Annotated in this window: 97 protein-coding genes, 1 tRNA gene, 2 pseudogenes and 1 riboswitch (1 of these 101 running past the window's edge); of the genes and pseudogenes, 39 read left to right on the top strand and 61 right to left on the bottom strand. The window is 57.7% G+C overall.

The window, feature by feature from the left end; genetic code table 11:
- The 3 genes from GS614_RS12275 to GS614_RS12265 form a co-directional block, all read right to left on the bottom strand.
- Positions 1–396, bottom strand: the 5' portion of a protein-coding gene (locus GS614_RS12275) for an NADP-dependent isocitrate dehydrogenase (protein WP_171726430.1). Its footprint begins 1,818 nt before the window's first position; 396 of the gene's 2,214 nt are visible here — the first part of the coding sequence; the start codon lies at positions 394–396; the stop codon falls past the left edge of the window.
- A 317-nt stretch (positions 397–713) separates the two neighbouring features.
- Positions 714–1,772 carry an ABC transporter ATP-binding protein gene (locus tag GS614_RS12270; protein WP_171119271.1) on the bottom strand — a complete coding sequence of 353 codons (1,059 nt, stop codon included), beginning with the start codon at positions 1,770–1,772 and terminating at the stop codon, positions 714–716.
- Positions 1,769–2,575 carry an IclR family transcriptional regulator C-terminal domain-containing protein gene (locus GS614_RS12265; RefSeq protein WP_171726429.1) on the bottom strand — a complete coding sequence of 269 codons (807 nt, stop codon included), beginning with the start codon at positions 2,573–2,575 and terminating at the stop codon, positions 1,769–1,771. The genes GS614_RS12270 and GS614_RS12265 overlap by 4 nt, the downstream gene beginning before the upstream one ends.
- 141 nt (positions 2,576–2,716) lie before the next feature.
- Here GS614_RS12265 and GS614_RS12260 point away from each other — a divergent pair, with 141 nt between their 5' ends.
- From GS614_RS12260 to GS614_RS12215, 10 genes are all read left to right on the top strand, one after another.
- Positions 2,717–3,976 (top strand): ABC transporter substrate-binding protein, encoded by a 1,260-nt coding sequence (locus GS614_RS12260; RefSeq protein WP_171726428.1) that lies wholly within the window; start codon positions 2,717–2,719, stop codon positions 3,974–3,976.
- Positions 3,977–4,068: 92 nt separating this feature from the next.
- Positions 4,069–4,995, top strand: a complete 927-nt coding sequence (locus GS614_RS12255; protein WP_171726427.1) for a carbohydrate ABC transporter permease — start codon at positions 4,069–4,071, stop codon at positions 4,993–4,995.
- 1 nt (position 4,996) lies between these two features.
- On the top strand, positions 4,997–5,845 hold the full coding sequence (locus GS614_RS12250) for a carbohydrate ABC transporter permease (RefSeq protein WP_170345350.1): 849 nt from the start codon (positions 4,997–4,999) through the stop codon (positions 5,843–5,845).
- A complete protein-coding gene (locus tag GS614_RS12245; protein WP_171726426.1) occupies positions 5,842–7,182 on the top strand; it encodes an alpha-glucosidase/alpha-galactosidase in 1,341 nt (446 codons plus the stop codon). The genes GS614_RS12250 and GS614_RS12245 overlap by 4 nt, the downstream gene beginning before the upstream one ends.
- A 58-nt stretch (positions 7,183–7,240) precedes the next feature.
- A complete protein-coding gene (locus tag GS614_RS12240; RefSeq protein ID WP_171726425.1) occupies positions 7,241–8,947 on the top strand; it encodes an IlvD/Edd family dehydratase in 1,707 nt (568 codons plus the stop codon).
- Positions 8,947–9,711 (top strand): SDR family NAD(P)-dependent oxidoreductase, encoded by a 765-nt coding sequence (locus GS614_RS12235; protein WP_171726424.1) that lies wholly within the window; start codon positions 8,947–8,949, stop codon positions 9,709–9,711. Before GS614_RS12240 ends, GS614_RS12235 begins: the two co-directional genes overlap by 1 nt.
- Positions 9,712–9,715: 4 nt before the next feature.
- The gene (locus tag GS614_RS12230; RefSeq protein ID WP_171726423.1) at positions 9,716–10,609 is read left to right on the top strand and encodes a 2-dehydro-3-deoxygalactonokinase; all 894 of its coding nucleotides are present in this window, start codon (positions 9,716–9,718) and stop codon (positions 10,607–10,609) included.
- Positions 10,606–11,211: a 2-dehydro-3-deoxy-6-phosphogalactonate aldolase gene (locus GS614_RS12225; RefSeq protein WP_171726422.1), complete on the top strand. Its 606-nt coding sequence runs from the start codon at positions 10,606–10,608 to the stop codon at positions 11,209–11,211. The genes GS614_RS12230 and GS614_RS12225 overlap by 4 nt, the downstream gene beginning before the upstream one ends.
- Complete coding sequence (locus GS614_RS12220) at positions 11,208–12,068, top strand: SMP-30/gluconolactonase/LRE family protein (protein ID WP_171726421.1); 861 nt, start codon at positions 11,208–11,210, stop codon at positions 12,066–12,068. The genes GS614_RS12225 and GS614_RS12220 overlap by 4 nt, the downstream gene beginning before the upstream one ends.
- Positions 12,065–13,981: a beta-galactosidase gene (locus tag GS614_RS12215; protein WP_171726420.1), complete on the top strand. Its 1,917-nt coding sequence runs from the start codon at positions 12,065–12,067 to the stop codon at positions 13,979–13,981. Before GS614_RS12220 ends, GS614_RS12215 begins: the two co-directional genes overlap by 4 nt.
- Positions 13,982–14,021: 40 nt before the next feature.
- Here GS614_RS12215 and GS614_RS12210 read toward each other — a convergent pair whose 3' ends face one another.
- From GS614_RS12210 to GS614_RS12145, 14 genes are all read right to left on the bottom strand, one after another.
- Complete coding sequence (locus tag GS614_RS12210) at positions 14,022–15,293, bottom strand: ABC transporter permease (protein ID WP_171205113.1); 1,272 nt, start codon at positions 15,291–15,293, stop codon at positions 14,022–14,024.
- Positions 15,290–16,210, bottom strand: coding sequence for an ABC transporter permease (locus GS614_RS12205; protein WP_171119259.1), 921 nt, complete (start codon positions 16,208–16,210; stop codon positions 15,290–15,292). Before GS614_RS12205 ends, GS614_RS12210 begins: the two co-directional genes overlap by 4 nt.
- Positions 16,211–16,222: 12 nt before the next feature.
- A complete protein-coding gene (locus GS614_RS12200) occupies positions 16,223–17,335 on the bottom strand; it encodes an ABC transporter ATP-binding protein (protein WP_152460254.1) in 1,113 nt (370 codons plus the stop codon).
- 116 nt (positions 17,336–17,451) lie between these two features.
- Positions 17,452–18,576, bottom strand: coding sequence for an extracellular solute-binding protein (locus GS614_RS12195; RefSeq protein WP_152460253.1), 1,125 nt, complete (start codon positions 18,574–18,576; stop codon positions 17,452–17,454).
- Positions 18,577–18,723: 147 nt separating this feature from the next.
- Positions 18,724–20,688 (bottom strand): beta-galactosidase, encoded by a 1,965-nt coding sequence (locus tag GS614_RS12190; protein ID WP_171726419.1) that lies wholly within the window; start codon positions 20,686–20,688, stop codon positions 18,724–18,726.
- On the bottom strand, positions 20,685–22,331 hold the full coding sequence (locus tag GS614_RS12185) for an amino acid ABC transporter permease (RefSeq protein WP_171726418.1): 1,647 nt from the start codon (positions 22,329–22,331) through the stop codon (positions 20,685–20,687). The genes GS614_RS12190 and GS614_RS12185 overlap by 4 nt, the downstream gene beginning before the upstream one ends.
- Positions 22,332–22,395: 64 nt before the next feature.
- Positions 22,396–23,145, bottom strand: coding sequence for a basic amino acid ABC transporter substrate-binding protein (locus GS614_RS12180; protein ID WP_171726417.1), 750 nt, complete (start codon positions 23,143–23,145; stop codon positions 22,396–22,398).
- Between the two features lie 22 nt (positions 23,146–23,167).
- A complete protein-coding gene (locus GS614_RS12175) occupies positions 23,168–24,214 on the bottom strand; it encodes a LacI family DNA-binding transcriptional regulator (protein WP_171726416.1) in 1,047 nt (348 codons plus the stop codon).
- Positions 24,214–24,963: a sugar phosphate isomerase/epimerase gene (locus GS614_RS12170; protein ID WP_171364321.1), complete on the bottom strand. Its 750-nt coding sequence runs from the start codon at positions 24,961–24,963 to the stop codon at positions 24,214–24,216. The genes GS614_RS12175 and GS614_RS12170 overlap by 1 nt, the downstream gene beginning before the upstream one ends.
- 71 nt (positions 24,964–25,034) lie before the next feature.
- Positions 25,035–26,117 carry an ABC transporter ATP-binding protein gene (locus tag GS614_RS12165; RefSeq protein WP_171169562.1) on the bottom strand — a complete coding sequence of 361 codons (1,083 nt, stop codon included), beginning with the start codon at positions 26,115–26,117 and terminating at the stop codon, positions 25,035–25,037.
- 3 nt (positions 26,118–26,120) lie between these two features.
- Positions 26,121–27,776 (bottom strand): alpha-amylase family glycosyl hydrolase, encoded by a 1,656-nt coding sequence (locus GS614_RS12160; protein ID WP_171330986.1) that lies wholly within the window; start codon positions 27,774–27,776, stop codon positions 26,121–26,123.
- Positions 27,777–27,785: 9 nt separating this feature from the next.
- Entirely contained in the window at positions 27,786–28,934 is a 1,149-nt protein-coding gene (locus GS614_RS12155) for a carbohydrate ABC transporter permease (protein WP_171726415.1), read from the bottom strand.
- A 3-nt stretch (positions 28,935–28,937) separates the two neighbouring features.
- Positions 28,938–29,945, bottom strand: coding sequence for a carbohydrate ABC transporter permease (locus tag GS614_RS12150; protein ID WP_171726414.1), 1,008 nt, complete (start codon positions 29,943–29,945; stop codon positions 28,938–28,940).
- Positions 29,946–30,000: 55 nt separating this feature from the next.
- On the bottom strand, positions 30,001–31,359 hold the full coding sequence (locus tag GS614_RS12145) for an ABC transporter substrate-binding protein (RefSeq protein WP_171119237.1): 1,359 nt from the start codon (positions 31,357–31,359) through the stop codon (positions 30,001–30,003).
- A gap of 219 nt (positions 31,360–31,578) precedes the next feature.
- Between GS614_RS12145 and GS614_RS12140 the strand changes: the two genes are divergently transcribed.
- From GS614_RS12140 to GS614_RS12105, 9 genes and pseudogenes are all read left to right on the top strand, one after another.
- A complete protein-coding gene (locus GS614_RS12140; RefSeq protein WP_171169552.1) occupies positions 31,579–32,616 on the top strand; it encodes a LacI family DNA-binding transcriptional regulator in 1,038 nt (345 codons plus the stop codon).
- A pseudogene (locus GS614_RS22170) lies at positions 32,613–33,914 on the top strand (GH1 family beta-glucosidase); the annotation flags it as partial. The gene GS614_RS12140 and the pseudogene GS614_RS22170, both read left to right, overlap by 4 nt.
- On the top strand, positions 33,891–34,949 hold the full coding sequence (locus GS614_RS22165; RefSeq protein ID WP_253282611.1) for an ROK family protein: 1,059 nt from the start codon (positions 33,891–33,893) through the stop codon (positions 34,947–34,949). The pseudogene GS614_RS22170 and the gene GS614_RS22165, both read left to right, overlap by 24 nt.
- A gap of 30 nt (positions 34,950–34,979) precedes the next feature.
- The gene (locus tag GS614_RS12130) at positions 34,980–35,906 is read left to right on the top strand and encodes a carbohydrate kinase (protein WP_171205101.1); all 927 of its coding nucleotides are present in this window, start codon (positions 34,980–34,982) and stop codon (positions 35,904–35,906) included.
- 64 nt (positions 35,907–35,970) lie between these two features.
- Positions 35,971–36,587 (top strand): annotated as a pseudogene (locus GS614_RS12125) (D-lyxose/D-mannose family sugar isomerase).
- A 100-nt stretch (positions 36,588–36,687) separates the two neighbouring features.
- Positions 36,688–36,885, top strand: a riboswitch (cobalamin riboswitch).
- A gap of 97 nt (positions 36,886–36,982) precedes the next feature.
- Positions 36,983–37,339: a DUF1636 domain-containing protein gene (locus GS614_RS12120; RefSeq protein WP_171119229.1), complete on the top strand. Its 357-nt coding sequence runs from the start codon at positions 36,983–36,985 to the stop codon at positions 37,337–37,339.
- On the top strand, positions 37,336–38,109 hold the full coding sequence (locus GS614_RS12115; RefSeq protein ID WP_171726412.1) for an ABC transporter ATP-binding protein: 774 nt from the start codon (positions 37,336–37,338) through the stop codon (positions 38,107–38,109). Before GS614_RS12120 ends, GS614_RS12115 begins: the two co-directional genes overlap by 4 nt.
- A gap of 16 nt (positions 38,110–38,125) precedes the next feature.
- On the top strand, positions 38,126–39,076 hold the full coding sequence (locus GS614_RS12110) for an ABC transporter substrate-binding protein (RefSeq protein ID WP_253285357.1): 951 nt from the start codon (positions 38,126–38,128) through the stop codon (positions 39,074–39,076).
- Between the two features lies 1 nt (position 39,077).
- Positions 39,078–40,088 carry an iron ABC transporter permease gene (locus GS614_RS12105; protein ID WP_171726411.1) on the top strand — a complete coding sequence of 337 codons (1,011 nt, stop codon included), beginning with the start codon at positions 39,078–39,080 and terminating at the stop codon, positions 40,086–40,088.
- A gap of 23 nt (positions 40,089–40,111) precedes the next feature.
- Here the strand turns inward: GS614_RS12105 and GS614_RS12100 are convergent, their stop codons facing one another.
- From GS614_RS12100 to GS614_RS12075, 6 genes are all read right to left on the bottom strand, one after another.
- Positions 40,112–40,891 (bottom strand): inositol monophosphatase family protein, encoded by a 780-nt coding sequence (locus GS614_RS12100; protein ID WP_171726410.1) that lies wholly within the window; start codon positions 40,889–40,891, stop codon positions 40,112–40,114.
- Between the two features lie 266 nt (positions 40,892–41,157).
- A complete protein-coding gene (locus GS614_RS12095; protein ID WP_171726409.1) occupies positions 41,158–43,602 on the bottom strand; it encodes an FAD-dependent oxidoreductase in 2,445 nt (814 codons plus the stop codon).
- An 8-nt stretch (positions 43,603–43,610) separates the two neighbouring features.
- Positions 43,611–44,492, bottom strand: a complete 882-nt coding sequence (locus GS614_RS12090; RefSeq protein WP_216601169.1) for a phosphotransferase — start codon at positions 44,490–44,492, stop codon at positions 43,611–43,613.
- A 1-nt stretch (position 44,493) separates the two neighbouring features.
- Complete coding sequence (locus tag GS614_RS12085; protein ID WP_171726408.1) at positions 44,494–46,485, bottom strand: proline/glycine betaine ABC transporter permease; 1,992 nt, start codon at positions 46,483–46,485, stop codon at positions 44,494–44,496.
- Positions 46,482–47,504, bottom strand: coding sequence for a glycine betaine/L-proline ABC transporter ATP-binding protein (locus GS614_RS12080; RefSeq protein ID WP_171726407.1), 1,023 nt, complete (start codon positions 47,502–47,504; stop codon positions 46,482–46,484). The genes GS614_RS12085 and GS614_RS12080 overlap by 4 nt, the downstream gene beginning before the upstream one ends.
- Before the next feature lie 74 nt (positions 47,505–47,578).
- A complete protein-coding gene (locus tag GS614_RS12075; protein WP_171364311.1) occupies positions 47,579–48,523 on the bottom strand; it encodes an ABC transporter substrate-binding protein in 945 nt (314 codons plus the stop codon).
- Positions 48,524–48,739: 216 nt separating this feature from the next.
- Between GS614_RS12075 and GS614_RS12070 the strand changes: the two genes are divergently transcribed.
- The gene (locus GS614_RS12070) at positions 48,740–49,513 is read left to right on the top strand and encodes a DeoR/GlpR family DNA-binding transcription regulator (RefSeq protein ID WP_171726519.1); all 774 of its coding nucleotides are present in this window, start codon (positions 48,740–48,742) and stop codon (positions 49,511–49,513) included.
- A gap of 4 nt (positions 49,514–49,517) precedes the next feature.
- On the opposite strand, the gene GS614_RS12065 is transcribed toward GS614_RS12070, so the two are convergent.
- The 13 genes from GS614_RS12065 to hutI form a co-directional block, all read right to left on the bottom strand.
- Positions 49,518–50,273 (bottom strand): methyltransferase, encoded by a 756-nt coding sequence (locus GS614_RS12065; RefSeq protein ID WP_171726406.1) that lies wholly within the window; start codon positions 50,271–50,273, stop codon positions 49,518–49,520.
- Complete coding sequence (locus tag GS614_RS12060) at positions 50,270–50,890, bottom strand: DUF452 family protein (protein WP_171726405.1); 621 nt, start codon at positions 50,888–50,890, stop codon at positions 50,270–50,272. The genes GS614_RS12065 and GS614_RS12060 overlap by 4 nt, the downstream gene beginning before the upstream one ends.
- Positions 50,887–52,173 carry an adenosylmethionine--8-amino-7-oxononanoate transaminase gene (bioA, locus tag GS614_RS12055; protein ID WP_171205093.1) on the bottom strand — a complete coding sequence of 429 codons (1,287 nt, stop codon included), beginning with the start codon at positions 52,171–52,173 and terminating at the stop codon, positions 50,887–50,889. Before bioA ends, GS614_RS12060 begins: the two co-directional genes overlap by 4 nt.
- Positions 52,170–52,790, bottom strand: a complete 621-nt coding sequence (gene bioD, locus GS614_RS12050; protein WP_171726404.1) for a dethiobiotin synthase — start codon at positions 52,788–52,790, stop codon at positions 52,170–52,172. The genes bioA and bioD overlap by 4 nt, the downstream gene beginning before the upstream one ends.
- On the bottom strand, positions 52,787–53,920 hold the full coding sequence (locus GS614_RS12045) for an 8-amino-7-oxononanoate synthase (RefSeq protein ID WP_171726403.1): 1,134 nt from the start codon (positions 53,918–53,920) through the stop codon (positions 52,787–52,789). Before GS614_RS12045 ends, bioD begins: the two co-directional genes overlap by 4 nt.
- Positions 53,917–54,897 (bottom strand): biotin synthase BioB, encoded by a 981-nt coding sequence (gene bioB, locus GS614_RS12040; protein WP_152460224.1) that lies wholly within the window; start codon positions 54,895–54,897, stop codon positions 53,917–53,919. Before bioB ends, GS614_RS12045 begins: the two co-directional genes overlap by 4 nt.
- 126 nt (positions 54,898–55,023) lie before the next feature.
- Complete coding sequence (nadC, locus tag GS614_RS12035; protein ID WP_171726402.1) at positions 55,024–55,872, bottom strand: carboxylating nicotinate-nucleotide diphosphorylase; 849 nt, start codon at positions 55,870–55,872, stop codon at positions 55,024–55,026.
- Positions 55,869–57,437, bottom strand: coding sequence for an L-aspartate oxidase (locus GS614_RS12030; RefSeq protein WP_171726401.1), 1,569 nt, complete (start codon positions 57,435–57,437; stop codon positions 55,869–55,871). The genes nadC and GS614_RS12030 overlap by 4 nt, the downstream gene beginning before the upstream one ends.
- A 6-nt stretch (positions 57,438–57,443) precedes the next feature.
- On the bottom strand, positions 57,444–58,493 hold the full coding sequence (gene nadA / locus GS614_RS12025; RefSeq protein WP_171119198.1) for a quinolinate synthase NadA: 1,050 nt from the start codon (positions 58,491–58,493) through the stop codon (positions 57,444–57,446).
- Between the two features lie 142 nt (positions 58,494–58,635).
- Positions 58,636–60,318, bottom strand: coding sequence for a urocanate hydratase (gene hutU / locus GS614_RS12020; protein ID WP_171726400.1), 1,683 nt, complete (start codon positions 60,316–60,318; stop codon positions 58,636–58,638).
- Positions 60,315–61,109 (bottom strand): N-formylglutamate deformylase, encoded by a 795-nt coding sequence (gene hutG, locus GS614_RS12015; RefSeq protein ID WP_171726399.1) that lies wholly within the window; start codon positions 61,107–61,109, stop codon positions 60,315–60,317. The genes hutU and hutG overlap by 4 nt, the downstream gene beginning before the upstream one ends.
- Complete coding sequence (gene hutH, locus GS614_RS12010) at positions 61,106–62,644, bottom strand: histidine ammonia-lyase (RefSeq protein WP_171726398.1); 1,539 nt, start codon at positions 62,642–62,644, stop codon at positions 61,106–61,108. Before hutH ends, hutG begins: the two co-directional genes overlap by 4 nt.
- The gene (gene hutI / locus GS614_RS12005; protein WP_171726397.1) at positions 62,641–63,852 is read right to left on the bottom strand and encodes an imidazolonepropionase; all 1,212 of its coding nucleotides are present in this window, start codon (positions 63,850–63,852) and stop codon (positions 62,641–62,643) included. Before hutI ends, hutH begins: the two co-directional genes overlap by 4 nt.
- Before the next feature lie 82 nt (positions 63,853–63,934).
- On the opposite strand from hutI, the gene GS614_RS12000 reads away from it, so the two are divergent.
- Together GS614_RS12000 and GS614_RS11995 are read left to right on the top strand one after the other, a co-directional pair.
- On the top strand, positions 63,935–65,296 hold the full coding sequence (locus tag GS614_RS12000) for a formimidoylglutamate deiminase (RefSeq protein WP_171726396.1): 1,362 nt from the start codon (positions 63,935–63,937) through the stop codon (positions 65,294–65,296).
- Between the two features lie 78 nt (positions 65,297–65,374).
- Positions 65,375–66,076, top strand: coding sequence for a GntR family transcriptional regulator (locus tag GS614_RS11995; RefSeq protein WP_152460215.1), 702 nt, complete (start codon positions 65,375–65,377; stop codon positions 66,074–66,076).
- A gap of 92 nt (positions 66,077–66,168) precedes the next feature.
- Here the strand turns inward: GS614_RS11995 and GS614_RS11990 are convergent, their stop codons facing one another.
- Entirely contained in the window at positions 66,169–66,552 is a 384-nt protein-coding gene (locus tag GS614_RS11990) for a LysR substrate-binding domain-containing protein (RefSeq protein ID WP_171615126.1), read from the bottom strand.
- A gap of 294 nt (positions 66,553–66,846) precedes the next feature.
- Here GS614_RS11990 and GS614_RS11985 point away from each other — a divergent pair, with 294 nt between their 5' ends.
- Positions 66,847–67,692, top strand: coding sequence for a hypothetical protein (locus tag GS614_RS11985; protein WP_171726394.1), 846 nt, complete (start codon positions 66,847–66,849; stop codon positions 67,690–67,692).
- A gap of 106 nt (positions 67,693–67,798) precedes the next feature.
- Here GS614_RS11985 and GS614_RS11980 read toward each other — a convergent pair whose 3' ends face one another.
- Complete coding sequence (locus GS614_RS11980; protein WP_171119180.1) at positions 67,799–68,416, bottom strand: TetR/AcrR family transcriptional regulator; 618 nt, start codon at positions 68,414–68,416, stop codon at positions 67,799–67,801.
- Positions 68,417–68,562: 146 nt separating this feature from the next.
- Here GS614_RS11980 and GS614_RS11975 point away from each other — a divergent pair, with 146 nt between their 5' ends.
- The 6 genes from GS614_RS11975 (at position 68,563) to GS614_RS11950 (ending at position 75,674) form a co-directional block, all read left to right on the top strand.
- Positions 68,563–69,492: an AEC family transporter gene (locus GS614_RS11975; protein ID WP_171726393.1), complete on the top strand. Its 930-nt coding sequence runs from the start codon at positions 68,563–68,565 to the stop codon at positions 69,490–69,492.
- A gap of 103 nt (positions 69,493–69,595) precedes the next feature.
- Positions 69,596–70,429: an S-formylglutathione hydrolase gene (fghA, locus tag GS614_RS11970; RefSeq protein WP_171726392.1), complete on the top strand. Its 834-nt coding sequence runs from the start codon at positions 69,596–69,598 to the stop codon at positions 70,427–70,429.
- A gap of 3 nt (positions 70,430–70,432) precedes the next feature.
- Positions 70,433–71,890, top strand: coding sequence for a Si-specific NAD(P)(+) transhydrogenase (gene sthA / locus GS614_RS11965; protein WP_171119174.1), 1,458 nt, complete (start codon positions 70,433–70,435; stop codon positions 71,888–71,890).
- Entirely contained in the window at positions 71,887–72,342 is a 456-nt protein-coding gene (locus tag GS614_RS11960) for a YaiI/YqxD family protein (RefSeq protein ID WP_171230388.1), read from the top strand. The genes sthA and GS614_RS11960 overlap by 4 nt, the downstream gene beginning before the upstream one ends.
- Before the next feature lie 122 nt (positions 72,343–72,464).
- Entirely contained in the window at positions 72,465–73,559 is a 1,095-nt protein-coding gene (gene mtnA / locus GS614_RS11955) for an S-methyl-5-thioribose-1-phosphate isomerase (protein WP_171726391.1), read from the top strand.
- Positions 73,560–73,634: 75 nt separating this feature from the next.
- Entirely contained in the window at positions 73,635–75,674 is a 2,040-nt protein-coding gene (locus tag GS614_RS11950; protein WP_216601168.1) for a bifunctional aldolase/short-chain dehydrogenase, read from the top strand.
- A gap of 45 nt (positions 75,675–75,719) precedes the next feature.
- On the opposite strand, the gene GS614_RS11945 is transcribed toward GS614_RS11950, so the two are convergent.
- Positions 75,720–76,955: an MFS transporter gene (locus tag GS614_RS11945; RefSeq protein WP_171726390.1), complete on the bottom strand. Its 1,236-nt coding sequence runs from the start codon at positions 76,953–76,955 to the stop codon at positions 75,720–75,722.
- Between the two features lie 148 nt (positions 76,956–77,103).
- Here GS614_RS11945 and zapE point away from each other — a divergent pair, with 148 nt between their 5' ends.
- Positions 77,104–78,171 carry a cell division protein ZapE gene (zapE, locus tag GS614_RS11940; RefSeq protein ID WP_171726389.1) on the top strand — a complete coding sequence of 356 codons (1,068 nt, stop codon included), beginning with the start codon at positions 77,104–77,106 and terminating at the stop codon, positions 78,169–78,171.
- Positions 78,172–78,231: 60 nt separating this feature from the next.
- Here zapE and GS614_RS11935 read toward each other — a convergent pair whose 3' ends face one another.
- From GS614_RS11935 to GS614_RS11920, 4 genes are read right to left on the bottom strand one after another with little or no spacing between them, the layout of a single operon-like run.
- On the bottom strand, positions 78,232–79,506 hold the full coding sequence (locus tag GS614_RS11935) for a folylpolyglutamate synthase/dihydrofolate synthase family protein (RefSeq protein ID WP_171726388.1): 1,275 nt from the start codon (positions 79,504–79,506) through the stop codon (positions 78,232–78,234).
- The gene (gene accD, locus GS614_RS11930; protein WP_171205075.1) at positions 79,503–80,432 is read right to left on the bottom strand and encodes an acetyl-CoA carboxylase, carboxyltransferase subunit beta; all 930 of its coding nucleotides are present in this window, start codon (positions 80,430–80,432) and stop codon (positions 79,503–79,505) included. The genes GS614_RS11935 and accD overlap by 4 nt, the downstream gene beginning before the upstream one ends.
- Before the next feature lie 60 nt (positions 80,433–80,492).
- Positions 80,493–81,377 carry a CPBP family intramembrane glutamic endopeptidase gene (locus GS614_RS11925; RefSeq protein WP_171726387.1) on the bottom strand — a complete coding sequence of 295 codons (885 nt, stop codon included), beginning with the start codon at positions 81,375–81,377 and terminating at the stop codon, positions 80,493–80,495.
- Positions 81,370–84,477 carry an ABC transporter transmembrane domain-containing protein gene (locus GS614_RS11920; RefSeq protein WP_171726386.1) on the bottom strand — a complete coding sequence of 1,036 codons (3,108 nt, stop codon included), beginning with the start codon at positions 84,475–84,477 and terminating at the stop codon, positions 81,370–81,372. The genes GS614_RS11925 and GS614_RS11920 overlap by 8 nt, the downstream gene beginning before the upstream one ends.
- Positions 84,478–84,729: 252 nt before the next feature.
- Between GS614_RS11920 and GS614_RS11915 the strand changes: the two genes are divergently transcribed.
- The 3 genes from GS614_RS11915 (at position 84,730) to GS614_RS11905 (ending at position 87,467) form a co-directional block, all read left to right on the top strand.
- Positions 84,730–85,491 carry a DUF6478 family protein gene (locus GS614_RS11915; protein ID WP_171726385.1) on the top strand — a complete coding sequence of 254 codons (762 nt, stop codon included), beginning with the start codon at positions 84,730–84,732 and terminating at the stop codon, positions 85,489–85,491.
- Between the two features lie 11 nt (positions 85,492–85,502).
- Positions 85,503–85,862, top strand: coding sequence for a hypothetical protein (locus GS614_RS11910; RefSeq protein ID WP_171726384.1), 360 nt, complete (start codon positions 85,503–85,505; stop codon positions 85,860–85,862).
- Positions 85,863–85,940: 78 nt separating this feature from the next.
- Positions 85,941–87,467 (top strand): MFS transporter, encoded by a 1,527-nt coding sequence (locus GS614_RS11905; RefSeq protein WP_171726383.1) that lies wholly within the window; start codon positions 85,941–85,943, stop codon positions 87,465–87,467.
- Between the two features lie 42 nt (positions 87,468–87,509).
- On the opposite strand, the gene GS614_RS11900 is transcribed toward GS614_RS11905, so the two are convergent.
- The 7 genes from GS614_RS11900 to GS614_RS11870 form a co-directional block, all read right to left on the bottom strand.
- The gene (locus GS614_RS11900) at positions 87,510–88,850 is read right to left on the bottom strand and encodes a S41 family peptidase (protein WP_171726382.1); all 1,341 of its coding nucleotides are present in this window, start codon (positions 88,848–88,850) and stop codon (positions 87,510–87,512) included.
- Positions 88,851–88,856: 6 nt separating this feature from the next.
- A complete protein-coding gene (locus tag GS614_RS11895) occupies positions 88,857–89,987 on the bottom strand; it encodes a murein hydrolase activator EnvC (RefSeq protein ID WP_171726381.1) in 1,131 nt (376 codons plus the stop codon).
- Positions 89,984–91,501 carry a 2,3-bisphosphoglycerate-independent phosphoglycerate mutase gene (gpmI, locus tag GS614_RS11890; RefSeq protein ID WP_171726380.1) on the bottom strand — a complete coding sequence of 506 codons (1,518 nt, stop codon included), beginning with the start codon at positions 91,499–91,501 and terminating at the stop codon, positions 89,984–89,986. The genes GS614_RS11895 and gpmI overlap by 4 nt, the downstream gene beginning before the upstream one ends.
- A 195-nt stretch (positions 91,502–91,696) precedes the next feature.
- Positions 91,697–93,367: a sulfatase-like hydrolase/transferase gene (locus GS614_RS11885; protein ID WP_171726379.1), complete on the bottom strand. Its 1,671-nt coding sequence runs from the start codon at positions 93,365–93,367 to the stop codon at positions 91,697–91,699.
- A gap of 71 nt (positions 93,368–93,438) precedes the next feature.
- A complete protein-coding gene (gene nqrM, locus GS614_RS11880) occupies positions 93,439–93,675 on the bottom strand; it encodes a (Na+)-NQR maturation NqrM (protein ID WP_152460192.1) in 237 nt (78 codons plus the stop codon).
- A gap of 15 nt (positions 93,676–93,690) precedes the next feature.
- A complete protein-coding gene (locus GS614_RS11875; RefSeq protein ID WP_253283539.1) occupies positions 93,691–94,716 on the bottom strand; it encodes an FAD:protein FMN transferase in 1,026 nt (341 codons plus the stop codon).
- A 66-nt stretch (positions 94,717–94,782) separates the two neighbouring features.
- Positions 94,783–94,968 (bottom strand): hypothetical protein, encoded by a 186-nt coding sequence (locus tag GS614_RS11870; protein ID WP_152460190.1) that lies wholly within the window; start codon positions 94,966–94,968, stop codon positions 94,783–94,785.
- Between the two features lie 123 nt (positions 94,969–95,091).
- On the opposite strand from GS614_RS11870, the gene GS614_RS11865 reads away from it, so the two are divergent.
- The gene (locus GS614_RS11865) at positions 95,092–95,616 is read left to right on the top strand and encodes a CBS domain-containing protein (RefSeq protein ID WP_171119143.1); all 525 of its coding nucleotides are present in this window, start codon (positions 95,092–95,094) and stop codon (positions 95,614–95,616) included.
- Positions 95,617–95,627: 11 nt separating this feature from the next.
- Here GS614_RS11865 and GS614_RS11860 read toward each other — a convergent pair whose 3' ends face one another.
- Positions 95,628–96,341 carry a metallophosphoesterase family protein gene (locus tag GS614_RS11860; RefSeq protein WP_253285355.1) on the bottom strand — a complete coding sequence of 238 codons (714 nt, stop codon included), beginning with the start codon at positions 96,339–96,341 and terminating at the stop codon, positions 95,628–95,630.
- Positions 96,342–96,576: 235 nt separating this feature from the next.
- Between GS614_RS11860 and GS614_RS11855 the strand changes: the two genes are divergently transcribed.
- Positions 96,577–97,590: an NAD-dependent epimerase/dehydratase family protein gene (locus GS614_RS11855; protein WP_171726377.1), complete on the top strand. Its 1,014-nt coding sequence runs from the start codon at positions 96,577–96,579 to the stop codon at positions 97,588–97,590.
- 59 nt (positions 97,591–97,649) lie between these two features.
- Here the strand turns inward: GS614_RS11855 and nqrF are convergent, their stop codons facing one another.
- From nqrF to GS614_RS11825, 6 genes are read right to left on the bottom strand one after another with little or no spacing between them, the layout of a single operon-like run.
- The gene (gene nqrF / locus GS614_RS11850; RefSeq protein ID WP_171169459.1) at positions 97,650–98,873 is read right to left on the bottom strand and encodes an NADH:ubiquinone reductase (Na(+)-transporting) subunit F; all 1,224 of its coding nucleotides are present in this window, start codon (positions 98,871–98,873) and stop codon (positions 97,650–97,652) included.
- Positions 98,874–98,883: 10 nt separating this feature from the next.
- Positions 98,884–99,492 carry an NADH:ubiquinone reductase (Na(+)-transporting) subunit E gene (gene nqrE / locus GS614_RS11845; protein WP_152460185.1) on the bottom strand — a complete coding sequence of 203 codons (609 nt, stop codon included), beginning with the start codon at positions 99,490–99,492 and terminating at the stop codon, positions 98,884–98,886.
- Positions 99,492–100,145, bottom strand: coding sequence for an NADH:ubiquinone reductase (Na(+)-transporting) subunit D (locus tag GS614_RS11840; RefSeq protein WP_152460184.1), 654 nt, complete (start codon positions 100,143–100,145; stop codon positions 99,492–99,494). The genes nqrE and GS614_RS11840 overlap by 1 nt, the downstream gene beginning before the upstream one ends.
- A complete protein-coding gene (locus tag GS614_RS11835) occupies positions 100,145–100,972 on the bottom strand; it encodes a Na(+)-translocating NADH-quinone reductase subunit C (RefSeq protein WP_171331060.1) in 828 nt (275 codons plus the stop codon). The genes GS614_RS11840 and GS614_RS11835 overlap by 1 nt, the downstream gene beginning before the upstream one ends.
- Positions 100,965–102,173 (bottom strand): NADH:ubiquinone reductase (Na(+)-transporting) subunit B, encoded by a 1,209-nt coding sequence (locus GS614_RS11830; RefSeq protein WP_171169456.1) that lies wholly within the window; start codon positions 102,171–102,173, stop codon positions 100,965–100,967. Before GS614_RS11830 ends, GS614_RS11835 begins: the two co-directional genes overlap by 8 nt.
- A 5-nt stretch (positions 102,174–102,178) precedes the next feature.
- The gene (locus tag GS614_RS11825; protein ID WP_171726376.1) at positions 102,179–103,522 is read right to left on the bottom strand and encodes a Na(+)-translocating NADH-quinone reductase subunit A; all 1,344 of its coding nucleotides are present in this window, start codon (positions 103,520–103,522) and stop codon (positions 102,179–102,181) included.
- A 297-nt stretch (positions 103,523–103,819) separates the two neighbouring features.
- On the opposite strand from GS614_RS11825, the gene GS614_RS11820 reads away from it, so the two are divergent.
- A complete protein-coding gene (locus GS614_RS11820) occupies positions 103,820–104,935 on the top strand; it encodes a class I SAM-dependent RNA methyltransferase (protein WP_171726375.1) in 1,116 nt (371 codons plus the stop codon).
- Between the two features lie 390 nt (positions 104,936–105,325).
- Positions 105,326–105,402, top strand: a tRNA-Pro gene (locus GS614_RS11815).
- Positions 105,403–105,471: 69 nt separating this feature from the next.
- Here GS614_RS11815 and GS614_RS11810 read toward each other — a convergent pair.
- A complete protein-coding gene (locus GS614_RS11810; protein WP_253284257.1) occupies positions 105,472–105,657 on the bottom strand; it encodes a tyrosine-type recombinase/integrase in 186 nt (61 codons plus the stop codon).
- 286 nt (positions 105,658–105,943) lie between these two features.
- Between GS614_RS11810 and GS614_RS11805 the strand changes: the two genes are divergently transcribed.
- Positions 105,944–111,046, top strand: coding sequence for a glycosyltransferase (locus GS614_RS11805; protein ID WP_171726374.1), 5,103 nt, complete (start codon positions 105,944–105,946; stop codon positions 111,044–111,046).
- A complete protein-coding gene (locus GS614_RS11800) occupies positions 111,043–111,621 on the top strand; it encodes an LOG family protein (protein WP_171119133.1) in 579 nt (192 codons plus the stop codon). Before GS614_RS11805 ends, GS614_RS11800 begins: the two co-directional genes overlap by 4 nt.
- A gap of 455 nt (positions 111,622–112,076) precedes the next feature.
- On the opposite strand, the gene GS614_RS11795 is transcribed toward GS614_RS11800, so the two are convergent.
- From GS614_RS11795 to GS614_RS11785, 3 genes are all read right to left on the bottom strand, one after another.
- A complete protein-coding gene (locus tag GS614_RS11795; RefSeq protein WP_171726373.1) occupies positions 112,077–112,973 on the bottom strand; it encodes an EamA family transporter in 897 nt (298 codons plus the stop codon).
- A gap of 58 nt (positions 112,974–113,031) precedes the next feature.
- A complete protein-coding gene (wrbA, locus tag GS614_RS11790) occupies positions 113,032–113,655 on the bottom strand; it encodes an NAD(P)H:quinone oxidoreductase (RefSeq protein WP_171726372.1) in 624 nt (207 codons plus the stop codon).
- A 106-nt stretch (positions 113,656–113,761) separates the two neighbouring features.
- Positions 113,762–114,649, bottom strand: coding sequence for a LysR family transcriptional regulator (locus GS614_RS11785; RefSeq protein WP_171726371.1), 888 nt, complete (start codon positions 114,647–114,649; stop codon positions 113,762–113,764).
- Positions 114,650–115,343 lie beyond the last annotated feature (694 nt).

Genomic DNA, 115,343 nt, shown 5'->3' with positions numbered 1-115,343 from the left:
GATGGCATCATAACGCGCACGGATCGCCTTTTCTTCGTCGGTCGAAGGTTCTTCGGGATAGGCCGGGATATCATAGCCTTGCGACTGCAACTCTTCGATGGCGGCAACCAGTTGCGGAACCGATGCCGAGATGTTCGGCAGCTTGATCACATTGGCGTCCGGGGTCTTTACCAGCTCACCCAATGCCGCCAGATCGTCCGAGACACGCTGCTCATCCGTCAGGTTCTCGGGGGAGGCTGCCAGAATGCGCCCGGCCAGTGAAATGTCCTTGGTGCCCACGCTGACGCCAGCAGCCGAAGCGAACTTGCGAATGATGGGCAGGAACGAGGCGCTGGCCAGTTCGGGCGCTTCGTCTACAATGGTATACAATATGTCGAAGTTCGATTTATCTGCCATATTTTTTTACCTTTTTAAGCCTTTCGGGGCGTGCGATCCAAGAGTTGAAGCCACTTCAGCGTGGCGCGGGAGGGGCGCGATCACGATACCGCCCCTGGGTGACTCTGTTTTGACAGGGCCTCCCTTAAATCACGTTGCGCTGGGAATCAATCATCTGTGCCCGCGCATTTTGCCACGGGCTGGGCGTGGATGGCCTTTGATGTCATCAGCTCAACGTTTCGCCCGCCTGTCTTTGGCGTTTCCCTTCTGGTCACGCCACATGTTTTCCATAAAGCTGCACGGCTGCTCCCACGAATTTTTCGGGTTGCGGCCAAGGATTACCGAAATCTCTGCCCTGTCTCGGGATCAAATACCATGGCACGGTCAGGTTGAATGGATATGCCAATCCGGTCGCCGGTTTTGCTGCGCTGGTCATCCCTCTCTTCGACAATCAGTTTGTCACGATTTGGCGTCAGCAAATATGAGTAGGATACACCCCCAAGCGCTTCGGTCAGATCCACGGTGCAGGTGTCCGCAGACCGGTCGATATGAATATGTTCAGGGCGCATCCCCAACGTCACCTTGTCCGTTCCGGCAGGAACGGTTGCCGAGACAGGCAATGGCTGGCCCAAAGCGGGATGAGTGACATGGCCGTCGGCATAATCGCAATCGAGAAAGTTCATCGCGGGCGAACCGATGAAACCTGCAACAAACCGGTTGTCAGGATCACGGTACAGATCCATCGGGGCGCCGACCTGTTCGATCCGGCCATCGCGCAGCACCACAATCTTGTCGGCCATCGTCATGGCTTCGACCTGATCATGGGTCACATAGATCATGGTTGCACCGATTTCCTGATGCAGACGCGCGATTTCGACGCGCATCTCGACACGCAATTCAGCGTCCAGGTTGGACAGGGGTTCGTCAAACAGAAAAACCTCGGGCCCGCGTACAATCGCCCGCCCGATCGCAACCCTTTGCCGTTGCCCCCCGGACAGGGCCTTGGGTTTGCGCTTGAGATAGGGATCAAGCTTCAGAATGCTCGAAGCCTCCTGCACCTTCTGGTCGATCTCGGCTTTTGGGACACCGTTCATGCGCAGGCCAAATCCCATGTTTTCCGCCACTGACATGTGCGGGTAGAGCGCATAAGTCTGAAACACCATCGCCACGCCGCGCTTGGCCGGGTCCATATGTGTCACCTCGCGCGATCCGATGTGAATCTCACCTTCCGAGGTTTCTTCCAGCCCTGCAATCATCCGCAACAACGTGGATTTTCCGCACCCTGAAGGCCCTACAAAAACGCAGAACTCTCCATCTTCGATTTGCAGATCGATCCCATGAATGACCTGTGTCTGACCATACCGTTTGATTGCCCGATTCAGAGTTACACCTGTCATGTCATCAGCATCCTGTCGTTTTTGGAACTTTGGCCTGTTTCGGGAAACCGCCAGGCTTGTGCCTCGGTTCCGATTTGTTCGGCCACACGCCGCAGGCGCGGCACCCAGGCTTCGAGTTGATCGAAATCCATACGTTCGGTGGACCCGGTTATCGAAATCGCGCCAAGCATCCGACCGTTTGACGTCAGAACTGGGCAGGCGATGCAAATGATGCCCGGCTCGTGCTCTTCATCATCGATGGCAAATCCCCGGCTGCGAATTCTGTCAAGATCAGTCCGCAACATCTTTTCGGATGTCAGCGTTTTGTCGGTAAATCGGTGATAGCTTTGCTGAGACACCGCCTTGTTCAACGCATCTTCGTCCAAGAATGCCAGCATCGCCTTGCCGACCCCCGTGCAGTAGGCCGGTCCAACTTTTCCAGCCTGAGAGTACATCTCAATTGGTTGTGCGGCGTTGCGTTTGTCGACGTAAAGAACCTGACTGGCATCAAGCTGCGCCAGATGCACCGTTTCACCGGTTTCTTGGCTGAGGGCATCCAGAAAAGGCCGCGCTATCGGAGCCAGTGAGCTTTGCGTCCATGCCGCATGGGCCAACCGAACCAACCGCATCCCGGGCGCATAGGTCTGCCTGTCGCGGTCATAAGACAGCATTCCCTGGTTGGTCAGGGATTGCAGAAATCGATACAGGGTAGCCTTTGGAAAATCGCTGTTTTCCAAAAGTTCAGCGAATCGAACGGGGCGCTCGAACGATGCCACGTGATCCAGCACATCACATGCTTTGCCTATAGTTCCGTCACCTGACACGGGCCATCATTCTCCTCCGATTATCCCTCCCCATCCTCACGAGGGTCTTGACAACAGTAACCGAGTCGATGTGTAGTTTTCAATATATAAAACAAGGTTTCATTATTTGGAACTTTGCAGGAGACCAACAGGGAGGAAACCATGTATTCAACTTTCAAGCGCACGACGGCTGCGCTGGCGCTTGGTGTCGCGATGGCGGCGCCAGCTGCTGCGGAACTCACCGGAGATCTGCGGATTTTTCTGGACACATCGAACCCGGCGCCACGCGCGACGATGGAGGCGATGATCGAGCGTTTTGGGGCACAGCATCCGGGGTTGGAAATCGAAACAACCGTTATCGACCGCGAGGCGTACAAGACGCAGATTCGAAATTTCCTGACAGCTGACACACCGGATGTGGCCACGTGGTACGCGGCCAACCGTATGAAACCATATGTCGAGGCGGGTCTGTTCGAGGATGTTTCAGATTTGTGGGCCGAGCCCGAAATCGCCGACAACCTCGCTTCGACCAAGGGCGCGTTGACAATCGACGGCAAGCAATGGGGCGTGCCCTATACCTACTATCAGTGGGGTGTCTACTATCGCAAAGACATCTTTGACGAGCTAGGCCTGAGCGAGCCGACCACTTGGGAAGAAGAACTGTCCAACTGCCAGAAAATCGTCGATTCCGGACGGGCCTGCTATACTATTGGCACCAAGTTCCTTTGGACCGCCGGTGGCTGGTTTGATTATCTGAACATGCGGACCAATGGTTTCGACTTCCACCAGCAACTCGCCAACGGCGAAGTCAGCTGGGAAGATGACCGGGTAAAACAGACTTTCGCCAACTGGAAACAGTTGATCGACATGGGCGCCTTCATCGACAATCACCAGACGTATAGCTGGCAAGAAGCCCTGCCCTTCATGGTCAATGGTGAGGCAGCAGCCTATCTGATGGGCAACTTCGCAGTGGCGCCGTTGCGCGACGCGGGCCTGACAGATGACCAGCTGGATTTCTACCAGTTCGTCGCGATCAATCCCGATGTTGAGCTGGCCGAAGACGCCCCGACCGACACGTTCCACATCCCGGCCAATGCTTCGAACAAGGAAGCTGCGCGCGAATTCCTGCGTTTCGTGGTCTCTGCTGATGAACAGACCGAAATCAACAACGGCGCGAATCTCGGCCAATTGCCGGTCAACGCGCAATCCACTGTGGATGACGACAAGTTCCTGCAACAGGGCTTTGAAATGCTTTCGTCCAACAGCCCCGGTGGGGTAGCCCAGTTCTGGGACCGTGACGCGCCTGCGGAAATGGCCAAAGTGTCCATGGAAGGTTTCCAGGAATTCATGGTCAAACCCGACAACTTGGACCGGATACTGGCCAAACTCGAACGCGCGCGCGAGCGTATTTACGATAACTGACCAGGCAAGGGTCGGGCCAAAGCCCGGCCCACGCTCCTTTGAATCGTAGGGCGGGTTCCGACCCGCCTTGCTCCAACAGACCCGAGTTTCCCATGACAGTTGCAGCCGACGCCTCAGAACAGGAAAGCTGGTTCCATCGCAACCAACAACGCATCGCACCCTGGCTGTTTCTGGCCCCCGGGATGCTGTTCTTTTTGGTCTATGTGATTATCCCGGTATTCCAGTCCTTCAACCTGTCACTTTACGAGTGGGACGGCCTGGGCGCTGCGGAATACGTCGGCTTTCGCAACTACGAAGACCTGTATTGGGAATGGCTAGACCGGGATGCCTTCTACATCTCGATGAAGAACAATCTGATCTGGCTGATCCTGTACTTGGCAGCGATTCCGGCAGGTTTGTTCATCGCCCTGTTCCTGAATCAGACCGTTTGGGGCATCCGCCTGTATAAGTCCCTGTTTTTCTTTCCTTTCGTGATTTCCCAAGTCGTGGTGGGGCTGGTGTTCACCTGGTTCTACGATCCGACCTTCGGGTTGCTGAACGAATTCCTCGGCTTCTTCGGCCTCGGCCCGGTAAACGTGTTGGGCGATGAGCGTTTCGTGACCTATGGCATCATCTTCGCCGGCCTCTGGCCACAAACCGCCTATTGCATGATCCTGTACCTTACCGGCCTGAACGCTGTAGACCCGGAACAGATCGAAGCAGGACGCCTGGACGGGGCCAAGGGTTGGAAGATGCTTTGGCACATCATCATTCCACAATTGCGGCCCGCAACCTTTATCGCGTTTGTCGTGACCATCATCGGCGCATTACGGTCTTTCGACCTGATCTCAATCATGACACAAGGCGGACCTTTCGGATCCTCCCGCGTGCTGGCCTATTACATGTTCGAGGTCGCGCTGTCCGAATATGGCTTCCGCATGGGTTATGGCGCGGCCATCGCCGTGATCCTATTCCTGATCATGTTGTGCTTCATCGCCTACTTCCTGTGGTCGATGTACCGTGAAGAGAAGGGGCGCTAAGATGTTTCCCAAACCCATCGAAAAACAACCCCGCGCGGCGCAGATCACGTATCAAGCCATGCTTCCATTGGCCCTTTTGTTGTGGCTGGGCCCCCTGCTGGCGGTTGCTCTTTTCTCGGTAAAACCCGCTGCTGACTTCACCAACGCGAATTACTGGGGAATGCCGTCCAGCTTTGAGGGCGCCTTCAACTATGGTCAGGTGTTCTTCAACTCGGACATGCCGCGATACCTGCTGAATTCATTTATGATCACCGTCCCTACCGTGATCGGAGCGGTGGCCCTCAGTTGCATGACCGGCTTCGCGCTTGGCATCTACAAGTTCAAGTCGAACCTCTGGATCTTTTTCATGTTCGTGGCCGGGAACTTCGTGCCCTTCCAGATCCTGATGGTACCGGTGCGCGACCTGACCCTGCAACTTGGGCTCTACAACACCAAGACCGGGCTGGTCCTGTTCCACATCGCCTTCCAGACCGGGTTCTGCACCCTATTCATGCGCAACTTCATCCGCGCCCTGCCCTTTGAACTGATCGAGGCCGCACGGGTCGAAGGCATCAGCGAATGGCGCATCTTCTGGTACGTGGTCCTGCCGCTGATGAAGCCCGCGATCGCCGCGCTCAGCGTGCTGATCTTCACCTTCATCTGGAACGACTATTTCTGGGCCGTCGTCCTGACGCAAGGCGCAGAAAGCCAGCCTGTAACTGCCGGAATCACCAGTTTCAACGCACAATTCCGCGCCGCTTATCAATTGATGAGCGCGGGCTCCATCGTGGCGGCTCTGCCACCGGTGGCCATGTTCTTCCTGATGCAGAAACACTTCATTGCGGGTTTGACCCTCGGAGCTGTGAAATGACCAAAATTACCTTTATCGGTGCCGGGTCCACAATTTTCATGCAGAACATCGTTGGGGATGCTCTGTTAACCCCTGCACTGGCCGACAGTCACTTTGCGCTTATGGATATCGACCCCCAGCGCCTTGCGGAAAGCGAAGCAGTTGCGCGCTCCATGATCCGCTCGGTCGGGGCCGGGGCGACAGTCTCGACCCATACCGACCGCCGCGCGGCGCTGGACGGGGCCGATTTCGTCATCACCGCGTTTCAGGTGGGGGGATACAAGCCCTGCACGATCACCGATTTCGAGATCCCCAAGCAGTATGGCTTGCGTCAAACCATCGCTGATACGCTGGGCGTCGGAGGGATCATGCGAGGCCTGCGCACGGTTCCGGTGCTTTGGGGTGTCGCAGGGGACATGATGCAACTCTGTCCGAACGCGACAATGCTACAATACGTAAATCCGATGGCCATCAACACCTGGGCACTGGCCGAACGCTTCCCGACCCTGAAAAATGTGGGTCTTTGTCACTCGGTTCAAAATACAGTAGAGGAACTGGCCCACGATCTGGATCTGCCAAAGGATGAGTTCCGCTACAAAGTCGCGGGCGTCAATCACGTCGCATTCTTTCTGAAACTGGAACATCAAGGTCGCGACCTGTATCCGGCACTGCGCCAGGGCTATCACACGGGGAAATTCCCGAAGGCACCGCTGCTGATGCCGCGCTGCCCCAACAAGGTGCGGTACGAGGTGATGGATCACCTGGGCTATTTCTGCACAGAAAGCTCGGAACACCTGGCCGAATACGTGCCGTGGTTCATCAAGGAAGGGCGACAGGACCTGATCGAGGAATTCTCCATCCCGCTGGACGAATACCCCACCCGCTGCGTCGAGCAGGTCGAGATGTGGAAGGAACAGGCCAAGACCCTGACCGACGGGCGCAATATCGATGTCACGCGCAGCCACGAATTCGCGGCCGACCTGATGAACGCGATCGTTACGAACACGCCCTACATGGCCTATGGCAACCTGCCCAACACCGGCCAGATCCCGCAACTGCCCATGGGCGCGGCGGTCGAAACCCCCTGCCTGGTGGACAGCAACGGCGTACAGCCTTCTGTCGTGACCGACATCCCGCCGCAGTTGATTGCCCTGATGCGCACCCAGATCAACGTACAGGAACTGACTGTTCGGGCCCTGACAGAACAGAACCCCGAATACATCTATCACGCCGCGATGATGGATCCGCACACCGCCGCCGAACTGGACCTGCGCCAGATCCGCAACCTTGTCACGGATCTGCTGACGGCCCACAACGATTGGCTGCCCGACTGGTGCCGCCCGGCCCGCGCCGCCTGATCTTCATCTTTTCACAAATACTCAGATCCAACTTCCGCCAAGAAAAACAAAGCCAGAAATGACAAAACGCCGCTCACAACATTGGTATGGAAAACTCGACAAGGATGGCTTCATCCACCGGTCGTGGATGAAAAACCAGGGCTTTCCCGACCACGCTTTTGATGGACGACCCATAATTGGCATCTGCAACACCTGGTCGGAACTGACCCCCTGCAACTCGGGCCTGCGCGATCTGGTCGAGGGCGTAAAACGCGGCGTGTGGGAGGCGGGCGGCGTTCCGGTAGAATTCCCCGTCATGTCGCTGGGCGAAACCCAGATGAAACCCACTGCGATGCTGTTCCGCAACCTGCTGGCCATGGATGTCGAGGAATCGATCCGCGCCTATGGTATTGACGGGGTCGTTCTGTTGGGCGGCTGCGACAAGACCACGCCGGGGCAGTTGATGGGGGCGGCGTCAGTCGATCTGCCTTCGATCGTCGTCAGTTCAGGCCCGATGCTGAACGGTAAATACCGCGGACAGGATATCGGGTCCGGCACCGATGTCTGGAAATTTTCCGAAGCGGTTCGGGCTGGCGAAATGACCTTGCAGGATTTCATGAACGCCGAATCCGGCATGTCGCGCAGCGCTGGCGTCTGCATGACCATGGGCACCGCGTCCACCATGGCGTCGCTGGTCGAGGCGATGGGCATGAGCCTGCCCACCAATGCCGCGCTTCCGGCGGTCGACGCCCGCCGCATGGCGCTGGCGCACATGACAGGCAGACGCATCGTCGAGATGGTGGAAGAAGACCTCAAGCCCTCGGACATCCTGACCAAAGAGGCGTTTGAGAACGCCATCCTCGCCAACGCGGCCGTGGGTGGGTCAACCAATGCGGTGGTTCACCTTCTGGCGCTGGCGGGACGTGTCGGGGTTGACCTGACCTTGAAGGACTTTGAAATCGGATCCGAAATCCCGCTGCTGGTCAACTGCATGCCGTCGGGCAAATACCTGATGGAAGACTTCTGCTACGCAGGCGGCATGCCGGTTGTGCTGAATGAACTCAAATCGTTCCTGCGCCCGGCAAAGACGGTTCTGAACAAGGATATCTCGGCTCACTTCGAAGGAGCCGAGTGTTTCGATACCGACGTCATCCGTCCCTTCGATGATCCTGTAAAGCCCGCTGCCGGCCTGCGTGTTCTGCGCGGCAACCTTGCGCCGAATGGGGCCATCGTCAAGCCTTCGGCGGCCACTGACGCGCTTCTTGAAACCGAGGGCGAGGCTTTCGTGTTCGACAACATCGAAGACCTAAAGGCCAATATCGACCGTGAAGACCTGCCGGTCACGACCAAGAGCATCCTAGTGCTCAAAGGGTGTGGCCCCAAAGGGTATCCGGGCATGCCCGAGGTCGGCAACATGCCAATTCCGGCGAAATTGGTGAAAGAGGGTGTACGAGACATGATCCGGATCTCGGATGCCCGCATGTCGGGAACAGCTTATGGCACCGTCATTTTGCATGTCAGCCCCGAAGCACAGGCGGGTGGCACGCTGGCGCTGGTCAAAACCGGAGACCGCATCCGTGTTTCAGCCAGCAGTGGCGAACTGGAACTGCTTGTGGACGAAAACGAACTGAACGCCCGCCGCGCCGCGTGGCAACCGGATGATCCGCACTACACTCGCGGTTACGCAAAACTTTACATCGACCATGTGCTGCAAGCGGATCAGGGGGCGGATCTGGATTTCCTTGTTGGCAAAGACACCCGCCTCGTGACCAGAGAGAGCCACTGATGACCCAGCCAGCTACATACCACGATCTCAACGGGACCTCCGTCTATATCACCGGCGGCGGCTCGGGCGTTGGTGCGGCGCTGACAGATGGGTTCATGGCACAGGGGGCCAATGTGGCCTTCATTGGCCGGTCGGATGCCAGCGGGTTTGTCGAAGAGATGCGCAACAAGCACGGCCGCGCGCCGCTGTTCCTGCAAGGCGACATGACGGATACCGAACTGCTGCACGCGACGATGGCCAAAGCTGCCGAGGCTCATGGCCCTTTGAATGTCTTGGTGAACAATGCAGCCAACGACCAACGTCATACGCTTGAGGAAACCACGACGGAATTCTGGGACTGGATGATCGAGGTGAACCTGAAAGCCTATTATTTCGCGTGTCAGGAAGCCGCCCGGCAAATGAAAGATGGCGGGTCGATCATCAATTTCAGCTCGATCAGTTACATGATGGGCAATGCTGGCTATCCGATCTATACGACCTCGAATGCCGGGATCACGGGGATGACACGGTCATTGGCACGAGAACTTGGGCCGAGGAAAATCCGCGTAAACGCTCTGGCCCCCGGCTGGGTTCTGACGCAAAAACAGTTGGATAAATGGGCCACGCCCGAGGATCTGGCGGCCCATTTGGACCGGCAATGTCTGAAAGAGCACCTGAAGCCCGAGGATATGATAGCACCAACACTTTTTCTGGCGTCCAGGGCCAGCCATGCGATGACCGGGCAATGTCTGGCTGTTGATGGCGGCGTTGTGGTTTCGGGGTGATGTTATGAATACTGAATGGATCGCCGTCGACTGGGGAACATCTCATTTACGGGCCTGGGCCATGCAGGGTTCGACTGCGCTGGACCATGCGCAATCCGGCAAGGGCATGGCGCATGTCGGGCCTGACGGGTTTCAAGCCGCACTGCTGGATTTGATCGAAAACTGGTTGCCCGGCGCGCCGGTGGATGTGGTCGCTTGCGGAATGGTCGGCGCACGCCAGGGCTGGGTGGAAGCCCCTTATTCGACCGTGCCCTCGGACCCCTTGCCGGATGTCCCTATCCGCGTACCCGGATCAGACCCGCGCATTCGGGCCTTTGTCATACCCGGTCTGAAACAGACAACTCCGCCGGATGTGATGCGGGGTGAGGAAACCCAGATTGCCGGATTTCTGGGCACGCGCCAGAATTGGGATGGCGTTATCTGCCTGCCCGGAACCCACACGAAATGGGTTCAGGTAAGCGCTGGCGAGGTTGTAAGCTTTCGTACCTTCATGACGGGTGAGTTGTTCGACCTGCTATGTGGTCAGTCCGTGCTGCGGCACTCTGTAGGCCTGGGCTGGGACGAAGACGCCTTCGCCGAGGCGGTTGCGGATACGTTGTCAAAGCCCGAACAATTGGCTGCGCGGCTTTTTAACTTGCGAGCGGCAGACTTGCTGCAAGGTCAGGCCAAAGGCACCGCGCGTGCGCGCCTTTCCGGAATGTTGATCGGGGCCGAACTGGCCGCGACACGGCCCTATTGGCTGGGGCAGCAACTGGCCATTATCGGGGCGGAAGGCGTGTCGCAGACATATGCAACAGCCCTGCAACGGCAAGGCGCGTTCGTGGAAACCGCAAACGCCACCGAGGCAACTCTGGCCGGGCTTGCGCTGGCCCGAAACATGACAAGGCAAACCGCATGAGCCGTCCCATCATCGCCATATTGCGTGGCTTGCGACCGCACGAAGCCAAAGCCGTTGGCCGCGCCATTATCGATGCCGGCATCGACCGGATCGAAGTGCCACTCAATTCTCCGGATCCGCTCGACAGCATCAGCACTTTGGTTGATGCGTTTGGAAATCAGGCCCTGATCGGCGCGGGCACTGTTTTGACAGTCGATCAGGTGGACGCTGTGTCGGTCGCCGGAGGCAAGTTGATCGTATCGCCCAACTATGACGCCGAGGTCATCAAGCGTTCCGTCGCGTTGGGCCTGCAAAGCTGGCCGGGGGTTTACACCCCAACCGAAGCTTTTGCAGCCCTCAAGGCCGGGGCCACCGGGTTGAAGCTGTTCCCTGGGGTGATGGCTGGTCCGGCGGGTTTGGCCGCCTTACGTCCGGTTTTGCCCATAGGCTCGCTTGTTTTTGCCGTTGGCGGTGCCGGACCCGACAATTTCGGGCAATGGATCAAAGCGGGCGCAGATGGCTTTGGGATAGGCTCTGCACTTTTCAAACCCGGAATGGATGTCGCCGAAATCGCCGAGCGCGCCCGGCATATCGTTACGGCCTATGACGAGGCCGCCGGATGAGCACCATCTTTGACGACCGCCCCTGCGAGTTGGGCGAAGGCCCGTTGTGGCATCCTGAAAGGCGTCAGCTTTTCTGGTTCGATATCATCGGCAAACGTCTGATGACCCGCGAGCGGGGCACGCCAAAAAGCTGGAGCTTCGATGAACATGTCTCGGTCGCGGGCTGGGTGGACCGCGATACGTTTCTAATGGCTTCTGAAACCGGTCTTTGGCGTTTTGATTTGCAATCCGGAAAGCGGAACTTGATCACGCCTCTGGAAGCCGACAACCCCATCACCCGTTCAAACGATGGCCGCGCTGATCCTTGGGGTGGGTTTTGGATCGGAACAATGGGCAAGCAAGCGGAACCCGGGGCCGGATCAATCTATCGCTTCTGGAAAGGTGAGTTGAGACGATTGGTTCCGAATGTAACAATCTCCAACGCGATCTGTTTTGCCCCCGATCGTTCGGTGGCCTATTTCTGCGACACCGCAACGAAACAGGTCAGACGCTGGCGTCTGAACCCCGAAACCGGTTGGCCGGAAGGCGACAGCGCAGTTTTTCTGGATTTGCGCAAAGAAGGTCTGAACCCGGATGGTGCGGTCATCGATGCCCAGGGGAATATCTGGATTGCACAATGGGGTGCCAGCCGGGTTGCGGCCTACACGCCCGACGGCATGTTTCTGAAGGCCGTTGCATTTGACGCATCCCATACGTCCTGCCCCGCTTTCGGGGGCGATGAACTGAATACGCTTTTCTGCACAACGGCCCGCCAGGGGTTGAGCGCAGAAGCAATAGACAGCCAACCGACCAACGGCATGACCTTTGCCGCACGAAACGCAGGTCAGGGCCAGGCAGAACACAAGGTCATCTTATGAAGCCGGAACTGGGCGTTTGTTATTATCCTGAACATTGGCCAGAGGCGATGTGGGCCGACGATGCCGCGCAAATGGTCGAAACAGGCCTGACATGGGTGCGCATTGGCGAGTTCGCGTGGAGCCGCATCGAGCCGCAATCCGGCGTTTTTAAATTCGAATGGCTGGATCGCGCGATTGAGACACTCGGTGGAGCCGGATTGAAGGTCGTGCTGGGCACGCCAACCGCAACGCCGCCGCGCTGGATGTTGGACAAACACCCGGACATGCTGGCTGCCGATGAAAACGGCAACCCGCGCAAGTTCGGATCCCGGCGGCATTACTGTTTTAGCCATCAAAGCTATGTCGACGAATCTACCCGCATCGCGCGGATATTGGGTGAACGGTACGGTAAGAACCCGCATGTGGTCGCGTGGCAGATTGACAATGAATATGGGTGTCACGACACCACTCTCAGCTACAGCGCTGCTGCCCAACAGGCGTTTCGCCATTGGCTGGCCGAACGGTACGGAACAATTGAAACGCTGAACCGGGCGTGGGGCAATGTGTTCTGGTCGATGGAATATCGCAACTTCAGCGAAATCGACCTGCCCAATCAAACCGTGACCGAGCCGAACCCGGCTCATGTACTGGCATTCCGGCGCTTCAGTTCGGATCAGGTCGCGGCTTTCAACAAAGCACAGGTGGATACGCTGCGGCCGTTGACTGATGCGCCGCTCTTGCACAATTACATGGGCCGTATTCTGGACTTCGACCATTTCAAAGTTGGCGCGGATCTGGATATCGCTACCTGGGACAGTTATCCGATCGGTTTTTTGTCGGACCGGCTGGAAGCCGACGACGCGCACAAGACCGCCTTTTTGCAACAGGGCGATCCGGACATGCAGGCGTTTCATCATGATCTCTACCGGGCGGTCGGGCGTGGCCGTTGGTGGGTGATGGAACAACAACCCGGCCCGGTGAATTGGGCACCGTATAATCCGGCGCCGCTGCCCGGAATGGTGCGGCTTTGGTCATTGGAGGCGGTTGCTCATGGCGCCGAGATGGTGAGTTATTTCCGATGGCGTCAAGCCCCGTTTGCGCAAGAGCAAATGCATGCCGGCTTGCTGACGTCGAACAATCACCCTGCTGCTGCACTGGCAGAAGCCCGTCAGACCGCAGATGACCTGAACTCGTTGGGTGCGGTGCAACAGATACAGGCCAAAGTGGCCATTCTGTTTGATTACGCCTCGGACTGGGCGTGGACCACACAACCACAAGGCGCGGGATTCGACTATTTCCGATTGGTTTTTTCGGCATATCGCGCGCTGCGACGGGCCGGTCTGTCGGTAGACTTTGTTTCGGCGAAGGACATGCCCGCCGATTACTCGGTGATCTTTGCACCCGGTTTGGCCACAATGGATCCCGATTTGGAACAACGCCTGGCAGAGAGATGCGATCTTGCTATTCTGGGACCGCGTAGCGGCGCGATCACCCGCGATTTTCAAATTCCTGAAAAGGGCAGACCCGGTCTGAGCAGGATCGATTGCGATGTTGATCTGGTCGAAACTCTGCCGCCCACGGTTGAACGCGCGGTCAAGGGTGGCGGAACGGCGCGGCATTGGATCGACCGATTGTCAGGAACGGCCCAAGACCTGCTGAGTTTCGAAGACGGAACACCTGCTCTCAAGGCAGGAGACGGAATCTGGTACTTGGCCGGCTTCCCCGATGCAGACCTTTGGGACCGCGTGATAGCCATGGCGGCGGAAGAAGCCGATTTGACATTGCGCAGGATGCCGCAAGGCCTGCGACTGCGCGAGACGGCCAATCATGACTTCCTGATCAACTACAACGCCGGGCCGGTGGATTGGAACGGGCTCACCGTCGAAGGTTGTGACGTCAAAATCCTGAAACGCAATCCGCCCGAACCGACCTGAGGTCAGTCCGGGCGGGTGCCGAGGTTACGAAGCTGCGCCGCTATTCGTCGCTTTGCAGGCTATTGGGGTCAAACACCCCGCCGAAACCACTGTTGTTGGACGGAGCGCTTTCGGAGTCAGACCCACCATCTGCGCCTTCGTTTTCGTCACCCCCTAAAGAGTTCGGTGCAAAAACATTGCCAAAGCCGCTGTTGTTCGACGGTTTCGGGGTGGATTGCGCACCGCCCTGTTCCGCTTCTTCAGCTTCGCGTTGCTTGAGGCGTTCTTCACGCTGTTTGCGCAACTCCTGAATACGCTGTTCCGCTTCCAGCTTCTTCTGCTCGCGGACATCGGCGATACACTGCGCCGGATTGTAGGTGGCCGCAGTGCCGACAACTGTGATCGTTGCGACGGCAAATACAACCAACAGAACCGCTGCCATGTTGCCGGAAAAGAAGCTGGGCAGTTTGATCTTGCCGGCCAGCTCTTCAACCGTCGCGTTCTTGCGCGCCGCTGCCACCAGTTCCTGACGTTTCAGCTTGGCTTCGTTCAGCAGAGCGAAGAACACTGTCAGCGCCACGATGATGAAGGCCAGCGCCGAGATCGCGGGTGTGATGCCATAACGGACCTTTTGGGCCAGTTCGATCGTCAACGTCGGGTATTCACCGAAGGTAAAGGTGGTGGTGTTGTAGTTTTCGAACGATGCGAGGAACGCCAACACCGCTGCCGATGCAATCGCCGGGCGCATGAACGGCAACAGGATCTTGCGGAAGGCCTGTGCGTGGCTGGCACCAAGGTCCAGCGCAGCCTCGGTCAAGGCCACGTCGTATCGCTGCAAGCGTGCCACCAACACCAGCATGCAGTAGCTGGCGATAAAGGTTGATTGGCCGATCACCGTCAGAAAAATGCCATTTGACAGGAAGCTGTCCGCCCCCAGTCCCAGCATCCGGTTGATACGATCCCAGAACACCAGCGTCGAGATACCCAGAACAACACCCGGGATCAGGATCGGAGCGATAATGATCGTATAGTAAGTCGCCCGAAGTTTTGGCCAGATCTGGGTCAGCATCAGTGCACCCGCCAGACCCATGGCCACTGACAGGATGACCGTGCCGATCCCGATGATCAGTGAGTTCTTGATACCGTTCAGGATGCGCTGATCCTGAAACAGCTCGCCAAACCACTGGAAGGTCAGACATTCCCACGGGCTCATCCGTGGGAAGCCGGACGAGTTGAACGCGGTGATCGACATGATCACAAGCGGTCCCAGCAGATACAGGAAGAAAATCGCCAGATAGACCCAGATGCTTATGCGGAGAAAGGAATTGTTCATTTCCCGATATCCCCCATGTTCACTTTGAACAGGCGCATCATGGCCAGCACGAACAGGATACAGGTCACCAGCAGGACGATCGCGTAAGCAGCCCCTTGCGGCCAGTCGTTGTTATCGTTGAACTGCTGATAGATCAGCTGTGTGAACCACAGCGACGAAGGCCCGCCCAGGATCTGCGGTGCCGCCAGCGCGCCCGCAGACAGCATGAACACCATCGTACAGCCCGAACTGATCCCTGGCTTGGCATAAGGAATGACCACACGCCAATGTATCCGCCACCACGGCGCACCAAGGTCGCGCGCGGCTTCGATCTGATTTTTATCCAAACTTTCTATGACGTTATACATTGGGAAGATCATCAGCAGAATATAGGCATAGCCCAAACCGGCATAGAGCGCGATATCGTTCCGAATGAAGTCGAACGGCGTATCCCAGACCCCCAGTCCCACGAACAACGTGTTCAGAACACCTGTTTCACCGAAGATAATCCGCAACGCAAAGGCGCGCAGGATTTCGTTGATCCAGTAAGGGATGATCAGCATGATCGCGAAGATGCGGATGTGGCTGCCTTCGGACTGCCCCAGATAGTAGGCGATCGGATAGCAGATGATCAGGTTGAAAATCGTGACGCAAACGGCCGCCACGAGGGTGCGGAAGAACACCCGCAGGTCAACCGTGTTGTAATCCTGACTGCCGCCTTCAGGGCCGTATATCAGGTACTTGTAGTTCTCCAGCGTATAGACGTCCTTCGGCCCGCCAATCTCTGGAGGCGGGAGGTTTGGACGGAACGAGAAATCCAGCATCGACAGCTGCGGCAGGATGATAAGGCCGATGGTCCAGAACAGAACCAGACCCAGGATCGCCAAGCCCATACCGGTGCCGTTGCGATTGAAGAATTCTTTCAGAAATCGGGGCATGAGATCGTCCCCCTATTCCGCTGCCAGTTCACCGGCAGGAACGATGACCGCGTTGTGCGTCTCGTATTCCAGCGTGATGTTCTGTCCGGTGTGGTCCTCGAAAGATTGCCCATGGTTGGGGATCGAGACCTTGATTTCTTTTCCACCTTCACCTTCTGTGAAGATGTTAAAGACGTTGCCCTCGAACTCTTCATGATTGACCCGGGCGGTGACGAAGTGATCGCCCGTTGCGCCATCGGGGGCAATTGCAAAGGCCTCGGGACGGATGAACATCATCGCGTCATCACCTTCTTTCATCTTGCCCTGATTGGCCGTCGAAATCCTTGCCACCAGATCACCCGAACGGTTGGTCGCGATCAAAGCTTCCTTGCCCATCACTTGCTTGATTTTACCGCGGAACACATTGTTTTCGCCGACGAATGAAGCCGCGAAAGCCGTGTTGGGATCGTTGTAAATCGTCTTCCCGTCGGCGATTTGATCAATCACACCGGCACGCATGACGGCGATATTGTCCGACATGGTCAGCGCTTCGCCCTGGTCGTGCGTGATGTAGATGAAGGTAATGCCCACGCGCTGCTGAATTTCACGCAACTCGGTCCGCATGTGCTGGCGCAGTTTCAGGTCAAGTGCCGAAAGGGGCTCGTCCAGCAACAGCACGTCCGGTTCGGCGCAGAGTGCCCGGGCAATCGCAACACGCTGACGTTGACCGCCTGACAATTCGCTTGGCAGCTTGTCCCCCTGCCCCGGTAACGCAATCATGTCCAGAAGCTCATCGGCGCGCCTGCGGCGTTCGGCAGCACTGGCCCCTTTGATTTCCATGGAAAATGTGATGTTTTCCCAGACCTTCATCAGCGGGAACAATGCGAGGTTCTGAAAGATCAGCGCCGTCGGACGCTTGTTGGGCCCGATGCCACGCATATTGTTGCCACCAATGAGGACGTTGCCTTCGCTTGGTTCAAGAAAGCCGGACACTGCCCTCAGAATGGTTGTTTTTCCGCAGCCCGATGGCCCGAGGAAAGAAAAGAAATCGCCCCCGTTGATGTTGACGTTTGCATCGCGCACGGCGACAAAGTCGCCGAAACGGATCCACAGGTTTTCCAGATCGACTCCGACCCCTGCACTCATTTTTGGTTTCTCCCTGAGGTGCGTGTTGTCACCACACAGTATTAGTGTCCGCCACGCCGGGACGGCGCGCAGATGGGTGCCCCCCGCAGGATGCGGAGGGCGAAGGTTCGGAACGCTTAAGCGCTCTTGAACTTGTTGACGAACTCGGTCCGGGTTTCAGCATACCACGGCGCTTCTGCCGGCCACGGATTGAGATTGGCCAGCGAGTCGCCCGGATAGGCCTCGGCAAAGTTCTTCTTGTAGGTGTCGCCGGAATACTGGTCGGCGCCCAATACCGGCGAGTTGTAGCCGTGGCTGTCAATGGCAACACCGGCCGGCTTGGCCTGATAGGCAAAGTCGATGAAAGCGTAAACCTGATCGATATTTGCGGCACCAGTTGGCATGGACATACCATCCACCCAAGCCATCGCACCTTCGACAGGCGCCTGATAGTGCACCGGCTCGCCTGCGGATTTCAGTGCAAGGGGTGGGCCGTCCCAGGTTTGGCCAACAATAACGCCTTCGTTCAGAAGACCGTTCTTCTGTGTGTCGGCGTCGTTCCAGATCAGTTTGATGCGGTCCTTGCGTGCAACGCACCAATCGGTGATCTGGCCCCAAACCTTACGCATAGTGTCTTCATCACCATATGCCGCCCAGACCGAACCCGGCTCCATCTCGCCAGCGCGTTCCATATAAAGGCCGGCGCCCAGCATCATGGAATGCGCGCGGCCCATGGTTTTCCCGGCGTTCGCTTCCGACCACACGTCGCCATAGGACGGCGCATCACCATCCGGTAGCCACAGGTCAGTACGGTAAGCGATTCCTTCTGTACCCCAGATATGCGGCAGCCAGTGCGCACCTGAATCGCCAAAGTTCCACGCATCAGTACCAATCTTGGCCATGGCAGGGTTCACCAGATCGATCGGAACCTTGTTCATGTCGAAGGGCTGGAGCAGCTCCAGCGGTTCCCACTGCAACGACCGGTTGTTGGTCGGTGAAACGATATCAAAACCTTGGCCCTTGGTGGCCTTCATCTTGTTGATGATCTCTTCGTTCGAGCCGATACCGGTATAGTTCACCTTGATTCCAGTAAGCGTCTCAAACTCTTCGATGAAGCTGGGCGGCAGGTAGTCCGACCACATCAGAATGTTGATTTCGCCCGACGAAGCCAGAGCGCTCTTGCTGTAAAGGGGTGCCGCAAGTGCCGCGGCACCTGCGCCTTTCAACACAGAGCGTCTCGAAAATGAAGAATGTTTAGCCATAGGTGATCTCCCATTGTTGGATGAGTTTGTTTTTGTATTTTTATTCATAGGACTTTCTGTGCCCGTTCGTCAGTCCAAAAGTGACAGTTTACGGAATTCTTATGTCCAGTTTTTGTTCTTGACACGTTTCGGTTGAATTTCAGAGCGTTAGTTTACCTGCCATACGGTAAAATCGCGCGCGCCAACCGGATCCGAGCCGATCAAAATTCGTCGTGATCCACCACCGGGCAAGGGTTTGGACATGTCACCAAAATTGAAAGCAAAATGCAACGTACCGAGTCGGGTTACGCGTAGGTCTGGATCGCAGTCCAGAGGCTTCAGCCCTGCCCATTCCAAGACATCGCGCATAATCTCGTGCACGAGCGCAGCGCCGGGTACCATGGCCAGATATGTCGCACGATCCGACCGGACGACCGCTGGGCTGGCGTCGCAATAGGCACTTTTGAAGCGCGCCAGGAAATTTGCCTCGGTCTCGACGATTTCACGCCAACCGCCAAAGCCAAAAAGCTGACCGTTCTGCAACTGCACGGATTCCCTTGCAATATCCGGCAGCGATTCGACACGGGCGACACGGACGCCGGTCAGATCCGCCAACGCACCCGGCGCCAGATTCGAAGGGGTCTGCATTTGAGGTGTCATGCTGCCGGATCGGGCACCAATCAAAAGCTTTGCCCCCGAAACCTCAAGTCTTGCGGCCAGATCTGGGGTCACGATCATGCTTTGCGGCAGCACGATCAGGGCGTAACCTTCCAAACCATCCTCGGGACCCACAAAATCAATGTCCACCCCCAGACAGCGCAAGGCGGTGTACCATTCGCGGAAGATATGGGAATTGGGGAAGTCATCATCATGCGGCAGAATATCGGCCGCCCAGATCGAAGCGTAATCCAGCATCATCGCCACCGAGGCTTTAACGCGCGTCGTTGACGGCAGGTTTTCGCGATCCTTCACAATCTGAGCCAGTTCGAGCGCGGCTTGATCCAGACTGTCATCCGAGCGCAGCAAAGCTGTATGGTATTGTTCCTGCGCGAACTTTGCCTGGCGCCATCGAAAAAACATCACAGCTTGCGCGCCGTGTGCATATGCGGCCCAGGTCCAAAGCCGAACCATCCCTTCGGCTGGGGAAGGGTTTTGTGCCGCCCAGTCCACCGGCCCCGGCTGCTGTTCCAACACCCATACCCGCCCCCGCCCCTGACTGCGATACAAGTCGCAATGAAACCCCTGATAATCAGGCGCGCCGGTTCGCAGATAACGGCGCTTTTCCTTCTCTGACAGGGTTGAACCCATCAGATTACCCAGCGGGTAGCTGTCAAAGCCGACGATATCCAGATCGGCGGCCACTGCGTGGTGATCGAATTCGAAACTACCGGCCATGAAGTTGTGCGTGATATCTCGACCCGGCGCAAGTTCGCGCAGCACGTCCACCTGTGTCTTGTTGAACAACCGCACCCGGTCCGAAGAATAGCGCCTGAAATCAAGGGCATGGGTGGGGTTGGGTGTAGCAACCAAACCATTGGGCAGTTCAATCTGGTCAAAGCCGGAATAGAGGCTCCCCCAGAACACGGTCCCCCAGGCCTCGTTCAATGCGTCAATTGTACCGTATCGTTTTGCCAGCCAGCGCCGAAATCCCGCCCGTGCGGCATCGGAATAGCTGAGAACGGTGTCGTGGTCATTGTACTCATTGTCGATCTGCCAGGCATGGACATGCGGGTTCTGGCCATACCTGGCGGCATATTCCGTGGCGATCCTTTGCGCCTCGGCCAGGTACACGTCACTGGAAAAACAATAATGTCTGCGGGAACCATAACCCCTGACCCGGCCGTCCGGGCCAACCGGCAGAATTTCGGGGTGCTCATCAATCAGCCATTTGGGTGGCGCAGCCGTTGGAGTCGACATCATGACCCGCAGGCCGGCCCGCCCCAGAATCTCGATGACGTCATCCAACCAGTCCCACTGAAACTGGCCGCGTTCCGGTTCAATCAGACCCCAGGTGAACTCGGCGATCCGAACCCAATCCAAACCCATCCCGGCCATCCGCGCGACGTCACTGCGCCACTGGGACGGGTCCCATTGTTCGGGGTAGTAGCAAACCCCAAGCTCCAGTTTGCTCATCGGTTGTCCTTTGCCGTGCGCCGTTCGATCCATTTCAGGAAGCTTGCGCAACAGAGGGTGAGTACCACATACAGAATTGCTGCCGTATTGAACGGCGCAAAGGGCAGAAAGCTTGCTGCCTGAAACTCTCGCATCCTTTGGGTCATGTCGCGGACGGACAGGATGGACAGCAACGAGGTATCCTTGATCATCGCGATAAATTCGTTGCCCAATGGCGGGGTGACGATCCGCAGGGCTTGTGGCAGAACGATCAGCCGCGCCGTCTGCCAGCGCGACAAGCCCAGCGAACTGCCTGCTTCCAGCTGCCCATTCGGGATGGCCTCGATCCCAGATCGGAATATTTCGGCCATATAGGCCGAATACCCGACCGAAATCGCGATGATCCCGCGTGTCATGTTGGTCATATCAATGCCGCCCCCCGTGGCATCCTTGACCGCGCCCGCCAAGGGCAGGCCGATGTAAAGAATGATCACCAACATCGGAATGCCGCGTATCGTGTCCACGAAAAATTCGGCCCCGACCGCCAAGGGATGCAGCTTGTGCTGTGCGCCGCCAATGGTCAGCGTCAGCAGTAGAAAGCCGAAAACAGCAAAAGCCAGAGCGGGATTCCGGTATTTGTCAGGCAAGAAACTGGTCTGCCACAGAACCGGATAGCCTTGTGAATGAGCATCCACGGGAACAAACGCTCCGGAAACGCTGTCTACGGTTTCAATCTGCTCCAGAGCGGCCGCTGCATCAGTGGCGCTGCGTATGCGGTATTGTTGTTCGCCGGCACCGTCGAACTCTCCAAACCGGATGATGTCAGCCTGCGCCTGTGGCGTGCCGCGCACAATGGCGATGCGCCCTTCGGTGCTTCCGACCAGAACGTAACTGACCTGCGGCTGCATGAAGAAAAATGCTGATATCGCAAGCAATGACAGGCTGATGGAACCATACAGAATCGTGGTGCGCGCCCGTGGTTTGAACGATTGCAGCCCCACCCAGATCAAGCCCAGAATGGCCGAGAAGATATAGGCGAAGATGGCTGCGCGAAACGTAATGGCAACGCCCGTCGCGAACTGCCAGTGGGCCATGAACATCAGATAGAACAAAACCGCACCTGTAAGGCATTCCAGCCCCAAAAGAACGCGCCTGCGCCAAGGGGGTTGCAACCCCGCGGACAGCAGGCTCAAGCCGACAACAGCTGTGTATGCGGCCAGAAGAACTTGCAGTCCTGTTTGAACCTGGGTCACGACTTCGGGATACAACACCCACGTCTGACTGGACCGGTCGATCAGGGTTGATGTGTTCTCGCTGAGCGCATGAAAGAAAACGGATTCCGCGAAGGGCATCAAAAGCTGTGGAGATACGAAGCTTGAGACCAAAAGCGCAATTGATGCGGGCAGCGCCGCTAAGGCGGAAACGCGCAACCAGCCCGGGGCATGATTTGAAAAACGTGCATACCGGGCGCAGAGATATCCAAGGATTGCAACCGAGACGATCAGCAGAAAGCCGACGAAAACAGGCCCTGCATTGTTGCCGATCCCCAGAATTGCAATCAAAGATCGCAGGTATTTCGAAGACGTGGCGAATAGATAGAAGATGAAGGGAGCGGCTGCGAGCAACACAAGATTGCTCGGGCGGATCGTGCTGAGACGCAACATGGAACTTCTCCGCTGAAACATGGCCCGGCAGCCTCAGCCTCCGGGCCCAAAAAGGCTTGAAGGATCAGTTTGTGCCCCAGTATTTGGCTTTCAGCGTGTCCAGCGTGCCGTCTTCCTGAATGGCTGCGAGACCAGCATTGATTGCATCCACCGTCGGGTCACCTTCCTGAAACACGATACCCAATGGATCCGATTGCAGGCCTGTGATGCCTACTGTCAGTTCTCCGGCAAACTCCTGCTCGTAGGCAGAGGCGGACGTACCATCAATGATCACCCCTTGCACGTCTGCGTTCTGCAGCGCCAGAATAGCCGCCGAGAAGTTGTCGTAGAGGCTGACATTCTCGCGCCCCACAAGCTCTTCCGCCAGTTGGGCGTTGGTCGTCGCGGTTTGTGCCGCCAGTTTCTGGCCACCCGCTTTGAAATCCTCAAGCGTCATATCCGCGTTGTCGACCTGCAGCAAAATGGCCTGACTGACAACGATGTAAGGTTCGGAGAAGTCCATAGTCTCTTCACGCTCGGGCGTGATCGATACGCCCGAGATGACCAGATCGAATTCACCCTGCTGAAGCGCCGCAAAGATGCCGTCCCAGGCAGTATTTACGAAATTCGGAACGCAATTGATCTTTTCACAGATTGCGTTCATCACGTCGACATCAAAGCCTACGATTTCACCGGTTGCTTCGTCGACGGTTTCCATCGGGGGATAGGTTGCATCCGTTCCGATCTTGAGCACGCGACCTTCCAGATCGGCGGCAAAAGCCGCAGGCGCTGTCAGCATTGCAAGCGTTGCAGCGGCAAATAGGTTTTTGAACATGTTCGGTTTCTCCTCTGTTGGCTCAGTTGGTCTGCGCCATACCCGGCGCCGGGGTGTCAGGTTGCCGCTCGATCAATCTGGCCCTGATCTTTTTTTGCGTTTCGGACGGATCAACGCCGTTCAATGCTTTTAGCATGAATTCCCCCAGCAGGCGGCTGGTCTCGCCTATCGGCAAATAATAGGTGCTGGGCGGGGGGACGAAATACTGGCTGAGTTTCAGATCGTCATTGGAAATGACGACGACATCCCTGCCGATTTGAACGCCCATGTCGGCGGCGGCGGACAAGGCGCCAAGGGTCATCGCCTCGTTCGCGCAAATAATGGCGCTTGGCCGGTTGTGCATTCGCATCAGCGCCGCAAACGCCCTTTGCCCGGTCTTCGCTGTGGTCGGGCCGGGAAAAACAAGGGCCGGGTCAAACTCCATGCCACCTGCCGACAGAGCGTCTGAGTATCCCTGGAGACGTTGACGGGCGTAGATCAGGTCATCCGGCGGATTGATAAGCGCGATCCGCCTGTGCCCCAATGCCAGCAGCCGAGCTGTTGCATCAAAAGCAGCGGCCTGACTGTCGAGATCCACGTAAGGATGTGGTTGGGCACTGTCACTCATCCCGTACGTGACAAACGGAAAACCCTCATCTTGCAGATAGGCGATACGCGGGTCATTCACCCGAGTTCCGGAAAAGATCACGCCGTCTGCCAACCCTTCCTGCACAATGGAATGTAGGGTCTGCAATGCGGCTTCAACATCTCGTACGCTGAAGACACTCAACTCATAGCGTGACCCTTGAACCGCGTCGGATATTCCGGCCAGAATCCGGGTAAACTCCACACCTTCCCACTCTTCAGCAGCACTGCCCGAAACGCTGACCAAAACAGCAATCCTGTAGGATTTATTGGTGCGCAGTTTCAGGCCGTCCAGATTGACCCGATACCCAAGCTCGGACGCCGCCTTTTGGATCTCTTCCCGCGTTTCGCGCTTTACCGAAGAGGCTCCGCGCAGGGCGTTTGAAACTGTACCAACTGAATAGCCGGTCATACGGGCGATCGATTTGATCGTTGCCCGCGCCATCAGCCGATACCCCCAAGCCGTTCAGTCAAAAACGACCGCCCCGTTTGCAAGGTGCGCCTGTGATCGGCGGTTTCATCATGCTCGACGAAAAGGTCGGTGCACTTGGTGGTTGAAAGGGCTCGTATCGTGGCGTCCCAATCGACAACACCCTCACCCAGATTGCGCCAGCGCCTGTCGCCTGATCCGCCCTGTGGGTCCACGTCCTTTGCATGAACAGACAGGATGCGATCCGCATGGCGCGCCAGCAGGTCAGCCGCGTCCTGACCAGCCGCGACGATCCAACCGATATCAGGTTGCCAATAGATGTTTTCTTGCGCCAGAATCTGTTCAAGAGGCGTTTTTCCCGGCGCCCCGAACAGATCAAAATCGTGGTTGTGATAGGCCAGGCTGACGCCGTGATCTCCTAGTCGATTTGCCCAATCGGACAACTGGCCCGACACTGCCTTCCATCCCTCGACAGTGCCGGGCCGCGCCTGTGGCGCCAGCCAAGGCATGACCGCCACCTGGCATTTCAAAAGGTGAAGTACTTCAACGATGTCATCGAAACGCTCGTGGAACTCCTCCCAATCGAAATGTGCAGAACGAAGGTTAAGACCTGATTGATGGACGATGCGCGCCATCTCTTGCGGTGTCATGTCATGCAGACCGGTGGTTTCGATATCCGAAAACCCGCAAGCAGAAACCAACTTCAGTTGGTCCGAGAGGTCACCGCATTGCCGAACCGTGTAAAGCTGCGCCGATACCCGCATTTTTCACCATTGAAACGTTTCAATTATGGTGAAACACAAAACGCAATTCTGTCAAGAACTGCGTTTCGCTGCTATTTACGCATGGACAATCCATTGTGGAACAGATGCACCTTGTCCGGTGCGGCCGTGACCGAGACCGTCTGGCCGCGCAGGTTCCGCTGAACCCCCGGCAGCTTTGCAATGACTGCATCCGCACCATTGGTTTTCTCAAAATACAGCAGCGTGACTTCGCCCAGGGCTTCGGTGAAATCCACCTTGCCGGACAGAATCGCGGATTCTTCCGTCATGGCCAAGTCTTCGGGGCGCACCCCGATATTGACCTTTTTCCCCAGGTCACTGTCTTCGGTTGGAACCGCGGATCTTGCAATCCCGCCTGATGACAGTTCGACGGTGGTCATTTCGCCGGTTCCGGTGATTGTGCCGGACAGCAGGTTCATGGAAGGCGAACCGATGAACTGCGCAACAAACTCGTTGTCAGGCGCCTCATACAGTTCAAGCGGTGTCCCGACCTGCGCGATGCCCTTGTTGGCCAATACCACGATCCGACTGGCCAGTGTCATCGCCTCGACCTGATCGTGGGTCACGTAGATCATGGTGCTGTCAGGCATGGCCTCTTTCAGACGCGCGATCTCGATCCGCGTGGCCACCCGAAGTGCCGCGTCGAGGTTCGAGAGGGGTTCGTCGAACAGATACACCTTTGGGTCACGTACGATCGCGCGCCCGATGGCAACCCGTTGACGCTGCCCCCCGGAAAGAGCTTTTGGCAGGCGGTCCAGGAATGGTTCCAGCTGAAGGATTTGAGCGGCACGGTCTACGGCAGCATCAATCTCGGCCGTGGGCATCTTCGCGATTTTCAGGGCAAAGGCCATGTTCTCGCGAACGGTCATGTGGGGATACAAAGCATAGCTTTGAAACACCATCGCGATGCCCCGCTGTGCAGGCGGAACATCGTTCATGACCTGCCCTTCGATTTCCAGCGTGCCGCCTGTAATCTTCTCCAACCCGGCAATCATCCGCAGCAGGGTGGACTTGCCGCATCCGGAAGGACCGACAAAAACGATCAGTTCGCCTTGTTCGATGTCGAGGTTTATGTTCTTCAAAACATCGACAGGGCCATAGGACTTGGCGACGTCCGTGAGGTTGAGTTCAGACATGCTTTATCCCTTTTTCCTGTACATCAGGATGAACTGCGCCGCGTTCAGGACAACGTTGCCGCTTCCTTCGACACCGCCCAGGTCCTGACCCATGACCTGCCAACTGCCTTCGGGCAGGTTGAACGCGGCAGAATCCGTGCCCAGATTGAACGCGCAGAATATCTGCTCATGCAAATCCTCACGCACAAAAGACAGAATCGAACCCGTTTCCGTCATGCCGGTCTGCGCCCCCGTTGCCAAAGCAGGATGCGCATGCCGCAAGGCAATGGCGCGACGGTAGTGGTTCAACATAGAGCTTGGATCCGCCTCCAATCGGTCCACCGCCTGCCCGGCCTGCTGTGCGCTTACCGGCAGCCAGGGCTCTGCGGTGCTGAAACCCGATTGTTCATCTTGTGCCGCCCAAACCATCGGTGTGCGGCAGCCGTCGCGGCCCTTGTATTCGGGCCAGAACTCGATGCCATAGGGGTCTTGCAGTTTCTCGAACGGCACATCCGCTTCGTGCAGGCCCAACTCCTCTCCCTGATACAGGCAGGCAGAGCCGCGCAGGCACATCATGAGAACCGCGTGCTGGCGGGCTGCCGCGTCATCCAGATTCCAGCGCGAGACGTGACGCTGCACGTCGTGGTTGGAAAATGCCCAACATGGCCACGCGTCACCTGCCTTCGCTTCCAGCTGGTCGAAAACGTGCTTGGTGTAAGTTGCTGTCAATGAACGTTTTTCCAGGAACTCGAAGGCATAGCACATGTGCATCCGCTTATCCCCGGATGTGTATTCGCCCATGATCTCGAGCCCACGCTGCGCATCTCCGACCTCACCCAGACAAGCCCGGCCTTCATATTCGTCCGTCAAGGCCCGCAGTCTTTCGAGGAAGGCGATGTTCTCGGGCTGGCTTTTTGAAAACAGGTGGTCCTGATGGTTGTAGGGGTTCACGGCCGGTGCGATCGTGGCGTTGCGTTGATCCATCGGCAGCGCAGGATTGTCGCGAAGCGCCTTGTCGTGGAAATAGAAATTGATGGTATCCAGCCGAAAGCCATCCACCCCCAGATCAAGCCAGAACCGCGCTACGTCCAGCAACGCATCCTGAACATCCGGGCAGTGGAAATTCAGATCCGGCTGCGATGTCAGGAAGTTGTGCAGATAATATTGCAGCCGTCGGGCATCCCATTGCCAGGCCGAGCCGCCGAAGATCGAAAGCCAGTTGTTCGGTGGCGTGCCATCCGGTTTGGGATCCGCCCAAACATACCAATCGGATTTCGGGTTTTCCCGATTGCTACGGCTTTCGATGAACCAAGGGTGCTGATCGGATGTATGCGACAGGACCAGATCAATCATGATCCTCAGACCCTTCGCATGGGCCTGATCCAAAAGCTCTTTGAAATCCGCCAGCGACCCGAACATGGGATCGACATCGCGGTAATCGCTGACATCGTACCCAAAATCCTTCATCGGCGATTTGAAAAACGGCGAGATCCAAATTGCATCAACGCCCAGCGAGGCGATGTAATCCAGTCGCGCAGTGATGCCTTTCAGATCACCGATTCCATCCCCGTTGCTGTCCTGAAAACTGCGTGGGTAGATCTGATAGATCACACCACCGCGCCACCAATCCGAAGACAGTTTCGTTGCTTTGCATTGTTCAAGGTTGTTCTGCACGTTCATCAGACGCCTCTATTTGACAGATCCGGCCAACAGGCCCCGGACCAGGTATTTTTGCATTGCGAAGAAGACGACCAGCGGCACGAAGATCGAGACAAATGCAGCGGTCGCAAGGATTTCCCAGTTGCCGCCACGCGTACCCAGCAGCTCGACGATGCGGTTCGTCATCACGGTTGTCTGGCCGGTCGCGTCGATCAGGAAAACCTTGGCAACAAGCAGGTCATTCCATGTCCACAGAAACTGGAAGATCGCGAAAGACGCCAGCGCCGGGAAGCTGAGTGGCAGGATCAGTTTGGTGAAGATCTGAAACTCGGTGGCACCGTCGACGCGGGCGTTCTCGATCAGATCACGCGGCAATCCGGCCATGTAGTTGCGCAGCAGGTAAATCGCCAGGGGCATCCCAAACCCTGTATGCGCAAGCCAGACACCCAGATAGCCCTTGCCGATCCCGATATTGAGGTGAAACTTCAGCAACGGGATCAAGGCCAATTGAAGCGGCACGACCAAAAGGCCAACAACAGCCGCGATCAGCAAGGCGCGTCCGGGGAAATCCATCCACGCCAGTGCATAAGCTGCAAAGGCGGCAACCAAAATCGGAATTATGGTCGCCGGGATGGTTACGGTCAGCGTGTTGAAGAACGCCTTGGCCATGCTGTCCGTACTGCTTTGATCCAGAAGAACCTTTCGGTAGTTTTCCAAAGTGAACTCGGGTGGCAGTTCCGCTGTTACGAAGATGCGCGCGCCACGTTTCCCGGTGAACTCCTCGGTGTTTTCCATCCGGTAGTTGCCGGCCGCATCCACCGTGATCGTACCACCTCGGCGCAGTTCGGCTGTTTGGCCCGGTTCAAATGCATCAACCTCGCGCGAACTGATCCCCCATCTGGAAATCGTTGCTTGCTCATCTTCGCCGAACAACGCCCCCTGAATGACATACACTCCGTTTTCCAGCACCTGCGTCTCGGGCGCGGCACTGCGAAGCGTCAGGTTTTGTTCAGAGGGAAACAGCGACCGCCACCAGCCGCTGGACGAAATCTGATCTGCCGTCCGAAAGGACGAAATCAGCAAGCCAAGCGTAGGAATGACCCAAAGAGCCACCAGGAAGATGACTGACAGATGCACCACCCATCTGAGCGCGGGTTTGGTTCCGGCGATATCGCTCATGGCTTACTCCATCTCCTTGCGCGCGTTGCGCACGTTCCAAACGAGGATCGGCGTAACAAGCAACATGATCACCATGGCCGAGGCGGATCCGACGCCCCAGTCATTGGCGCGGAAAAGCTTGTCGTACATGTAGTTTGCCAGCACCTGTGTCTCCCACTGGCCGTTTGTCATGGCAAAGACGATGTCAAACACTTTGAGAACGGTGATCGTGATCGTCGTCCAAACAACAAGGATCGTGGTTTTGATCTGCGGTACCTTGATCTTGAAGAAGATCTGAAAGGGATTGGCCCCATCCAAAATGGCCGCCTCGATGGTTTCTTCGGGAATACCGCGCAAGGCCGCCGACAGGATGACCATCGCGAAACCCGTCTGTATCCAGATCAGGACAACCATCAGAAAGAAACTGTTCCAGAAAGGAATTGTTAACCACGTGTTGGGTTCGGTGCCGCCGAAGAAGATGTACAGCGCGTTCAGGATGCCTATCTGGTCCTGTTCCGCTGGTCGCGCATCATAAACCAATTTCCAGATCACCGATGCACCAACAAATGAAATGGCCATCGGCATGAAAATCAAGGATTTGGCAAAGTTGCCCCAGCGGATGCGGTCGGTCAGTTGCGCCACGAGAAGACCAAAAGCCGTTGACATGGCCGGCACGACGATCAGCCAGAACATGTTGTTGCGCATGGCTTCCCAAAACTTCGGCTCGGCCGCCATTTGGGTATAGTTGTCCAGGCCAACCCAGCGGTATCCGCCACCGGGCACGCGTTCCGTAAGCGAAAGGCGCAAGGTTTCAACCACCGGATACGCCAGATACAGCCCCAATGCAGCAAGCGCCGGGAACAGGAACAACCACGGGCGGATCAAGTTCGCGCGGTTGATGTTTCGGCCCGCATTTGGCCCGCGCGGCGGAAACAGGACTTTGTCCAGAAACTGGTTGGAAAGATAGAAGTAGCCCACGCAACCCGACACGCCGATGGCGATCGTCAGCAGGCCTTGTAGTGCGGGTGTCATGATACGCCCATCCGTTTGGCAAACGGGGCGGCCTCAGGACCGCCCCATGAGTTGGTCACTTGATTGCGTCCCAGGACGCCTGGATTTCACGTGCCACGGTGGCTGCATCTTTTGCACCCGACGAGTAATCGACCATCCCGGTCCAAAACGTACCCGCCCCGACTGCACCGGGCATCAGGTCGGACCCGTCAAAGCGGAAGGTCGTTGCGTTGGTCAGAATTTCGCCCTGTCCCCGCTGTGAATCATTCGAATAGTTCGCGGGATCTGCACCCAGATGAGGCGTCAGGAAACCGTCCTGCGACATCATGATCTCATGGGCGAAAGGTGTTTTGAGGAACTCCAGAAAGGCTTCGGCTGCAGGGTTTGGGTTGGTGATTGTGAACAATGTCCCTGCCCCAAGCACCGGCGTCCCCAGGTCTTTTTCGGTATAAGCCGGGAAGTAGAAGAAATCAGCATCCACCCCCAATTCCGTGCCTTCCGGAAAATAGGCGGGAATAAACGAAGCCTGACGATGCATCATGCAAGCGGGCGGGCTATCGAAAAGACCTTTGGGGCTGTCACGGAAATCGATTGCCGCCGTGTCGTCTGCGTCACCTACCACATAGTCGTCATTGCGGGTAAAGCTGCCATATTCCTCAATCGCGGCTATGACGCGGGGATCATCGAACTTCATTTCGTTCGACACCCATTGGTCATAGACTTCAGGTGGTTGCGTACGCAGCATAAGATCCTCGACCCAATCCGTCGCAGGCCAACCCGTTGCGCCGCCCGAGGCCAGACCGACGCATAAGGGCGTTTCGCCGTCCTCGACCATCTGATCCATCAGAGCTTTGAACTCTTCCATGGTTTCGGGCACTTCATACCCAAAGTCTTCGAAGTTTTCGGGCACGTACCAAACCAGCGATTTGACGTTCACATTGAAGAAGAACCCGTAAAAATCGTCAGACCCTTCCGCGTTCTCAAACGTACCCAGATCGACCCAGGATTGACCGGCGGCGAAGTTTTCCTTGATCCAGTCCGCAGTGCCTTCGGCCAATGGCGTCAGATAGCCCTGTTTTGCGAGGTTTGCCGCCAGACCAGGCTGCGGGAAAACAGTCAGATTCGGCGCCGAGCCTGCGGCCGCATCTATCAGGATCTGCTGTTCCAGAGAATCCGAACCCACATAGCTGGAATTCGCGCCTGTTGCCTCATCGAAATAGGCCACGAGGTTTTCGAAGGACTTGCCCTCGCCAGCCAGCCAGGGGCCGAAAATGGTCAGGCTTTCGCCGGACAGATCATTCGCTTCGGCAAAGGCCTGAAACCCATCCCAGTCAAAACTGCCCTCGCCGACGGCATGGATCATCTCACCCTCTGCCTGAACTGATCCGGCCATCAGGGCGAGTGCCGCCGCACCTGCGTAAAGCCCGTGTTTCATCAAATCCTCCTCCCAAGCTTTCATGTATTCAAAGACTCGCTTTCAAAGCGCTTTGGATGATGTGTGTTATCCGCTAACATTGGCGCCCTGTCAATATTTTGCTTCCCAGCGCCAAAATAATTATATTTTCTGCTTTCAACGCAAAACAAGTTGACGGATGCCGCATTTGCTCACAAAACAAAAAAGAGCCACCCAATTTAAGGCGCTTTGAATCGAAAAATGAACCTGAAGCAGCTCTCGGAAGTTCTGGGCCTTTCGCAAACTACGGTCAGCCGGGCGCTGAACGGGTACCCCGAAGTGAGCGAGGACACACGTGCGCGCGTTCAAGCCGCGGCGCGCAAACACGGGTACCGGCCGAACAGTCGCGCCAAGGGGCTTGCGACCGGACGATCGATGGTGATCGGCCACGTCATTCCCAGCTCGTCCCGGCATGAAATGGTCAACCCGATCTTCGGAGACTTCGTCGCCGGTGCCGCAAAGAAATACGCTGAACATGGCTATGACATGATGTTCACCAATGCCGACGACACTTCGATTGAAGAAGCGTATCGGAGTCTTTTTCAGCGCGGCGCGGTGGACGGAGTCGTGCTGCAAGGCCCCAAAGTGAACGAACCACGGATCGAAGTCCTGACCCGCATGGGCGTCCCATTCATCGTGCACGGACGGTCGACCGGCGTCGACGCGCAATATGACTGGATCGACGTCAACAACAAAAGTTCGTTCATGCGCGCCACACGCTTTCTGATTGACCTTGGCCATCGCAGTATCGCTCTGATCAACGGTCTGGAAGATATGGATTTTGCCCAACGCCGCCGCGACGGATATCTTGAGGCGCTTGGTCAGGCCGGGCTTGCGCCCGATGCAAATCTGATGCGCAGCGCTGAAATGACAGAGGTTTACGGCCATCACGAAACGCAGAACATGTTGCGCCTGGATTCTCCTCCGACCGCTATTTTGTGTTCATCGATGATCTCTGCCATCGGCGTACGGCGTGCGCTGTCCGAAAACGGGCTTGCGATGGGTACGGATGTGTCAGTGATCGCCCATGACGACGACCTGTCCTATTTGAAGAACGGACAGGATGTTCCGATTTTCACGGCAACGCGCTCATCCGTCCGTCAGGCGGGTGAAATGGCGGCTGACATGTTGATCCAGCGCATCAAATCCCCGAATGATCCCGTCAAAACCCGGCTGCTGGAGGCCGAACTGGTCGTGGGCAGGTCAACCGGCCCTGCGCCCAACAAGGTGCAACCATGAAACACGCACGCGCTGATTTTCCCAAAGATTTTCTCTTTGGTGTTGCCACCTCTGCGTACCAGATTGAAGGCCACGCGCAGGGCGGGGCGGGGCGAACTCATTGGGATACCTTTGCGGCGTCGCCGGGCAACGTGGTGCGCGGGGAAAACGGAGACGTCGCCTGCGATCACCTGAACCGGTTCGAACAGGATTTCGATCTGGTGCGCGAAGCCGGGTTTGACTGTTATCGTTTTTCGACCAGCTGGGCACGCGTGCTGCCGGACGGGCGTGGTCAGGTCAATCAGGCGGGGCTGGATTATTATGACCGATTAGCGGACGCCCTGCTGGAACGCGGTATCCGCCCCTGTGTGACGCTTTATCATTGGGAATTGCCGTCAGCGCTTGCGGATCAGGGGGGATGGTGCAATCGCGACATCGCGGATTGGTTCGCGGATTATACGCAGGTCATCATGGGTCGGATCGGCGACCGGATGTTCAGTGCCGCGCCGATCAACGAACCCTGGTGTGTCAGTTGGCTGAGCCATTTTGAAGGCCACCATGCGCCCGGTCTGCGCGATATCCGCGCCGCCGCCCGGGCGATGCATCACGTTTTGTTGGCCCACGGGCGGGCCATTCAGACCATGCGCAGTCTTGGGATGAGCAATCTGGGTGCCGTGTTCAACCTCGAATGGTCCGAGCCCGCAGATGACAGCGCAGATGCGCGGCTTGCGGCAGATCGCTACGATGCGATCTACAACCGGTTTTTCCTTGGCGGTGTTTTCAACAAGGAATATCCCCAAACAGCCTTGGAGGGGTTGGAGCCGCACTTGCCCAAGGGCTGGCAGAACGACTTTGAAACCATCGGCACACAGGTCGATTGGTGCGGGTTGAACTACTATACCCGAAAATTGATTGCCCCGGCGGACGCCGCCTGGCCCAGCCTGCAAGAGGTTCCCGGACCGTTACCCAAAACGCAGATGGGATGGGAAATCGATCCCTCTGCCCTTACCCGCTTTCTTGTCAGAACAAGGAAAGACTATACGGGCACGTTGCCAATCTATATCACCGAAAACGGTATGGCGAGTGAGGAGCGCGTGCAGGACGATGATCGTATCGATTATCTCGACAAGCACCTTGCGGCCGTACTGGACGCTTTGGCACAAGGTGTTCCGGTGAATGGCTATTTTGTCTGGTCGCTGCTGGACAATTATGAATGGGCCTTCGGGTACGAGAAGAGGTTTGGACTGGTGGACGTGGATTTCGAAACACTTGTGAGAACTCCCAAAGCGTCTTTCATGGCGCTGAAATCCGCCCTGTCCGAGGGTCAGAGCGTCTCTCAGCCGTTAGCGCAACCATTCGGTGCCGTGCATGAGCATTGGAACCTGGTCGCGGATATCGGGGGCACGAACACACGTCTGGGCGTCGTTACGAATGGCGAATTGGCAGATCTTCGGAAACACCCGACAGGAACATTGGAAAACCTGCTGGAGGCGCTCCATGATCTCAGGGACGAGATCGGAACCAACCCACAGGCCGTCGTAGCAGCCGGAGCCGGGCCGGTCAGGGACGGAACGATTCAGCTGACCAACGCGAACCTGGATCTCTCGGAGACAGAGTTGGCAAATGCAACAGGAGCGCAGCGCACCTTTGTCATAAATGATTTTACCGCCGCGGCATGGTCAGTGGCCGAGGTGACCCGGTCGGATGTGGCGGTCTTGCAGGGTCAGGTAACGCCGCCCGCAGGCACACGGCTGGTTGTAGGGCCCGGAACCGGGCTTGGCGTTGGTGCGTTGCTATATTCCGAAGGCAGGTATCACACGGTTTCCGGCGAAGGCGGGCACGTGGGCCTGTACCCGCGCCATCGCGACGAAGTTGATATCTTTGAGGCGGCACGTCGCATCGCACCGGGCTGTTTCTTTGGGGACAGCCTAGCGCTGGAAGCAGAAATGTTCCTAAGCGGAACCGGCCTGCCGATCCTGTACCAGGCGGTTGAATTGGCAGCCGGTCAAGCGCGAACTCAGGCGCGCTCTGCAAAGGACATTCTGAACGATGCCCGTAACGGCACCGATCTGGTCGCCGAAAAAGCCGCGCAGATTTTTACCACCCATCTGGGTGCTTTGATGGGTGATCTGGCGGTCACCTTGATGCCGGAGGGGGGCGTTTTCCTCGTCGGCGGCGTTGCCGAGAAAAACCGCTGGCTATTCAGTGACAACTTCAAGGATGCGTTCAACGGCGGCGGCCGCTTCAGCGATTTGCGCCGCTCCCTGAACCTATACGTATCTGAACAGGCAGAGTTCGGGATCATCGGCGCAAACAACTTCTGCAAGAATGCGCTGAGACAGCAACCAGACTAACCGAAGTTTCTTACCAAAAAGGACCAAGACATGATCCTGTGCTGTGGTGAAGCGCTGATAGATATGATTTCAGAACCGACCGCATCGGGCGCAATTGGTTTTGTGCCACATACTGGTGGTGCAGTTCTGAACACAGCCGTCGCGATGGGACGTCTGGGTGTTCCGGTAGGGATGCTGACAGGTTTGTCATCGGACATGTTCGGCCAACAACTGATCGATGCGCTGAAAGCGAGCCATGTGGACACGACACATGTGATCACCTCGGACCGTCCGACCACGCTTGCCTTTGTGCAGCTCTCGGATGGACACGCGTCGTACAGCTTTGTTGATGAAAACACTGCGGGCCGGATGTTGCTGCCCGAAGACATGCCCGATCAGCTTCCTGCTGTCTCTGCCCTGTATCTCGGCGGAATCAGCCTTGCGTGTGAACCTTGCGCAGATGCCTACGCCGCCCTTCTGGACCGCCACGGTTCCGACCGGGCAGTGATGCTGGACCCGAATATCCGCCCGGATTTCATCAAGGATCAAACCCGATTTCGGACGCGTTTGAACCGCATGATCTCGCGTGCGGATATCGTCAAGGTTTCAGACGAGGACCTGGACTGGATCATTCCGGGCGCTGAAGCCGAATCCGCAAAAGCGTCTGTGCTGTTGCAGGCGGGTCCTTCCGTTGTCATCGTCACGCGTGGCAGCGACGGGGCACACGGTTACCTGGCGGATGGTTCCGAAGTTTCGGTTCCTGTGAAACCCGTTGAAGTGGTCGATACGATCGGTGCAGGTGACACGTTCAACGCCGGCGTTCTGACCGAGCTCAGCCGCGCAGGGCATCTGACCAAGTCAGGTCTGCGCGGATTGACGGTTGAAAGCCTGCAAGCAGCCATGGAACTGGGCGCTGACGTGGCGGCCGTGACCGTTTCCCGAGCCGGGGCGGAACCCCCTTGGGCGCACGAACTTTGATCTGCGGGATGGCATGATGAAACGATCCGAAATCAACCACATCAAGCCCTAGGCCCAGACGTTCATTCAATCTTTCGGCGCCGCATAGCCGCTCTTTGCGGATTGATCGCCCGAGAAAATGCGCATCTCTTTGGTCGAAACTGTCCGCAGCCGCAGGCTGGGATGGAACATTACCAATTACGCACAAGGCCGTTTCGACGAACATTGCCTATTCCCGTTCACTCTACGCAATGGTTAGACGAAGGATCTGAAATCCGGGCGTGGGATGCTCTGTGCAGAAAACTGTTGATCTTGAAAGACAATCAGCTTTCTCCGATGCACCGGCATATTATCAAGGCAGAAGACATCATCAACCGGGGCGGCGGCGATCTCGTTCTGGAAATTCATGCGTCGGATCCAAACGGTGGCGTCGACCGCGACAACCCGGTGACGGTCCCCAGCGATGCCTGCCCTGTAACCTTGCAACCCCAAGAGTACGTACGGCTGAAGCCGAGGCAAAGCGCAACTCTGATGCCCGGCATCTGGCACGCTTTTTGGGCCGAGCGCCGCGATTGCCTTATTGGCGAGGTATCGACCATGAATGACGACCGTACGGACAATGTGTTTGAAAAGCCAATTCCACGGTTTTCAAAGGTCGAGAAAGATTTCGAGCCGGATTTCCTTCTTGTATCAGACTATTGACACCGTTCGGTCCGGGCTGGCGCAGCAGGACAGCTGGCGCGGCTGTTGCAATTCCATCTACCACCGCCTTCGTCTGCCGCTTGACAAGTCTGGCATTGCCGGACTAGCTGAGCGGGATGGTTCCGTAAGGGATGAAAATGGGAACACGGTGCGGCGCTGGAATGTGCCAAGTCCGTGACTGCCCCCGCAACTGTAAGCGGTGAGCGACGCCACTTCACCACTGACCCGCATGGGTTGGGAAGGTCGGCCAAGCAACGACCCGCAAGTCAGGAGACCTGCCATCGCACTATAAACCAACCCGAGGCGGGGCGTCTCGGAAGGAGGCTTGATGGCGTGTTTGCGTAATATCTGGGTATGTGCCCTCTGTCTGCGTCTGGCAAACGACGGAGATGGCTATGACCTGCTATTCTGATCACTACGTTCTGATCTGTTCAACATGTCAGGGGGCGATGTCTGCCGAGGCTGCGCAAGACGAGCTGAATGCCCGGTTGCCTGACGGTTTTGAAACCCGAATGGTGGCCTGCATGGCAGGTTGTGAACGGGCCATGACGGTCGGATTTCAGGCCCCGGGCAAAGCGCAGTACCTGTTTGGCGATATCACGACATCACACGACCTGTCCGCCTTGGTCGAATTCGCGACCCAGTTCGGCGACAGTGACGATGGCTGGACCAGCGCCTCGGACCGCCCCCCTGCCCTTTTCGCAAAGACCTTGTCGCGAATACCCGCATTGCCGTCCGGTGGCGCTTCATGAGTTTTCTGGTTGCCGAGAATTTGGAGTACTATGCTCTTAATGGCGATATCCTGTTGCAGGATGTGTCCTTTCGTCTGGAAGAAGGATCAATTCTGGCAATCGCCGGGCCGAACGGCGCCGGCAAGACCACTCTGCTGAAACTGCTGTGCGGGATCGAACGGGTTATCTTGGGTGATGTTTGGATAGAAGGCCAAAGCCTTCGGACCCTGTCCGCCCGCCAACGTGCCCGCTCTATTGCTGTGGTCGGGCAGCAGGAAATGCCTGACGGGCGGATGCGCCTGCAAGACTATGTTGCGCTGGGGCAAATCCCGATTCAGGGCGAACGTTCGGCGGCTCAGCACAAGGCTGATCTGGAACGGGTTCTGACGACGACCGAGCTGTCGCATTTTGCCAACAAAACGATGGGTCAACTGTCCGGCGGAGAACGTCAGCGCGCACATATCGCGCGCGCGTTGGCCCAGAACCCGTCCTTACTGTTTCTGGACGAGCCAACCAACCATCTGGACCCCGATGCCAAGGGGCACATGCTGTCTCTGGTCGCTGATCTGGGGGTAACGGTCGTCATGATCGTCCATGATCTGGTCATGATCCCGGAATTCGCCACCCATGTGGCGTTGATGAAAGCCACGCGTCTAACGGGGTTCGGGCCTGTTGGCAAAGTTCTGACCCCAGACCGGGTACGCGAGACATTCGGCGTGGATTACCTGTGCTTTCAGCACGAAGGCCGCATGATCCCCGCACTGGATATCCGAAAACGGAAACTGTCATAATAACAGGAACTTAAATATGATGCAGAAACTTTGGCCGGTGGTTGTTTTCGCTGGCTTGGCAGGTGGCGCGGCAGCGGAAGCCGTCACCGTGGACAATTGCGGTGAACCGCTGGTTTTTGACTCGGCGCCGGAACGTCTGGTCGTGCATGACATGAACATGGCGGATATGGCCTTTGCGCTCGGCCTTCAGGACAAGATCGTGGGTCTTACCGGAATTACGGGTTGGTATAAAACCAGCCCTGATTTTGATGCTCAGCGCGGCGACATCCCCGAGCTTGCCCCCAAATACCCGACGATTGAAAACCTTGTGGCCGTCGAACCCGATCTGTTTTTTGCCGGTTGGTACTATGGTATGAAACCCGGCGGTGACGTCACGCCCGACACGCTGGAACCCTTTGGTATCAAGACCATGATCCTGACCGAAAGCTGCGTGCATCTGGACAAAGATCGCCCCGAGGCCAGCATGAACCTGTTGTTTGATGACGTTCTGCGTCTGGGCAAGGTCATGCAGGTCGAAGACAAGGCCGAGGCGCTGGTCGCCGGCTGGAAAGACAAATTGTCCGCCATCGAAGCAAAAACAGCCGATCTGGCAAAGCCCCGCGTATTCCTGTTGGACGGACCGGCCGATGCTCCGTTCACCGCCGGCAAGTTCGCCATTCCCGATGCTATGATCACAGCCGCAGGTGGCAAGAACGTGACGCATGATCTGGATACCAGCTGGGGTCGCACGTCGTGGGAGGCCGTCGCCGCGGCTAACCCGGAATTTCTGGTGCTGCTCGACTATCAGTCCGGCAACGGCGCAGAGGACACTTTCCAGTTCCTGAAGGATCATCCGGTGATGTCACAAACGGACGCGGTAAAGAACGAGCGCTGGATTGGCCTGCGTTACGAGGAACTGACGCCCGGCCCGGCAAATATCGAAGCGATCGAGAAGATGGCGAAGGCGATGCACCCGGAGACCAACTGATATGGTCCAATTGGGCCGCTTGATAGTGCTGGGGGCGGTTGTTCTGACCGCCCTTTTGCTGTTGTCGATCGTCTACGGGACCACCCCAATCCCCGTGCGCGAAGTTTTTTCGGCCATCGGCCTCGGAACCGGTCTGGTGGAAGGAGACATGTCGCCCTTGCACCGGATCGTCTTCGACCTTCGCCTGCCCCGCGCCCTGTTTGCCGCCGTGATTGGTGCAGGACTGGGCGTCGTTGGTGTCGTATTGCAAACAACGACGCGAAACGATCTGGCAGATCCGTTTCTGTTCGGTCTGTCCTCGGGTGCTGCTGCCGGCGCCGTTCTGGTGATCACCGTCACGGGTGATGTCCTGGGAATCTGGACGTTGCCGCTGGCGGCATTTTGCGGTGGTCTGATCGCCTCCGGCATTGTTCTGGCGCTGGTTCAGGGCTTGCGTACGAGCGCACCCGAAAAACTGATCCTGGCTGGCCTGGCGGTGTCCTTTCTGTTTTCCGCAATCACCAACTACCTGATTTTCTCTGGCGACAATCGCGCGGCTCATTCGGTGATATTCTGGATGCTTGGCGGCCTGGGATTGGCAAGATGGGAAACATTCCCGCTTGTCCTGATCGGATTGGGCCTGATCCTGAGCTATTCACTTTACCGCAGCCGGTGGCTTGACGCGCTGCTGACCGGGGATTTCACGGCCTCGTCACTGGGTATTCCCGTTCAAGGTCTGCGGTTCAGCATGTTTTTCGTTGCCGCGTTGGCGACGGCCAGTTTCGTTTCCGTTGCCGGTGTCATCGGCTTTGTCGGGCTGATGGTGCCTCATATTGCACGCGGCATCGCCGGAACTCTGCACCGAAACCTGCTGATTGTCTCGGCGATCGTGGGCGCGATTCTGCTGACACTGTCCGATATCTTGTCACGCCTTCTTCTGGCTCCGCAGGAGTTGCCCGTCGGAATCGTCACGACGTCGATAGGATCACTTTTTGTCTTTTTGTATTTGTTCAAATCTGATCGCGGGAGATAGTTTTCCAAGGTTGCGCAACACCGTCATTTTTCGACATTGATGAGGTCAAGCAGTTCAGCATGCAGTTCAGGGGTTGCGGCGGAAACGACCGCGCCATCTGAATCGAGGGTTAACGCATGCCCGTGCCAATCGGTCATCACTCCACCAGCAGCCGTGATCAGAGGTGAGAGCGCCAGATAGTCATAAGGTTGCAGATCGTAATCCACCACAGCATCGACATGGCCCGAAGCAAGCAAGGCATGGGGATAACAATCATAGGCAAATCGGCGCGTCTGCCCTGCATTCATCAGCCGACTGAACAGGTCAGGATGATCGCGATAAATTTTGTCGCCTTCATTCACGTACAAAACCGATTGATCCAGACGCGTGGTGTTCGACACCTCTATCGGTTGCCCGTTCAGGCTGGCCCCGTCACCAACCACACCCAAATAGGTCTCATGCAAGGCCGGCATTCCGACCAGGCCCAACCGAGGGCGCCCATCCACAAGGTGCGCCAAAAGGAACCCGAACAAAGGATGGCCGGACAGAAACGAACGGGTTCCGTCAATGGGGTCAATCACCCACATATGACGCCCGTCGCCTGCTTCTTGCCCGTGCTCTTCGCCAAAGATGCCGTGTCCGGGAAAATGCTGTTTCAGGTAGGTGCGTACTTCCGCCTCAACTGCCTTGTCGGCCTGCGTCACCGGGCTTTCATCCTGTTTGAATTCAATGCCCAAAGACCCCCGAAAAAACCGCATCGCGGACTCCGAGGTAATATCAGCAATCTTCATCGCGTGTTCAGTCAACGCATCTGGGGTTACCATTTTCGGTCCTTTCGGCTGAAGTCATCCAATCTCTGACGGATGAAAGGTTGTTCGCCCTGAAAGCTAAATGAGAAGTCTTGCAGTTCAGTTTTCAGATGGGCATGAGGTGTGACAATACTGAAACTTTATCAATGGCTTATGGATCGAAATCCGTCAGATTCGACGAACATTCGGACACTCGGGGCGGATTTGCCCTGTTTGCACGCTTTCCCCATGTGTTCCGATTGCCGTGCGTGTGTCGGTAGATCTGCTCTTGCACTCTCGGGTCAGGTCTTCACCCGGCTCATCTGCGGGTCGTAAAGCGGTTGCAGCGTCACTTCGCAAGGAACCCTCTGAGTGGCGACATCCAATTCATATGTCCCTGATGTGACGTATTGTGCGTCGACACCGTTGGCGTTTCGGATGTAACCGTAGCCGATCGACTTTTCGACGGTGTAACCATAGCCGCCCGAAGTCAGCCATCCGACCCTTTCGCCATTCCGATAGATCGTTTCACGCCCCAGAAGAACAACCTCGGGGTCAACCGTGAAACATGCCAGCATCTTCTTTACGCCGCCGGTTTTTTGCGCCTCAGAGGCGGCGCGCCCTTTGAAATCAATATTTTTCCGGAGTTTCACGGCCCAGCCCAAGCCGCTTTCGAACGGCGTATGATCCGGCCCGATATCCGAGCCCCAGGCGCGATAGCCTTTTTCAAGACGCAGCGATTCAATCGCCCTGTAGCCCGCATTGATCAATCCATGCGGGCGCCCTGCCTCCATCAAGGCGTCATACACGGTCTGTGCATATTCCACCGGCAGGTGCAGTTCCCAGCCCAGTTCACCCACATAAGTCACGCGCAGCGCCTTAACCGGGCACCCGGCGATGCCGATGGTGCGGATCGTGCCAAACTTGAACCCGCTGTTCGAGACGTCATCGCGCGTCACCGCCGCCAGAATCTCACGCGATTTTGGCCCCATCAATGACAGAACCGCATTCGATGAGGTGATATCGAACAGCTGGCAATTCATGCCCTCTGGAATGCTGCGGTTGATCCAGTCGAAGTCATGGGTGGCATAGCCGGTGCCGGTGACGATATAGAACTCATCATGGGCTACGCGCCCAACAGTCAGGTCACACTCGATCCCGCCCTTGTCGTTCAGCATTTGGGTATAGACAAGCGCACCAACCGGCTTGTCCACATCATTGGCACAGATCCAGTTCATCGCCGCCAAAGCATCCGGACCCTTGACGGCGAATTTGGCGAAAGAGGTCTGATCGAACAGCACAGCCGCTTCGCGTGCTGCTTTATGTTCCCGCCCGACAGCATCGAACCAGTTCTGACGGCCAAAGCTGTATTCATCCTTGGGCACCTCGCCCTTTGACGCGTCCGCGTACCAGTTGGGGCGTTCCCAGCCCAGTTTCTCGCCAAAACACGCGCCCTGCTTTTTCAGCGTGTCATAAAGCGGCGATTTTCGGCAGGGGCGGCCCGAGTCATGTTCCTCATGCGGCCAACCCATCGTGTAGTGTTTGCCATATGCCTCGACAGTACGGGTGCGAACCCAGTCGGTGTCGAAATGCGGGCGGCCAAAGCGACGGATATCGGCAGACCACAAATCGAAGGGCGGCTCGCCCTTATGCACCCATTCCGCCAGCGCCATGCCCGCACCACCGCCAGCCGCGATGCCAAAGGCATTGAAGCCAGCACCGACGAAGAAGTTCCTCAACTCGGGCGCTTCGCCGATGATGAAATTGCCGTCGGGCGTGAAGCTTTCCGGCCCGTTGGTCAGCGTCTTGACGCCAGCGTTCTCCAACGCGGGCACGCGACCCAGCGCAAGTTCCATAAGCTGTTCGAAATGATCGAAGTTGCTGTCAAGAAGGGTATAGTGGAAGCCTTGCGGAATACCCTTGGAGGCCCAGGGGATCGGGTTCGGCTCATAGCCGCCCATGACCAGACCTCCGACTTCTTCCTTGTAGTAGGTCAGCCGGTCGGGATCGCGCAGAGTGGGCAGATTGCCGGGCACGTCGAAAGGTTCAGTCACCATGTACTGGTGCTCCATCGGAACCAGAGGAACGTTGACGCCAAAGCGGCTGGCAAAGGTGCGGGACCATTGCCCGGCGCAGCAGATCACCTTTTCACACTCGATCCGACCATGTTCAGTAATCACCGCGCGAATTTTGCCATCTTCGATCTCGATATCGGTGACTTTGGTATCTTCGAATATCTTCGCCCCGGCCATGCGGGCGCCCTTGGCCAATGCCTGCGTGATATCTGACGGGTTCGCCTGACCGTCAGTCGGCAGGTAAGCCGCGCCGATCACGTCAGAGACATCCATCAAGGGCCACAGCTCCTGCGCCTCGGATGGGGTCAGAAGCTGCATGTCCAGACCAAAGGAATGCGCCGTAGTGGCCTGGCGTTTCACTTCGGTCCAGCGCTCTTCGTTGCAGGCCAGACGCAAGCCGCCGTTCATCTTCCAGCCAGTGCCAAGCCCTGTTTCCTCTTCGATCTTGTTGTACAGATCGACGGAATAACCCAGCAATTGCGTGATATTGGCGTTCGAACGCAACTGCCCCACCAGACCCGCTGCGTGAAACGTGGTGCCCGAGGTCAGTTTCTTGCGCTCCAGCAGCACCGTATCCGTCCAGCCCAGCTTGGCCAGGTGATACGCGGTCGAGCAGCCGATGATCCCGCCACCGATAATGACGGCTTTGGCTGTTGTCGGAAGGTCGGTCATGTCTGTCCTCAGGTATTTTTGAAATCGGTAAGGGCCGCGCGGAACCGCGCCAGGTTTTCAGCTGTGTAGGCTGCGTAATCAAAGTCGATATCCGAGGTGATCTCGGACACCATGCTCCACATGGTTTCCCGCAGCAGCGAGGCACATTTCATCGCCGCATAGCGGTGGCGCAGATCGTCGGTGACCGGGGCTTCAAAATAGCTCTCCAACACCCAGTCTTCCTGTTCAGACGACAGGCCATTGTTCGACGCCAGCCCGCCCAGATCGAACAGCGGAGAATTGAACCCGGCATAGTCGAAATCGATCAGCCAAAGGCGGTTGCCGTCGTCCAGAAAATTGCCGCAGAGCAGGTCGTTATGGCCGAAGACGATGTCATACGGCCTTGCCTCACGTTCCAGCAGCGTGCCTGCGTCTATCAGATCGGGGATCAGCTTTGCATGGGCGCTGTCATTCTCGGTTAGCGTTGCGGCATAGTCCCGGATGACATGGAACACCCAGAATACCAGCGACGGCCCGCGCAGGTGTTTCGGCACTTCGACATGACAGGCCTTCACCAATTCCAGAACTCGGGGCAGCATGTTCGGGTGGCGTACATCTTCTTCCGTCAATGTGCGGCTTTCGATGAATTCCAGCACTGTCAAATCGCCCGAGGAATGCAGCACGGCAGGCGACAGACCCGCCGCATTGGCAGCTTTGCTGGCGGCCAGCTCATTGAACCGCATCACCTGGTGCAGGGGGATGTCATCGCCCACACGCACCACATAAGACCCGCTGCCATCCGTAACCTTGTAGTTCACATTGGTGATGCCACCGGTCAACGGAGTGGCCTCGATCTCTCCCTGCCAGATCGGCAGAGCGCGGATGCGGGTCATCAGGTCGGGATGGCTCATTTCAACTCTCCAGTCCAAAGCGGATGCGGGCCTGGCGGGCACTGGCATTGATCAACCGATCAGCGATGATGGCGATGAAGGCAATCGACAGGCCGGCCACCAGACCGCGGCCGGTATCGGCCTTGGTCAGGGCGATATAGACCTCCTGCCCCAGATCGCGGGTGCCGACGAGGGCGGTGATCACCAGCATCGACAGCGCCAGCATGATCGTCTGATTGACGCCCAGCAGGATTTCAGGCAACGCCATCGGCAGGCGGATATGGCGCAGCAGTTGTTTGCGGGTGCAGCCCGAAACCAGACCCGCCTCGATCAGTTCCTCACTTACCGAGCGCACACCATGGGCGGCATAACGGACCGCCGGGGCCAGCGCATAGAGAACGATGGCAATCAGGGCGGTGAAATCGCCGACCCGGAACAGCATGACGACAGGGATCAGATAAACAAAGCTGGGCAGGGTTTGCAGTGTGTCGATCAGCAGGTTGATGGCCGTTCCAGCGCGTTTGTTCAGCGCCGCCAGAACACCCAGAGGCACCCCGATCAGCGTCGCCAGAATAACAGATGCGCCGCACAGATACACTGTCACCATCGCCTTTGACCACAGGCCCGAGACAAGTATCAGCGAGGCCATTCCCCCACACAGCAACGCTATCCGCCAACCGCCTGCGTGCCAGCCCAGCAGGGCCAGCATCGCGATGGCCCATGGCCACGGGATGCCCAGCAGAACAGTTTTGATCGGGATCATGAACCAGGTCAGGAAGAAAACCTTGATGGCCTCGAACGTGTCGAAATAGTTGACGTTCAGGTATTCGACCGTGTTGTCCCAGAACGCGCCGGTGGTAATGGTCTGGCTTTCAGGATATTCCAGCAACAGAGGCGAGAACTGTCCCAGCACCCAGGTCAGCAGCATCAGGACCACAACCAGAACCGTCCGGCGATGACGCGCGATCCACGAACCGGGGACCTCATGATGCACCTGCCCCATCCGTTCGGCAAAGGCCTGGCTCAGACGGTCGACGGCGATGGCCAGTACCACGATGGCGATGCCGGCTTCGAACCCTGCCCCAATGTCCAGACGGCGGAGCGCGGCGAGGACGTCAAAGCCCAGCCCCCCAGCCCCGATCATCGAGGCGATGATGACCATGTTCAGGGTCAGCATGATCACCTGATTGACGCCCACCATCAGGCTGTGGCTGGCCGAGGGCACAAGCACACGCCACATCAACTGCCGCCGGGTCGTGCCCGCCATGCGTCCGAAATCCAGAATCTCAGGATCCACACCTTTCAGCGCCAGCGTTGTGATCCGCACCATCGGCGGGGTCGCATAGATGATCGTCGCGACCAAGGCAGAGATCGGGCCAAAGCCAAACATGAACAGGATCGGCACCAGATAGGCAAAGATCGGGATCGTCTGCATCAGGTCCAGTATTGGTGAGATGATCTTTTCAAAAAGCGGATGGCGATAGGCGAGAATGCCCAACAGCAACCCGCCGCCCGCTCCAATCGGCACCGCGATCAGGACCGAGGCCAGCGTCACCATGGCGCTGTCCCATTGTCCGAAAACTGCAAGATAGACGAAGCAGGCCCCGACCAGAGCGGCCAATCCCCAGTCACGGCAATATTGACCTAAGGCGACAACGGCGGTGATGACCACGATCCAGCTGATCGCAGGCAGGATGACCTGCGCGTCATTTCCCTGACCGCTGACAAAGCCGTCGGCCAGCAGGGCCAATACCAGATTGTAGGGCTGCTCGATCAACCACGCGATGGCGCGGGTGACATCGGTGAAGGACACCGGCCCGATGGCGGCATCCTCGATCAGCCATGTCATCGCCGAGGAAATGTAGGTTTTGAACGGGATCACCCAGGCCGAAGGGAACTTGGTCAACCAGCGCGCATCCAGCGCCTTGCTCAAATCACGGCCGAAATAGCCAAGCACGATGGTGACCAGAACAAGCAGCAGAATGGCCATCTGGCTGCGGGTCAGGCGGATCATGCCGTGTCTCCGCCGCCGAACAGCACATGCGCAACGGCCTTGCGGTCAATCGCTCCGACGGGTTGGCCCTCTGCATCCACGACGGCGATCGGCGCATCTGCCGCGATAATCCGTTCCGCCACGTCCGAGATGCGCGTGGATTGAGAGATCGGATTGCCCTCGCCCACAGCGCCGGGGGCCATGACACCGCCGACGGTCAGGACCTTTGAACGGGGGATATGTTTGGTGAATTCAGCCACATAGTCGGTGGCCGGGTGCATCACCAGCTCTTCCGGCGTGGCGATCTGGATCACCTCTCCGTCCTTCATGATGGCGATGCGGTCGGCCAGGCGAACGGCCTCTTCGAAATCATGGGTGATGAAAACGATGGTCTTGTGCAACCGCTCCTGCAACCGCAGGAATTCATCCTGCATCTCGCGCCGGATCAGCGGATCGAGGGCCGAGAACGGCTCGTCCAGAAACCATAGATCAGGCTCGGTCACCAAGGAACGGGCAATGCCGACGCGCTGTTGCTGGCCGCCGGACAGCTCACGCGGGTAATAATCCTCGCGCCCCTTCAAACCGACCAGTTCCACCACCTCGCGGGCCTTGGCGTCGGCTTCGGGTTTGGGTGTGGCCTGAATCGTCAACGGAAACATCACATTCTGCAAAACGGTCAGATGCGGCAGCAACGCGAAATGCTGGAACACCATGCCCATCTTGTGACGCCGGATTTCGATCAGCTCATTCTCGCTGGCGCGCAAGAGGTCAGCACCGTCGAACAGAACTTCACCGGCGGTTGGTTCGATCAACCGGGACAAGCACCGAACCAGAGTGGATTTGCCTGACCCCGACAGGCCCATGATGACGAAAATCTCACCTTCCGAGATCTCGATATTTGCGTTGCGCACTGCGCCGATCACGCCTGCCTTGCGAATTTCTTCTGCCGTAGGTTCGGGGGTTGTCCGCAGCAACCGATCTGCGTTGGGGCCATAAAGCTTCCAGACGTTTCGGCACGACAGTTTGGTCTTGGGGGGCATCAGGGTGGTCCGGTTCATTCGCGAAAAAGGCCAGAGCGGTCCGAGAGAGCGACAGGCCCGCTCTGGCCAGTGGATTACTTCGAGATCCAGCCAGACCAGCGGTCTTTGTTGGTCTCCATCCACTCTGCAACAACGCTGTCGATTTCCACGCCGTCCAGATCGGCCTTGCCAACCATGGCGCTCATTTCATCATTGTTGATTTTGTAGGCTTCGATGATGTCATAAGCGCCCGGCCATTTTTCTTGCAGGCCAGACCAGGCTGCTTTCCAGATCGGGCCACGCGGTTTGCCGCAATCATAGGCCATGTTCGGGTTCACACCGACAGAAGGGTCGCTGTAACACTCTGGCGTAAATGGCGGGAACTCGACGAACTCGCCTTCGTATTTCGCCGGCGCCCAATGTGGGACGTAGACCCACAGAACAATTGGATCCTGTCTTTGATAAGCGGATTCCAATTCTGCAAACAGGGCCGCGTCGGTGCCCGCATGGACGACTTCGAAATCCAGTTCAAGCGCTTCGACACGCTCGTCATCGAAGCCACCCCAGGTCACCGGGCCGCCGACATAACGCCCGTTCGGAGCAGTTTCCGCCGTCGCGAATTCCTCGGCGCAGTCTTTCAGCGCCTCCCAATTCGGCAATCCCGGGCACCGTTCCTTCATGTAGCTGGGATACCACCATTCTTCGATCGCCATCAGGCCGGTTTCGCCGACATTGACGACCTTGCCGGTGCCGGTTGCCTCGTCCAGCGCTTCGCGCCCGGTGGTTTCCCAGATTTCCATTGCCAGATGCAGGTCACCGGTTTTCAGACCGGCGAACTGAGCAATGTAATCCGCCTGAACATATTCAACGTTGTACCCGGCTTCTTCCAGGATCGAACCCATGATCTTGGTATTGATCAACTGCCCCGACCAGTCGTGCAGCGTCAGTTTGATTGGGTCCGTGGACTCAACAGCCCAGGCAGTTGTTGCGGCTCCGGCGGCCATGAGGGCCAGCGCGGAAATTCCCATTTTACAATTCATAACACCTTCTCCCTGTCGTGATTTTTTCGATGAATCGGTGGTATTGAGTACAGACGACCACATCGTGGGCTTTTGTGTCAATAAAAACCACGTAACGCCACATTTTTTCCTGATCAAGGCAAGTTTTCAAAGCCTTTCTCTCGTGCAGCGTTGCTTTATGTGGGTATTGTGGTATGGCTGAACGTCCCTTATGACGATGCCATCAGAGCGCGAAACATGAACCTGCCGACCACAAACCAACGAGAAGAAGAAATCCTGCGCGCCCTTTTTCGCGCGGGCGGTTCGTGCCGCGTAAGCGTTCTGGCGAATGAACTTGGGGTCAGCCTGGAAACCATTCGGCGAAACGTCCGCAATCTGGAAGAGCGCGGCATCGTGCGCAAGGTCCATGGCGGGGTTCATCTTCTCGAAGACATTCTGGAACCGTCGCTGCAAAGCCGCCTGGACAAGAAGGTTGACGCGAAAGAGAAGCTGGCGAAGGCGGTTGCCGAGGTCATTAGTAACGGCGACTCCGTTTTCCTCGATATCGGCTCTACTACCGCTTATGTGGCGCAGGCGCTTTGCAACCACAGCGATCTCTTTGTCGTGACGAACTCGGTTTTTGTCGCTCAGGCATTGGCTTCACGAAACAACAACCGGGTGTTCATGGCTGGTGGCGAGCTGCGGTCGCACGATGGGGGCGCATTCGGCGTTGAAGCTCAGGACCTGATCAAACGTTTGAACGTCCGTTTCGCCGTTCTTTCAGTCGGGGCGGTCAACGCGGACCCGGGCTTTATGCTGCACGACCTGCAAGAAGCAAACTTGGCCCGCGTCGCCATTCAAAACGCACAGGTCCGCATTGTCGTGGCCGATGGCGAAAAGCTGGGAAAGCGCGCGCCGGTCACATTGGAACCTGCCGACAAGATCAATCTGTTCTTTACAGATGTGACCCCGCCCGAGGATATCTGCCAGATGCTGTCGGCGAATGAAATCGACCTTGTCGTCGCCGAATAAGCGCCTAACGCTTTTCGGCAATGACCCACACCGGGTGGTAAGTCAGAGGAACCCTGCCGTCAGTTCCGAACTTCTGAACGTAGTCAGCTTCGAACCGGGCCAAGGTGGACCGGGTCCATGCACCCTGAGCCCGGCCATTTACTCCTGTACTGCGTAAATGTTTCAGCACATCTCTGGGCGTGTCAAAATAGGATGGCCGAACGCTTTGGCCAACCGTCAGAATCTTGAACGGCCCATCTATAGCGGTTGCAAGGGCGTCAGGCAGGCATAGGCCCGGTGCACGGGCTGTCGATCCGATTTGCGCAAGCTCTTGATATTGCAATGGGCCAAACCCGGAAATGGCCAACCACCCTCCGGGTTCAAGCGCTTCGGCAACCTGTTGCAGCAAACCGGCCGGATCCTCCATCCATTGGATCATCGAGGCCGATGCGACCAAATCCAGCTTTGCGGGCCATTCGACCAGGCGGACGTCTCCGTCAATGAAAGCCGCATTTTCCGCATCTGCCGTCGCCCGAGCCTGCGGCGCTATATCGTTCAGGTGAAGATCAGGAAGGTCAAAGTTCTGCCGCAGCAACCGGGTCAGATGGCCAGTGCCGCATCCCAGCTCGAACGCCACATCAAACCGGTTCGGCGCGCCAACCCGACGCATCTCGGAAACCAGCTTGCGGGCAACCCAGGCCTGCTGGCTGGCTGTATCGTTGTAAGTCTGAAAGCTTCGGCTGAAGCTTCGCTGAACCTTGTCGGCCAATTGCGCCGTCATGACATCCACTCCGCCCAGCTTTGGCCCGGTTCAAATGGCACGTGCGGAGCGGCAACGCCCTTGACCACATCCGGGGTTGCGGCCCAGGCCGCCCTCTGAGCATTGGTCGGAATGATCCGGTCCCGCTCTGATATCCAAACCCGATCAAAGCCGGGATCAGGCGCCGAGCCACGTTCGATGACCGCATGAAGTTCCTTTCTTGCCTGCTCGATGTCCAGTTCAGGTATGTCAGCAGACAGTCCGGCGCGTCGGCAAAATTTGACGAAACTTGCCGATGACAGCTGATCCGCCGTGGCCCGGACAATATCGGGCGCGATGCCCCGGTCTGCGCAGGCAGGATGCAACGTACCACTGACAGCAACCAGCCGGTCAGGGCGAAACACTGTGCTGGCCAGCCAATGGGCCGCGGATGCGACACCGAAGGAAAACGCAAGCATTTCGACGCGGTCAAACCCGGCCAGATCGGGCAAGGGATCATCGAACCGGGTATAGTCATCCACCAGCAGAACAGATCCGCCTCCGGTCAGCCCGCGGAACGGGGCAGCACCCAGCGCCCACCCCCCGAAGACCAGTGTCAGCTTGCTGTCATCCGATTGCGCCAGCCACTGGTGTTTCATTGCTGCCCCCCGGCCAAAGCGACCATCGCGCTGGTGATCCGGCCGAGCTCATCAGGTGAAACAATGTAAGGCGGCATACAATAGATGTTTCGCGCAAAGGGGCGCAGCCACACTCCGGTTTCAGGGGCCAGCCGATGAGCAACCGAAGGATCAACCGTTTCCTTCATTTCGATAACGCCAATAGCGCCAAGAACCCTGACATCTGCAACGCCCGGCAAACTGCGCGCTGGCTCCAGTTCGGTCCGCATCTGGTCTTCGATATCGGCCACCTGGCGCTGCCAGTCCCCCTCGGCCAGCAGTCTGAGGCTGGCCGAACCAGCGGCACAGGCCAGAGGGTTGGCCATATAGGTCGGGCCGTGCATGAACACTCCGGCCTCACTATTGCCAATGCCATACGCCACCTGCTTGCTGGTCACGGTAGCAGCAAACGAGATATGCCCCCCGGTCAATGCCTTGCCCAGACACATTATATCCGGGGTTATGCCCGCATGATCGGTGGCGAACAGCTTGCCGGTTCGGCCAAATCCGGTTGCGATCTCGTCAAAAATGATCAGCACGTCATGAGCATCGCACATGGCGCGTGCCGCGCGCAGCCATTGGGGATGATAGAAATACATGCCCCCGGCGCCTTGAACCATGGGCTCAAGGATCAGGGCCGCGAGGTGATCGCCCTTGTCGGCCAACAGTCGTTCCAGCGCCTCCAATCCGTTCAACGCCGGGTCTTCGGGCCAGTCATCCCCCAACCGAACCTGGGGACGCGGCAGGAAGTGCTGGATCGACAAAGCCCCTCGGAACAGCCCGTGCATACCCGTCACAGGGTCACAGACGCTCATCGCTTTCCACGTGTCACCGTGATAGCCGCCCCGAATTGTGGCAAATTCGAATTTGCGGGTGCGGCCATGAGCCATTTGATACTGCACCGCCATCTTCATCGACACTTCGACCGAAACAGACCCACTGTCGCAATAGAAAATGCGATCCAGCCCCTCGGGCAACATGTCGACCATCCTGCGCCCCAGATCAATGGCCGGATGGTGTGTCAGCCCTCCGAACATCACATGAGGCATCTTTTCCAGCTGTGATTGCATGGCGGATGTGATTTCGGGATGCTTGTGGCCGTGGATGGCGCACCACCATGACGACATGGCGTCTATCATCTTTGCGCCGTCCTCCCGATAAAGATACACGCCCTCGGCCCGGTCGATAAGATGCATCGCACCGGGATCGGCCACGTTGGTATAGGGATGCCAAAGGTGGTGGGCGTCAAACTCAAGCGGGGTCACAGAAACCTCCGTATGGTCGCCACGTCTATGGACGAGAAAGCTTCTAACAAGCTTTGCTGCGTCAGGTCGCCAAGATAAGGCAGACGTCCGAGGTGTCGCACCTTGCTCATTTCGAGGATGGTTTGTTCCACGTCGGGCTCCGGATCTCCGACAAAGGCAACGCCGACCACCTCGCACCCAGCGCTTCGAAGCGCCATCAAGGACAACGTGGTGTGGTTGATCGTTCCCAACGCCGTGCGTGCGACCAGAACGACCGGGGCCTGCCATTGGGCAATCAGATCCAGATAGTAGGATTTGCGGTTCAGAGGCACCATCAGCCCCCCCGCCCCTTCCACAACCAGCGGCCCGTCAACCTGCGGCAGCGCGAGCCGGGACAGATCGATCTCTATGCCCATATCCTCGGCAGAAAGATGGGGTGAGGCAGGCATGTTCAGGCGATACGCCTCGGGCAACACGTCCACACCGGACAAGGTGCAGACGGTTTCCGTGTCCGTCGCATCCTCGAGCCCCGATTGAACCGGCTTCCAGTAAGTGGCGTTCAGGGCCGCTGTCAGGCCAGCCGAAAAAACTGTTTTTCCGACGCCGGTGTCGGTTCCGACAATGACCAGAGCGCTCATGCGGCCTCCGACTGATGGCTGGAGATGGTTGCAAACAGGGCGGAAATATCCTCGGGACCGACATTCCCGGTGATCGAGACGCGCAGACGGGATGTGCCTTTTGGAACGGTTGGCGGGCGAATGCCGCGAATGTCGAACCCCTGATGTTGCAAAGCCTGTGCCATCGCCATCGTGCGGGCCTCGTCCCCAAGAACGACGGGAATGATCTGGCTGTTCAAGGCCGCGTCAGGCAACCCTGTTTCACGGGCCGCCTCATGTGCATGGCGCAGACGTTTGCGTGCAGCAGTGACCAAATCGTCATTCCCGGCCAGTTCACACAGGACAGCCCGTACCAGCGCAGCATTCAGAGGGGACGGCGCCGTTGCAAAGATAAAGGGCCGTGCGCGGTTGATCAGGGTATCGATCATCGCCCGCGGGCCACAGATCAGCCCGCCGGAAACTCCAAGCCCCTTGCCGCAGGTGTGCAGGGTCAGAAGGTCAGCGTTCAGATCATGCGCCAGACCTTTGCCATTTGCCCCGAAAACGCCGGTTGCGTGCGCCTCATCCACGATCAGAACAGCTTGGGCTTCACGCGCCAGACATGACAAATCTTCCAGCGGAGCCAGATCGCCCTCCATGGAATAGACGCTTTCAACAGCAATCCATACCTGACCCTGCCCACCAGCGGATCGCCATTCGGTCAGAACGCTTCGCGCATCCGCGACGTCGTTGTGACGGAAAGCGCGCAGATCCGCTCGGCTGGCGCGCATCCCCTCGTGGGCGCTGGCGTGAACCAGTTCGTCATACAAAACCAGATCCCCGGCAGCCGGCAGGGTGGAAAAGATTGCCTGATTGGCCTGAAACCCCCCGCCCATGAACAATGCAGCCTCGGCCCCAAAGAACGCAGCTGCTTCGTGTTCCAGCGCCTCATGCTCTGGGTGATTCCCCCGCAGCAGTCGCGAGCCGCCCGAGCCGACGGGCACGCCGCGCGCCAGCGCCGCCTGCGCGGCCTCTTGCAACAGGCTTGACCCGGCCAAGCCCAAATAGTCGTTGGACGCAAAATCCAGCCCGCGCGCCGGGATCAAAACCCGGCGGCGGTGCCGGGCTTCCAGCGCACCCAGCATGGATTCCAGTCGTTCGACTGCTTTCATTCGGCGGCTTCCGTGCGCTTATGGTCTTCAGCCGTTTCGGCCTGAAGGCCAAGTTTTGCAAACAGGATCGAGTCGGTGTCTTCTTCGGGGTTTTCCGCCGTCAAAAGAGTTTCACCGACAAAGATGGAATTTGCTCCGGCGAAGAAGCACATCGCCTGCATCTCGTCGCTCATGTCGCTGCGCCCGGCGGACAACCGAACATAGGCTTTAGGCATCAGGATGCGAGCGGTTGCGATGATCCGCACAAAGTCGATTGGATCAACAGGTTCCGCATCAGCCAGCGGGGTATCAGCCTGTGGCATCAGCATGTTGATCGGCACCGAATCCGGCGGCGGGGTCATGTTGGCCAAAGTCAGCAACATATCGATACGGTCGCCAGTGTGTTCACCCATACCCAGAATACCACCCGAGCAGACCTTGATTCCGGCTTCCTGCACCCGGTTCATCGTGTCGATCCGGTCCGCGAAAGTACGGGTGGTGATCACTTCGGAATAATAGCGTTCGGACGTGTCGATATTGTGGTTGTAATAGTCCAACCCGGCATCGCGCAGCTGAACCACCTGGGTGTCATCCAGCATGCCCAGCGTCATGCAGGTTTCCATGCCCATCGCCTTGACGCCTTCCACCATGGCAATCAGGGCAGGCATATCGCGCGGCTTGGGCTCGCGCCAGGCGGCCCCCATGCAGAACCGGGTCGCGCCACCGTCGCGGGCCTTTTTGGCCTCGGCCAGTACACGCTGAACCTCGATCAGCTTCGATGCAGGCAGGGTGGATCCGTTGCGGGCCGATTGCGAGCAATAGGCGCAATCCTCGGCGCACCCGCCGGTTTTGATCGACAGCAGCTTAGAGGTCTGGATCTTGTTCGGATCAAAGTTCTCGCGGTGCACGGTCTGTGCCCGGAACAGAAGGTCCATCAACGGGAGGTCATGAACAGCTTGCGCAGACTTTCGGGTCCAGCCGGAATGAGGGATGATCATTTTATCTATAAAACTTCCTGCAGCTTGCGTTGCCGAGGATTTATTATCGATAAAACCTGAAGGCGCAACCGTGTTGGCGCAAACGATCTCAAATCAAGCAGAAATGCCGCGCTTTTCAGAAATTTTTCAGAAATCAAGACCCAGATCAACGGTTCGGGCGGAATGCGTCAGCGCCCCGGACGAGATGTAATCGACCCCGGTCGCCGCAATCGATGCAACCCGGTCCAACGTCACATTCCCGCTGGCTTCGGTCTTCATCCGCCCATCCACCATGGCAACCGCTTCGCGCAGCATCTCGTCATCCATGTTGTCCAGCAATACGACGGACGCACCGCCAATCCTGAGGACTTCGGCCAGCTGGTCCAGTCGATCGACTTCGATCTCGACGGCCATCATGTGGCTGGCTTGCGCTTTGGCGGCCTCAAGAACCTGACGCACACCCCCGGCGGCGGCAATGTGGTTGTCCTTGATCAGGATCGCGTCGGACAAAGAGTAGCGATGATTGAAACCGCCGCCATGCAGCACGGCCTGTTTTTCGACGATGCGAAGTCCGGGCGTGGTTTTGCGGGTACAGGTCATGCGGGCATTCGTGCCCTTTGTCTGCTGGACAAAGGTGGCAGTTTTTGTGGCAATACCGGTCAGACGACCGGCAAAATTCAGCGCGACCCGCTCACCCGACAGGATCGAGGCCGCAGAACCTTTGATGGTCATCAGCGTGTCGCCGCGCCGACAAGGCTGGCCATCCTTGACATGCACCTCAACCTCAAGCGTCGGGTCGACCAGCCGGAACGCAATCGTCGCCACCTGAATACCAGAAACGACGGCATCCTCACGCGCATTCAGCCGGGCCATATAGGTCGCGTTCGGCGGGATTACGGCGCGGGTGGTCACATCACCGTATGCTCCCAGATCCTCCATCAGCGCCGCGCGGATGACGGGTTCGAGGATCAGATCGGGCAGGGTCGCAAAACTCATGATATTTCCTTGCAGGCTTCGGCGCGAATGTGCAGCGCGTCAGTAAGATACATCCGGGATCGTTTGCCGGGGCCATCGGCAGCTTCCGGAAAGTCGGATCGCTTATGCGCGCCGCGGCTTTCTTCGCGCTGCAATGCCGCCGCGGCGATCAAGGTTGCTGTGGCACACATGTTTCTGAAGGACGGGCATGTGCCATGCTGCTCTTCGAGCGTGGCAATCCTGCGCAATGCCCGGCATAACCCGGCGCGGTCCCGGACAACGCCAACATCGCGCGACATGGTCGTGCGCAACATACTGACCGCATCGGACGTATCAGGGATGTCAGCTTGATCAAATCGAAGGGCCACAGGTTCCGACGCGGAAGTGTCCGGTATCGAACGCGCAATGTCCCGGGCACAGATGCGTGCAAACACCAACGCTTCGAGCAAACCGTTCGAGGCCAGCCGGTTGGCGCCGTGAAGGCCGGTCGAAGACGCCTCGCCGCACACCCACAACCGATCCAGCGTCGCGCGGCCATCAGTGCCTGTGGCAATCCCGCCCATGTGGTAATGCGCTGCCGGAGCAACCGGGATCGCATCCCGGACCGGATCGATTCCGTTGCGCGCGCAATATGCGGCAACCGCCGGGAAAAGTTCATTGATTTGCGCGCCCAAAGCCTTGCGGGTGTCCAACATCGGGCGGTTGCCGGCCTGTACCTCGGCAAATATCGCGCGGGCCACAACGTCGCGCGGGGCAAGCTCGGCATCAGGGTGAACGGCCTGCATGAAACGCTCGCCGTGCTTGTTTATCAGTATTGCCCCTTCTCCGCGCAGGGCCTCGGTCGCCAGCGGGGCCGGGTCTTCACCCACGTCCATGGCGGTGGGGTGGAACTGCACGAATTCGGCATCGGCGATCAGCGCCCCCGCCCGAGCGGCCATTCCGATGACCTGTCCGCGGATGCGGGCCGGATTGGTCGTCAGGGCATAAAGCCCGCCAGAACCGCCACCCGCCAACAATACGGCAGGCGCACGAAGCGTCACAGGCGCGGATCCGCTTTCCGAGGCCTCCTGCAAAACAACGCCCACCACGCGCCCATCCGTCACTTCTAGCGCAACGGCAAGAACCCCTTCCAACACCTGCACTGACGGAGTTTCGCGCACTCGTTCGATCAGGGCGGCCATGATTTCACTGCCGGCCTGATCGCCCTTTACCCGCACGACGCGGGCAAAACTGTGCGCGGCTTCTCGGGACAGGACATACCCGCCACCCTCGGTGCGATCAAATGGTGTGCCCAAAGTGGTCAGGTCCAGAATATAGTCCCGCGCCTCTCGCGTCACCAAATCCGCAACGTCAGGCTCGACAGTGCCTGCCCCGGCATTGACGGTATCAACGGCGTGGCTTTCCGGGCTGTCGGCCAGGTCCATCGCCGCCGCCACGCCACCCTGCGCCCATGCCGAACTTGCACCTTCGCCCAAAGGATCAGGCGAGATGATCACCACCGGGCGCGGCGCCAGTTTCAGCGCAGCATAAAGCGCGCCAATCCCGGCCCCGACAATAATGACGCGATCCGTGGTGATGTCGGTCATTGCCGATCAGATGCCGAGCTTGCGGGACAGATCAATCATCGCCTGAACAGATTTGCGGGCCTGCTCTGCCACGTCTTCGGCGACCTCGACCTGGCCTTCCATCGTGTGCAACGCATAGAGGATCTTTTCCAGCGTGATCTTTTTCATGTACGGGCACATATTGCACGGCCCTACGAAATCGACCTCGGGCAGTTCATCCGCGATGTTCGACGCCATCGAACATTCGGTGATCAGCATCGCCTTTTCGGGTTTCTCATCATGCACATATTTGATGATCCCGCTGGTTGAACCGGAATAATCCGCCTCGGCCACCACATCCGGCGGGCATTCCGGGTGCGCAATCAGGCGCGTTCCGGGGTTCCATTCCCGGAAGTCGCGCAGGTCCTGAGCGGTGTATTGTTCATGCACGATGCAGGAACCGGGCCAGTAAACCACATTCTTGTGGCTTTCATTGGCCACGTTTTGAGCCAGATATTGATCCGGCGTCATGATGACCGTGTCGCTCTCCATGGCATTCACGATCTGCAAGGCGTTCGACGAGGTGCAGCAGATATCCGAGGCCGCTTTGACCTCGGCAGTGGTGTTCACGTAAGACACAACCGGCGCACCTGGGTATTTGGCCCGCATTTCGTCGATTCCTTCAGCAGTAATCGATTCTGCCAAAGAACAGCCGGCATCCATGTCGGGCATCAGAACAGTTTTCCCGGGGCTCAGAATTTTCGATGTCTCGGCCATGAAATGAACCCCGGCCTGAACGATCACATCCTCTTCCACCTCGCTGGCCTTGATCGCCAGTTGCAGGCTGTCACCCACGAAATCGGACACACCATGATAGATTTCCGGTGTCATGTAATTGTGCCCAAGGATCACGGCGTTACGCTCTTTCTTGAGCGCGTTGATCGCCCGCACATAGGGCGCATAGATCGCCCAATCCGGCGGGCTGATCACACGATCCATACGGGCAAACGTGTCTTTCATCTCATTGGCCAACGTGGCCGATGGGGCGAGGTCATAGACGTCCGAAAGAACAGTGCGGACTTGTGCAATATCGAGCAACGGGCGAGCCACCTTTGTCAGTTGTCGTTAGCCTGGCGGGCTGCTTAACGGCTTAGCCCTAGCGGAAACATCCTCGGTTCGAAACCGGAAAATGAGACGTTAGCGCTAAGCCATGCAGACAAATTCAAAGATGAATGGCAAATCAGCCCAGAATCCCCGGCAGACGCAGCCCGTGTTCACGTGCGCAGGCCTTGGCGTCCGCATAACCCGCATCTGCGTGACGCCAGACGCCAGAAGCCGGATCGTTCCACAGAACCCGTTCGAGACGTCTGGCCGCTGCATCGGTTCCGTCGGCACAAATCACGACACCCGCATGTTGACTGAAACCCATGCCAACGCCGCCTCCGTGGTGCAGCGAGACCCATGTCGCGCCCGAGGCGGTATTGACCAGCGCGTTCAGCAGCGGCCAATCCGAAACGGCGTCCGAGCCGTCCTTCATCGCCTCGGTTTCGCGGTTCGGCGACGCGACCGAGCCGCTGTCGAGGTGGTCGCGACCGATGACGACCGGCGCCTTCAGTTCTCCGGTTTTGACCATCTCGTTGAATGCCAGCCCAGCCTTGTGGCGGTCGCCCAACCCGATCCAGCAGATGCGCGCGGGAAGGCCCTGAAAGGCGATGCGCTCCTGCGCCATGTCGAGCCAGTTGTGCAGATGGGTGTTGTCGGGGAACAGTTCCTTCATCTTTGCGTCGGTTTTGTAGATGTCCTCGGGATCACCCGACAGTGCGCACCAGCGGAACGGGCCAATGCCGCGGCAGAACAACGGGCGGATATAGGCGGGCACGAAACCGGGAAAGGCAAAGGCGTTTTCCAAACCTTCGTCCTGCGCCACCTGCCGGATGTTGTTGCCATAGTCCAGGGTTGGCACGCCCGCGTTCCAGAAATCGACCATGGCGGCCACGTGTTGCTTCATCGACGCTCGGGCTGCCTTTTCCACGGCCTTGGGGTCGCTTTCCCTCTTGTCTTTCCACTGCGCCATGCCCCAGCCCAATGGCAGATAGCCGTTGACCGGATCATGGGCGCTGGTCTGGTCGGTCACGATGTCAGGGCGCATCCCGCCCGCCTGCATCCGCCGATAGATTTCGGGGAAAATCTCGGCCGCATTGCCCAGCAAACCGACCGATTTCGCCTCGCCCGCCCTGGTCCAGCGGTCGATCATTTCCAGCGCTTCGTCCAGCGTCTCGGCCTTTTCGTCGAGATACTTGGTGCGCAGGCGGAAATCGATGCTGTCTGGATTGCACTCGACGGCCAGGCAACACGCCCCTGCAAAGACCGCCGCCAGAGGTTGCGCGCCACCCATGCCGCCCAAACCGCCAGTCAGAATCCACTTGCCGGTCAGGTCCCCGTCATAGTGTTGACGCCCCGCCTCGGCGAAGGTTTCGTAGGTGCCCTGAACGATGCCTTGCGTCCCGATATAGATCCACGAACCGGCCGTCATCTGGCCGTACATCATCAGGCCCTTCTTATCGAGCTCGTTGAAGTGGTCCCAGTTGGCCCAATGCGGCACGAGGTTCGAGTTCGCGATCAGCACCCGAGGTGCATCGGCATGCGTCCGAACGATGGCGACCGGTTTGCCGGATTGCACCACCAGCGTTTCATCTTCCTCCAGGTCCTTGAGGCTGGCAACGATGGTGTCAAAATCTTTCCACGTCCGCGCGGCACGGCCGATCCCGCCATAGACAACCAGCTCATGCGGATTCTCGGCCACATCAGGGTGCAGATTGTTCATCAGCATCCGCATCGGGGCTTCGGTCATCCAGCTTTTGGCGTTCAGTTCGGGCCCTGTCGGGGGATAGATGTCACGGGTATTTTTGCGAGGATCGGTCATCGGGCAAGCTCCAATGCAGTGTCATGGATAGCGTCAAGAATGTCTTTGAGCCACCGGCGCAGGCGGTCGGCTTTGTCGGTATCAAAAGCCCAGGGCGGCGCTTCAGTTTTCAGGTAGGTCGACTGAGCCAGCTCCATCTGGATCGCGTGAACCCCTTCCGAGGGGCGCCCATAATGGCGCGTTGTCCATCCGCCCTTGAACCGCCCATTCAGAACAGCCGTACAGGGCGAGGACGCCGCGAATTTATGCGCTATGGCTTCGATTTCCGGCGCGCAGGTCGCCCCATTGTTCGTGCCGATGCTCATATCGGGCAGAGTACCTTCGAACAGAAAAGGAATATGGTTGCGGATCGAGTGGCAATCATACAGCACCGCAACCCCATGCGCCGCCTTCACGCGTTCCAGCTCGGCCTTCAGGGCGGCATGATACGGTGCATGAAAAGCTTCCCGTCGTTCGAGGATATCCTTTTCCGAAGGCGGGATGTCCCAAATGCCCTGGCCGTCAAAGTCCGTCAGCGGCACAAGAGAGGTCGTGTTCTGGCCGGGATAAAGCGACACGCCCGTCGGGTCCCGGTTGGCGTCGATCACATATCGGTGGAAGGTCGCCCGAACCGTGGTCGCACTGGGCAGAAGTCCTTCATACAAGGTATGAACATGCCAATCCGTATCTGCTAGAGCTTGACCCCGCGCATTCAACTTGGCCTCGATCGTGGCCGGAACATGGGTGCCGGTATGCGGCAGACCCAGCACGATCGGACCGTCACCGCGCGAAATCTCGACCGGGCCGCTCATGCGCCAAGTTCCGGCATGGCGATGCCCGTGCCACGGGCAATCTCACCACTGGCAATCAGGGCCGAGGCTGCTTCGATCTCGGGTGCCATAAAGCGATCGTCACCCAAGGCCGGCACCACGGCTCGCAGCCGCGCCATCACGGCCTGCAACGTTTCGCTCGTAGGCAGCGGCGCGCGGAACTCGACCCCTTGTGTGGCACACAGCAGTTCGACCCCCAGAATACGTTCCAGATTGGCAACCATCTGCCCCAATCGCCGCGCACCATGGGCCGCCATCGAAACGTGATCTTCCTGATTGGCCGATGTGGGCGTCGAGTCCGTCACGCATGGATTGGCCAGATGCTTGTTTTCGCTCATCAGTGCGGCAGTCGTCACCTCAGCGATCATATAGCCCGAATTCAGGCCCGGATTGGGAGTCAGAAAAGGCGGCAGATCAAAGCTGAGCGCCGGATCAACGATCAACGCAATGCGGCGTTGTGCAATTGCCCCGATCTCGGCCACGGCAAGCGCGATCATGTCTGCGGCAAACCCAACGGGTTCGGCGTGAAAATTCCCGCCCGAAACGATCAGGCCGGTTTCCGATAGAACCAGAGGATTGTCCGTCGCCGCGTTGGCTTCGATTTCCAGTGTTGTTGCAGCCTGCCTCAGCACATCCATCGCGGCCCCCACGACCTGAGGCTGGCAGCGGATACAATACGGATCCTGAACGCGGGTATCGCCATCCCGATGGCTTTCACGAATGACCGACCCGGCCAGCAGCGCCCGCATGGTCACGCCGGCCTCGATCTGCCCGCGATGCCCGCGCAACGTGTGGATTTCCGGTTGCAACGGGGCGGTCGAACCCATGATCGCATCCGTCGTCAGCGCCGAGGTAACCAGCGCGCTTTGCGCCGCCTGCCACGCGCCAAACAGACCGGACAGTGCAAAGGCCGTCGAAAACTGGGTGCCATTGATCAGCGCCAGCCCTTCTTTGGGGCCCAGTTCGATCGGATGCAGGCCCGCTTTGGACAGCGCAGCGTCACCGGGCATCACATCGCCACCGAATTCGGCCTCACCAGCGCCCATCATGACGGCAGCCATGTGAGACAAGGGTGCAAGATCACCCGAAGCCCCGACCGAACCCTGCGCCGGGATCACCGGGGTCACACCTTTGGACAACATCCCTTCCAGCAGGGTGATCACTTCTGGCCGAACCCCCGAGGCCCCGCGCCCCAGGCTCAGCAATTTCAGAACCATCATCAATCTGGCAAGGGCGCGCGGGATCGCAGGGCCCACACCACAGCAATGGCTGAGGATCAGGTTGCGCTGCAACGTTGCCGTGTCCTCGGCCGCGATTTTGACGCTTGCCAGTTTCCCGAACCCCGTGTTCACGCCATATACGGCGGCCTCTCCCGCCGCCGCATCGGCGATGCGCTTGTGCGCTTCTTCAACGGCCGGGCGGCAGGCGGGGTCCAACCGAACAGCGCACTCTTCGCGAAAGATCTGTTCCAGCTGCGACAGGGTAACGGTGCCCGGGGTAAGGGTGAGGGTCGTCAAAATATACCTCCGAAAATGCGGGTATGAAGAGGGTTGAATCCGATGCGATAGGCCAATTCCGCGGGGTGTTCGACATTCCAAACCGCCAGATCAGCGCGCCGCCCGACTGAGATCTGACCGCAGTCAGCCAACCCGAGAGCACGGGCCGCGTGAACCGTCACGCCTTGCAGGGCCTCTTCTGGCGTCATGCGAAACAGGGTGCATCCCATGTTCATCGCCAGCAACAGCGAGGTCATCGGCGCCGAACCGGGGTTGCAATCCGTGGCAAGCGCCATGGGCACAGCATGCCGGCGCAACAGGTCAATCGGTGGCGTCTGTGTTTCGCGCAAGGTGTAGAACGCCCCCGGCAGAATAACGCCGACGGTACCGGCCTGCGCCATATCCAGGACACCCGCTTCATCAAGGTACTCAATATGATCTGCCGACAGGGCGCCGTATCCGGCAGCCAGTTTTGCGCCGCCCAAATTCGACAATTGTTCGGCGTGGATCTTGATCGGCAGGCCAAGCTCTGTCGCGACATCAAAAAGCGGGATCAGCTCTTCGGGTTGAAAGGCAATGCCTTCGCAGAAGGCATCGACCGCATCGACCAATCCCTCGGCATGAGCGGCGCGAAGCGTGGGAACGCAGACCTGATGAATGTAGTCCGACGCCCTGCCCTCATAGTCCCGAGGCACCGCATGCGCCCCCAGAAAGCTGGTCAGAACGCGGACGGGACGATGATCCGGCAACGCCCGAGCCGCGCGCAACATGTTCAATTCGGTATCGTCATCCAATCCGTAACCGGACTTCACTTCGATGACCGATACCCCTACGGCCAGCATCGCATCAACTCGCGGCAATGCCTGTGCGACCAACTCCTCCACGCCGGCCGCGCGCGTGGCCTTTACGGTCGAGATGATTCCACCCCCGGCGCGGGCAACCTCTTCGTAGCTCGCGCCGTTCAGGCGCATTTCGAATTCTGTGGCGCGATGGCCACAGTGAACCACATGAGTGTGGCAATCGATCAACGCAGGCGTAACCAGGCGTCCACCGAGTCGAGTCCGCGGCTGGTCGGCGAATCTTGAAGGAAGGTCAGCGACAGCTCCGATCCATGCGATTTGTCCGTCCTGCAACGCGATCGCGGCATCCGGGACCAAACCGTATGGCGCGCCGCCTTCGGTCATCGTTGCGGCATCAAGATCCGTCAAAACCTGCGTTTGCGTCTGCATGTGACTCGCACCCTCCATGCATTTCCTTCTTTTCTAGTACATTTCTATCATTTATATGTCTATGCATAAAATGAGGTGGAAAATGGCTATCTTCGCTAATCGCGCATTATTGAGCACTGGTTGGGCTACGAACCTGCGGGTGGAAATCAGCCAAGGGCTGATATTGTCGCTGCAACAGGGCGCGACGGCGCAAGAGGGTGACACTTGCGTCGACACTTTGCTGCCCGCATTGGCCAATCTGCACAGCCACGCATTTCAGCGCGCGATGGCAGGCATGACCGAATACCGAAAGGCCGGTCGCGACAGTTTCTGGACGTGGCGGGAACTGATGTATCGTTTCACCCTGCACCTGACGCCTGATCACGTGCAGGCGATTGCCGCTCTGGTCTATATGGAGATGCAGGAAGCCGGTTACGCCTCGGTTGGTGAATTCCATTATCTGCATCACCAGCCAGACGGCACACCTTATGACAATCTTGCAGAGCTGTCCCAGCGGATCATGGCTGCTGCGGACGAGACGGGAATCGGGCTGACGCATCTGCCCGTACTTTATTCTTACGCAGGGGTCGGCGAGCAACCGTTGGAATCGGGACAGCAACGATTTGGCAATGATGTAGACCGCTATCTGGCGTTGGTCGAGCAAGCGCAAGTGGCACTGGGCGATCTGCCGGATGACTGTCAGATAGGCATTGCACCACATTCCTTGCGCGCGACATCACCACAAGATCTTGCCCGGGTTCTGGACGCAAAAAAGACGGGACCTGTCCATATCCACATTGCGGAACAACCCATGGAAGTTGAGCAGGTTCACGAGGGTCTGGGCGCCCGCCCGGTGGAATGGCTGCTGAGCAATGCACCGGTAAACCATCGCTGGTGCCTCATCCACGCCACTCACATGACGGAAAAGGAGACCCGCGATATGGCTGTAACGGGCGCGGTCGCGGGGCTTTGCCCGATCACCGAAGCCAATTTGGGGGATGGCCCTTTCAATGGGGCCGTCTTTCTTGAAGTCGGTGGTCGTTTCGGGGTTGGGTCGGATTCAAACGTGTTGGTTTCGATGACAGAGGAACTGCGTACGCTGGAGTATTCCCAACGCCTGCGAGACCTGTCGCGCAATGTCCTGGTCGAAGGGGACGGTTCGGTAGGACAGACACTGTATTGCAATGCGGCTTTGGGCGGTGCGCAGGCCCTGGGTCGCGCGGCGGGCCAGATCGCAGCAGGGATGCTGGCGGATCTTGTTGCCATTGACAGCCAGGATCCGGCACTTTGTGCCCTGCGTCCTGAACAGTTGCTCGACGGGTTGGTCTTTGCCGCGAAGGACCACGTAGTGACCGATCTGTGGTCGGCCGGCCGCCATCAGGTGCGCCTGGGCCGCCATATTGCTCGGGATCGGATCGTATCTGACTATCGGCGGGCCATGGCTGATCTCATGCCGAGGCTTTGAGCTTGCTGCCGCCTTTACGGGCTGACAACAATGGCATCATAATAGCAATATATTTGTACGTAATTGGATGAACACCACGTGACCGATCAAAAACCTCTCGGCTTTCAGGACATTCGGGACGAAGTCGTGAACCGCATTCAAACCCGTGTCTGGCCGCAGGGCAGCCTGTTGCCCACCGAGATGGAACTGGCAGCCGAATTCGGCGTTGCACGGGCGACGGTCAATCGGGCGCTGCGGGAACTTGCCGAACAGGGAATTGTCACCCGCAAACGCAAGGGTGGAACGCGTGTTGTGACCACACCGGTAAAGCAGGCGAAATTGCCGATCACTGTCGTTCGGCAGACCATCGAAGAAATGAACGCCGAATACCGTTATGCTCTGGTCAGCCGAACACTGATCGATTGCCCCGCGTGGTTGCAGGCAAAGCTGAATATCCCGGAAGGTGCGCAGGTCGTCCATCTGCAATGTATGCACCACGCCGACAACCGTCCATTCCAGTTCGAGGAACGCTGGATCAACGTCAGCACCGTGCCTCAGGTTCTCGACGAAGATTTCCTGACCACCGGGCCGAATGAATGGCTGCTGTCCGAGGTGCCGTTTTCAAACGCTGAAATTGCCTTCTCGGCCGTCCCCGCAACAGGGCATTTGCAGGAGTTTCTGGCGGTACCGCCCGGCACACCGTTGTTTCAGCTGGAACGCACGACATGGTTTCGCAGCGATCCGGTAACTTTCGTGCGCATGACTTTCCATCAGGGATACCAGATGCGCACCACGTATTGAGGCCAGAGCACCGAACAGGTTTTGACATAGAGGCAAAACCTTATCGCTTCGATCCCACCTTCCTGACTGTCGTGGCAGTCACCTTTGCCCGTTCAGCGTCCGAAGCAGCAGAGATTTGGTTCTCTTTGTTCAGCGGCCAAGGCCGAGACAATTGTACAATCGTCGGAATGGCAAATATGGCGGCAGATCGTCTCGAACCTCAGCGTGGTCAGGTCGAAACCTTTGCTGATCCGGGTTGATCCGTCATGTTTGGGAAGCCTCCCCTCAAGTTCGTATCCGAAACCGTGTGGAAGCCGGATGAAATCATATGGCGGAACATCCTCTGGGGTGGTGGACGACAAGGCGCAAAGCGGTTGCCCTTTTCGAAGGGCCAGAAACAATGGTTCAGACCAGATTGAAGTGAAATCCAAAGCGGCGCTGCTGTTGATCTTCGCCACAAGCGCCATGTCCAGCAAGTGATCATCGACCATACGCAATATATTTTCAGGCAGATCCTAGATCAGCGTGACCCCCATCCTTGGAAACAGCGAGCTGAAGGGTTCAGAGAGATACCCGGTCAGATAAGGGGCCTAAGTCGGAGGCATTCCGACGGTCAAAGGAACTGTTTCAGGGTCGCGGAACTCGGTCGCGGTGTCCCGGATTTTCTGCGCATCGTTCAGAAGGCGCCCAGCCAGTTCAACGACACGGGCACCGTACAGTGTCGAGGCACCTCGTTGTTGAGGCGCAGGAAAAGATCGGTTCCCAATTCCTGTTCAAGTTTTTTGCTCTGGTTGGCCAAGGTTGACATTCGCACCGTCACCCTGAGCGGTAGCCTGAACGCGGAGCAAGAGCCCGGGCCGACCTCGGGCAGCAAGGCCACCGGCGACGCGACCGTAGTCATCACCCAGAATCTGGCGACCGAAGAAGTCTCGTGTTCCAGCGAACTGAGCGTTGTCGGGCGGAACGAAGTTGACCTGAACACACCCATCCCCGGCGCGGTTTCGGCCATCCATCCGCACAATGGGTGGGTCGGCCAAAACGGCCCGGTTGTACAGGAAACGCTGGCGGATGCAGGCGCCAAGCTGAATGTGAACGCATCAGGGGGCATCGGTGTCATCGGTCAGGACGGGATCTCGAACCAGGCCGAGACCGATGTGCTGTTTTCAATTGAGAACGTCGTTGCCTCGGATGATAGCGACGTGATTGTCGTCAGCGATCTGACCAATGCGCTGAACGGCGCGGTCGGCGATGATCCGCAGAACGGTAAAGGCGGCGACGACATCCTTATCGGTTGCAATTCGGCGATTTCGGGCCGGATTAGACTTGGTGACGTCAACAAGCTGAAAATCGGTCAGGCCATACGGATTCGTTTGTCGGCTTTCGCGCAGGCCGATGCGCCCAAGGCCCGGGGTTCCCTCTTTGATATCTCAACCGACGCATTGAAAGACGAACACACGGGCGAGAGCTATTTCAAGACCCGGGTCAAACTGAACGATCAGCAATCCGACGAAGTGGCGGCTTTGGACTTGGTCCCCGGCATGCCCGCAGACCTGTTCGTCAACACAGGCGAACGCACGGTGATTGCATATCTGGCACAGCCTGTCAGCGAGCGTCTGGCCAGAACTTTCATCGAGTAAAGGGTTTTACAAGACTTACAGCTTTAAACTGTTGTGTATCGAGTGTTTTGGTGAGTGAGCGATGGTCTGCGCCCCTGTTCCGGGCGCGGGCCATCACTTTTATGGATCAGACCCCGTAACGGGCAAGAAACATGTCAACAGCCTGAGCAGCGACCTGATCTATTTCTTCCTGGGTGAACGTGTTCTGAATACCAAAAGCCGCCCGGGTCCAGATCCGCACTTTGCACAGTTCGGAAAACTGCTCGGCAGCGATATGTACATCATCAATGGCCAATTCGCCCTTGGCCACGGCTTTTTCCAGATACTCGGCCATCTGTCGCTGGCCGTTTTGCGGCCCTGCCTCATAGAACGCACGACCAAGCTCGGGAAACCGGTCGCGCTCGGCAACGCAGATCCTGAAAACCTGCTGCGCGAAATCTGAAACAAGGAAGGCCGTCAATTGCGTCGCCGTGATCTGAAGCACTTCGCGGGCAGGCTTGGTTTCGTCGATCATCGAGATGACCCGCTCGGCCATCAGGCAGCATTCTGTCTGGGCCACTTCCATGAACAAAAGGCGCTTGTCCGGGAAATAGCTGTAAAGCGTTGCTTTTGACACGCCAGCCGCGCGGGCAATGTCATCCACACTTGCCCCTTCAAACCCATCCGCCATGAAAACCTGTCGAGCCCCGCGCAGAACCTGGTCGAATTTCCGGCCGGTGCGCAGAATGGTGGCGGTCTGGGTCATGTCTTCTCCTCGATCGATAGCCGCGCTAGTTTATAAACCGTTCGGTTTAGATACAACGATTCTCGAATATTTCAGCGAAGCGGAGGTTGCATTTGCTTTGATGCCGGGGACTTGCAGCGCGTTCAAACCGTGCTAGGACTGGGCCCATGGTCGAAATATTTCTGCGCACCCTTCCGTTTTTCGCGATTATCGGCCTGGGCTTTTGGGCGGGGCGCTCGCGGTTCTTCACGGCTGAAGCCACGGCATATCTGACCAAGTTCGTCTTTTTCTTTGCATTGTCGGCGATGCTATTTCGCTTTGCCGCCACCCTTCCCTTTGCCGAGATTTTCAATGCCCGGCTCATCCTAGGATATCTGCTGGGAACTATGACCGTTTACGTTCTGGCGTCGGCCATCGCCTGGCTGCGCGGGCTCGACATTCCGACTGCTGCGGTCGAGGCTCAGTGCGCGGCCATCGGCAATGTCGGGTTCCTCGGGCTGCCCATGCTTTCCCTTTTGTTCTCCGAGGCTGCGATCGGGCCCGTGATGCTGGTCCTGACCGTCGATCTGGTCGTGTTCTCTTCCCTGATCGTGATCCTGATCAACGGCGGCCGTGACGGTAGATTGACCCCGACCACCTTCAAGCTGATCGGACTGGGTTTGGTCCGCAATCCCATGATCGTATCCATCTCGGCCGGTCTCATCTGGTCCTCGCTGCAATTGCCTGTTCCTGAACCTCTTGGCGATTTTCTTATCATTCTCGGTGGGGCAGCAACTCCGGGTGCATTGTTCGCCATTGGTGCATCATTGGCAGACAAGTCGGCTGAACGTGTCCAGATCGCGGCATGGTTGAGCTTCTGCAAACTGGTGATCCATCCGGCCTGCGTTGCGGTCGCTCTGTTATGGCTGATACCGATTGATACTTTTCCCGCAACTGTTGCCATCTCTGCCGCTGCTTTGCCTGTGGCGGGCAATGTTTACATGCTGGCCGCGCATTACGGCATTGCCCCGCATCGCGCGTCGGCGGCAATCCTTCTATCCACAATCGTAAGTATTCTCACCGTGCCGATGGTGATCGCCTGGGCGGGCACATTCTGACCTTCACCTTTTCGAAAAATACTCTCAACGAAGGCGCACAGACTTTACGCCGGGTCCGCGGATCGTTAGCCATGTTGCGACTCGAAAACAAGGACGGTGCCTGATGGAAACCATTTCGGAAAATGCCTGTTTCGGCGGTGTGCAGGGCGTGTACCGCCACGCTTCCTCGTCGTGCAAGTGTGACATGACTTTTGGCCTGTTTCTTCCAGCCGAGGCCAAGGACGGCCCGGTCCCGGTTCTTTGGTATTTGTCGGGATTGACCTGCACCCATGAAAACGCGATGACCAAAGCCGGGGCTCAGGCGTGGGCCGCGGAACAGGGAATTGCCGTGGTGTTTCCAGATACGTCGCCGCGTGGTGACGGCGTCGCAGATCACGAAGATTACGACCTGGGTCAGGGCGCGGGGTTCTATGTGAACGCAACACAGGAACCCTGGGCGCCGCATTTTCGGATGTGGGACTATGTTGCCGACGAGCTGCCCGCCCTGCTGTGCGAAAACTTCGCCATCGACAGCGAACGCCAGGCCATTACGGGCCATTCCATGGGGGGGCACGGCGCCCTGACACTTGCCATGAACCTGCCCGGACGCTTCCGTTCGGTGTCAGCCTTTGCGCCGATCTCGAACCCGACCGGAGCGGATTGGGGCCGCAAACAGCTGAGCGCCTACCTTGGTGACGACGAAGCGCCTTGGTCAAAACACGATGCGTCCTTGTTGATGAAGAAAACCGGCTTCGACGGTCCGATCCTGATCGACACCGGTGCAAACGATCAGTTCATGGATTTTCTGCGCCCCGAAGCGTTGGCGCAAGCCATCGCCGAACGTCGCCAGCAAGCGACGTATCGCTTCCAGCCGGGTTACGATCATTCGTACTTCTTTGTGTCCACGTTTATGGAAGATCACGTCATCTTCCATGCCGAGGCACTGTACGGAGATTGAGGGATGAGCAGCTACGATTATGACCTGATCATCATAGGGTCGGGGCCTTCTGGGCGTTCTGCGGCGATTCAGGCAGGCAAACTGAAACGGCGTGTGCTGGTCATCGACCGCAAAGACCGTTTTGGTGGCGTCTCTGTCCACACCGGGACAATTCCGTCCAAGACCTTGCGCGAAACGGTTCTGAACCTGTCGGGCTGGCGCGAGCGCAGCTTTTACGGGCGTTCATACCGGGTAAAGGATCAGATCCGGGCAGAAGACTTGAAAGCCCGCCTGCATATGACCCTCGACCATGAAGTCGACGTGTTGGAGCATCAGTTCAATCGGAACCACGTCGAAACCCTGGACGGTCTGGCCAGATTTGTCGGGCCGCACGAAGTAGAGGTCGCAACCGATGCCGGGGAAACAACGCGTGTGACGGCCGCGAAGTTCCTGATCGCGACAGGTACGAAAACCTATCGTCCGGATTATGTCCCGTTCAACGGTAAGACGGTGGTGGACGGTGACGAATTTCTGGAAATGGCAGAGATTCCGCGCTCGCTGGTCGTTATCGGTGCCGGGGTCATTGGCGTGGAATATGCCACGATGTTTTCAGCCCTGGACGTGCGTGTGACGCTGATTGAACCCCGCGACACGTTTCTGGATTTCATCGACAGCCGGTTGATCCACGACTTTACCCATCAGATCCGGGAAAACGGTGTCGACCTGCGTTTGGGCTCGGCTGTCGAGAAAATTGAAGACGCCGGTGAACATGTGGAAGTGACCCTTGAAAACGGTCGCCACGTTCGCGCTGAAATGCTTCTGTTTGCGGCCGGACGCATGGGGGCGACGTCCAAACTCAATCTGGATGCCGTCGGGCTGGAGACGGACCACCGCAACCGGATCAAGGTAGACCGCAAGACATATCAAACGGCGGTACCGCATATCTATGCCACGGGCGATGTGATCGGACATCCGTCGCTGGCATCAACCTCTTTGCAACAGGGGCGCGTGGCTGCCTGTCACGCGCTTGAAACGCCCACGCTGCCGGAAAGCCCGTGGTACCCCTATGGCATCTATTCAGTGCCCGAAATATCAACCTGCGGAATGTCGGAAGAAGAATTGCAGGAGCGCAACATCCCCTACGAGGTCGGTGTCGCGCGATTCCGCGAGACGTCACGCGGGCATATCATGGGGCTGGAACACGGCATGTTGAAAATGCTGTTCTCGCTCAAGACCCGCAGGGTGCTGGGTGTCCAGATCGTTGGTGAAGGCGCGACGGAGTTGATCCATATCGCGCAGGCCGTGCTGAACCTGAAAGGTACGGTGGACTACTTCGTTCAGAACACGTTCAACTACCCGACACTTGCCGAAGCGTATAAAATCGCGGGCCTGGATGCGTTCAACCGCATGCCCATACCTGAGGAATTCAAGGTCAAAAAGAAACCGGTGGAACCAGCAAAGCAAGAGGCAAAGAAGGCGTGACGACGCTTTATGTCGATGGCGATGCCTGTCCCGTAAAAGCCGAGGCCGAACGGGTCGCGACGCGGCACAAAGTGCCGATGGCGCTGGTGTCCAATGGCGGGCTTCGTCCATCGGCCAACCCGCTGGTGCAGGTCATTGTCGTTTCCGAAGGCGCCGATGAGGCCGACAAATGGATTGCCGAACGCTGTGGACAAGGGGATGTCGTCATAACGTCTGACATCCCTTTGGCCGCAAAATGCGTCGAAGCGGGCGCACGCGTGCTGCGCCCGAATGGTGAAACCTTCACTGCGGCAAATATTGGCCAACAACTGGCAATGCGTGACTTGATGGCCGATCTGCGCGCGGCCAATCCGTTGGGAACCGGCGGCGGTGGGCGACCCTTCGGCAAAGCCGACCGCTCGCGGTTTCTGGACGCCTTGGAACGGGAAATACGTGCCGCCAGAAAGGGATGATCATTCTTTTTTGCCGGATCAATTACTAACCCGAATTCCGAAACGCCCGTTTACAATTACCTCATTAGAACGCACCCTGTGCTTGAATTCCGATCAGGCTTTTCGAATACGGAGACTGCGTTATGAAAGTACAAGGCACCCATTATCGGTCTATTTGGTGGGACAAACCGGCAGGTGAGGTCCGGATCATCGACCAAAGGTGGTTGCCGCATGATTTTCGGGTCGTAACCCTGAAAACCCTTGATGAATTTGCAGCTGCGATACGGGATATGTGGGTCAGGGGCGCACCCTTGATAGGCGCGACCGCTGCGTTTGGAATTGCCGAGCAGATGTCTCGGGACAGCTCCGAAGCCTCCTTTGATGCCGCGTATGACGTTTTGCATGCAACCCGACCCACGGCAATCAACCTGCGCTGGGCATTGGACAGATGCCGAGAAGCGCTGATGCCGCTTGCTCCGGGTGACCGTGCCGAGCGCGCCTGGTCGCTGGCGCAGGAGATTGCAGACGAAGATGTCGAGATCAACGCCGCAATCGGCCGGCACGGGTTGGAACTGATCAAGGATATCGCGGCCCGAAAACCCGCCGGAGAACCGGTTCGGTTGCTGACGCATTGCAATGCGGGATGGCTGGCGACTGTGGATTGGGGCACGGCCACAAGCCCGATGTATCACGCACATGACGCGGGCATCCCCTTGCACGTCTGGGTGGATGAAACCAGACCACGCAACCAGGGAGCGCTGACATCCTGGGAATTGAGCGAACATGGCATTCCACATCGTTACATCGTGGACAATGCCGGCGGTCATTTGATGCAGCACGGCCTGGTTGATTTGGTGATTACGGGCACGGACCGAACCACGGCCCAAGGTGATGTTTGCAACAAGATCGGGACCTATCTGAAAGCTTTGGCTGCGCGGGACAACGGTGTGCCATTTTACGTCGCCCTGCCCTCCCCTACGATTGACTGGACCGTTCGCGACGGAGTCGCCGAAATCCCGATCGAAGAACGTGATTCCAGGGAAGTCACCCATGTCATGGGGGTTGATGGGCAGGGGAACATCTCGGATGTACGCGTGACGCCAGACGGCACGGAAGGTGGCAATCCTGCCTTTGATGTCACCCCAAACCGGCTGGTGACGGGGCTTGTCACCGAGCGCGGCGTCAGCGAGGCGTCTGCTGACGGGCTTGCCCGGTTGTTTCCCGAACGGGCTGGTTAACACTTTGTTTATAACAGTCCTGAATTGTGCACTCGCCCACGCGGATCATGCACCCGCTTAACTTGCTGAGAATGAATGATGATTGAAAACTGGTACAGGGCCGACGAGGCACGGAAATGGCGTGATCGGGCCGGAACAGACCCCGCAGATCAGGAACTGGGCGAACGTGTCTATACCTCGCGGCTGATCGGTCAGAACCCGGACCTCCTGATGCACGGAGGAGGCAACACGTCGGTCAAACTGGAACGCCCTGATCTGTTAGGCGATCCGCAGCGCGTTCTGCATGTCAAGGGATCTGGGTGGGATCTGGACAGCATCGAGGCACCGGGCCTGCCGGGCGTGTGGCTTGATCCTTTGATGAAACTGCGCGCATTGGACCATCTGTCAGATGCGCAGATGGTCAATGTTCAGCGCGCCAATCTGTTGGATTCGGGTTCTCCGAACCCCTCTGTGGAAACTCTGTTGCATGCATTTCTGCCGCACAAATATGTGGATCATACGCATGCGACACCCTTTCTGGTGCTCGCCAATCTGCCAAATGCCGAGGACGTCTGCCGCGAGATTTTTGGCGACCGACTGGGCATTGTGCCCTATATCATGCCTGGCTTCGGGTTGGCCAAAAAGGCGGCCGAGGTATTTGACGAAAACCCGAATGTCGAAGGGCTTCTGCTGCTTCAGCACGGGCATTTCACGTTCGGTGCGACGGCGCAGGAAAGCTATGACCGGATCGTGGCGCATACCAACGAGGTTGCTACCTATTTCGGAATGAAGGACCTGACGACAATTGGCCGTCGCGATCCGGCTGAAAATCTTGAGGCGTTGCCGATCCTGCGCGGGGTCATCGCCGAAGTGGCGGCCCAACGGGATGACCCGATGCCGGTTTTTGACCTCCGCAACGGGCCGGATGTCATGCAGTTTTTTGATCGTCCGGATATTGATTCGTTGGCCCAGCGGGGCATGGCGTCGCCGGATCACGTATTACGGACAAAAGGCTGCCCACTTGTATTGCGCGCGTCGGATTTGTCTGGGGGGCGGTCTCGGATCAAGGCAAAGGTCGAAGAGTTTGCCAAAGACTATCGGGCGTATTTTGAACGGCAGGCGCCGCAGGCCGACGAACCCAAGAAACTGCTGCCCCAAGACCCCAAGCATGCCTGGATCGAGGGCGTGGGGATCCTGGGAATGGGCCCGAACGCAAAGGCTGCCTCGGCAGCGGCAGATCTTGCGGAACAAAACCTGCGGGTTCGAACAGTGGGCGAAGACGCGGGCGGTTTTTTTCCCATCAATGAAAAAGATCGCTTTGATTGTGAATACTGGTCATTGGAACAGGCGAAGCTGGGCAAAAGCTCACCACCTCCGCTTCAGGGCAGGATTGTGATGGTGACCGGCGGTGCAGGGGCGATAGGTCTGGCCACCGCCAAGGCCTTTGCTGACGCCGGTGCAAATGTCGTTCTGGTGGACCAGGATGAACGGGCGTTGGCCGAAGCCAAATCGACACTTGGCACATGGCATTCGACATATGCCTGCGACGTAACCGAGAGAGGCGCCGCAGATGCCGCGATTGCGGCGGCGATACACCGGTTTGGTGGGATCGATGTAATGGTATCGAATGCCGGGTCGGCGACTTCGGGCGCTTTGCTGGATCTTGGCGACGACGAATTCCGTGCGGCTTTTGAACTGAATTTCTTCGCGCACAAGGCATTTGCGACACAGGCTGCCCGAGTGATGCAAGCTCAGGGCCGCGGCGGTCAGATCCTGTTCAATATCTCCAAACAGGCGATCAACCCGGGGCGGAACATGGGGGCTTACGGCACGCCAAAAGCCGCCACCCTGTTCCTATTGCGCCAGTTGACGCTTGAATTGGCCGAATATGGGATCCGTGTGAATGGGGTGAATGCAGACCGAATTCGGTCTGGCCTGCTGACGGATGGGTTCATTCAGGAACGCGCTGCCGCACGTGGCGTTTCCGAGGAGACCTATATGTCAGGCAACCTGCTGGGCCGCGAAGTCGAGGCAAAGCATGTCGCGAACGCCTTTGTTGCGCTGGCGCTGATGGAACGCACCACCGGTCATGTCGTGACGGTGGATGGCGGCAATACCGAGGCCGAACTTCGGTAACGCCTTTGCCCGATTGGTTCCCTGCCTGTGGCGTATCGATGTGCCTCAGGCAGGAACTGCCGTTCGGTTCTCTCGGATCGGCAGGTGGACTATGGCGCTGAAGGCACCGATCGCGACCCCGATCCACCAAACCATGTTGTAGTCTCCATACTGGTCATACATGCGCCCGCCAAGCCAGACGCCTAGGAAGCTGCCGATCTGGTGGCTCAGGAAGATAAAGCCATAGAGCGTTCCCATATAGCGCAGACCGTATAGATGCGCGACGAGCCCCGAGGTCAGCGGCACGGTGGCCAGCCAAAGCGATCCCATCACCAGCGAGAACACGATGACCGTAAGGGGTGTGATCGGGAGCACGATGAACAAAGCCGCGGCAATCGTCCGGCCCGTATAAACTGCGGCCAGAAGGTACTTTTTCGGAAAGTGGTTGCCGGCCCAACCCGCCAGCAGCGTGCCGCCGATATTGGCCAGACCGATCAATGAAATCGACACCGCACCAAGTGCGGATGTGGAAATGATCCCGATGGAATGTAGTACGCCTCCGGGCTGGATTGGTCCACACATCTCGGTCACGAAAGCCGGGAAATGCGCGGTGATGAAGCCCAGCTGGTATCCGCAGCTGAAAAAACCCAGAAATATCAGCGCATAGGAAGGGTCGCGGAACGCCTTGCCCAGAATCTCGCTCATGCTTTCTTGCATCTCTGCCTTCGAAACGGGCTGGGGTGCGCGCATGAAGGGCAAGGTCAGCACAAGGGCAAGAATTGCCGCGGCGAACACGACAAAAACCTGCTGCCAAGGCAGGAAAGTCAGCAGCCATTCAGCGGTCGGCGCCCCCAGAACCTGCCCAAAGCTGCCCGCAGCGGTAACGATGGCCAGCGACATGGACCGGTTTTCATCGGTGGACGCGCGTCCGACAACCGCCAGAACCACACCAAACCCGGTCCCGGCGATGCCGAAACCCACCAGCCACGCGTATGTCTGATGCTCGAACGGCGTAACGGACCATGCCGTCAGCACCATGCCAGCCGCGTAAGTGAGAGCGCCGAGGATGATGGCTCGGCGGTCGCCCACCTTTTCGGCAATCGCGGCAAAGATCGGCTGCCCGATGCCCCAGGCCAGGTTTTGAATTGCAATCGCCATCGAGAAATCGGTCCGCAGCCAGCCGAACTCATCGGCTATCGGAATCTGGAATACGCCGAACGACGCACGAACGGCGAAGCTGACCGTGATGATGATACATCCGACAATCAGAATCGGATTCAACAAGCGGGCGGATCGGGGCATGGGACCTCAGGCGTTACGTCCGAAGGACCGTATTACTTTTGGTGTCACCGTCAATTCAGCAGATTTGCGGTCACGGATAAACAAAATTGATGTGTCGCCAAAAATGGCTTCTTTTCAACGGCCGAGACGACGGGTAAGGCTCGGATTCATGACGGATCTTATTTCGCTTTACGAGGCCCGCATTGCGGACGGAACGCTGACACGCGACGACGCGCAAGAGGCCGTTCTGCCCCAATTCGAACGCATCCGGACGGCGCTGTCCAAGCCGGTAAAACGAGGGCTCTTTCGCAAGGCGCCTCCGCCACCTAAAGGACTGTACCTGTGGGGCGGTGTCGGGCGTGGGAAATCCATGCTGATGGACATGTTCGTCGATACGCTGGGCAATATCCCAGCACGGCGCGTGCATTTTCACGCTTTCATGCAGGAGATTCACGCTGGAATGCACAAGGCCCGGCAACAGAATGTCGAGGATGCCCTGGCACCGGTGGCGCAGGAGGTGGTCAATTCAGTTCGCTTGCTCGCGTTTGACGAAATGCAGATCACCGACATTACGGACGCAATGATTGTCGGGCGGCTGTTTGACTTGTTGCACGAGGGCGGCGTGGTCGTGGTTACCACGTCGAACAGGCATCCCGACGATCTGTACAAGGGTGGGCTGAACCGGCAGCTGTTCCTGCCCTTCATCGCCCATATCAAAGAGCAGTTGCAGGTGTGGGAATTGGTGTCGCCCACGGACTATCGGCAGAACCGGTTGGAGGGTGCCCCGGTCTATTTCACTCCGATTGGCCCAGAAGCCCGGCAGAAGATCAGAGAAGTCTGGACAGATCTTACCGGTGGACCCGCTGATCCGCTTGTGTTGCACGTCAAAGGCCGGGCCGTTGAATTGCCCGCCTTTCGCAACGGGGTGGCGCGGGCTTCATTCTATGATCTGTGTGGCCGCATGCTTGGGCCGGGTGATTATCTTGCGATCGCCGAAGAGGTAAAGCTGCTGGTGCTTGAGGACATCCCACGCCTGTCACGCAACAATTTCAACGAGGCCAAACGTTTTGTCACCCTGATTGATGCGCTTTACGAAGCCAGGGTGCGTTTGATCTGCTCGGCTGCCGCCGAACCCGAGATGCTGTATGTCGAAGGCGAAGGAACCTTCGAATTTGAACGCACGGCATCACGCCTGCGGGAAATGCAGGATCAGGATTGGGGGCGACAGGGGCGCTGATCCGCCCGTATCGCCCGCGCCAAGACAGTGTGTCAGCCAGATCATGAGGCCGGAACGCGCCTACGCGTTTTCTTGCAGAATTTTTCCAGCCAGATAGAGCGAGCCGCAGATCAGAACACGCGCCTGCGGGTCATTGTCCGCAATCACTTTCAATGCGTCCGATACGCTGTCAGCGGTGGATGCGGGAAGGTTGACCCTGGCCGCAGCCGCGGCGGTTTCTTCCGCGCTGAGCGTTGCGGTCTCACCCGGAATGGATACGGCTGTCAGACTTGTCGCCTTCTCTGCAAGAGGTGCAAGATATCCTGTCACATCCTTGGTGTTGAGCATGCCGCAGATCATGTGCGTGGGTTTTTGCGGCAGGTTCGTCAGCACATCCGCCAACGCGATTCCGGCGGCGGCGTTGTGACCACCATCCAGCCAAATCTCGGCCTGCGGGGCCTGATCGACGAGCGGGCCGGATTTCAGACGCTGCATTCGCGCCGGCCATTCGGCCTTGGTCACGGCAGCTTCGTATGCGTCGTCGCCCATGTTCAGATGGCGCAGAACTGCCAACGCTGCGCCCGCATTCTGAATCTGATGCGCGCCCAGAAGGTTGGGCAGAGGCACATCCCGCAAACCGGTTTCGTCCTGATAGATCAGACGCCCGTTTTCTTCCTGCACGTGCCAGTGCTGACCATGAACCAACAAAGGCGCACCCATTCGGGCGGCCGTGTATTCGATGACCTCAAGCGCTTCGTCCTGTTGCGGGCCGACAATGCACGGAACGCCGGGCTTGATGATGCCCGCTTTTTCCGCCGCGATCTTGCCCAAAGTATCACCCAGGAACTGTTCGTGGTCGATGGATACGGGAGTGATAACCGTGACGGCCGGGTTTTCAATCACGTTTGTGGCGTCCAGACGCCCGCCCAGCCCGACCTCGAGCAATGTGAAATCTGCCTTGGCGCGGGCAAAGGCCAACAGGGCGGCGCATGTGGTGATCTCGAAATAAGTGATGTTTTCGCCGCCATTCGCAGCGTAGCATTCATCCAGAACCGCCGTCAGTTCTGGCTCCGAGATCAGCTCTCCGGCCAATCGAATACGTTCATGAAAACGGGCCAGATGCGGCGAGGTATAGGCATGTACCGAGCGCCCTGCCCCTTCCAGCCCCGCTCTGATCATCGCCTGAGTCGAGCCCTTGCCGTTGGTTCCGGCAATATGGATGACCGGCGGCAATTTCAGCTGCGGATTGTCCAGTGCCGCCAGCAGACGCCAGACACGGTCCAAGGTCAGATCAATGATCTTTGGGTGCAGCGCCATCATCCGGTCGAGGATGGCGTCGGACGTCTTGGCCGTCATTTCTGATCTGTCTCTTCGGCGGGGGCCTCGATTGCGTCGGTCGGTTCCGGTGCCGGCAGATCGCCCTTGATCGCCGGCGGCAGATTCATCAGCATCCGCGTGATGGTAATCAGTTCATCGCGCATTTCGGTACGTCTGGTGACACGGTCCAGCATCCCGTGATCCAGCAGGTATTCGGCGCGTTGAAAGCCTTCGGGCAGTTTTTCGCGGATCGTCTGCTCAATCACGCGAGGCCCGGCAAAGCAGATCAGCGCATTGGGTTCCGAGATATGGACATCGCCCAGCATCGCATAAGACGCAGTAACGCCACCGGTTGTCGGATGAGTCAGTACCACGATATATGGCAGGTTGGCTTCTTTCAGCATCTCGACTGCCACAGTGGTGCGCGGCATCTGCATCAGGCTGAGGATACCTTCCTGCATACGGGCGCCACCGGCCGCCGAGAACAGGATCAGCGGCCGTTTGAGTTTTACCGCCTCCTGCGCGGCGGCGATGATCGCGTTGCCGACATACATGCCCATCGATCCGCCCATGAACGAAAAGTCCTGCGCGGCGGCCACAATGGGGGTGCGGCCAATTTCACCCAAGGCAACCAGCATGGCTTCCTTTTCGCCGGTCTTCTTCTGCGCTGCTTTCATGCGGTCGGGGTATTTCTTCTGATCGCGGAATTGCAACGGGTCGTCTTTTGGCGCGGGTACTTCAAGTTCGGTAAAGATGCCGCCGTCAAACAAGTGCTTGAACCGCTCTCGCGGTGTGATCGCCATGTGGTGGTCGCACTGTGTGCAGACATTCTGGTTTTCCGCCAGCTCGCGATGGAACAGCATCGTTCCGCATTCGTCGCATTTGTGCCAGAGGTTTTCAGGCACTTCGCGGCGTGAGAAGATCGAGTTGATCCGGGGGCGGACGTAGTTTGTGATCCAGTTCATGTCGGAACCTTGGCTTGTGCGGTGTTGACGTCAAATAGGACGCCACGGAAGGAATTGCAATCAACGCCTGAGCGCAAGTCGCGCGGTCAGCCAGCAAACGAACATCACGGCAAGGTCCACCAGAAGCCAGGGACGAAGCTGTTCGGCGTCGGATGCATCAAACGGAAGGGTGAACAGCGCCAGCCCGTTCAGGTTGTCGGGCAACGAGATGAACAGCAACGCTATGATGTTGTTGAAAAAATGCAAGGCGATAGCTGGCCCCAATGTTCCGGCCCGTGCCGTCAGGTCCGATGTCAGCAGACCGAAAACGCAAGCCCACAGCGCAATCAGCAACGCGTTGTCGCCGGCCATGTCCGGTGTGTAATGTCCAATTGCAAACAGGATGGATGGCACCCCCATCCAGATGACAGGCGATCGAAATCTGGCTGCCAGGGTTTGCTGAATATAGCCTCTGAACAACAGCTCTTCGGCGCTGGTCTGCACCAGAACAACCAAGGCCGAAACCGGCAAAAGAAGAAGCCAGGTTGACAATGGCAGGTTCTGCGACAGAGATCCGCCAAAGCCATAAGGCGGCAGCAGGAACCCGACAATGCCCAAAATAAGAAGTGCTTTCAACACTTTAAGGAATTGGCCCGCAGCCAACCGGTACCCGCCCACGATGGACACCAAAGACCTGTGCTGAACCTGCCGCGCGGCGACGGCCACGCCCAGAATGATGAAACCGAAACTGGCCAACAGCAACAGCAGCGCGAGGGGTGAACCGCCCATCAGAAGCGTCTGCGCCCAGCTTTCCGGACCCATCCCGGCAACCACGGTAAAAAACACCATGTTCAGAACGCTGACCAGCACGGCAACCAGCAAGAGCCCCAGCAACAGGCGCCAGATTTCCGGTTTGCCGCGCGCGGTTTCGACCAGATGGTCATGAGCGGAATATGCTTTAGGCATTATTATCCGTGCTTTCCTGAATCGCCTGATCCGTAATCGTCGGGAGCAGCTCCTCGGGGTTCTGCGCCGCATTGATTCTTGTGGACAACGTAGTCAGATATCCCGCAACAGTCTGTAGCAATTGCGTAGCAACCGAAGCGTCGCTTTCGACCACGGCACGCAGTTCCTCGGCGCCGATACGCAGGAACCTGCAATCTTCGGTGGCGACCAGATCCAGTTGTCTGGGCTCTCCTGTTATGATCGAGAGATCACCGATCAGTCGCCCGGGCTCGATGATCGAGATCGGGCGTTTTTTTCCATCATCCGTGGGCCAGTCCAGCCTGGCCTGCCCTGAGACGCACAGATACGCCGCGTCGGGCGCCTGACCACGCGAGAAGATGACTTGCCCCGCTGCTGCTTCGTACCATTGCGCTGAGAAAGCCAGCAGCCGCTGGTTGCGGCCATCCACGCCGGAAAACAACTCGGTCGCCGAAATGATCTCGAGCTTGCGGCTCAGATCGTCCGACGTGCTGTCTTCTTGCGGGGATTTGGATCGTGACACACCATCGATACGGCCATCCTTGATTTCCACAAACAGATCATACGCTTCGGGATGTGCAAAGTGATCTTCCATAAATATCATAATGGAATCCGGCAACAATTCCCGCAGTTTCAGGCGGGTGCGCAACCGGCTTTCGGAATCGTGACTTGCCAGGGCCCTGTCCAGAATCAGGACGTCAGGCCGTTTGATACCTGCGCGTGAGAATGCGGCACGCTCCTGAAAGACGGTCGGCAGATTGTTCCCGCCCAGGCCTGCTGGCAGATCGTAGATGATGGCAGCTGCACGGCGTCGCAGGCCGGCTTCGTTCATGGCTTCGGCCACAACGTCTTCTATTTCGTCCGCGTGTGCACCGGCCATCAACGACACCCGACCGTAGATCGCATTTTCCATAACCGTCAGACGTGGCACATAGATGTCCGGCGCAACTGACATGAACATGCCACCCATCGCATCCCGCAGCCGCTTGGCCTGGCTTTTTCGGATGGCAAGTATCTTTTCCTTATATTCTTCCGGGAAGTTTGGGCCGATCTGCTCGGCCGTCAACAGGAACGGTACCGTCAATAGCAATGCGCGCTCCTGGTCGCTCACGGCCATATCACCCTTGGCTTTGCGCCGTTCTTCGATATCCAGCAATTTGTGATACATATCCTTGGACATGCCAAGCCTCAGGAAAAGCAAGTGATCCGCCCCGTCCCGCCCGAAGGTCTTGCTGAGCGTGTCCATGACGGCCTGAGAGATGCTGATCACGTCGTCAACCAGATCATGGGCCCTGAGCATCTGAACGAACCGTTCGTCACCCGCCAATATATCCGGAGAAATGTCCTTGGATGGCGCCGCGAACAACAGGTTTCCGCCCAGCGGAACTGCCGGGTTAAAGCGATCAGGGTCGAACCGGTACACATATCGATCAAGCCCCTTTTGTGCCAGGCGCTTGGCGATGGTCCCTCGTAAATTGACAACTTCCTGTGCCAGAACCGGGTGAATTTCCGGGTCGAACTGCGTACGCAAAGTGCGGCGGAACATGAACTCGTCGATACCCATCGCTTCCACCAGCTGGAACCACCAGTCACGTATGTCGTCGATATCGTCAAGACCGGCGAGGCCCGGGTCAATCCATTCATCGTCCAGAGAATCCGGTGAATTGCCTGCACGAACAGCTTCGATCTGCCACCGCGTCGGGGCCTTGAGCGTATCTGCTTGATGTCGTGGATGCGTGCGCAAAGGCATCATGAGGTTGTCGCCCAATGTCCCGTCAAACAGGTAAGGGCGCGAATAGGCATAGCCGATCCTGGCCGCGATGACGGCCTGATGCAGACCCCGCAGATTATGCCCGGCTATGATCACCTCACCCTGAGCCGGCAACACCTCTCGAGTCAAAAGCTGACCCAACGCGCTGCGTTCCGACGCCTGTCCAGACTGAATTGCGACGCGCGCGCCGCGCGGAATGGTCAGATCGAGATCTTCGAGAACGGTTTTACCATCGCTATCGCGAACTGTCACATTTTGCAGCTCTATGTCGCCAGTCAGACGCGGGATGGTTTCAGGCTCACCCTCGAATAGTTCTTCCTGTATCATGTTGTCCGGCGCAAATCTCTCGGTGACGATTTCCCACCGCAAAGACATGTCCTGTACCTGATTGTAATAGGTCAGCAGATCCTTCCATGGGCCGCTCAGATCCTTGTAGGCGCCCAACGCGGCAACCAGCGCACCGACGGTCACCTCGCCAGTGATCGCCAGATATCCACCCACTGAATAAAACAGGAAGGGTGTCATCTGAGTTATCAGGTTGTTGAGGAACTTCATGAAGAATTTTTTGTTGTAGATCTTAAAACGGATCTCGAACAGTTTCCCCAGCCGATGGCTGAATTGCGCAAGGCGATAGCGCCACCCTCCGTTGGTACGCAGATCGCTGATACCCGCCGCAGTTTCGCCGATCTCTGAGCTCAGACGTCGAACTTCCTGAATGCGGTCCTTGTTCAGAAGGTTGATTTGCCGCTGAAGCTTGGGGATCAGCCAGGCCTGAAGCGGGATCAGCGCGATACTGGCAAGTCCGAACCAAACGCTTTGCATGAACAGGAAGGTGACGATCGTCATCATCTGGCCGAACTGGAAAACCGGCTGCGCGATGGCATCCCCCATCAGGCCACCCATCGGTTCGGCCTCGGACGTGATCATCGATACCAGCTCACCCTGGCTGGTGGTCGCAAAATAGGATTTCGGAAACCGCATCGACCGTTGGATCAACGTATAGCGCAGGCGCCGCAGCATGCGCTCGGCTAGGACGCCCTTCATCGTATTGATGCGCATCTTCATGACACCGCTCGCGATCACCGTCGCCAGAAATGCAACGCACAGTATCATCAGATACTGAACCTGCGTCACGGTGAAGTTCCAGATGGTTACCGTGTCACCCGGCGCGCCGATTGCGTCGTTGATGATTTGTTTGGGCAGTTCCAGCGAGGCGTAAAGAAACGGGAACGACAGGACCGTCAGCAGAAGAAGAACAAGTTGCTGTTTCTTCGAATATTTCCAAATGAAGGCAAATAAAGTGGACTCCATAACCTGGCCTTGTCATGCGCTAAACTGTTGTGTGGCTGTTCTTGGGATGACCCACTTTGCAGGAGCCAAACGGTAAGCACTGACCCGGTACATTGCAAGAATAGACCGGTTCAGTTTCAGCATGTTGCGCCTAACCAAATTATGGAGGGACCCCAACAGGAAAACACAAGGCTTCGATAGCAATTCCGTTATTGCGGCTTTGTTCATGCTGTTGTCCTTGACTAAGGCCGGGCATTATCGGACGACGTGGCCATGGGCAGGATTCTGGATCGCTATTTTCATCGCAAGATTCTGGGGCGCTGGCGTCGAGCCGCGCATCAGGTGCCGTATGCCAGCCAGGCAGATTTGCGCTTGCAACGGGATCAGGCCCGCGGTTTGCGCAGGCATCTTGATCATCTGATTCAGCAGGCGGACAGTCGCCTGATCCGGCCAACGATTGGGTCAACGCAGTTTCCCAAACCCGTCGGAACAGACTGGAGCTGCCGCCCCGACCTATGGCGTGCGCCCCTGACGCAACCGGGTGTGGCTTCGGCCCCGCGAAAGACCGTTCTGGACAGTCAGGTCAGCGTGTTCCACGACTGCCCGCTTTCTGAAATTGCCGTTCGGCAAGTCCGGAACAGAGGGGACAGAGATCTGGCTCCGTTCAGTCTCGTGATCGAGGTTTTCAGCTTTGGGGGGTCCTTCCTGTCCGTTTCGGTTGAATTGCCTGTGGATGCTGCAATTCATCTAACGCGCGAGCATCTTGTGAGGCTGGAAACCCTGATCGAGTGTGAAAAGCCATCGGGCGTTTTCGCGCGCCTCAACATTCAGCACGGGCCCAATATGGAACAGGTGTTGCGAAGCCTTGATCCCAGCGAGGTATCAAAGGCCGTGGATTTTGATCTGGCGCATCTCCCCCTGAATGAGCGCAGGATCGAAAAAATCTGGCTGGATTTGATTTTTGAAACGCCCGAGATGAACCGCATGGTGGTGCGGGATCTTACGTTTTGCCGTTTTCATCGTGCCGATTTGTGAGAAGATCAGTCATGACGCAGACCAAGCTAACCTTCATCCGGTTCGAAAACGGAATCTGGCAAGGCCACATTCAAGCCAGCAGTACGCCTAACCCCGAGGTAAGCTATCAGGGCGAAACCCTGAGCGATGTTGACCTGTCGCCCGCAGAAGACGGATGGGACTTGCGCATACAGGTGCCTGTTGCAGCCCTGTCCGAAGGCGTGCACACGTTCGTCGTTGCAGATGCAGCCACAACCGAAAAACTGGGAAGCTTCACAGTGATTGCCGGTGACCCCGCCGCAGATGATCTAAGGGCCGAAATTGATTTGCTGCGGGCTGAACTGGATATGCTGAAACGCGCTTTCCGCCGGATCTGCCGAGACGACCCCTAATCCGTTCCGGCTGGTTTTCCTGTCAATCTTGCCAGATTCGTGCATCATTGGCGTTTTCAGAACGGATCGCGCCTTATCATGGATCGCAGCAGCATAGTCAAAGTCATCGCTTTGATGGTTACCGGATTTGGCATCGGTATTGATTTTACCGGCGCCCTGATGCTGGTGCCTGCGATCGAAAGCAGCTTTGACGCCGATATCACCAGCACCCAATGGGTTCTGAACATTTATGCCTTGTTTTTCGCCATGACCATGGTCGCAGGCGGGCGGCTTGGCGACATGTACGGCCACCGCAGAATGATGCTTTTTGGCCTGTCGATCTTTCTGTTTTCCTCGGTCATGTGCTTTGTTTCGCCCAGTCTTGATTTTCTTGTCATTGCGCGTGCGCTGCAAGGCATCGGCGCGGGTTGTGTGTGGCCCTGCACGCTGGCCTTCGGGGCAACCAAAGTGTCAAAACCAGAGCATCGAGCCTTGGTGATGGGGCTGATTCTGGCGGGTGTGACCACCGGAAACGTGTTTGGTCCGATGATCAGCGGGTTGGCCGTGAACTTGGGAGAGTGGCGCTACTTTTTCCTCGCCAATGTGGTCTTTTCCTGCATTTCGATGGCCACCGCGCTGATCCTGATGGAGCGCGAAACACAGCACAAACCGGATGAACACCTCGACCTCGCCGGAATGGGTGTGTTGTCCTTTGCCGTTTTGCTGCTGCTTTACGGTTTGGATGTGGGTGCGGACTGGGGGTGGACGTCCGTTCCGTTGTTGATGCTGTTTTTCACCAGCGCTGCGCTTTTCATTCTGTTCCCCAAAGTCGAAAAACGCGTGACAGAGCCGCTGCTTTTGCCGCAGATGATGCAAAACCGCGAGTTTCGCATCACCCTTGGCCTGAACATGTTCAACGTGTCCGCGGCATTTGTGGGGCTGCTGTATTTTCCTCAATACATGCAAAAGGTGCTGGGCTGGTCGACGTTTGAATCGGCACTGGGCTTGGCGCCGCTGACCGTGTTGCTTGCCGTGGGATCAATTGTTTCGGGCACGCTTTACAATGATTTCGGCCCCAAGCGGCTGCTGTTCTGGGGATATCTGATCGCAACGATCGGAGCTGCGACCATTGTCGTGCTGCCCAGTGATCTGGGGTACTTTCGCATCCTGCCCGGAATGGCGATGATCGGACTGGGCGCAACTTTGACGGTTGGGCCGTCCGGCACCGCCGCAATGTGTGCCGTAAAGCCGGAACGGGCTGGGCTGGTTGGCGGCCTGAGCTTCATGACCCACCTGGTTTACGGCGCAATCTCTGTCGCCTGTGCCACGGCCATTATGTACGTCGTCAGCCTGTCTGAGCTTCGCCAGTATGTGGCCGCTTCGGGCATCAAGTTGACCGAAGCAGAGCTTCGCACGATCAACGGCGGAACACTTGAAACGCCGTCCGCCCATGCGGTAATCAGCCGGTTGTCATCCAGCGAAGCAGAGACGGTTCAACGGGCATTGTCGGCGGCCTTTGACAGCGGGATGAGTATGGCTTTCGTCTTTTCGGCCTTGTCCGTCTCGGTCGGTCTCGTTCTGGCGCTGCTTCTCGACGAAAAGAAACTGCACCGGATCGAAAGCTAAAGCCGGGAGCCAAGGGCTGCGACATCCGCAGCCCTAACCATTTTACTGTGACGGCCCGTTGGGGTTGAAGGCCGACAGCCCCTTCAGGATATCGATGGCATAGGCCAGCTGGTAATCCTCTTCCCTCAGCTCTGCGGTTGCCTCGGCCTTGGCGCGATCTTCTTCGATCTGGCGGATCTCATCTTCGCTCAGACTGTCATTGTTGAGGCTACCGCGCAGATCGGCCTCGGAGCGCGAACGGGCGTTGGTTTCTTCCTCTTCCGGTTCTGGCGCCGGACGGGGTTGTTCCACGATAATATCAGGGCTGACACCCAGAGCCTGAATCGACCGCCCTGATGGGGTGTAATACCGGGACGTGGTCAGGCGCATCGCACCATCACCCCGAAGCGGCATCACCGTCTGAACCGACCCTTTGCCGAAGCTTTTGGTGCCGACTACGATGGCCCGGCGATGATCCTGAAGCGCGCCCGCGACGATTTCAGATGCCGAGGCCGAACCACCATTGATCAACACGACAATGGGTTTGCCTTCCGCCAGATCGCCGGGGGTGGCATTGAAACGCTCACCCTCTTCCGGGTCCCGTCCACGGGTCGAGACGATTTCCCCTTCGTTCAGGAACGCATCCGAAACTTTGATGGCCTGTGTTAACAGACCGCCCGGGTTGTTGCGCAGGTCCAGTACGACACCATTGACCTTGTCGATGCCACCAGCTTCTTCGATCTGTTCCTTCAACCCTTCCTGTAGGTTGGGGAATGTCTGATCATTAAAGGTCGTTACCCGCAGGACGACACTTGTGCCTTCGGTGCGGGCGCGAACGGCGGTCAGCTTAATCGTGTCACGGATAATGGTGACATCGAAGGGATCAGGTTCACCTTCGCGCACGACGGTAATAACGATCTCGGAGCCGACCGGACCCCGCATCAGATCCACCGCCTTGTCCAGCGTCAGGCCCAGAATGCTTTCGCCATCCACATGTGTGATGAAATCTCCGGCTTCGATCCCGGCCTCGTCAGCGGGTGTGTCGTCGATGGGAGACACGACTTTGACAAAACCGTCTTCCTGCGTGACCTCAATACCCAGTCCACCGAACTCGCCCCGAGTCTGAACGCGCATCTGTTCGGCATCATCGGGTGAAAGATAACTGGAATGCGGATCAAGAGAGGTCAGCATGCCATCGATAGCCGCCTCGATAAGTTCTTCAGGCTCGACCTCTTCGACATATTGCGCACGGATGCGTTCGAAAATGTCACCGAACAGGTCAAGCTGTTCATAGACGCTGGCCTTGTTCACAGCCTCTTGCGCCAACAGGGGGCCTGCGATCTGCGTTGTTGCAAGAATGCCTGCCAACGTTCCGGCCAAACCGGCCATCACAAATTTCTTCATACTCGTTTATCCATCCTTGTCGGTCCGAAACCACGTTTCCGGGTCCACCGGGCTGTTATCTTCTCTTACCTCTATATAGAGCGTTTCTGGGCGATCAGTTCCAGTGCCATCACCGCTTGTTGACAATATTGCGCCGATTTCCGGCGTTTCACCCGGCATCAGGCCAACCGGAGTGCCTTTGGGGATCACCTGCCCGGGTTGACCATAGACCTCTTGCAAGCCCGAAAACACGAACAACAGGCCCGGTTGCGGCTCCAGAATGACCAGGTTTCCCAGATCCAGCAATGGTCCGCGATAACGGATCGTGGCCGCGGTCGGGGATGTTACAAGCGCACGGGAACGGGTGCCGATGACCAGACCTGCGCGAGCGACGCCTGCGGCGTCCGGTTCACCGGCCTTGTGCAGCATGACGCCCTGCACCGGCAAGGGAATCTGTCCTTTCTGATCCACGATGCTTGCATCGGTTTCAATGATCTCGCCTTCTGAAATCTCTGACAGACCGCTTGCAAAGCCATCCAGAGTCTCGGTCGAAGAAATCAGAATGGCCGTGCGCACCGGGTCTTCGACAAACCGACGCGGCAAATCAGTGCGGTCGGCAATCGCTTCGCTCAACTTTGTGCGGGCATCCTGCACACCGCGCAGCCCTTCGGTCAAAGTTTCCGAGGCGCTTTGTTGCAGCAGACGCAAGGTCTGAACCTCTTGCAGGTCCTGCGCCAGCGCTTGCGCTTTTGCATTGAGCCCAGGCGTGACCTCAGACAGCATCATTCCGGCCCGCGCCGCGCCCAATGGGCCCGAAGGGTGCAGCATCAGCACTGGCGGTGCGGTCGTTTCGATGGTCTGCAATACGCCAAGCAACTGCCTGACGTCCTTCTCACGCGCGCTCAGTTGCGCGCTCAGTTGCGCTTCGCGTGTTGCAGCCTTGCGCAGACCGGTCCGCATCGCGCTCAGCCCGGCCTCATAGGCTTGTATCGTTTCGGTCAGCGCCCGCACCCGATCCCTTGCGCCTTCTGCTTCGCTCAGAGAGATCGACGCCTGTTCCAGCATCCTTGCCGCATCCAGTGCTGCCCGAGAAGAGTCGGTCTGGGCAAAGGCCTGACAAGCTGAAAGCAGCACAATCGCTAGGGCGGCCAGCCTCATGACAGCAGGCTTTCTCCGGTCATTTCCGCCGGTTTGGGCAGGTTCATCAAGTCAAGCAGCGTCGGCGCCAGATCAGATAACCGCCCCTGACGCACCTGCGCGCCCTCTGGCCCTCCGACCAAAGCTATGGGCACCGGGTTCAGCGTGTGCGCCGTATGCGGACCGCCGGTCTCCGGATCAACCATCACTTCGCAGTTACCGTGATCGGCGGTGAGGATCATTGCACCACCTGCTTTTTCCAAGGCGGCAACGACCTGAGCCAACCCTGCATCAACGGCCTCGCATGCCTTGATCGCAGCTTGAAGATCGCCGGTATGTCCGACCATATCAGGGTTGGCGTAATTGGTTACGATCAGGTCGTAGCCTTGTTCAATCGCCTCGACAAATTTGGCCGTGACCTCGGCCGAGGACATCTCGGGTTGCAAGTCATAGGTCGCAACCTTGGGTGACTTGGGCATAAAGCGATCTTCACCCTGTTCAGGGGTTTCCTTGCCCCCATTCAGGAAAAAAGTGACATGGGGGTATTTTTCGGTTTCAGCCAGCCGGAACTGACGCAACCCCTGCTTGGCGACCCATTCCCCGAGCGTGTTCACAATCGCCCGTTTCGGAAAAACCGTGGTCATATATGCGTTGTGACCGTCCGAATACTCTACCATACCCAGCAGCGCCGACAGTTTCGGCCGCGGCCCGGTTTCGAACTCGGCAAAGCCCGGTTCACCAATCGCGCGCAGGATTTCGCGAGCACGATCTGCACGGAAGTTAAGGCAGAAAAAGCCATCGCCGTCGGTGACGCCCTTGTAACCTTGCAACACGGTTGGCGTGATGAATTCGTCAGACTCAAATTGGTTGTAGGCATGGTCCACGGCGCCATGTGGGGTGCTGGCGACCCTGCCCTTGCCGTTGATCATCGCGTCATAGGCTTCTGCGATCCGTTCCCAGCGATTGTCGCGATCCATGGCGAAATAGCGACCGCTTACCGTGACAACACGAGCCCCCTCGGGTAGCCGTTCTTCCAACTTGGAAAGATAGGTCAGCGCAGATTTGGGGGCCACGTCGCGCCCGTCCGTGACGGCATGAAGGGCGACCGGAACACCGGCATCCGTAATGGCCTTGGTTGCCGCGATGATGTGGTTCAGGTGCCCGTGGACACCACCGTCCGAGACCAACCCCATGAGGTGAGCCGTCCCCCCTGAGGATTTGACCTTGGAAATGAAAGCCTGCAACGCCTCATTGCCAAAGAATGAACCGTTTTCGATAGCCAGGTCGATCTGACCCAGATCCATGGCTACAACACGGCCCGCGCCTATGTTTGTATGACCGACTTCGGAGTTTCCCATCTGCCCGCTGGGCAGACCTACGTCCGGGCCATGCGTTGTCAGTGTGGCATGCGGGCATTTGGCCATGATCGCGTCAAAGGTCGGCGTATTCGCCAGATGGGGCGCATTCGCCTGTGTGTCGTCTGACACGCCCCACCCATCAAGAATGCACAGAACAACGGGTTTGGGGGTTGGCATTGAAAATCTCCGATTACTGCTCTTGGGTCTTCTTCTAGCGTCTGGCCGGCAAGGGGTGAACCATCTTTGCGGCAAATTACGCAGAATTAATCAAACGGCCTGCCAGCTTCGGGCCATCGCTGGAAGACAACGGTCCCCTGCATTTTTTTTCAACGCAGAGCCATCATGGTATGATCGGTGGAAACCCGGACGAGACTAGCCTTTGAGGTAACGCGTGTATGGCTTTGCCTTGCGGTTGCGATACTTGACCGTCAGTTCCAGCGGCGTGTCGTTTTCATCATAGATACCGATCATGATGCCCGTACCCCCGCTTCGGGTCCGCATATCGACCAATTGCTGTTCGGACCGGGTGGTGCGCTGTGACGGGCGCCGCGCCCAGGCAAACAGGTGGTCGTACATTTGCGCGATGACATCCGAATGATCCGCGCTGTCACCCAGATCCACCAGTTCGTCGGGGTCGTTTTCCAGATCGAACAGGATCGGCCTGTACCCGCCCTCGCAATGGATGAGCTTCCACTTTTCATTCGCGACCATGAACATCACCGCATCGCGAACGGATACGTTCAACCGCTGCGCAATGGGAGAGGCGGAATAGTCATACTCGCAAATCGCGACCTGTCGGGGCGTTTTGTCGGACTGACCATGCAGGATCGGCAGCAGAGAATGCCCCTCGAGAATATGCCCGGCTTTTTCGCCGCCTGCCAATTCCAGAAACGTCGGCGCCAGATCGATCGACTCGACCAGCGCGTCGCAGGTGGTGCCGCGCGTGACGTCCGCTTCGGGTGACGGGTCATAAATGATCAGCGGCATTTTGGTGGAGGCATCGTGGAAGAAAGTCTTCTCACCCATCCAGTGGTCGCCCAGAAAATCACCGTGATCCGAGGTCAGCACGATCATCGTGTCGTCCATCCGCCCGGTTTTCTCCATCCAGTCGAACAGACGACCCATCTGGTCATCCGCTTGTTTGATCAGCCCCATGTAAGCCGGGATCACCGCCTCGCGGACATCCTCGCGCGAAAAAGCCTGCCCGACCTTGGTGTCCATGAAGGCCTTCAGGACGGGATGGGCATTCTTTCGCTCAGCTTCCGAGCGGACCACGGGCACGACATGTTCGGGCCCGTACATCGAAGCGTAAGGTTCCGGCACGATGTAAGGCCAGTGAGGCTTGATGAAGCTGAGGTGACAGCACCACGGTCCGTCATGGCTGTCCATGAACTCGATTCCACGGGTGGTCAGATATGGTGTTTCACTGTCCTCTTCCGCGATATTTGCAGGTTCGGATGAATTCTTCAGGAACCACCCTGACAGCACGTTGCCATCGGCATCCAGACCGGAATTGGCAAAATCATGCCACGGATTGTCGCTCTCGTACCCCTTATCTGCAAGGTAATGGTTGTATTTCTTTGCCCCGTCCGGGTCATAGAACCCGTCCGGACCCTCTGCACGCAACCCGTCATCGCGTTCGAACACGTCAAACCCGCATTCCGCGACGCGGGCCCCGATGGTGCTGTCGGGCTCCAGCCCAAGACGGGCCATCCCCTCGGCATCGGCGGCCATATGTGTCTTGCCGACCAGCCAGCAATCCATTCCCGCCTTGCGCAGGAGGTCGCCCAACGTGATCTCACCCACTTTGAGGGGAATGTTGTTCCATGAGGCCCCATGGGAATGCACATAGCGCCCGGTATAGGTCGACATACGGGAACTGCCGCAAATCGGTGACTGGATATAGGCCCGGTCAAAGCGGACACCGCGCGCGGCCAGACGATCGATATTCGGAGTATGCAGATGTGGGTGCCCGTAACAGCTCAGATAATCCCAGCGCAGCTGGTCGAACATGATGAACAGGATATTCTTTGCCTTGGCCAACGCGGTGCCTCCCCGAAAGTCATGGGGACCTAGTTAGCCACTTCCGTCCGCAGAGCGAAGCAAAACTTGCTTCAGGCCTGATGTTCCATCTGTTCCAGCATCTTCCTGGCCCGTTTGCACTGCAACTGATCGCGCAGCGGGCTGTCCGGGTCGACATCCTTTTGACACACAACGCATTTATCGGCGCCCGAGATCGCATTCAGGCCACCGCAGCTGCCTTTGATGGTCTTGCCCATCAGCATGACACCCAATGACATACCGACCATGACAAGCGCCAAAAGAATAAAGGCCAGAATAAAAGTGCTCATCTCGGTTCCTGACTGTCAGTTGGTTCCCAAAGCGTTTTTGAACTCGGTGCTGTGCGAAGTAATATAGGCATCTTCGCCGCCTGTCACATCCCGCGAGATGAAGTACACGGCAAGTTTATGCTTTTCCGCAATGTCCATTCCCTTCTCGTGACCCAAAGCCAGCATGGCCGTTGCCCAGGCATCCGCCAACATTGCGTTTTCCGCCAGAACCGTGACAGAGGCCGTGCGATGTGTGATCGGGCGTCCCGTGGTCGGATCGATGATATGCGAATAACGCACACCGTCCTGTTCGAAGAAATTCTTGTAATCGCCCGAGCTGGCCATGCCGCGATCATCCAGAGAAACGATCAGTTGAATGCTCTGAGCGCCCGTTTCAGGCTTTTCGATGCCAATGCGCCAGGCTTCGCCCTGCTCATTCTTGCCTTTGGCAACAAGATCACCGCCGATCTCGACAAGGTAATCGTCGATACCGGCATCCTGCAAAGCACCGGCAACCGTATCGATGCCATAGCCCTTTGCAATCGCCGACAGGTTGATGCCCACCTTTGGATCAGCCTTCGACAGCGTGCCGGCTTCGGTGTCGAGCGTCAGCAAACGGGCCTGCCCGACGCCGCTCAACGCGGCCTCGATTTCGGTATCCGATGGCACCGGATCCTCGGGCTTGCGTGGGCCAAAGCCCCAAAGTTCGATCAGCGGGCCCAGAGTTACATCAAAAGTCCCACCGGTTTTTTCGTGCACGTCATTGGCTGCCGAAAGGACCAATGCGAGTTCGTCCGAGACCGGAACGGGGGCTGTGCTGGTTGACGCCGAAAAGACGGACACCTCGGATTCTGGATCCCAGTTGGACATTTTGGCGTTCACCTCGGCCAGCGTCTCTTCGACGGCCGCGGCCAATGCGGCCTCATCAAGATCTTCGCCGATCGCGGTTATGTTGAAGGTCGTGCCCATCGTTTCGCCCGACAGACGAACCACCTCGGGTTCTTTGTCGAACAAACAGCCGGAAAGAAGGGTGGCAACGGCCAGTAAAGGCATAAGACGCATCGGGCGATCTCCGGGAAATTCTGTGCCCGGCATATGCCAGTGGCCCCGGCCAGAGTCAAACTGCGATCACATCTTCAGCGGCAGGAAACCCAGCATCAAAAGGCCGACTCCCGCCGGCACGCCGAACAACCACGCACGTTTTTGCCAACCCGGCGGCTGTTGCTTCCACGCCATGCGGAAATTGTGGCCACAAACAACAACGGCAAAGAAGATCAATGCCGCTATGGGTGGCGTAAGATAGAGTTCACTCAATGGCTTGAACGTCCTTTCCGGGCCCGCGTTTTTGCCGATCGGCGCAATTGCACCCTATACAGGTCGTTTAGCTGCGCTAAGGTGAAAGGGAAAGACTTTGCAAGAACCACAAGGAGATTGCCCATGGCTCCAACCTCTTACCAGTCGCCTTCGCGCGGCGACAAGGCTGACAAGACGACGTACAGCCAGTCTGCGGAATCGAACCTGTCGCATTCGCAGACAACCGTGGCCAAGCTGCTTGAAGGTAAAGGGGACGCGGTGTTTTCGGTGCGGCCAAATGACACCATCCATTCTGTGGTCAACACGCTGAAGGAAAAGCGGATCGGTGCAGTTCTAGTGACGGATCAGAATGGGGCATTGCAGGGGATTTTGTCAGAACGCGACATCGTTCGGCGCATGGCAGACACACCCGGCCAGACCCTTCCGCAATCGGTCGAAGATCTCATGACCAGGGATGTTAAGACCTGCACACCGGACGATCTGCTGAATGAAGTTCTGAAAACGATGACCGAGGGCCGTTTTCGCCATATGCCGGTGCTGCGCGACGGTCACTTGTGCGGCGTCATCACGATCGGAGACGTTGTCCACTTCCGCCTTAAAGAGCTGGAATATGAAGCGCTTCGCATGAAGCAAATGATCGTCGGTTAACGGCCCACTGTTCACACGGTCGAGGTGAACCGAACACTTCCGGCGTTGATCTCGGCGGCTGTCAACCGACCCGAAGCGAAAGCGCCCGTGTCAAGCGACACCACCCGGTTCCTGACCCGGGGGAGGTCCACGATGGTGTGGCCATGCACCACCCATTGACCATCACTGCGGGCCAGCCTGGGAAACATGGGATGTCCCCAGAGGCAAATCTGGCGATCCTGGGCCTCAGCCGGATGTCGGGGGTCCAGCGCCGCATGAACGAAAGTGACGTTGCCAGTGGTCCAGGTCAAAGGCCGGCCGGCTAGCCAGTTGATCAGGTTTTCCCCCATCTTAAGGCGAAGATCATCCGCCAGTTTTCGAATCTGCTGGTTGTTGTCGATATCCCCGGGCGGTTTCAACCCGAAAGACGCCAGTGTATGTACACCCCCATTTTGAAACCAAAGCCGGGCGTTGCGTTCCGGCGCCTCCAGGAATTGCAACAGAAACTCTTCGTGGTTTCCAAGAAGACATTGAACGCGTCCTCCTGACGTTTCGCTCAGGTGAAACAGGTGGCGCAGCACCTGCGCGCTGTATGGCCCCCGATCAATGTAATCTCCGACAAAGACCAGCAAGCTCTGATCGTCCAGTCGGGGCAACAACGCCTGCAACAAGTCCAGACGACCGTGAATATCGCCCACGGCCGTCACTTTCTCGGCCGGAGCGATGTCGCAAGACACTGCATTCATTGTCCGCCCCGCCCTGCGGTCGAACCACCGTCTGATCCAGTTCGTAATCATACATGTTGATCCCTATCCTTCTCGCCCATTGGCAGCAATGAGCATCTGATTGAATCAGCAAAGAGTTGACCAATGACGTCTGGATGTTCGATATGACCTTCGGCGCAGTTCAAAATGTTTGACCCGGCATCAGGGGCAGAACCTTTTGTTCGGCGATGATCGTGCAGGGCGTTTTGAGGGTTCTATGAAACGGGTTTTGATTACGGGCTCTGCGGGGTTCATCGGGTTCCATTTGGCGAAGCTGCTGTTAGAGGAAGGGTTCCGCGTGCATGGATACGACGGGATGACGGATTACTATGATGTGGTCCTGAAACAGCGTCGCCATCAAATTCTGCTTCAGACACCCGGATTCACGGCAACCGAGGATCGGTTGGAAAATTATGATCGGCTGTTGCAGGTCGCCGAAGAATTTCAGCCGGAAGTCATCGTTCATCTGGCGGCTCAAGCCGGTGTGAGACACAGTTTGGACCATCCACGCAGCTATGTTGAATCGAATGTCGTTGGAACATTCAACGTGATGGAAATTGCACGGCAACATAAGGTGGATCATCTTTTGATGGCATCGACCTCTTCCATTTACGGTGCCAACGAAGACATGCCGTTTACCGAGACGGAAAAAGCCGACACCCAACTGACCATCTATTCCGCGACAAAGAAGGCGAATGAGGCGATGGGGCATTCCTATGCGCATCTTTGGGATTTGCCGACGACCATGTTCCGCTTCTTTACCGTCTACGGCACTTGGGGACGACCGGATCTGGCGTATTTCAAATTTGTCGCCGCCATCCTGGATGGCCGCCCGATCGACATTTACAATCACGGCGACATGCACCGGGATTTCACCCATGTCCAAGACCTTGTACGCGGCATCAGATTGCTGATCGATGTGCCTCCGGTGCGGCCAGCCAGCCGTGAGGGTATCGAGGACGGAGACAGCCTGTCCCCCGTCGCGCCCTACCGCATCGTGAATATCGGCAACGGAGAAAAAGTGCGCCTGATGGATTTCATCGAAGCCATCGAACAGGCCGTGGGGCAGAAGGCGATCAAGAACTTCATGCCGATGCAGATGGGTGATGTTCATGCCACCTGGGCGGACAATCGGCTGCTACAAAGACTGACGAACTATCGTCCCCGGACAGACCTGAAAGACGGCATCACCCAGTTCGTTGCGTGGTACCGAGATTATTACGGAAAATAACGTAGGCCTATCGCCAAATGAAAGAACCGGCGTCTTCAACGCCGGTTCTTTTTTGTTCCTTACCCGCCGAAATCGTCGAGCATGATGTCTTCGCGGTCCACGCCCAGATCCAGCAGCATGTTGATGACCGACTGGTTCATGATTGGCGGACCACACATGTAGTATTCGCAATCCTCAGGCGCGGGGTGGTTCTTGAGGTATTCTTCGAACAATACGTTGTGGATGAAGCCGGTATAGCCTTTCCAATTGTCCTCGGGCTGCGCGTCCGACAAGGCCACGTGCCATTCGAAATTGTCGAATTCTTCAGCCAGACTGTCGAAGTCTTCGACAAAGAACATCTCTTTCTTCGACCGCGCACCGTACCAGAAGCTGATCTTCCGGTTGCGGTTCTGAAGCCGCTTGAGCTGATCAAAGATATGGCTGCGCATGGGTGCCATACCGGCGCCGCCGCCAATGAAGACCATCTCTTTGTCAGTTTCACGGGCAAAGAACTCGCCGAATGGGCCTGAAATGGTGACCTTGTCACCCGGCTTCAGGTTGAAGATGTAGGACGACATCTGACCCGGCGGAATGCCTTCGGACCCCGGCGGCGGCGAGGCCACGCGGACGTTCAGCATGATCATGCCTTTTTCGTCCGGGTAGTTGGCCATCGAATAGGCGCGCTCGATGGGTTCGGTCACCACCGATTCATATTGCCACAGATTGAAGCGATCCCAATCCTCGCGATATTCCTCTTCAATGTCGAAATCCGTGTATTTCAACTGGTGTGCTGGTGCTTCGATCTGGATGTAGCCACCGGCGCGGAAGTTCACATCCTCGCCCTCGGGCAGGTCCAGGATCAACGCCTTGATGAAGGTCGCTACGTTTTCGTTCGACCGAACGGTACATTCCCATTTCTTGACGCCGAAGACTTCCTCCGGAACTTCGATATCCATGTCCTGCTTGACCGCCACCTGGCAAGACAGGCGATCACCACATGACGCTTCACGTTTCGTGATATGGCTTTCTTCGGTCGGCAGGATCGACCCGCCCCCCGAATGCACCCGCACCCGGCACTGCGCACAGGTGCCGCCGCCACCGCAGGCCGAAGGGACAAACAGCTTCTCGGCAGCCAGTGTCTGTAGCAGCTTGCCACCTGCCGGAACGGAAATCGTCTTTTCGCCGTTGATCGTAATGTTGACGTTTCCAGTCGATACCAGCTTGGATCGGGCGGCCATGATGATGGCCACCAATGCCAGAACGATTACGGTGAAAAGAGCTACGCCTAAGGTAAAGGTTTCCATCAACGCCCCCTTACAGTTTCACGCCCGAGAAGGACATGAAGGCCATAGCCATCAGACCTGCGGTAATGAAAGTAATGCCCAGACCTTGCAGACCATCGGGAATGTCCGAATATTTCAGCTTTTCCCGCACTCCGGCCATTGCCGTGATTGCCAGCGCCCAGCCAAAACCGGAAGACAAGCCATAAGTTGCCGCCTCGGTAAAGTTATAGTCACGCTCCACCATGAACAGCGACCCGCCAAGGATGGCGCAGTTCACCGTGATCAGTGGCAGAAAGATCCCCAGCGCGTTGTAAAGCGGCGGGAAATACTTGTCCAAAACCATCTCGAGGATCTGCACCATCGCCGCGATCACGCCGATATAGGAAATCAGGCCAAGGAAGGTCAGGTCCACATCCGGGAACCCGGCCCAGGCCAGCGCGCCCGGTTTCAGCAGGTAGTTCAGCAGCAGGTTGTTGGCAGGCACGGTGATGGCCTGCACGACCATGACCGAAATCCCCAGCCCCAGCGCTGTCGAAATCTTCTTGGACACGGCGATGAAAGTGCACATGCCAAGAAAAAAGCTGAGCGCAAGGTTTTCGACAAAGATGGCCTTTACGGCCAGTGAGATCAGACCTTCCATCAGTGGGCCTCTACCTGCTGAATTTTGTATTCACGCTCTTCCACCTGGTTCGGCTTCCATGTGCGGAAGGCCCAGATGATCAGACCGATGATGAAGAACGCCGAGGGCGGCAACAGCAGCATGCCGTTGGGCACGTACCAGCCGCCGTTGTTGACGGTTTCCAGAATCGTGACGCCGAACAGCGACCCCGCGCCAAACAGCTCGCGAATGAAGCCGACCAGCAGCAGGATCAGACCATAGCCCATGCCGTTGCCCATTCCGTCGATGAAGGACGCAACCGGAGGGTTCTTCATCGCAAATGCCTCGGCGCGGCCCATCACGATGCAGTTGGTGATGATCAGGCCGACGAAAACCGACAGGGTTTTCGAAATCTCGAAAGCATAGGCTTTCAGGATCTGGTCCACCAGGATCACCAACGACGCGATGATCACCATCTGAACGATGATCCGGATCGAACCGGGGATCTGGTTTCGCAGGCATGAAATGAAGAACGACGAAAACGAGGTCACGAAGATCACCGCCAGCGCCATCACCATCGACACTTGCAGCGATGATGTCACCGCAAGCGCCGAACAGATGCCCAGCACCTGCAATGTGATCGGATTGTTGTCGACAAGCGGGTCGACCAGCATCTCTTTCTTGGTCTGGGACATCAAATCTCTCCTGCTTGAAGTTTGGCCAGGAAGGGACCGTAGCCCGCATCGCCCATCCAGAATTTCACAAGGTTATCGACGCCGACCGAGGTCAGCGTGGCCCCCGCCAACGCATCCACGTAGAAATCTGGCCCGGCTGCGGGCTGCGATTTGGCAACGGTGATTTGCAGATCCCCTGCTTCGTCGCGCAGCTTTTTCCCGTTCCACAGGGCTTTCCAGCGTGGGTTGTCCACCTCGGCCCCGAGACCCGGAGTTTCACCATGCTGATAGAATTGCAGGCCGTAGATATCGTTGCCGTTGTTTTCAAGCGCGATAAATCCATAGAGTGTCGACCACAGGCCATATCCGTGCAGAGGCAGGATCACCTTGTCCAGATCACCCGCATCATCGCGCAGCAGATAGACAACACGGTACTTGGATTTGCGTCCGATACCGGCTGGGTCATTGTCCAGCGCGACGCTCAGCTCTGGATCGCTGGCGGCGGCGATGTCGTCAAACGTGGTCGGATCAAACTGATCATCGACGAAGGTGCCTGTGGACAGCTCCAGCACATGTGGTTCGAAGGCAGCAAAAGCCTCTGTTACGTCGATGCCCGGCTCAAACACGCCCGCAACTTGCAGAACGTTTACCTGTTTGTCCTTCAGGCGGTTGGCCTCTTGCACCGGGCGCAGGCTGACTGCGGCCGCGGACACAACCATAGAGGCGACCAGACAGACGGCAACGGCGATGAAGATCGTCTTGCCAACAGAATCCGGCGAGGCCGCCAGGAATTTGGCCAATGCGCCCTTGGGTGCCTCGTTTTGATCTGGGGATTGCGTATCAGACATGGCGACGCGCCCTCCGTTTGATGTTGGCTTGCACGACGAAATAATCGATCAGCGGTGCAAAGACGTTGCCGAACAGGATTGCCAGCATCATGCCTTCGGGGAAAGCCGGGTTGATCACGCGGATCATCACGACCATGACACCGATCAGAGCGCCGTAGATATAACGCCCTACATTGGTGTGGCTGGCCGAAACCGGTTCCGTCACCATAAAGGCCAGCCCGAAAGCATAACCGCCCAATACGATATGCCAGTACCACGGCATCGCGAACATCGGGTTGGTATCCGATCCGATCAGGTTCAGCAGCAGGGTAAAGCCGATGGTGCCCGCCAGACAGCCCACAATCAGGCGGTAGTTGGCGATCCTGGTCATCAGAAGGAAAGCCAGACCGATCATGCAGGCCAGTGTCGATGTCTCGCCAAAGCTGCCTTGAATGGTGCCGAAAAACGCGCTCGACCAGGTTATGCCTTCGGCGGCCAGCGCCTGCACGCCTTCGGCCGCAGACACACCCAATGCAGTCGCGCCCGAGAACCCGTCAACGGGTGTCCAGACTGCATCCCCCGACATCTGCGCCGGATAGGCGAAATACAAAAACGCCCGCCCCACAAGCGCGGGGTTGAGAAAGTTCTTGCCGGTGCCCCCGAACACTTCCTTACCGATCACGACGCCGAAGATGATGCCCAATGCCACCTGCCACAGGGGCGTCGAAGCAGGCATGATCAGCGTGTAAAGCATTGATGTAACAAGGAAGCCTTCGTTCACCTCATGGCCGCGCACGGTGGCAAAGATGACCTCGAAGATACCGCCCGCGACAAGCGTGACGATGTAGATCGGAAGGAAATACATCAGACCATGCATGACGTTGGCAAAGATGCTGGACGGGTCCAGCGAAATCCCGAACATCTGCAACAAAGCAATCCGCCAGCCGGTGGCCGATTCCGGCCCCAGCAAAGCAATCGCCGAGTTCGCCTGATAGCCGGTGTTCCACATCCCCCACAGGATGCAGGGGATCGTCGCGATCACGACATAGGTCATGATCCGCTTCATATCCACATAGGACCGCGCGTGCGGCGCCACTGTGGTCACGGTTTTTGGAGTGTAGATGAAGCTTTCCACCATCTCGTAGATGGGGAAGTACTTTTCGTACTTGCCGCCCTTGGTAAAGTTCGGCTCGATCCTGTCAAAGAAGCTGCGCAAACCCATTCGGCTCAGCCCTCCTTTTCAATTTTGCTCAGGCAGTCGCGAAGCGCCAGCCCGTATTCATATTTTGCCGGACAGGCAAAGCCCACAAGGCCCAGATCCTCTTCGTCCAGCTCCAGCGCACCCAGGGCTTGGGCAGTGTCCGTATCCATTACCAGCAGCGCCCGCAGCAACTGAGTGGGCAGATAGTCCTGCGGCATCAGGTCTTCGAAAACACCTGTGGGCACCATGGCCCGACGCCCGCCGTTCAGGTTGGACGTGAAGGCATACAGCTTCTTGGCGAATGCCGAACCCAATACAGGCTGGACCGCGTATTTCGACGGCATCGGACGAATCCAGCCCAACGGGATTTGATCGGGATCTTCACGGATGATGCTGATCTGGCGCGCGAACCGGCCCAGATAGGCGGTCGGGCCGTCTGCGCGCCGGCCCGACAGGATCGAACCCGAAATGATACGGGGCGTGCCGTCCACATCGACTTCGTCGCGGGTCAGATCGTCAGTTGATGCGCCCATCACGGTACGGATCAAACGCGGTTGACGCGCACCCGGCCCCGTCAGGGCAATCACGACATTCGGATCCAGATGGCCGGTCAGCATCAGGCGGCCAATGGCGATGACATCCTGATACCCGATGGTCCAGACCTGCTTGTCGCCTGCAAGGGGTTCGAGGAAGTGAATATGCGTTCCGGCCAGCCCCGATGGGTGCGGGCCTGCGAAAGATGCAGCTTCGACACCGGCGACATCTGCGCCGGGTATCGTGTCACCCTCTTTTTGGCAAAGATAGGTTTTGCCCTCGGTCAATGTGCTGACTGCCGCCAAACCGGCGGTAAATTCTTCGGCCGCCTCGGCAATGATTGTGGCAGCGTCAGCGGCCAGGGGGTCACTGTCCACGGCCGTGACAAAGATCGCATCCGGTTTGGCGCCGGGGTTCGGCATTTTCGAATACGGACGTGTGCGGAACGACGTCCACAGGCCGGCGGCGCACAGTTTGGCCGTCACGCCTTCGGAGCTGTCGGCATCCCCTATGCCCGAGAAATCAACACCGGCGTCATTGACATCTGTCACTTCGATCACGACGCTTTGCAGCACCCGACGGGCACCACGGTTGATCGCGACGACCCTGCCACTTACCGGTGCGACCATCATCGCGTCGGGCGCATCCTTGTGACAGAACAGCGGCGCGCCACGTACGACGCTGTCGCCTTCCTGCACCAGCATCTTGGGTTTCAGGCCGATGTAGTCACCGCCCAGGACGCCAACGGTCGAGTATTCCGGGCCCGGGTGAATGGTCTGGTCAGGAGCGCCTTCCACCGGCAGATCCAGCCCCTTTTTCAGTTTGAAAGTTTGCATGTTGCTACGTTCTTCCAAGCCTCTTTTCTGCGCCAGCTCTGCCAACGCCCTTTCGGGGTCATGCAATAGCGCGGTTTTTTCGAGCCTCCGTCGCAAAAGCGTCGAAAACGGTCCAAAATCCGCAGGCGTATTTCCGATCAAGGACCCTTTACGCGGGGAAGGTCACAAACGCAAACCTGTTACCGCCAAAACTTGAGGATGAACCACACAATCCTGCGATTGATCGGTCATTTCTTCTGATTCCATGGCGTATAATTGCATATCGCGCCCAACAAGGTTCCAGTGTAAGCAACCGGAATGGAAAAAGACACAGATTTGGAAATCTTTCTGGTTGCCACGCCTGGCCTCGAGGCGCCTCTTGGTGACGAGGCGCAATTCAACGGATTCGCGCAGGTCAGAACTGTACCCGGCGGGGTGACATGCCGGGGTTCATGGCCCGAGGTCTGGCGCGCCAACCTGACACTGCGCGGCGCCAACAAGGTTCTGGTGCGACTGGGCAGTTTCCCCGCCGTGCACCTTGCCCAATTGGACAAACGTGCTCGGAAATTTCCTTGGGGCACCGTTTTGCGTCCTGACGTGCCGGTCAAGGTGGAAGCCATCAGCCGCAAATCCAGAATTTATCACGCCGGTGCAGCTCGTCAGAGGATCGAGCGGGCAATATCCGAGACATTGGGCACCTCGATTTCATCCGAGGCAAACCTTCGGGTCTTGCTTCGAATCGAGAAAGACATCTGCACGATCTCGGTCGACAGTTCCGGCGAGCTGCTGCACAAACGCGGTCACAAGGAAGCCATTGCCAAGGCCCCAATGCGCGAAACAATGGCCGCCATGTTCCTGAGAGAGTGTGGCTACTCGGGCGATGAACCTGTACTGGACCCGATGTGCGGATCCGGTACCTTCGTGATCGAGGCCGCCGAGATCGCTCTGGGTCTGCGCCCTGGCCGCTCCCGAAGTTTTGCATTCGAAGACCTGGCGGGCTTTGACCCAGATCAGTGGCAGGAGATGCGACGGGAAACGAAGACGGCGGAATGCGCGCTTACCTTCTACGGCTCGGATCGCAACTCGGGCGCGGTCGACGCGGCGACTGCCAATGCCGAAAGGGCCCAGGTCAGTGATGTGACACGGTTTCAACAGCGTTCCGTCAGTGACATAAAACCCCCCGAAGGTCCTGCGGGGCTGGTCATTGTGAACCCGCCCTACGGGGCGCGGATTGGTGACGAAAGACGCTTGCGTTCAGTCTATGGTGCGATGGGCAAGACCTTGATGAACCGGTTCCAGGGATGGCGGGTCGGCGTGATCACCAGCGCTCCGGGGCTTGCCCGGGCCACACGCCTGCCTTTGCTGGCGCCAGGACCGGTCGTCGACCATGGTGGAACCAAAATTCGTCTGTACCAAACAGACCCCTTGCCGTGATTGCCTGTGATGCTTCACAACCAATTCATGACGATGGCTGCGCGGGCGAGAGCGGACAAGAAGACCACAGGGTTTCCGCCGCAAAGAGGTGCGGTTCCCTTGTCTTTCAACGTGCCTGTGAACCTCTCGACGTCTTAGCACCGGTGCAATTGTGACCTGCCCGGCAGGGGTGAACAAATTGGCGGGCACTCTTGCGTGCCGATCAACCAGAAGAACGCAGACATGCAACCGCTCGTTTTTTCGATTCGTGAAGACCTGCTCAAATTACCGGGTTCCGACCTTATCGGTGCGCCGCCCTTTTTTGGTTGTTGCGTTCGAAAGATTCGGGTGATCGAAATACAGAATCCTCTTGCGCATCAGACACGCCGCGTATAGATCACCCGCCACGGTCGGAGTGTAGCTCAGCCTGGTAGAGCACTGTCTTCGGGAGGCAGGGGTCGGAGGTTCGAATCCTCTCACTCCGACCAATAAAACAAGGCGCCCAAGGGCGCCTTTTTGCTTTCAAGACAGTGATCTGCAGTTCATTGAACCTCAGCCTAGTCGAACTCCAACGCGCTGGCGGCCTTGCGGAGGTGTTCCGGGCTGTAGCGCGCATAGACAGACGCCGTGATCCGCGAGTCGGAATGACCGAGAAACTGAGCGATCTCCTCCATCGCGATGCCTGCCTCGGCCATGTGGACAGCTGCCGTGTGCCGCAACACATGCGGCGACACATCGGACAAACTCGCCTGGATCGCAGGCCGACAATGCACCAACAATCAATTTGGACCAGTCAGATGAGGCTGCTCAAACTGGTTCCGGTCTTCACAATCAACCGGCATGACATTCGACCTCGAGATTGACACCTCACCACCCAATAACTACTCAAGGTTGCAGCTGCTCTTGGTTGTTTGACGTGCCGGATCGGGCTTGATGGATCCACGATGACCGATCCCGCAAGCCTCTTAAGCCGACATGCTCTCGCAAGGAAGACGGTTAGCCAATTGCTTCCTTTCATCGGGGATGACCATGAACAGACCGACCATCGTCGCGATGCTGGCAACGCATGCGCGCAATAACTTGCTGTTGCAACGCGCACTACCTTCCGCCCTCTCTCAATCTCGCCCTGCGGATGCAATTATCGTAGTCGAGGACGAACGAACAACTGACCTTGCCCAGGAAGTTAAAGTGGCGGCCCCAACCGCTCAGTTTCTTCACAACCGCCGGACAAAAGGGCTCTCGGGTGCGTTGAATACTGGGCTTGATCATCTGGTGCGAAAACACGCCGGTATGACGGATATCTTCGTTGCTTTCCTGGACGACGACGATGAATGGACGCCTGAGCATCTCGCTGCGGTCGAGGCACGCATCCGAGAAGGTGCCGAGGTCGTCGCGGCGCCTTTCCTGCGCCTCGAGTCAGATTTGGATGCGCGCAGGATCGACCCGCCTGCCGCGGTGGACGCCAGTCTTTTCATGGAGCGGAACCCAGGGATTCAAGGCTCCACTTTTGCGGCACAGCTCGACATCCTGCTCGAGGCTGGAGGCTTCAACGAAGCGCTGCAAAGCTGCACTGACCGCGACCTGTGGATCAGGCTGTGCCGCCGTCCCAACCTGCGATATGCGACGACATCAGCCCCAAGTGTGCACCATTATGCCTGTGTTGATCGCCCTCGGCTTTCGTCTCCCGGTTCGGTGGCCAAACATTCCGGTCTGGAGATGTTCGATCGCATTCACGGACCACTGATGTCGCCGACCGTGCGCGCCAAGCATCTCAATCGCGCGCAGAAGCTCTTTGATTGGCAGCCGGTCGAAGGGCCAAATCAGGACCGAGACGTTGGCGAAGAAATTCCGCCAGACAGACCTTCCTTTCCACAGTCGGAAGGGACACCGCCATTGATTGTTGGCATCATCGCAGATGACCGACGCGTCCAGTCGCTCTCTCGTCTTCTGGACGACTTGGCCGAGAGGGTCGAGGCCGAGGAATTTGCGCCGCCCGACGTTTTGTTGCTTGAGAACCGACCTGAAGCGATTTCTGGACAAAGTTTCGCCTCCATGGTGGCGCAGAAGAGGGACCGCCTACGGATTCGTGTCGTGGATCGAGCGGGGCTGGAACTGCTTGAGAGGAAAGGGGCTTGGCGTCCGGAGGGTGTGGACCGACAAGGGCGACTCGCCATCTCCGATGCGCGAACGGCCCTTCAAAGTTGCCTCTATCACATGGCGCAGGAAAGACCGGGTTGTGTAGTCTGGATTCTTGACGATGACATGCGTCTCGATCCGATTATTGCGACGTCTTCCGGGTCAGAGCGTCGACCTCTCGAACTTGCCCAAGCGTTGCGCAGGATGCGCGCAACGGGCGCGGACATCTGCATCGGGACTTATACCGGCGCACCGCCGCTTCCTGCCGTTGCCAGTATCCGAGGGCAACTGATGGACCTGCTGTGGAACCTGCGGCGGTTGTCGGCCTCTCCCGAGGACGCACCGGTTCCGGCAGCACAACCCCACAATGCTGTGCTGCGTGCAGGCCGGCGAGACTACTATCATGATCTTTCCCGGATCGAGACCGACCGGCTTGAAACTCCTTTTGCACTTGAACCGAAACACTCCGACGAGAGCTGCGGGGATGCGCTTGCACGGTTGGAGACGATGATCCCGCGCATCCTTGCAGGTGAAGCTCCGCTGCGCCCGCTGATGGCGGACCCAGATGCCATGGGCGTTTTTGAAGCCGCAGATGCGCTCCATCGGGGCGGAAATACCTTTATTTTTGATCCCGAAGCCTTGTTGGATCTGCCAAATATTTCTCCCACCATCGGAGGGCGTCCGACGCGGCGATCGGACATGATCTGGGCACTTATGCATGAGCGTCGTTTCGATCGACAAGTCATCTCGGTCCCTGTTCCGGTGCGGCACGACCGTAGTAGCCTTCCACCACCACAAAAGCTTGATCTTGCAGGGATCGCCGATGATGTGCGTGGTTTTGCAATTTTCAGCGCATTGGTAGATGCCGACGAAGACCCGGACCTTGTCGAGGCGCTCTGCGGAAAATATGAAGACGAGCGCCTCGCCGTTCTGCGCCTCTCCTTCTTCCGCATTCGTGGCCTTGCACTGGAGCTCTTGGATTGGATCCGAAACGAGGCACCGACTTATGTCGCGCGCATCACACTCGACGCGCAGGCACGACAGCTGCTCCAGATGTTCTCAACGGAGAATTTCGCGCAAATCGAATCTGCGGTCCGTGTTCTTGGCCCAGTGGAGGTTCGAGATTTCCTTTCTGGCATGGATGCGCGCATCATGGAGTATTCCGGAAGGGTGCGCCGTTCGAACGCAATTCCACAGCTGTTGGCCGAGGAACGTGGCCAAGCCGCTTGTGCTTCGGTCGAGACGTCCACACCCATTCATGTCCTTGGGCAAGGCGCGGAAGGCGTGGTTTTTACCGATGGGCGCACGATCTGGAAACTCTTCGACCGCTGGACATCGGAACAGGTGGCCGAAGCCGTTCCTACACTCCGGATGTTGACTGGAGAAACCTCCTCGACGACGGCACTGATCAAGCCCCAGACGATAGAGCGGACATCTCTGGGTTGGCTAATGAGTTTGCCGTTCGAAGCATCGGATCCTTGGGCGGGCGGGCACGGGCCAGGCCTTGTCGAGCTGCTCGCGGATTTGCATCGCGCAGGGCTCGTTTGCCGAAACCTGCATCCGAAGAACCTGCGGGTTGCGAACGGTTCTGTGCGCTTGATCGACTACGGGGCAGACCTGATACCGGTCGATGATCCGAAGGCCGAAGGTTTGGAATTCGCGCGGATGTGCCGTCGTGCCTGGTTGTGCTGGCGATGGTGGTGGCGGAGCGACATCGGTCTGCTGATGCGCCAATCGCTGCATGATGTGAATCTACCTGAGCTTGAAGGGCATGAGAACCTAATCCGGGCTGTGCGTGAACGACTCGGCTTGGAGTTGCCGGTAGATCCGACGGTCACGCGCGCCTTGGCATTGCGTCCGAAACGGGTTCTCGATTATGGGGCCGGCAAGGGCAAGCAGGCGGCCACGCTTGCCCGAGCGGGGGCTAAGGTCGTTGCCTGGGATCCTGATCCTGGCGTCGAAACACGTCTGGATGAATTGGCTTCGCTTGGTGTGCACAGGGCCAAAACGGCCGCAGAAGCCATCACGTCCGGCCCGTTCGATCTTGTCGTATGTCGACGCGTCGCCTGTTTGTTGGACGAGGATGAGCTGGGCAAAGTCCTCACTGATCTGCGGGCTGCCCTCGCGACAGACGGGCGAGTGCTGTTCGCGCTGTGTCACCCCGCATATGCGCACAGGTCCTACGTGGCCGAAGCCACGCCACTTTCGACTCCTGGCAATCATGCTGCTGCGGAATGGACCAAGACGGTGCGCGCGACAGGACGGGTTCTTCACGAGAGACATCGAAGCGAGCGATTGCTTCGCCGTCGACTGATGCGCTCCGGGTTTCGCATCATGGCGCGGCATGAACGCCGATGCATCGAATTCGAGCGCTTCGAAACCGTGTCCGATCTGCTTGTTCTCGAACTGGCACCCGCTTCGAAGCCCGATGTTTCGCTGTTGATCAAGGCCTGTGCAATGGACGCCGAGGCGCTGGATCTGCAACTGCGCGACATCTTGGCAGCGTTGGAGCATCCCGGTGTTTTCAACGAGACAGTGCTGGCCCTCGACACGCGCAGGGAAGGCTTCCCGAGACCGCATGCCGAAGCGAACCTTTCGGCTCTACGCAACGCGGCCCAGCGCCTACTGAACGAAGGCGAGATCGACCGTATCGTGGAGACACCATCCTCGCCTACAGCTCTCAGGGCGCTCAATTTCCGCTGGTTTGGACTTGATCTCGCTGCAAGTCATAGCGCTGGCGGCGCCGCGACTGGGGCGCTTCTGGCTGGGTTCGATGCCTGCATAGGCCCGAACGTGCTTCATGCCGATATCGACATGATGATCGCGCGCACAGACCGAAACCGCGACCCGGTGAGCGAGCTGGTCGCGGCATTGCGGGAGGATCCGCAAGCGCTGACAGCCAGTTTTCCCGTTGCTCACGAAGGCCACAGGCGATGGACGGCTACTGGGTCGCAAGGCCCATGGCGGGTCGAAAGCCGATTGAGCCTTGTCTGCCTCAAGCGAATGAACGCAATCCTTCCGCTGCCGAACACCGAGCGGAACGGCGCTCCAGATCTGTCATGGCATCGTGCGATGGATGAAGCAGTGCGGCTTGGTCGGGGAACTTCCTTACGGGGAGGCTGTGTCGGCGGCTTTTGTTTGCATCCGCCGAATGCTCGCAAGCGTGATATCGAGGCGTGGGAAGAAGTGCGTGCATCCGTTGCGAGGGGGCGGGTGCCGACAGTTCAGGTCGATCAAATTGAATGGACCGGAGGGGCGAAAGACTGGCGGCAGGCAGAACGTCACGAGCGCTTTGTATTTGTCATCTGCGGACACAACGTGACACCGGAGCGGTTCCGACGTTGTTGGGACTCGGTTCTCAGACAAGATCGTCAGGATTGGGGTGCCATCGTTGTCGATGACGCATCGGTCCCTTGGATCGCCGAGGAAGTCGGGCACATGCTTTCCGGCGACATTCATCGAGTGAGCTTTGTTGCGAGGCGCCGACGTGCCGGATTGCTGGCCAATACCGTTCATGCGATCCGCGATCTATGCGCCACACCCGGGCAGATCATAGTGACGCTCGATGCCGACGATCAGTTGATTGGCCGTGATGTGCTAACCCAACTTGCCAATGCCTATGACGCGGGTGCTGACCTGACCGTTGGCTCCATGTTGCGCACGGACAAGAGTGTCGACTACAAGGTGTGCTTCGACAATCCGCGAGGCAACCGCGGCGGCAATGTCTGGCAGCATCTGCGCAGTTTCCGAAAAGGTCTCTTCGACGGAGTGCCCGACGAGGCGCTTCGGCTCGACGGTTCATATGTCGAACTGGCGTCAGACTGGGCTTTTATGCTGCCGATGGTCGAGGCCGCGCGAGCGCCCATTTGGATCCGCAAGCCGCTTTATCTTCATGAACCGGGAGAGACGCGCGAGACCGCCAGGGCCGCAATGCGCGAGGCGGTGATCGCACGACTGATTGCAAGAGAGACGCGAATCGAAGAGGAATATCAATGAACTGCACAGAACGCCGCCAGATCGTTTCAGTGATCGGAGATGCGACACTTCCCGACGAGGATCGGCGCCTAGAACTTGCCTTTAGCACGGGCCGATGCCTGGTCGATAAGGGCTTTGCGGTGATGACTGGCGGCATGGGTGGTGTCATGGACGCCGCGCTTGAAGGCGGGCGGACGTCGCCAAACTGGGTGCATGGCGCGTGTATCGGCCTGCTTCCAGGCAGAGATCCTGGCGGTCCTCGCGTATCTTCGAACGCGGATATCGTCATCCCGACCGGGCTGGATCATGGGCGAAACCTCGTGATGGCCCAAGCAGATGCAGTGATCGCGATCGGCGGCGGTGCCGGGACACTTTCGGAGATGGCTTTCGCTTGGATCCATCGACGGCTGTTGATCGCGCTTCGCTGCAATGGCTGGAGCGGACGACTTGCCGACGCGCCGATCGATGAGAGGACGCGATATAAGAATATTCGTGAAGATTGCGTCTATGGTGCTGATACAGCCCAGGAGGCCGTCGCTCTCGTTCAGCGTTTGCGTCCCCTGTATGATCGCACGCATCGCGGCATCTGTGATTAGCGCGACACCGGTGCGCCTGCAGGGGTTGGATGCACCAGAACTAGGAACTACTTCGGGGCGCGATGCGCGCTGATGGATGGTCAATTACCTGCGCGGCAAGGTGGTTGAGTGTAGGCTCACTCTGAAAGCTTAACGAGTGCTGTGAGTAGCACCAGACTGGCTGGGGCGCTTACTGGCAGCATCCAAGGCAGTTTTCGATACACGACAGCACTGAAATAGAAACGCACGCCTTGAGCGCTCTCAGCGCTTTGGATCGCTCGTCCACAACGCAACAATAGCTATGGGAGGTTTGGATCGCCCAGATGCTGCGGCACCAGAACCCATCCCCTTCATGTTGCGCACGGAAACCTAGGACTTCGATATTCTAGGGATCTGGCGAACGGGCTTGAGCGAGGCGCTGAGCCATTCCTCGCCCGCTTGCGTGATTGGGCTCATTGTTTGCGACTCAACACCCATCAGACAGATCCAGCTGTTGCTGGTCTCCATTTTTTCAAACCCGAATTGTCCCTTCGACTCACGCTCTGGCCGACCACAACAGAGCCAATAACTATGGCTGCTCCTATAGTCTGAGTGATGCTAAGAGTTTGTCCCAAGTATACCCGGCCTAACACTACAGCTGTAACAGGACTCATCATGCCGAGCATCGAGAGTGCACTGGGCTCCAGGCGCGCTATGCCACGAAACCAAAGAGCATAGGTTGCTGCAGCACCAATCAACCCAAGCCAAATCAGGCCGACGACATTTGTCGCGCTGAGCGCAGGTAGAGGCGGCTCAAGAAACAGTGCGACTGGCAACAGTATCAAACCACCGGCTGTTAATTGCCACGCTGTGAAACTCTGCGCCGAGACCGGAGGTTGCCATTTCCGGCTGAGAACAGTGCCAGCAGCCATTGACGCGGCTCCTCCAAAACCCGCTGCTATACCGATCCAATCAAGTTGTGCTTCCGGCCCGATCAGCAGCAGAGACACACCCATTACGCCAGTCGCGGCGGCGCCGAGTGCACCAAGTCGTATTGGGGTTCCCAGCCATCCCCACGCCATCAAAATCACGATCATTGCTTGCAACGATCCTAGGGTGGCGGCCACACCACCGGGTAACCTATACGCAGCAACGAAGAGGAGCACCCAGAACAGAGCGAAATTGAGGCTGCCTAAGACGAAAGTTCGACCGAGCCATTCGCGTGGTGGAACGCAGCGCGTCACTGCAAGCAACAACAAGCCAGCAGGCAGAGCTCGTAACGCAGCCAGGGTAATAGGATAGCCCGCCGGAAGCGCTTCCGTAGCTACCAGGTAGGTGCTCCCCCATACCGCTGGGGCGAGCGCAGTGAGAAGAATGTCGGTTGAGCGTGACATAGTGTGTCTCCCGGCTGAGGCGTTGGAAAAGTTGAGTGAGACGTCAGAGGCGCGCGGGTTAGGCTGCTTCCTCTTGCAGATTTGATCCGGCGAGACATGCGGCAATTCTTGCAACATGAGCGCCCTGGAACCGCGCTCCGGCTAGGTCGGTTTCGGTAGGTGTGTGGGAACCATCAGCGCCAGCGATCGTTCCGGCACCATATGGGGCGCCGCCAATGATTTTTTTTGATGTAGTCTGGCCAGCAAATGTGTAGGGCATTCCGGCAATCAGCATCCCAAAGTGTTGAAGCGGGACTTGCGTTGTCAGAAGGGTGGCCTCATGCCCACCGTGTTGCGAACCTGTTGATGCAAAGACCGCCCCGACTTTTCCAACCAGAGCATTTCTGGCCCAAAGCCCTCCGGCCTGATCCAGAAACGACTTCATTTGGCCGGCCATCATGCCAAATCGGGTCGGTGTTCCTAAAATTATTCCATCATAGTTTTCCAGATCTGCCGGCAAAGCGATAGGCGTATCATCGACGACATAGCCAGCCTGCAGGCGGACTTCCTCTGGGACGGTTTCGGGCACACGCCGAACGTCCACTTCGGTGCCGGGAACACTTCTGGCGCCTTCAGCTTCTGCATCGGCCAATGTGCGGACGTGGCCATAGCTTGAATAGTAGAGAACGAGAATACGTGACATAGGATACCTCTCAGGGCTGTGACTTGTTCCCTGAGAGAATGGAATTTGTTGCGCCGCCAATTAAGTCGCGCTCTTTGACATCACTCTTTACCTGTATTGAACAATGTCACGACTTGAGAGCCAGGCGCAGATGATCAAGAAAGGCTTTGACCTTTGCGTCCATTCCCAAACGAGATGCTGTAACGGCGAATACTTCCGGCGCAGGCAGTTCGTGGTCAGGAAGAACTCGCACCAAGGTCCCACTGGCTTCAGGAGCATCAGAAACGAACTCGGGCAGTGTTCCGATACCTTGCCCCGCTATTAGCAGATCCCGCAAAACGAGGCTGTTGCCGACGCGCACGCGCGGATCAAGCTCTAATGTTGTGACACCTTCGGCGGCCGAGAGCTTCCAGCTCGTCAAATGATCAGCAAGCAAAAAGCCGATGATCGCGTGGTTTTTGAGATCCGCCGGCTGGGTCGGAGTCCCGCATCGCTCCAAATAGTCAGGAGACGCAAATATTCTTTGCCGCATCACGCCGATCCGTCGGGCAACAAGTGCCGAATCCGGCATGGCAGCACGGATACGTATCGATAGATCGAACCCGCCCTCGACCATATCAATCACCTTGTCGTCCATCGAAAGCGTAAATCGCAAATCGGGATAGGTTTCCAAGAACTCTGGAAGCATCGGTGCGATAACGGTTTGGCCGAAGGAACTTGACGCATTCACCCGAAGGTGTCCACGCATCGCTTTTGAACCTTCCCTAATGGTCTGTTCCGTTTTTTCGACCGCGTCGAGAATTCCAATTGCATCTTGGTAATAAAGACTGCCGGTGTCAGTCAGTGACATCGATCGGGTCGTTCTGGTGAGGAGGACGGTTCCCAGACTTTCTTCCAGAAGCTTGATTTCTCTGCTGAGAAGCGCGGGAGATACACCAAGGTCTTCCGCGGCACGGGCAAAACTACCGCGTTCAACGATACGGCGAAAAGCTTGCATCACTGACAGTTTGTCCAACTTCTGGCCCCCGAGCAGTTTTTTGTCCCGCCCAGTTGGGCGTAACGAACTGCACTTATACGACCGCGAGACTGGTGCGAAGGGGCGACACGCCTGTGTTGCTGGTGTTGATCTCCGGGCGGTTGCCAGAAAACAATCATCACTCTATTTTCGAAGAGGCTAGGAGTTAGGGGCAATGGCAAAATCTAAGAATCCGCATACACCGAAAAACGTTCCAAGCCGGTCGAACAATGAAAAGTCGGATCGCCCTGTCGAGAGCAGGCCTATACCGGTTAGCGACGCCGTTAGTGAGCCAACTCGGCAGGAAAGACTCATGGCGATTGCAAAAGATGCGGAACGACGCCTCAAGGGTTCAATGAAGCTACTCTCTTGAAGTCGCAATACGAACTTCCAAAGGAATAACAGCACATACAACCAAAGTGCAGCCTTCAATACGCTTCACCGCAAGTTACCGGCTTCCCAATGAGCACTTACAAGCAACGGAGCATACAAAAGGTCTGGTAAACACAAGCGCAAATTGGGCTCCGCCCCTGGATACTCCCTCCTACGTTTCCCCTGCGATCAATCTATCACCTTACCTGTGCGTGCTCTCTATAGGGGCTTGAGCAGCCTCATCTGACTGGTCCAAATTGATTGTTAGTGCATTGTCGGCCTGCGATCCATTGGTATGATGGTTTCGGGCGCTGGCGGGCGA

The sequence above is a fragment of the Ruegeria sp. HKCCD6604 genome (assembly GCF_013110635.1).
Lineage (GTDB): Bacteria > Pseudomonadota > Alphaproteobacteria > Rhodobacterales > Rhodobacteraceae > Ruegeria.
This window is presented reverse-complemented; position numbering and strand designations above follow the sequence as displayed.

Bases quoted from the DNA above. Each gene is read 5' to 3' on its own strand.
- GS614_RS12270 (WP_171119271.1), bottom strand. From the start codon at position 1,772: ATGACAGGTGTAACTCTGAATCGGGCAATCAAACGGTATGGTCAGACA.
- GS614_RS12260 (WP_171726428.1), top strand. From the start codon at position 2,717: ATGTATTCAACTTTCAAGCGCACGACGGCTGCGCTGGCGCTTGGTGTC.
- GS614_RS12255 (WP_171726427.1), top strand. From the start codon at position 4,069: ATGACAGTTGCAGCCGACGCCTCAGAACAGGAAAGCTGGTTCCATCGC.
- GS614_RS12250 (WP_170345350.1), top strand. From the start codon at position 4,997: ATGTTTCCCAAACCCATCGAAAAACAACCCCGCGCGGCGCAGATCACG.
- GS614_RS12245 (WP_171726426.1), top strand. From the start codon at position 5,842: ATGACCAAAATTACCTTTATCGGTGCCGGGTCCACAATTTTCATGCAG.
- GS614_RS12240 (WP_171726425.1), top strand. From the start codon at position 7,241: ATGACAAAACGCCGCTCACAACATTGGTATGGAAAACTCGACAAGGAT.
- GS614_RS12235 (WP_171726424.1), top strand. From the start codon at position 8,947: ATGACCCAGCCAGCTACATACCACGATCTCAACGGGACCTCCGTCTAT.
- GS614_RS12230 (WP_171726423.1), top strand. From the start codon at position 9,716: ATGAATACTGAATGGATCGCCGTCGACTGGGGAACATCTCATTTACGG.
- GS614_RS12225 (WP_171726422.1), top strand. From the start codon at position 10,606: ATGAGCCGTCCCATCATCGCCATATTGCGTGGCTTGCGACCGCACGAA.
- GS614_RS12220 (WP_171726421.1), top strand. From the start codon at position 11,208: ATGAGCACCATCTTTGACGACCGCCCCTGCGAGTTGGGCGAAGGCCCG.
- GS614_RS12215 (WP_171726420.1), top strand. From the start codon at position 12,065: ATGAAGCCGGAACTGGGCGTTTGTTATTATCCTGAACATTGGCCAGAG.
- GS614_RS12210 (WP_171205113.1), bottom strand. From the start codon at position 15,293: ATGAACAATTCCTTTCTCCGCATAAGCATCTGGGTCTATCTGGCGATT.
- GS614_RS12205 (WP_171119259.1), bottom strand. From the start codon at position 16,210: ATGCCCCGATTTCTGAAAGAATTCTTCAATCGCAACGGCACCGGTATG.
- GS614_RS12200 (WP_152460254.1), bottom strand. From the start codon at position 17,335: ATGAGTGCAGGGGTCGGAGTCGATCTGGAAAACCTGTGGATCCGTTTC.
- GS614_RS12195 (WP_152460253.1), bottom strand. From the start codon at position 18,576: ATGGCTAAACATTCTTCATTTTCGAGACGCTCTGTGTTGAAAGGCGCA.
- GS614_RS12190 (WP_171726419.1), bottom strand. From the start codon at position 20,688: ATGAGCAAACTGGAGCTTGGGGTTTGCTACTACCCCGAACAATGGGAC.
- GS614_RS12185 (WP_171726418.1), bottom strand. From the start codon at position 22,331: ATGTTGCGTCTCAGCACGATCCGCCCGAGCAATCTTGTGTTGCTCGCA.
- GS614_RS12180 (WP_171726417.1), bottom strand. From the start codon at position 23,145: ATGTTCAAAAACCTATTTGCCGCTGCAACGCTTGCAATGCTGACAGCG.
- GS614_RS12175 (WP_171726416.1), bottom strand. From the start codon at position 24,214: ATGGCGCGGGCAACGATCAAATCGATCGCCCGTATGACCGGCTATTCA.
- GS614_RS12170 (WP_171364321.1), bottom strand. From the start codon at position 24,963: ATGCGGGTATCGGCGCAGCTTTACACGGTTCGGCAATGCGGTGACCTC.
- GS614_RS12165 (WP_171169562.1), bottom strand. From the start codon at position 26,117: ATGTCTGAACTCAACCTCACGGACGTCGCCAAGTCCTATGGCCCTGTC.
- GS614_RS12160 (WP_171330986.1), bottom strand. From the start codon at position 27,776: ATGAACGTGCAGAACAACCTTGAACAATGCAAAGCAACGAAACTGTCT.
- GS614_RS12155 (WP_171726415.1), bottom strand. From the start codon at position 28,934: ATGAGCGATATCGCCGGAACCAAACCCGCGCTCAGATGGGTGGTGCAT.
- GS614_RS12150 (WP_171726414.1), bottom strand. From the start codon at position 29,945: ATGACACCCGCACTACAAGGCCTGCTGACGATCGCCATCGGCGTGTCG.
- GS614_RS12145 (WP_171119237.1), bottom strand. From the start codon at position 31,359: ATGAAACACGGGCTTTACGCAGGTGCGGCGGCACTCGCCCTGATGGCC.
- GS614_RS12140 (WP_171169552.1), top strand. From the start codon at position 31,579: ATGAACCTGAAGCAGCTCTCGGAAGTTCTGGGCCTTTCGCAAACTACG.
- GS614_RS22165 (WP_253282611.1), top strand. From the start codon at position 33,891: ATGGCGCTGAAATCCGCCCTGTCCGAGGGTCAGAGCGTCTCTCAGCCG.
- GS614_RS12130 (WP_171205101.1), top strand. From the start codon at position 34,980: ATGATCCTGTGCTGTGGTGAAGCGCTGATAGATATGATTTCAGAACCG.
- GS614_RS12120 (WP_171119229.1), top strand. From the start codon at position 36,983: ATGACCTGCTATTCTGATCACTACGTTCTGATCTGTTCAACATGTCAG.
- GS614_RS12115 (WP_171726412.1), top strand. From the start codon at position 37,336: ATGAGTTTTCTGGTTGCCGAGAATTTGGAGTACTATGCTCTTAATGGC.
- GS614_RS12110 (WP_253285357.1), top strand. From the start codon at position 38,126: ATGATGCAGAAACTTTGGCCGGTGGTTGTTTTCGCTGGCTTGGCAGGT.
- GS614_RS12105 (WP_171726411.1), top strand. From the start codon at position 39,078: ATGGTCCAATTGGGCCGCTTGATAGTGCTGGGGGCGGTTGTTCTGACC.
- GS614_RS12100 (WP_171726410.1), bottom strand. From the start codon at position 40,891: ATGGTAACCCCAGATGCGTTGACTGAACACGCGATGAAGATTGCTGAT.
- GS614_RS12095 (WP_171726409.1), bottom strand. From the start codon at position 43,602: ATGACCGACCTTCCGACAACAGCCAAAGCCGTCATTATCGGTGGCGGG.
- GS614_RS12090 (WP_216601169.1), bottom strand. From the start codon at position 44,492: ATGAGCCATCCCGACCTGATGACCCGCATCCGCGCTCTGCCGATCTGG.
- GS614_RS12085 (WP_171726408.1), bottom strand. From the start codon at position 46,485: ATGATCCGCCTGACCCGCAGCCAGATGGCCATTCTGCTGCTTGTTCTG.
- GS614_RS12080 (WP_171726407.1), bottom strand. From the start codon at position 47,504: ATGCCCCCCAAGACCAAACTGTCGTGCCGAAACGTCTGGAAGCTTTAT.
- GS614_RS12075 (WP_171364311.1), bottom strand. From the start codon at position 48,523: ATGAATTGTAAAATGGGAATTTCCGCGCTGGCCCTCATGGCCGCCGGA.
- GS614_RS12070 (WP_171726519.1), top strand. From the start codon at position 48,740: ATGAACCTGCCGACCACAAACCAACGAGAAGAAGAAATCCTGCGCGCC.
- GS614_RS12065 (WP_171726406.1), bottom strand. From the start codon at position 50,273: ATGACGGCGCAATTGGCCGACAAGGTTCAGCGAAGCTTCAGCCGAAGC.
- GS614_RS12060 (WP_171726405.1), bottom strand. From the start codon at position 50,890: ATGAAACACCAGTGGCTGGCGCAATCGGATGACAGCAAGCTGACACTG.
- bioD (WP_171726404.1), bottom strand. From the start codon at position 52,790: ATGAGCGCTCTGGTCATTGTCGGAACCGACACCGGCGTCGGAAAAACA.
- GS614_RS12045 (WP_171726403.1), bottom strand. From the start codon at position 53,920: ATGAAAGCAGTCGAACGACTGGAATCCATGCTGGGTGCGCTGGAAGCC.
- bioB (WP_152460224.1), bottom strand. From the start codon at position 54,897: ATGATCATCCCTCATTCCGGCTGGACCCGAAAGTCTGCGCAAGCTGTT.
- nadC (WP_171726402.1), bottom strand. From the start codon at position 55,872: ATGAGTTTTGCGACCCTGCCCGATCTGATCCTCGAACCCGTCATCCGC.
- GS614_RS12030 (WP_171726401.1), bottom strand. From the start codon at position 57,437: ATGACCGACATCACCACGGATCGCGTCATTATTGTCGGGGCCGGGATT.
- hutU (WP_171726400.1), bottom strand. From the start codon at position 60,318: ATGACCGATCCTCGCAAAAATACCCGTGACATCTATCCCCCGACAGGG.
- hutG (WP_171726399.1), bottom strand. From the start codon at position 61,109: ATGAGCGGCCCGGTCGAGATTTCGCGCGGTGACGGTCCGATCGTGCTG.
- hutI (WP_171726397.1), bottom strand. From the start codon at position 63,852: ATGCAGACGCAAACGCAGGTTTTGACGGATCTTGATGCCGCAACGATG.
- GS614_RS12000 (WP_171726396.1), top strand. From the start codon at position 63,935: ATGGCTATCTTCGCTAATCGCGCATTATTGAGCACTGGTTGGGCTACG.
- GS614_RS11980 (WP_171119180.1), bottom strand. From the start codon at position 68,416: ATGACCCAGACCGCCACCATTCTGCGCACCGGCCGGAAATTCGACCAG.
- GS614_RS11975 (WP_171726393.1), top strand. From the start codon at position 68,563: ATGGTCGAAATATTTCTGCGCACCCTTCCGTTTTTCGCGATTATCGGC.
- fghA (WP_171726392.1), top strand. From the start codon at position 69,596: ATGGAAACCATTTCGGAAAATGCCTGTTTCGGCGGTGTGCAGGGCGTG.
- sthA (WP_171119174.1), top strand. From the start codon at position 70,433: ATGAGCAGCTACGATTATGACCTGATCATCATAGGGTCGGGGCCTTCT.
- mtnA (WP_171726391.1), top strand. From the start codon at position 72,465: ATGAAAGTACAAGGCACCCATTATCGGTCTATTTGGTGGGACAAACCG.
- GS614_RS11950 (WP_216601168.1), top strand. From the start codon at position 73,635: ATGATGATTGAAAACTGGTACAGGGCCGACGAGGCACGGAAATGGCGT.
- GS614_RS11945 (WP_171726390.1), bottom strand. From the start codon at position 76,955: ATGCCCCGATCCGCCCGCTTGTTGAATCCGATTCTGATTGTCGGATGT.
- zapE (WP_171726389.1), top strand. From the start codon at position 77,104: ATGACGGATCTTATTTCGCTTTACGAGGCCCGCATTGCGGACGGAACG.
- GS614_RS11935 (WP_171726388.1), bottom strand. From the start codon at position 79,506: ATGACGGCCAAGACGTCCGACGCCATCCTCGACCGGATGATGGCGCTG.
- accD (WP_171205075.1), bottom strand. From the start codon at position 80,432: ATGAACTGGATCACAAACTACGTCCGCCCCCGGATCAACTCGATCTTC.
- GS614_RS11925 (WP_171726387.1), bottom strand. From the start codon at position 81,377: ATGCCTAAAGCATATTCCGCTCATGACCATCTGGTCGAAACCGCGCGC.
- GS614_RS11920 (WP_171726386.1), bottom strand. From the start codon at position 84,477: ATGGAGTCCACTTTATTTGCCTTCATTTGGAAATATTCGAAGAAACAG.
- GS614_RS11915 (WP_171726385.1), top strand. From the start codon at position 84,730: ATGGGCAGGATTCTGGATCGCTATTTTCATCGCAAGATTCTGGGGCGC.
- GS614_RS11910 (WP_171726384.1), top strand. From the start codon at position 85,503: ATGACGCAGACCAAGCTAACCTTCATCCGGTTCGAAAACGGAATCTGG.
- GS614_RS11905 (WP_171726383.1), top strand. From the start codon at position 85,941: ATGGATCGCAGCAGCATAGTCAAAGTCATCGCTTTGATGGTTACCGGA.
- GS614_RS11900 (WP_171726382.1), bottom strand. From the start codon at position 88,850: ATGAAGAAATTTGTGATGGCCGGTTTGGCCGGAACGTTGGCAGGCATT.
- GS614_RS11895 (WP_171726381.1), bottom strand. From the start codon at position 89,987: ATGAGGCTGGCCGCCCTAGCGATTGTGCTGCTTTCAGCTTGTCAGGCC.
- gpmI (WP_171726380.1), bottom strand. From the start codon at position 91,501: ATGCCAACCCCCAAACCCGTTGTTCTGTGCATTCTTGATGGGTGGGGC.
- nqrM (WP_152460192.1), bottom strand. From the start codon at position 93,675: ATGAGCACTTTTATTCTGGCCTTTATTCTTTTGGCGCTTGTCATGGTC.
- GS614_RS11875 (WP_253283539.1), bottom strand. From the start codon at position 94,716: ATGCGTCTTATGCCTTTACTGGCCGTTGCCACCCTTCTTTCCGGCTGT.
- GS614_RS11865 (WP_171119143.1), top strand. From the start codon at position 95,092: ATGGCTCCAACCTCTTACCAGTCGCCTTCGCGCGGCGACAAGGCTGAC.
- GS614_RS11860 (WP_253285355.1), bottom strand. From the start codon at position 96,341: ATGAATGCAGTGTCTTGCGACATCGCTCCGGCCGAGAAAGTGACGGCC.
- GS614_RS11855 (WP_171726377.1), top strand. From the start codon at position 96,577: ATGAAACGGGTTTTGATTACGGGCTCTGCGGGGTTCATCGGGTTCCAT.
- nqrF (WP_171169459.1), bottom strand. From the start codon at position 98,873: ATGGAAACCTTTACCTTAGGCGTAGCTCTTTTCACCGTAATCGTTCTG.
- nqrE (WP_152460185.1), bottom strand. From the start codon at position 99,492: ATGGAAGGTCTGATCTCACTGGCCGTAAAGGCCATCTTTGTCGAAAAC.
- GS614_RS11840 (WP_152460184.1), bottom strand. From the start codon at position 100,145: ATGTCCCAGACCAAGAAAGAGATGCTGGTCGACCCGCTTGTCGACAAC.
- GS614_RS11835 (WP_171331060.1), bottom strand. From the start codon at position 100,972: ATGTCTGATACGCAATCCCCAGATCAAAACGAGGCACCCAAGGGCGCA.
- GS614_RS11830 (WP_171169456.1), bottom strand. From the start codon at position 102,173: ATGGGTTTGCGCAGCTTCTTTGACAGGATCGAGCCGAACTTTACCAAG.
- GS614_RS11825 (WP_171726376.1), bottom strand. From the start codon at position 103,522: ATGCAAACTTTCAAACTGAAAAAGGGGCTGGATCTGCCGGTGGAAGGC.
- GS614_RS11820 (WP_171726375.1), top strand. From the start codon at position 103,820: ATGGAAAAAGACACAGATTTGGAAATCTTTCTGGTTGCCACGCCTGGC.
- GS614_RS11805 (WP_171726374.1), top strand. From the start codon at position 105,944: ATGAACAGACCGACCATCGTCGCGATGCTGGCAACGCATGCGCGCAAT.
- GS614_RS11800 (WP_171119133.1), top strand. From the start codon at position 111,043: ATGAACTGCACAGAACGCCGCCAGATCGTTTCAGTGATCGGAGATGCG.
- GS614_RS11795 (WP_171726373.1), bottom strand. From the start codon at position 112,973: ATGTCACGCTCAACCGACATTCTTCTCACTGCGCTCGCCCCAGCGGTA.
- wrbA (WP_171726372.1), bottom strand. From the start codon at position 113,655: ATGTCACGTATTCTCGTTCTCTACTATTCAAGCTATGGCCACGTCCGC.